We start from the raw sequence: 84,073 nt of genomic DNA on the forward strand, positions 1-84,073 counted from the left end.
AAGCGGCAGCCGAAGCCCTGGCCTGAGTCGGAGCGCGGCCTCGCCCCGCGCGCCCCGATGGAAGAACGTTTTCGCGGCTTCGCCTGACATCCGAGCGCGGAAATCCATCTCGCATCGCGGGCTGGTCGTGTGTGGGTGGGAAGCCTCCTCTCAGCGTGCGAGCAGAGGTCGTCCGGCTGTCCCACAGGCGACCTTTCCTACCCTGGAGGGATGTCCTATTCCGCACATCGCCCTGGTCGCATGGGCTCCGACGGCAAGATCTCCGTCGACGCCGACGCTCAGAACGGCACGGTCGACGACGAGATCGACTTCCTGCGCGACTACGAGCCGACGGGCAGCGAGCCGGCTCCTGCCGATGACGAGCCGTCGCCCGCCGCGCCGTCGACCGCCGCTCCGGAGGACGATGAGCTCGACGATCTGCGGCGTGCGCAGGGCGTCTTCGGGCCTTCCAAGATGAAGCTCCGGAAGGCCGAGAAGGCTCCGCGCAAGAAGCGCGAGCGGATGCCGCGGCAGAAGACGGCGCGGACGCCAGGCTCCCGCCTGCGCACGCTCGCGATCCTCGGCGGCGCGGAGGGAGAGATCCTCGACCGCGTCCCCGGTGAGACTCCGCGGTTCGTGCAGATGTTCTTCGTGCTCGCCGGCACCGCCCTCGTCTCGGCGATCTCCATGTTCTTCGCCCTCACCACGGGTGTGCAGGCGGCCATCTGGATCGCCGTGCCGCTCGCGGTCGTCTGGGCGGCGATCATCTTCAATCTCGACCGCTTCCTCACCTCGACCATGACGTCGACGCGCAGCGTGTGGAAGCTCCTCGGACTCGCCCTGCCCCGCGTCGCGATGGCCGTCTTGATCGGATTCCTCGTCGCCGAGCCGCTCGTGCTGCAGGTCTTCCACAACGACATCAACCGTGAGGTCGCAGCGACCAACATCGTCCAGGCGCAGTCCGATCAGGATGCCCTGGAGAGCGGGCCGGAGCGCAAGGCACTGGATGCCGCGACCGAGCGCGTCGCGACCCTCGAGAACCAGGCGGCGACCGGCATCGTCGCCGACACGGACTCCGGGTCTGCCACCACCTCAGCCGCGCAGGCGACGATCGACGACATCACGGCCAAGATGGCGGAGCAGCAGAAGGTCATAGATCAAGCCCGTGCTCTGTACCAGTGCGAGCTCACCGGTGAGGGCGCCGGGGAGGTCCCCGGGTGCACCGGAGTCAACGGTGAGGGCTCGAGCTCCGACGCCGCGAAGGCGCAGCTCGCTCAGGCGCAGCAGACCTATGACGGTCTCGCGGGCCAGCTGCGCACCGCGAACGACGATCTGGCGACGGCCGAGGGGGCGGCGAAGGAGAACACCGCATCGTCCGAGGCTGCGAACCGTCAGCAGGCGAACGACCAGCTGCCGGCGGCACGCGACTCCTACCAGCAGGCGCTCGCCGCCTACAACGCGCGCGCGGACTCCGTCGCGCAGGGCAACGCCGGAGCGGTCGGCCTGCTCAGTCAGATCAGCGGCCTGAACCGTCTCGCCGAGAAGGAGCCGACCATCTGGTGGGCCCACTGGCTGATCGCTGCGCTGTTCTTCATGATCGAGCTGCTGCCCGTCATCGTGAAGGTGCTCACCAGCTACGGCGACCCGTCGCTGTACGAGAAGGCGCACGCGATCCGCAAGCAGGTGGATCTCGATCGGGTCACCGCTGAGGGATTCCGTGACAGAGCGTCGATCGTGACGACGGCGGATGCCGCGGCATCCGACACCGCACTCGAAGACGACCTCTCGGCCAACGGCACTCCAACGCAGCCGATCACGCGCGCCGACCTGCGCGAATCCGTTTCGGTCTAGCGGCCGGCGACCGGCGATCTCCCAGCGATCGCTCCTACGATCGCCGCATGACCACTCGGACCCGCACTGCCGTAGCAGCGTCGATCGTCGGCGTGCTCGCCGTGACGCTGTACGCGACGTGGGCCGCCGTGCACATCCTGGTCATCAACCCGCTCGCGGCGGTTCCTGGCACTGGCCTCGTCGAGATCTACGCGACCATGTCGGATGCCGGTCAGATGTTCAGCATCGGGTGGGTGTTCGCAATCCTGGGGCTCGGCGTCGTACTCGCCGTGGCCGTGGCGTGGGTCTGCATCGCTTCGAAATCTCCACCCGTCGTGGCGATATCGGCTCAACTCGGCCTGCTCGTCTCCGGGGCTCCGGCGTACTTCATCGCCTCGTTCGGACCGGGAATGTCGCTAGCGGACACGTACCTGATCTCCGGCGGGAGCCATTCGCCGTGGCACCTTCCGCTCTATGCGATCAGCGCTCTCGCAGCCGTCGCAGTCATCGCCATCGCGATCGTGGTGCCGATGCGCCTGCGATCCGCGCCCGCGGTCGTCTGAAGGCCCTAGCGTAGATGCATGGTCAACTATCGCTACCTCGGAAACAGCGGCCTCAAGGTCTCGGAGATCACCTACGGCAACTGGGTGACCCACGCTTCTCAAGTCGAAGACGACGCCGCGGTGAAGACCGTGCACGCCGCGCTCGACGCCGGAATCACCACGTTCGACACGGCTGACACTTACGCCAACACGGCGGCCGAGGTCATCCTCGGCAAGGCGCTCGAAGGGCAGCGGCGCGAGGGTCTCGAGATCTTCACGAAGGTCTACTTCCCGACCGGACCGAAGGGACCGAACGACACCGGCCTGTCGCGCAAGCACATCCTCGAGTCGATCAATGGTTCGCTGAAGCGTCTCGGCACCGACTACGTCGACCTGTACCAGGCGCACCGGTTCGACTACGAGACGCCGCTGGAGGAGACGTTCCAGGCGTTCGCCGACGTCGTCCGTCAGGGCAAGGCGCTCTACATCGGCGTCAGCGAGTGGACCGCGGAACAGCTGCGCGAAGGCCACGCCCTCGCCAAGCAGCTGGGCGTGCAGCTCATCTCGAACCAGCCGCAGTACTCGATGCTGCACCGCGTCATCGAGGGCAAGGTCGTGCCGGCATCCGAAGAGCTCGGCATCTCGCAGATCGTCTGGTCGCCGATGGCGCAGGGCGTCCTCAGCGGCAAGTACCTGCCCGGGCAGCCGGTGCCAGAGGGCTCGCGCGCGACCGACCCGCACAGCGGCGCGGACTTCATCAAGCGCCTCCTGCAGGACGACATCCTCACGGCCGTGCAGCGGCTGAAGCCGATCGCCGAGCAGGCCGGCCTCACGATGCCGCAGCTCGCGATCGCGTGGGTGCTGCAGAACAAGAACGTCGCGGCTGCGCTGGTCGGAGCATCCCGTCCCGAGCAGCTCGCCGACACGATCAAGGCATCCGGCGTGACCCTCGACGCGGACACCATGGCTGCGATCGACGAGGCGCTCGGCGACACGGTCAACAGCGACGCCGAGGACACCTACTCGGTCTCGCCGAAGTCGCGCCTGGTCTGATGCTCCGCCCTCGGCCCTGCCGAGCCCCCGTCTTATCGTCGACACCCCGTCGTACTGGCGTCCAGAAGACGGGGTCTCGGTGGGAAGACGGGGTCTCGGCGGCGGCGCGGCAGCGCTCAGTCGAGCGTGATGTCGACCTGGAGCTCGGCCGTGAGCCGCTCCAGGTCGGCGCGCAGGGCCGTGAGATCGGCGGATGCCGGTACCGTCGCCGCCACGGATGCCTCGAACAGGCGGCCACCGGCCATGGCGGCATCCCGTGTCTCGGTCGTCATGTCCTGGATGCTGAGCTCATGCGCACGGAGCACGGCGGAGACCTCGCGCACGATGCCGGGACGGTCGTTGCCGAGCACCTGCAGGGTGATGGGCTGCTCGGCTGCAGTGGAGGCATCCGCCCCGGTGTGCACGGTGACCGCCAGCGTCCCGTCGAGAGCGCGGAGCGAATACTGCAGCTCCGCCTCGCGATCGGGCGCCACCGACACCTGGATCACACCGGCGAAGACGCCGGCGAGCTCGGCGAGCTGACTGCTCTCCCAGTTGCCGCCGTGCGCGTCGACGATGTCGGCGACGGCCGCGACGAGGCCAGGGCGGTCGGATCCGGCGACAGTGAGGATCAGAGTGGTCATGCGGCCAGCGTAGCCACCCGGAGGTCAGGCCTGCCAGACGCCCGTGGCCAGGAAGTGGTCGAGGCGGGCGCGGTGCGGGCCGAGGTCCCAACCCTGGGAAGCGACCCAGTCGTCGGAGTAGTACGTTCCGGCGTAGCGAGCGCCTCCATCGCAGATCAGCGTCACGACGCTGCCCGTTCGACCGGAAGCCAGCATGCGCGCGATCAGCTGGAACGCTCCGACGAGATTCGTGCCGGTCGATCCGCCGGCCCAGTGCAGCGTGCGCTCCTTCAGCAGCCGGATGGCCGCGACGGACGCGGCATCCGGGATCTGCAGCATCTCGTCGATCACGCTCGGCACGAACGACGGCTCGACGCGTGGCCGGCCGATGCCCTCGATGCGGCTCGGAGTGCCGGTCGTGTGATCAGCGGCCCCGGTGCTCCACCCGCCGTAGAACGCCGACCCCTCTGGGTCGACTACGGCGACGCGGGTCGGGTGCTGCCGATAGCGCACATATCGGCCGAACGTCGCGCTCGTGCCGCCGGTTCCCGCACCCACGACGATCCACTCCGGGATCGGATGCCGCTCCTGACTGAGCTGGCTGAACACGCTCTCGGCGATGTTGTTGTTGCCGCGCCAGTCTGTCGCGCGCTCGGCGTAGGTGAACTGGTCGAGGTAGTGTCCGCCGCACTCAGCGGCGAGGCGCTCGGCTTCGCCGTACATCTCCGGGCCGCTGTCGACGTAGTGGCATCGGCCGCCGTAGAACTCGATGAGCTCGATCTTCTCGGGGCTCGTCGATCGCGGTACGACCGTGATGAAGTCGAGTCCCAGCATCCTGGCGAAGTACGCCTCCGACACGGCCGTCGACCCGCTGGATGCCTCGACGAGCGTCGTGTTCTCCCGGATGCGGCCGTTGACCAGGCCGTACAGGACGAGAGAGCGGGCGAGGCGGTGCTTGAGCGAGCCGGTCGGATGCACCGACTCGTCCTTCAGGTACAGGTCGATGCCCCACTCCGCCGGCAGGGGGAAGACATGCAGGTGCGTGTCCGCGCTGCGGTTGGCGTCGGCCTCCAGCAGGGCGATCGCGGCGCTGGTCCAGGAGGTCATGCGAGGCCTGGTTGGGCCGCCTGCCAGAGGACGATGCCGACGGCGACAGCAGCGAGGACCGCGACGACGATCGCGGGCACCAGCCAGCGTGCGCGCCGACGCGGCGGTCGCACCACCGGTGAGGGCTTGGTGAGAGGACCGGGGACGGGCACAGGGCGGCTGGTCAGGTCCGCGAGCGGAGGCGTGGAACCCGTGTCGGGCTTGCGCTCGTCTCCGGGCGTCTGGTCAGAAGTGGCGCCTGCGACCATCATCGTCCTCTCTGAGACGTGATGACGCCTCAGACAGAGACTGTACCCGCCCTCGATGCGCCACCGGCGTCATCGACATGCAGCAACGACGCCTGCGACTGGTCGCGGCGCAACTGGAACTCGAACCGCGACCTGTCGCCGCGGTGCAGCGCGATGAAGTACTCGATCGGTGTGCCGGATGCATCGCGGCTGATGCTGCGCAGCCGCAGCAGCGCCGATCCGGCGCTGATCCCGAGATGCTGGGCGTTGTCGTGCGTCGCGACGGTCGCCTCGGCGGAGCGGACACCGTCGGTCGCCTGGATGCCGTGCTCTGCGAGCAGCCGGTAGAGGGATGCTTCGGACAGGTCGACGCCGAGGGTCAGGGCCCCGACCTGCTCGGGCATCCAAGTCGTCGACAGCGACCACGGTTCGCCGTCGACGTGGCGCAGGCGCTCGAGCGCGATGACCGGCGAACCGACGGGTATCTCGAGAGCCGCCGCCACTTCGGGGTCGGCCTCCTCGGGCTCATGCCGGAGGATGTCGCTGTGCACATGACCGCCGCGCTGTTCGACGTCGTCGTAGAGACCGATCAGCGTGTGCACCAGGGACTCGCTCGTGCGAGGCCGCGACACGAACGTGCCCTTTCCCTTGACCCGTTCGACCATGCCCTCGTGCTCGAGCTGCGCGAGCGCCTGCCGGACCACGGTGCGGGAGATGCCGTAGCGCTCGCAGAGCCGGTGCTCGCCGGGGAGCGGGTCGCCCGGTTGCAGCCCGTCGCGCTCGATGCCGTCGATGATGAGCTGGCGCAGCTGGTCGTACATGGGGGCAGCCGAGTGCCGGTCGATCGCGTCTGTGCCGATGACGGTTCCGGTGACAACGCTGGTGGCCATCAGTACGCCACCCCTGCGTGCAGGATCACATTCGCGTACGGCGTGAACTCGCCGGAGCGGACGAACGCGCGGGCGTCGTGCGTGCGCTTCTTGAACTCCACGTGCGGGACGAGCTCGACGGCGATGCCGGGGAGGCGCTCGCGCAGCTGTGCGAGCACCTCAGGGCTGTGGTCGGCCACCTCGGCCGAGACCGTCGCGCCCTCGACGACCATTTCGGCGAGCACGGTGTCGAGCACGTCGAAGAAGGCCGGTGCGCCGGGGCGGTACGCCAGGTCGATCCGCTCGGACCCCGGTGGGATGGGGAGACCTGCGTCGGTGACGACGATGAGGTCGGTATGGCCGGTCTCGCTGATCACGCGCGAGAGTGCGGGGTTGATCGTCGTCGAGGTCTTTCGCATGGTGACTCCTGCTCAGGATGCGCGCGACGCGCTGTCGTTCTGGAGAGTGAGGAAGGCGTCGACATCGCTGCGCACCGGGAGGCTCGGCGACGCGCCGTGCTTGGTGACGGTGAGTGCGCCGGCGGCGGTGGCGAGTCGAACGGCATCCGTGAGGGTGGCGCCGTTCGCGAGGGCGGCGCCGAGGTAACCGGCGTAGGCGTCGCCGGCCGCGGTGGTGTCGACGGCCTCCACGCGCAGTGGAGGCACGATCGTGGTGCCCTCCGGCGTGACCACGCAGGAGCCCTGAGCGGCCAGGGTGATCACGGCGGCGCCGACGCCCTGATCGAGGAACCAGCGCCCCGCCTGCTCGGCGGTCGCGGCATCGGTCACCTCTATGCCGCTGAGCACCGACGCCTCGGTCTCGTTCGGGGTGACGATGTCGATGCTGCCCCACACCTCGTCCGGCAGCGGAGCCGCTGGTGCCGGATCGAGGATGACGGTCATTCCGTGCTCGCGGCCGCGGGTCGTGATGTGCGCGGTCAGCGCGGACGGAGTCTCGAGCTGCGTCAGCAGGACGGACGTCGTCGCGGCCAGGTCGTCGAGCGCCGCGTCGATCTGCGCCGTGTTCAGCTCGGCGTTCGCCAGCGGCACCATGACGATGTCGTTCTGGGCCGAGGCATCCACGCGGATGTGTGCGATGCCGGTGGGGCCGGGGACGGTGCGCAGGTGAGTGAGATCGACCCCGGCATCGGTGAGACCGTCGACGATGAGGTCGTGGAACAGGTCGTCGCCCACGCATCCGACGAAGCTCGTCGTCGCACCGGCGCGTCCGGCGGCGACCGCCTGATTGGCGCCCTTGCCACCGAGGAACAGGGTGAACTGGTCGCCGAGGATCGTCTCGCCCCTGGCGGGAAGACGCTGCGAGAACGTCGTCACGTCCGCCGTGACGCTTCCGACGATGACGACGCCGGTGCGTCCTTCACGGGGGGAGGTGGGCATGGCGCTCCTGATCTTCATCGACGGCACGCGTCTGGGTGATGGCTCCGGCTTTGACACCGGCGATTCCTGTCATTACATTAGCCGAATCCGAACCTGTAACGACAGGTTGCCGCCTGCCGTATCGAGGAGCCCCATGTCTGCCGTCGACATCGCCCCGCGTCTGTACGTCGACAGCGCCGACGTGGACCGGGTCTCTGCACTCCTCGGCGCCGGTGTCGTGCACGGCGTGACGACCAACCCGACGATCCTCGAGCGAGGTGGGCGGACGGTCGCCGACATCCCCGACCTCTACGCCCGGTGGGAGTCCGAGGGGGCGCAGGAGATCTTCTTCCAGACCTGGGGTGCATCCCGGCTCGAACTGCTGCGCAACGCCGACACCATCCGTGCGCTCGGCGATCGGGTGGCGGTGAAGGTCCCCGCCACCGCTGAGGGGTTCGCCGCGGCATCCGCCCTCGTCTCCGATGGCGCGAGCGTGCTCGTGACTGCGGTGTACTCGGTCGGCCAGGCGCTCGCCGCCTCGAGCATCGGGGCGCGGTACATCGCACCGTACCTCGGTCGGCTTCGGGATGCCGGCGTCGACGGCGATGCGCTCATCGCGCGGATGCAGGCGGTCTGCGCCGGCAGTGAAACGAACGTGCTGGCGGCGAGCCTGCGCTCAGCGGACGACATCGTCGCGCTGCGTCTGGCAGGCATTCCGTACTTCACCGCGGCACCGGGCGTGCTCGACGAGCTGCTGCAGCACGACGTCAGCGACAGCTCGGCGGCGGAGTTCGAGGCGGCGATGGGCCGCATCGGCGCGTAGCCGCGCGCCCGCGTCCCGGGGCGCGGGTCAGACGGTGGCGGCCTGGCGCAGCCACCGCTCGACGCCGGCGATGTGCGCTGTCGCGAGCGACGTCGCCAGGTTCGGATCGTGCTGAGCGATCGCCTCGGCGATGGCCCGGTGCTCGGACAGGGTCCGCTCCACTGCACCCTGTTCGGTGAGTCCGCGCCACACGCGGGCGCGCACCGTCTGTCCGCTGAGGCTCTCGATGAGACTCGCGAGGTACGTGTTGCCCGCCATGCGGACGATCTCGCGGTGGAAGCGGATGTCATGGGCGACCAGATCGTCGACGCTGACCTCGGCGCCCGTCGAGTCCAGCTCCGCCAGCAGAGCGGCGACGGCATCCTCGGTGCCGAGGGTCGCTGCGAGGCCGGTGGCCTGGGATTCCAGCATCCGCCGGACGGCGAAGATCTCCAGCAGAGAGTTGTCGTCATGCATGTCTGCGACGAACGAGATCGCCTCCAGCAGCAGGTGCGGCTCGAGGCTCGTCACGTAGGTGCCGTCTCCGCGCCGCACGTCGAGGACTCGGATCACTTCGAGAGCCTTGACCGCCTCACGCATCGAGTTGCGCGAGAGTCCGAGCCGCTCGGCGAGCTCCTTCTCGGGCGGCAGTCGGTCGCCCGGCGAGAGCTCGCCGGACACGATCATCGCCTTGATCTTCTCGATCGCCTCATCGGTGACTGCCATGCTCGTCATCCTAGCGATTGATCGGATGTCTGCCGGCGGCTGTGTGATCATAGTCGCATGCGTGTTGTCGATGCTCACCTGCACCTGTGGAACCCGGACATCCTCACCTACCGCTGGCTCGAGGGCGACCTCGACGCGCCGTTCGCGGAAGCCGAGCTTCGTGAGGACCCGATCGAGGACGTGGAGACCCAGGTCGCGGTGTTCGTGCAGGCCGACCCGATCGACAAGCACGCGATCGACGAAGTGCGCTGGGTCGAGTCGATCGCGCGCGCGACGGGTGTCGTCGGCATCGTCGCCGGTGCTCGCCTGGATCGCGGTCGCAAGCTCGAGAAGCATCTGGACGCGCTCGCCGAGTTCGAGCTCGTCGTCGGGGTCCGCCACCTGCTGCAGGACGAGAAAGACGGCTTCGCACGCAGCCGCGCCTTCATCGACGGCGCCCGAGAACTGGCCGCACGAGGCCTCACCTTTGATGCCTGCGTGCGGCATCATCAGATTCCCGACGTCATCGCTCTGGCCGAAGCCGTCCCTGGGCTGCGGATCGTGCTCGACCATCTCGGCAAGCCGGCGATCGGCACCGTGGAGTCGCCGCTGCCGCCGAGTGCCGAATGGATCGACGCCCTGCGCGAGCTGGCCGCCCACCCGCAGGCGCTCGTGAAGCTCTCCGGACTCCCGGCCGAGTCCGGAGGGCGCATCGACGAGGGGCAGATGGAGCCGTACCTCGATGTCGCAGCCGAGGCATTCGGCGAGGATCGATTGATGTGGGGCAGCGACTGGCCGGTGTCCTCGGTCGACGTCACCGGCCAGGACAGTGCATACTATTTCCCCGGCAACCGTGACGACTGGTGCCACACCGTCGCCGATTGGGCGCAGGATCGCGGCCTGGATGCCGAGAAGCTCTTCTGGTCGAACACGATGCGCTTCTACGGCATCCGCTGAGCCGCGGCTACCGGCCGCCGGCCGACGCCGCGTTCACTCGGCGCGCAGGCGCAGCTGCGCCATGCCGCCGTCGACCTCGATGAACGTTCCCGTCGTCGACCCGGCAGCCGGGCTCACCAGGTATGCGACCGCGGCGGCGACCTCGTCCGGACTGACCAGGCGCCCGTGCGGCTGGCGGGCCTCCAGCGCTGCCCGCTCTGCCCCGGGGTCGGCCGCTTGATCGAGCAGGCGTCCCACCCACGGGGTGTCGGCAGTACCGGGATTCACGGCGTTCACGCGGATGCCCTCGCGCAGGTGGTCCGCGGCCATCGCGCGGGTGAGAGCCGAGACGGCTCCCTTCGACGCGCTGTACAGAGCGCGCTGGGGGAGTCCGGTCGACGAGGCGATGGATGCCGTGTTGCACACCGCAGCGGCGGGCGACTGCCGCAACCACGGCAGGGCGGCCGCGGTGACGCGGGCGATGCCCGTGACGTTGATCGAGAGGACGCGCGCCCACTCGTCGTCGCCGTTCGCACTGATGTCGCCGACCGCCCCGATGCCCGCGTTGTTGATCACGATGTCGATGCGGCCGAAGTGCTCCGCGACGGCTGTGACCGCAGCATCCACGCTCGCGCGATCGGACACATCAGCGGTGAATGCGGCGAAGCGGGCGTCCGCTCCCGCGGTGTCGCGGTCGAGCACGGCGATCTGCGCGCCGTCGGCGTGCAGGCGCTCCGCGATCGCCGCGCCGATGCCGGATGCCCCGCCCGTGACGATCGCGACGAGTCCTTCCAACTGCCCCTGAGCGCTCACTTGCTCTCCTCCCAGGCGACGAACTTCTGGCGCTGGTGACCGAGCCCGTCGATCTCGATGTCGACGATGTCGCCGTCGGCCAAATAGGGGTACTTGCCTGAGAGGGCGACGCCCTGCGGGGTGCCGGTGAGGATGAGGTCGCCCGGCTCGAGCGTCACGTACTGCGAGAGGTGGTGCACGATCGTGCGCACGTCGAAGATCATGTCCGACGTGTTCGAGTCCTGCCGGGGCTCGCCGTTCACGAAGCTGCGCAGGCCGAGGTCGTCGACGTCGACCTCATCGGGGGTGACGAGCCAGGGGCCGGTCGGGTTGAAGCCGGCCGCGATCTTGCCCTTCGACCATTGGCCGCCGGACACGTCCATCTGGAACGCGCGCTCGGACACATCGTTCGCGACCACGTAGCCGGCGATGTGCGCGTCCGCCTCCTCGGGCGAATCGAGGTACGCGGCCCTGGCGCCGATCACGATGCCGAGCTCGACCTCCCAATCGGTCTTCTCGCTGCCGCGGGGGATGGTCACGGTGTCGTTGGGGCCGACGACGGTGTTGGGCGTCTTCAAGAAGATGATCGGGATCTTCGGCGGCTCTGCGCCGGATTCTGCGGCGTGAGCGGCGTAGTTCATGCCGATGCAGATGACGGCGCTGGGGCGCGCGATCGGGGCACCGATGCGCATTCGAGCGGCGCCATCGACCTCGGCGAGCTCACCGGATGCCAGCGCGGAAGCCACGCGAGCGTGGAAGTCGCCGGCGAGGAAGTCCCCGTTTACATCGGATGTCAGGGGCCGGAGGTCGAGGTGACGATCTCCGTCTAAGACGACGGGAATCTCGGATCCAGGGGCGCCAAGCCGCGCGAACTTCATGGTTCTCCTACCTCGTTGGGGAGCCGCCGTTGAGCGGCAGGGGAGCCGCACGGAGGCGACACGTCTGATTGACAGTATAGACATCCGATGTTTACACTCCAAGGGATCCGTGCAGATTCGTGCTGCGCAGAGGTCCGGCCCCTAGAGAGGACTCCCGTGAGCCGCATCGTCGCACTCGAGACCACCGACATCCGCTTCCCCACGTCGCTGAGCCTGGACGGCTCCGACGCGATGAACCCCGACCCCGACTACTCTGCGGCGTACGTCGTGATCCGCACTGACGCCTCGGACGACATCGCCGGGCACTCGTTCGTGTTCACGATCGGCCGCGGCAACGACGTGCAGGTCGCGGCGATCGACGCGCTCGCAGGTCATCTCGTGGGTCGCGAGCTCGAGCCGCTGCTCGACGACATGGGCGGCACGTTCCGCGACATCATCGGCGACTCGCAGCTGCGGTGGCTGGGTCCGGAGAAGGGCGTCATGCACATGGCCATCGGCGCCGTGATCAACGCGCTGTGGGACATCAAGGCCAAGCGCGCGGGGCTCCCGCTCTGGCAGCTGCTTTCTAGCATGACACCGGAGGAGATCGTCGACCTGGTCGACTTCCGGTACCTGACCAATGCGCTCACCCGCGAGGACGCGCTCGAGATCCTCCGCGCCGGCGTCGCCGGTCGCGAGGAACGAGAAGCCGAGCTGCTCGCGACCGGGTACCCGGGGTACACGACCAGCCCCGGCTGGCTCGGCTACTCCGACGAGAAGCTCGAGCGTCTCGCCCGCGAGGCGCTCGCCGACGGCTTCACCCAGATCAAGCTCAAGGTCGGCGCCGACCTCGACGACGACATCCGCCGCTTCCGCAAGGCGCGCGAGGTCGTCGGGCCCGACTTCCCGATCGCCATCGACGCCAATCAGCGCTGGGAGGTGTCGGAGGCGATCGAGTGGGTGAACGCGCTCGCCGAGTTCAATCCCGCGTGGATCGAGGAGCCGACGAGCCCGGACGACATCCTCGGTCATGCCGAGATCGCTCGCGGGGTGGCACCCATCCGCGTCGCCACCGGCGAGCACGCGCAGAACCGCATGATCTTCAAGCAGCTGCTGCAGGCGAACGCCATCGAGGTCATGCAGATCGATGCCGTGCGCGTCGCCGGCGTGAACGAGAACATCGCGAACCTGCTGCTCGCCGCGAAGTTCGGGGTGCCGGTCTGTCCGCACGCCGGCGGCGTCGGCCTGTGCGAAGCCGTCCAGCACCTGTCGATGTTCGACTTCATCGCGGTCAGCGGGTCGCGAGAGGGGCGTCTGATCGAGTACGTCGACCACCTGCACGAGCACTTCGTCGTGCCGACCGACATCCAGGGCGGCTCGTACATGGCTCCGACCGAGCCGGGTGCGAGCATGGAGATGAAGGCGGCGAGCATCGCGAAGTACGCCTGGAAGGGCGCGCATGTCACGGACTGAACTGGAGATTCCGGCGCTCGGATACGGCGCGGCCAACGTCGGGAACCTCTTCCGCGCGCTCACGGACGATGAGGCGTGGGCCGTTCTGGATGCCGCGTGGGAGAGCGGCATCCGCTATTACGACACCGCACCGCACTACGGACTCGGCCTGTCGGAGCGGCGCCTGGGCGCGTTCCTGCAGACGAAGCCGCGCGACGAGTTCGTGCTCTCCACGAAGGCGGGGCGGCTGCTGCGCCCGAACCCCGCGTACGCCGGTGGCCTCGACACCAACCACGACTTCTTCGTGCCGGACGACCTGCAGCGGGTGTGGGACTTCTCAGATGCCGGCATCCGAGCATCCATCGACGAGTCCCGTGAGCGGCTGGGCCTCGACCGGATCGACCTCGTGTACCTGCACGACCCGGAACGGCATGATCTCGACCTCGCGCTCGCCGAGGCGTTCCCCGCGCTGGAGGCGCTGCGTGGCGAAGGGGCCGTCGGCTCGGTAGGCCTCGGGTCGATGGTCAGCGCGGCGCTTGCGCGCGCTGTACGCGAGGCCGACCTCGACACGATCATGATCGCCGGCCGCTACACGCTGCTCGAGCAGCCGGCGGCCGCCGATGTCCTGCCGGCCTGTCACGACCGGGGGACCGGGGTGGTCGCGGCATCCGTTTTCAACTCCGGCCTGCTCGCCAAGGCCGAGCCGAGCCGCGACAGCCGGTACGAATACGGCGGCGTCCCGGACGAGATCTGGGATCGGCTGCAGCGCATCGTCGCCGTCTGTCGTGCGCACGATGTGCCGCTGCCGGCTGCGGCGATCCAGTTCCCACTGCGCTCGTCTGTCGTTCGATCGGTCGTCGTGGGAAGCTCGCGGCCGGAACAGGTGCAGCAGAACGCCGAACTCGCCGCGGTGCCGATCCCGTCGGACTTCTGGTCCGAGCTCGCCGCCGACGGGCTCATCCCCGCGTGACCGACCGCCTGAGGAGGCGCCATGCTCGAAGGAATCAACCCGCTGCTGACCGGTGAGCTGCTGCTGCATCTCGACCGCATGGGCCACTCGGACGCCGTCGTCATCGCCGACGCGCATTTCCCGGCCTGGGCGCTGGGGGAGCGCACGATCGACCTGCCCGGCACGACGACGCCCGAGGTGCTCGCGGCGATCCGCACCGTCATCCCGCTCGACGACGCCCCGGGACTCGACCTCATGGAATCCGCCGATGGCGATGTGCTCGACGTGCAGCGCGAGTTGATGGACGCCGCGGGCACCACGGTCGAGACCACACGGTTCGTGGAGCGCTTCGACTACTACGAGGCGGCCAAGCCCGCGTACGTCATGGTGCGCACCGGCGAGACCCGCAAATACGGCAATGCGCTGCTCCGCAAGGGCGTCGTCGGGCATGCGTCGGCGTAACGAGCGCCTAGTGCAGGTCGATCGTCCCGACCGCGTGAAGCGCGTCTCGGATGTAGCGGTTCGCGTGCGCGGCGAGGTCGTCGGAGTCCTGCCAGAGATTGCGCCAGATGCCGAGGGTGTTGCTGAGCTCGGCGCTCACCACGGCCGACGAGAACGACTCGAAGACGACCGGTCCGTCGTAGGCGACGTCGTGCAGCGCGCGGAAGAACGTCGCGAAGTCGACGGTGCCCGTTCCGAGGTATCCGCGGTGGCTGTCGCCGATGTGCACGTAGCCGAGCTTTCCGGCCGCGGCGACGTCGTGCACCGGCTGGAAGAAGTCCGACTCCTCGATGTTCATGTGGTAGCTGTCCAGGTGCACGCTCACCTCGCCGGCGACGCCATCCAGGTAGCGCAGTGCGCCGCGCCCGGTGTTGAAGACGTTCGACTCGTAGCGGTTCACCACTTCGAGGGAAAGACGGATGCCGCGTTCAGCCGCGTACGTCGCGAGCTCGCTGATCGCTGCCTGACTGTTCGCGACACCGCGCTCGGACGCCGGTGCCATGTACTTGCCCATCGCCGAGTAGATCACGCCGCACAGCACGTCGCCGCCCATCGTCGCGACGTGGTCGATGCACCGTTCCAGCGTCGAGACGCCCGCGGCGACGGCAGTGGGATCGTCGCTGGTGAGATCAGTCGAGGGGGTGAGTCCGAGCGAAGCCGTCACGGCGAGACCGTTGTCGCGCAGCATCCGCTCGGCGAGCGCGGAATCGAAGCCCTCGGCATCCATCAGGGGGATCTCGATGAGGTCGAAGCCTGCCTTCCCCGTGCCCTCGATGGAGCGCCGCAGCCCCGCCTCGTCGAAGGTTCCGGTGAAGACCAATCCATGCGCGCCGATGAGCATCTTGTCCCTTTCTGTGCGCAATTCGAGCGCATCCGTGATCAGGTTGTTATTACAGGTGTAGCACGACCGCGCGCAGTTGCGTACATTTAGATACAACTTGCGCAGGGTCTCGCGGCCCGGCACAATTGATCCGATGTTTGAAATGGATTCCAAGCGGGAGTCCGAAGGCATGACCTCCAAGGAAGCAGGTGAGCACATGAGCGATCCCATCCTCCGGGTGGAAGGCATCAGCAAGGGGTTCCCCGGGGTGCAGGCACTCCAGGATGTGCATCTCGAGGTGCGCGCAGGAGAGGTGCTCGTCCTCGTCGGCGAGAACGGCGCCGGCAAGTCGACTCTCATGAAGATCCTCTCCGGGATCTATACGCGCGACGAGGGGACGATCACCTTCGAAGGCCAGGAGGTCGAGCTCACCAGCCCGCTTCAGGCTCAGCAGCTCGGCATCACGATCATCCATCAGGAGCTCAACCTGATGCCCGATCTGACAGTCGCTCAGAACATCTTCATCGGCCGCGAGCCCACGTCGGCGATGCTGCTTTCCGAACGTCGCCTCAACAAGCAGACGGCCGAGCTGCTGGGCCGGCTGAACATCCGCCTCGATCCGCGCCGCAAGGTCGGCGAGCTCACCGTCGCCGAGCAGCAGATGGTCGAGATCGCCAAGGCGCTGTCGTTCAACGCCAAGGTGCTCATCATGGATGAGCCGACTTCCGCCCTCACCGATAGCGAGGTCGAGACCCTCTTCACGCTGATCGAGCAGCTCAAGGCAGCCGGCACGGGCATCGTCTACATCTCGCACCGCATGGACGAGCTCCGCCGCCTCGCCGATCGGGTCAGCGTGCTGCGTGATGGGCAATACATCGGATCACTCGAGAAGAGCGAGATCAGCATCCCCAAGATCATCGAGATGATGGTCGGCCGTGTGATCGACGAGGGCACCCGCCCTGAGGCCCGCGATCATGACAGCGCCCCTGTCGTGCTCGACGTCGCGGGGCTGTCCACCAGGGCGCTGCTGAAGGATGTCTCCTTCCAGCTGCACCGTGGGGAGATCCTCGGATTCGCCGGCCTCATGGGCGCCGGCCGCACCGAGACCGCTCGCGCCGTCATCGGGGCCGACCCGCGCAGCGCGGGCACGATCGCGATCAACGGTCGCGACGCCCGGATCAGCAAACCCGAGGATGCCGTGCGCCGAGGCGTCGGGTACCTCTCCGAGGACCGCAAGCAGCTCGGGCTCATGCTCGAGCAGGACGTCACCTTCAACACGGTGCTGGCGTCGCTCGGCAACTACGCCGGCGCCCTCGGCTGGATGGGTGACAGCAAGGCGAAGAACCAGACCAAGCAGTACGTGCAGCAGCTGCGGGTCAAGACGCCGTCGGTCAACCAGATCGTCAAGCTCCTCTCCGGAGGAAACCAGCAGAAGGTCGTCATCGCCCGCTGGCTGATGCGCGACTGCGACATCCTCATCTTCGACGAGCCCACGCGAGGGATCGACGTCGGAGCGAAGGAGGAGATCTACCGGCTCATGCAGCAGCTCGCAGACGCCGGAAAGTCCATAATCGTCATCTCGTCGGAGCTTCCAGAGATCCTGCGCGTCGCCAACCGCATCGCGGTGTTCGCGAACGGCCGGATCACCGGAACCCTCCGCAACGAGGAAGCCAGCCAGGAGAAGATCATGCAACTCGCAGCCCACGGGGAGGAAGACTGATGAGCACCCCACAGCAGTCCGGAGAGACGACGACCGTCATCCAGCAGGCCATCAACGAGGACACCGACAAGCGCGACGTCGCCGGGTTCCTGAAGCGTCAGCTCCAGCAGTCCCTCGCGTTCGGCACGCTCATCGTGCTGGTGATCTTCTTCTCGATCGCGAGCCCGAACTTCTTCACCGCCAGCAACATCGCGACGGTGCTGCTGTCCACGGCCGTGATCGGGATCCTGGCGCTCGGGACGACCTTCGTGATCATCACCGGAGGCATCGACCTGTCGCTGGGAACCGGAATGGCGCTGTGCGCGGTCATGACCGGTGTGTTCATCACGAACTGGGGCCTGCCCGTCTGGGTCGGCGTCATCGGAGGCATCGCCACAGGTGTGCTGATGGGACTGGTCAACGGTCTGAACGTCACCTTCCTCCGGCTTCCGCCGTTCATCGCGACGCTCGCGATGATGATGATCGCCGGTGGGCTCGCGCTCGTCGTCTCGAACGTCGCGCCGATCTACTTCTCCACCTCGGCCCCTGATTTCAAGAAGATCGCGCTCGGTGTGATCATCCCCGGCATCCCGAACGCCGTCCTCATCACCGCCGTCCTCGCGATCATCGCCGCCATCGTGCTGTCGAAGACGCTGCTGGGCCGCTACACGTTCGCCATCGGCTCGAATGAGGAGGCGACGCGCCTGTCGGGTGTGAACACCCGCCGCTGGACGATCTTCATCTACATGTTCGCCGGCGCCTTCACCGGAGTCGCGGGCATCATCATCGCCTCGCGTCTCGACTCCGCACAGCCGCAGATCGGCACCGGCTACGAGCTGCAGGCGATCGCGGCGGTCATCATCGGCGGTACCTCGCTGCTGGGTGGACGCGGCTCCATCCTCGGCACCGTCGTCGGTGCGCTCATCATGAGCGTGCTCGTCAACGGCCTGCGCATCATGTCGATCCAGACCGAGTGGCAGAACATCGTGGTCGGCGTCGTCGTGCTGCTGGCCGTGTTCTTCGACTCGCTGCGCAACCGCCAGCGGACCTGACCTTTCCTCCCTGCCCACCCGTCGGCTTCGGCCGGCACCCATCACAGAGCAGTACTCAACACAGAACAATGGAGTTTCCATGAAATTCGGCAAGAAGACCGCATTCGCGGCCCTGGTGGCCGCATCCGCTCTCGTCATGGCCGGCTGTGCCGGCAGCGGGGATGTCATCGAAGAAGGTGGCGGAACCGACACCGGCAGCGGCGACGGAGAGATGTACATCGCCCTCGTCTCGAAGGGCTTCCAGCACCAGTTCTGGCAGGCCGTCAAGAAGGGCGCTGAGCAGAAGGCTGAAGAGCTGGGCGTTCGGATCACCTTCGACGGTCCCGCCGCCGAGACGGAGATCGCCCAGCAGCTCGAGATGCTGACGGCCGCGATCGACAAGAACCCGGATGCCATCGCCTACGCCGCCCTCGACCCCGAGGCGTGCGTCGCCCCGCTCGACCAGGCGAAGTCGAAGGACATCCCCGTCGTGTACTTCGATGCACCGTGCAACGGGGACGTGGGCCTCAGCCTCTCGGCGACCGACAGCAAGGTCGCCGGCGCGCTGGCGGCGGAGCACATGGCCGAGCTGATCGGCGGAGAGGGTGAGGTCGCGATCGTCGGCCACTCCCAGATCAACTCCACCGGCGTCGAGCGCCGTGACGGCTTCGTCGAGAAGATCGAGGCGGACTACCCCGACATCAAGATCGTCGACATCCAGTACGGTGACGGCGACCACCTGAAGTCCGCCGACATCGCCAAGGCCATGATCGCCGCGCACCCGAACCTCAAGGGCATCTACGGCACCAACGAGGGCTCCGCCATCGGCGTCGTGAACGCCGCGAACGAGCTGGGCCTCGAGAAGGGCAAGCTGACGATCATCGGCTTCGACTCGGGCGCTGCTCAGATCAACGCCATCAAGGACGGCACGATGGCCGGCGCCATCACGCAGGACCCGATCGGCATCGGCGCACAGGTCGTCCAGGCGGCGTACGACGCCGCCAACGGCGACGCGGTCGAGGAGTTCTACGACACCGGCTCGTACTGGTACGACGCCACGAACATGGAGGACGACAAGATCGCCGCAGTTCTCTACGAGTGATCTGACCACTCCGGCGAAGAGGTCCCTCACCTTCGGGTGGGGGACCTCTTCGCGTCCCCGGACGAGCCGTGGTCATCGCAAATGATCGAAAGAATTTCTGTTGAGAACGCTTAGAAAGAAGTAATCTAGATTCATTCCAGCTAGGAGGAGATATGCACATCGACCCGATTGTCGACACCCCTGTTCTGCTCGAGATCGCGCGGGAAGGAGGTATCGAAGGGCGCAGCCGGCACTACGAGAAGCTTCTCGGTGACATGCAGGGCGTCTATCGCGACGGTGACGCGTGGAACGCGGCTGTCGCCGAGCGTGGCGAGGACGAGCTCGTCTACTGGGTGGATGACCATCGGTACCAGGAGGGCGCCGGCGCTCTGATCGTCGGGACCAGCACGCTGCTGCCCGGCCGGATCGGCAACGAGTTCGCGGTCACGCGCGGACATATCCACGCTGTGTCCGACCGGGCCGAGCTGTACTTCTGCATGAGCGGTCGGGGTGTCATGCAGATGGAGACCCTGGACGGCCAGACGTCGGCGATCGAGCTGACGCCGGGCAGAGCGGTCAATGTTCCCGGGCATTGGATCCACCGCAGCGTGAACGTCGGCGACGAGCCGTTCGTGACGCTGTTCTGCTACGCGGCGGATGCTGGTCAGGACTACGGCGTGATTGCGGATGCCGGTGGGATGAAGCACAACATCGTGGTCGATGGCGACGGATGGGCCGCTGTTCCGAACCCGGATCACCGTGGCTATCGCGGGCCCACGGCATGACCTCCCTCCCCACGCACATGAGGGCGGCGCTCCTCGAGGGCGACCGCTCCGTGCGCCTCGCGGAGGTGACGGTTCCCGCAGCCGGTCCTCGTGAGGCGCTGGTGCAGATCACCACATCCGCCGTGTGTGGAAGTGACATGCCGCACTACCGATCGACGCCTCAAGCGTTGGGGGCCAGGGCCGGCGTCATCCCGGGACATGAGCCGGTCGGTGTCGTTCGGGTGGCTGCCGACGGCGGCATCCCGGAAGGCACTCGAGTGCTGGTCTATCACCACAGCGGAGACGAGCGGTGCGAGCACTGCGTCGCGGGCGAGCCGATGTTCTGCGCGGAGCGGCAGACCCTGGGAAACCATCGGCACGGCGCGGACGCGGAGTGGCTCGTCGCGCCGGATGCGTCGCTGGTCCCGCTCCCGGATGACATCGATGATGCGATGGCGGCGTTGATCGCGTGCAACTTCGGCACGGCGTTCGCGGGACTCCGGAAGAGCGGTGCCAAGGAAGGGGACCGTGTGGTCGTCGTCGGGCTCGGGGCGGTGGGGCTCTGCGTGGTCATCGCGGCTGTGGCCGCGGGATGCAGCGTGATCGTGCTGGATCCGATCGCCGCTCGACGCGAGTTCGCCGTCGAACTCGGAGCGGAGGCTGCGGTCGATCCGCTCGAGACCGATCCGGTCGAGGCCATCCGGCAGCGCACGGAGGGCGAGGGGGCAGAGGTCGTCATCGAGTGCTCCGCGAACCCGCACGCGCAGCGTCAAGCCACGCAGGCGGCGCGTGCGCACGGCACGGTGCTGTTGATCGGATCGAACAACTCGATGGAGTTCGACCCGGGTGTCGATCTGATCCGTAAAGAGGTGCGCCTGCTGGGCACCTGGATCTTCAAGCGGCACGAGGTGCCGGCGATCTTCCGTGCGGTTCGTCGCATGCCCGACCTGCGACGCCTGCTCGGGGCGCCGTATCCGGCCGCGAGGATCGCGGATGCCTTCCGAGCCGTCGACCGCGGGGAAACAGTCGGCAAGGTTCTCATCGACTGGCTGTGACGTCGCGTACGCGCCGGAAGGAAAGGAATAGTTTTCTATGACCCTATTGCAATCGAAGAAATTTCCGTTACGATATGAAAAACCCGAGAACAACCTCATTGGAGAGGGAACCATGCGCTCACGATTCCGCCGGCTCGCTGCCATGGCCGCAGTCGCAACCATCTCGATCACCTCACTCGCTGCGTGCTCATCGCAGAGCGCCGGGGGCGAGGAGCCGCTCGTCGGACTGATCATCAAGACTCAGGACAACCCCTTCTACGTGAAGATGGCGGAGGGGGCCAAAGCCGAAGCGGCTGAGCAGGGATTCACTCTGCAGTCGGCTACCGGTGAGGGCCAGAGCGACGTCGATTCGCAGATCAAGTCGATCGAGAACTTCATCGCCCGCGGCGCCAAAGCGATCCTGGTCACCCCGGCCGGCGATGGCATCATCCCGGCGCTGAAGAAGGCGCGTGACGCCGGCATCATGGTCATCGCCCTGGACTCTCCGCTCGGGGATCCGACCGCAGCGGACGGGACCTTCGCCACCGACAACGTGCAGGCCGGCGTGCTCGTCGGCGAGTGGGCCAAAGAGGCGCTCGGTGACACCGCTCCGCGGATCGCCACGCTCGACCTGAGCACGGATCAGATTCCGGTCGACGTCCAGCGCAACCAGGGATTCCTGCAGGGTTTCGGCATCGACGTCGCCGACGACGGCAAGATGTGGGACGAGAAGGACCCGCGTCTGGTCGGTCACGAGGTCACTGACGCCAACGAGGCCGGCGGGCGCCAGGGCATGGAGAAGCTTCTCCAGAAGGACCCGACGATCAACCTCGTCTACACGATCAACGAACCGACCGCAGCGGGCGCCTATCAGGCCATCACCGCCGCCGGCAAGCAGGATCAGATCACCGTGGTCTCGGTCGACGGAGGCTGCCCGGGCGTGAAGAACGTCCAGGGCGGTGTGATCGATGCGACGTCGATGCAGTTCCCCCTGAAGATGGCCGAGCAGGCTGTGCAAGCGGTCAGTGCCTGGCTGGAGGACGGAACCACTCCCGAGAACAGCCCCGGTCTCGACTTCACCAACACGGGCGTGACTCTGATCACGGATCAGGCCCAGGCCGGCGTCGAGTCCGAGGACGTCGACTGGGGTCTCGAGAGCTGCTGGGGCTGACTCCGATGATGTCTCAGGAGGCCAAGACAGCTTCGGCGACCGCAAGTGAGAGCTCGCCGAAGACGTGGCTGGTGCAGATCGGCAACCAGGAGCGCCTGGGGCCGATCCAGTGGGTGGAGCGGCGCATGCTCACCCGTCCACTCATCGGTCCGGCGGCAGTGCTGATCATCGCCGTCATCGCGTTCTCGATCGCGGCGCCGAACTTCGGCTCGCTCCAGAACTTCTCGCTGATCCTGCAGCAGGTGCAGGTGATCGCAATGCTCGGCATCGCTCAGACCCTGATCATCCTCACCGCGGGGATCGACCTGTCGGTCGCGGCGGTCATGCTGCTCGCGCAGGTCGCGATGGGCCGCTTCGCCGTCGCCATCGGGCTGCCGGTGTGGCTCTCGCTGCTGCTCGGGCTGCTGGTGGCGGTGGCCTGTGGAGCGCTGAACGGTTTCATCGTCACGAAACTGCGCATCCCGCCGTTCATCGCGACGCTCGGCACGCTCAGCATCTTCTACGCGCTCAATCTGTTCATCTCCGATGGCGAGAGCGTCCCGTACGCCGACGTCCCCCCGCTGTTCACCTGGTTGGGAACGGGCTTCAAACTGTTCGGCGCCACGTTCACCTATGGACAGGTGGTCACCGTGCTGATGTTCGTGATCTTCGCCTACATTCTGCGCAACACCGCTTGGGGGACGCACATCTACGCCGTGGGCGACAACGTGGAAGCGGCGCGGCTGACCGGCATCCCGGTGAATCGGGTCCTGATGTCCGTGTACGTGACGGCCGGACTCATCATCGGCGTCACCGCTTGGCTGCTGATCGGTCGGATCGGCTCGATCTCGCCGACTGCCGGCGTGGAGTACAACCTCGCATCCATCAGTGCGGTGGTGATCGGCGGAACCAGCCTGTTCGGTGGTCGTGGCCGCATCATGGGCACCCTGTTGGGGGCTCTCATCGTCGGCGTGTTCTCCAGCGGGCTCTCCCTCGTCGGTCTCGACAATCTCTGGCAGGAGTTCACGATCGGCATCCTGATCATCGGCGCGGTCGCGGTCGACCAGCGCCTTCGAAAGGTCGGACGGTGACATCATGACGTCTACGAATCAGCAACCGCTCGTGATGGAGGCCAGGGGCCTCGTCAAGAGATACGGCCGTGTGGTCGCTCTGGACCATGCCGACTTCGAGATCCGCGCAGGGGAGATCCTCGCCGTGGTCGGAGACAACGGTGCGGGCAAGTCCTCGCTCATCCAGTGCCTGGCCGGCGCGAGCCACCCAGATGAGGGGGAGATCTTCATCGGTGGGAAGAAGGTCGTTCTGGACTCTCCGACCGACGCGCGCGAACGAGGCATCGAGACCGTGTTCCAGTCGCTCGCGGTCTCGCCGGGCCTCGACATCGCCAGCAATGTGTTCCTCGGGCGCGAACTGCGCCGGCCGGGCTTCGCCGGTTCGGTCCTGCGGATGCTGGACAAGAAGCGGATGCGTGCGGAGGCTCTCGACGCGATGTCGCACCTCGGACTTCAGACTCTGCAGGACATCACGCAACCGGTCGAGACCCTCTCCGGAGGGCAGCGTCAGGGTGTCGCGATCGCCCGCGCTGCCGCATTCGGCTCCAAGGTCGTCATCCTCGACGAGCCGACCGCCGCTCTGGGCGTGAAGGAGTCCGCCCGCGTGGAGACGCTGATCAAAGAGATCAGCGCCCGCGGGATCCCGGTGATCCTGATCAGCCACAACATGCCGCAGATCTTCGAGATCGCCGATCGCATCCACATCCAGCGGCTCGGACGCCGACTGGCCATCGTCGACACGCGAGAAGTGAAGATGAGCGACACCGTGTCGCTGATGGTCGGTGCAGTCACGCCCGCAGAGCTCGGGCTCGAAGAACACGCCGCCGCGCGCGGCTGACCACCCCCCCACGAGAGGAACAATGACATGGAACCCGACTACCTGCCCCGCCCAGGCGACGCCCTCGTCGGCAAGGTCGCGCTGATCACCGGCGCAGCCTCGGGCATCGGCGAGGCCGTCGCCCGCGAGTATGCCGCGAACGGCGCCCGCGTCGCGATGATCGACATCGACGAGGCCCGGCTGAACGAGGTCATCTCCGACATCCAGGAGCGTGGCGGTGACGTCGTCGGCATCGTGGGAGACGTCGTCTCGGAGGACCAGGTGCGCGACTTCTTCGCGGAGGTGATCTCTCGTTGGGGGCAGCTGGACCTGCTCGTCAACAGTGCGGGTCGGGACTCGCTGTCGCCGCCTGTCACCGAGGTGACCCTCGAGGAGTGGAACAAGACGATCGGGCCGAACCTCACCGGCGTGTTCCTGTGCTGCCGTGAGGCGTTCCTGATCATGGAGAAGCAGGAGTCCGGCGGTCGGGTCATCAATATGGGATCGTCGTCGACGCGAATCGCATCCGGTCCGGGGCACAGCCCGTACCGCGCCAGCAAGCACGGCATGCTCGGGTTCTCGAAGAACATCCTCCTCGAGGGCGTCGACAAGGGGATCGGCGTCACGGTCCTCAACCCCTCGCACGTGCGCACGCCCATGACCGAGATCATCGACAAGGGGCTCTACGACGGTGACCTCCCCGCGTACACCGAGGGCTGGCTCGACGAGAAAGAGCTGCGGGAGGGGATCGCAGCGAGCTCGATCGACGTCTCGAACGTGGCCGAAGCTGCGCTGTACATCGCAACGCGCACGCCGGACGTCACGATCCCGACGTTCTCGCTCTACCCCACGCACAAGGCCCACCGCTACGGGATGGGGGTTTGACGTGAAGGCCGCAGTTCTCCGCGGTGTCCGCGACATCGAGATCACCGAAGTGCCGCAGCCTGAGCCGGTCGGCGTCGACTCGACGCTGGTGCGGATGGACGCCGTCGGCGTCTGCGGTTCCGACGTTCTCAGGTTCGGAGTGGGCAAGGGCTACGGGTTCCCTCTTGTGCTGGGCCATGAGATGGTGGCGACGCTCGTCGAGGACTCGCCGTCCGGCCGTCACAAGGCCGGTGCGCGGGTGGCGCTCTTCCCGTGCATCCCGCGACCTGAGGACCCGATGACCGAGATCGGCGAGTTCGCGCTGGGTACGGAGTACGACTACTTCGGCTCCCGGCGTGACGGCGGTCTGCAGGAGTACCTCAGGGTTCCGGAGCGCAACCTCTTCCCTCTGCGGGACGACATGAGCCTGATCGAAGGCGCGCTGGTCGAGCCCGCCGGTGTGGCGCTCCATGCGGTCCGCAAAGCCCCGATCACTCCCAACGCCTCGGCGCTGGTCATCGGCGCCGGCCCGATCGGCCTCTTCGCCGCGCAGTGGCTGCGGGTTCTCGGAGCGACCAGAGTGATCGTCGCCGACATCGATGGGCACAAGCGTGCGCTCGCGGACGAACTGGGCTTCGAGACAATCGACGCAGGCGCGGGGCCATCGGATCAGCAGGTGCTCGAGGCCACCGGCGGACGCGGAGTGGACATCGCCGTGGAAGCGAGCGGGCTGGCGCTGACCTTCCTGCAGGCGATCGGCGCGGCCGCACATTCCGGACACGTGATCCTGCTCGGCGATCTGAGCGACGACGCCGTGCTCTCGAAGGAGGCTGTGTCGCGGATACTCCGGCGCGAGCTGGTCCTGCACGGGACGTGGAATGCGAAGATCACTCCACACGGGCACAGCGAGTGGGACATGGTCATCGCCCATCTGGGACGCACGGTGATCGGCACCGATCTGGTCAGCCACATCGTCGATATGGCTGACGCGCAGTCCACCTTCACGGCGCTCGCCGATCGTGCACGATGGTCGAACAAGACGATCTTCGCCGTCTCGGACGCGGCGCGAGCGGAGGCCGCTGGAGTCCTGGCCGGATCGTTCTCGGCGGGGGTGACGCGATGAAGGCGGCAGTGTTCCGTGGCCCCGGTGTCATCGAGATCGATGACATCCCGGTGCCCGACATCGGTGCAGGCGATGTGCTGATCAAGGTGCGCGCGGCCAGTGTCTGCGGCACGGACCTCCGCATCATGAAGCACGGTCACTTCCGGCTGCCCGAAGGGCAGCAGCGAGTGCTCGGGCATGAGGTTGCAGGCGACGTCGTCGACGTCGGCGCCGAGGTCGTCGGCTTCTCCCTCGGCGACAGGGTCTCCGTCGTACCCAACGTCGGATGCGGGAAGTGCTCGATGTGCGCACGCGGGCTGAACCAGCTCTGCCCCGACTACGAGGCGTTCGGGATCACCATGAACGGTGGCTTCGCCGAGTACATGCGCGTTCCGGCTCATGCGATCGAGCGGGGAAACCTGATGGTCGTCCCCGATGCGCTGACGTTCGAGGAGGCGGCGATCCTGGAGCCGATGGCGTGCTGTCTGCACGGCCAGCGCAAGGTCGACGTGCAACCGGACGACGTGGTCGTCATCCTCGGCGCCGGCCCCATCGGATGCTTCCACACTCTGCTCGCCAAGCAGCAGGGCGTGCGGACCGTGATCGTCTCGAACACCAGGCAGCCTCGCCTGGACATCGCGCGGCGACTGGGGGCGGACATCACCGTGAACGGTCAGCAGGATCTGTATGCGGAGGTCCAGCGGGCCACGGACGGACAGGGGGCTGATGTGGTGATCACCTGCGTCTCCAACCCGAACGTGATCGCTGGAGCGACGGACCTGATCGGCCGACTGGGGCGGATCAATGTGTTCTCCGGTCTGGGCGATCAGGCTCGTCCCGCGATCGACGTGAACTCATTGCACTATCGGGAGCAGACGATCACCGGCACCACCGGTGCGAGCGTCCGTGACTACGCGGACGTGCGGCAACTGGCGGCCTCTCCTGGCGTGGATCTCTCTCCTGTCATCACCGATCGGTTCGCACTGGACGACATCGAGGCGGCGATGCTCCAGTCCGCATCGGGCACCGGAATGAAGTCCGTGGTGCTCTTCGGCTGATCATGCTCGATGACACGGGAAGACGCACCGGCCCGAGACGCAGACCGGCGTCTCGGGTCGGTGCGGCATATGATCGAGCCGTGAGCGATGCCGATCCCGTAAACCTCCTGCACCAGATCTCGCGCAGGGCGGGATCGATGAGCCCCGCTCTGCGAGGAGTCGCAGAGGTGATCCTCGCAGACCCGGAAGCCGCACAGTCCATGTCGATAACGGAGCTGGCGGGCCGAGCGGGAGTGGCCGATTCAACGGTGTCCCGCTTCATCCGCGATCTGCATCTCGACGGCTACAACCAGCTCCGTCTCGGTATCGCGCAGGCGATCTACTCGCGCCGTGCCGACGTCGGCACGGACTCGGAGTGGGTGTACGAGGGCATCCTCAAGGACGATCCGCAGGGCGTCGTGATCGAGAAGGTTCTGCATGGCAGCATCGATGCGCTCGTCCGCAGTGCCGAGCGGATCGACCCCGAGACGGTCAGCGCCATCGTCGATCGGGTTCACGACGCCACGTCGCTGTACTTCGTCGCGATGGGGTCGTCGTCGACGGTCGCTGAGAGCGCGGTGCTGCGTTTCACACGCGCCGGCAAGAGCTGCATCTTCTTCCGTGACCAGTCGGCACAGGCGTTCGGGGCCGCCACCCTGCGCCCGACCGATCTGCTGTTCGCCATCAGCGACTCCGGCGACTCCACCCCGGTGCTGGCTGCGGTGGAGATCGCCCGCGTCCACGGAGTGCACATCGTCGCGCTCACATCGGTGCTGCAGTCGGCCCTCGCCGGGATGGCCGACACCGTGATGCTGACCTCCGGTGCGATGGCGAGCTCCGATGTCTATGGGGAGTCGGTGACGGCGAAGTGGGGCCAGCTGCTCGCGATCGACGTCCTCTACGCGAACTACGCGACCCGCTACTTCAGCGAGGCTGAGGAGCACCTTCGCGAGAGCTACCTCTCGGCCATCAAGCCGACCCGCAGCCAGCGCGGGTGACGCCGGGCGTCAGTGCTCGGCCCAGTCGAGGGAGCGCTGCACAGCCTTGCGCCACCCGGCGTACAGACGCGCACGGGTGTCCTGGTCCATCTGCGGCGTGAAGGTCCGATCGATGGCGACGGTGCCGTGCAGCTCCTCCTGGGATGCCCAGAACCCGACCGCGAGTCCGGCGAGGAACGCCGCACCGCGCGCCGTCGACTCCGTGACCATCGGGCGATCGACCGGCACCCCGAGCTGGTCGGCCTGGAACTGCAGGTGGAAGTCGTTCGTCGCCGCGCCGCCGTCGACTCGCAACGCCGGCAGCGGATTCCCGGACTCTGCGGTCATCGCGTCGATCACGTCGCGGTAGGAATAGCTCATCGACTCGAGCGCCGCGCGCACGATGTGCGCCCGCCCCGCGCCCGGGGTGAGCCCCATCATCGCCGCGCGGGCGTACTGATCCCAATAGGGCGATGCGAGACCGGTGAACGCGGGAACGAAGTACACACCGGCCGTGTCAGGCACCGAGGCCGCGATCTCTGCGGACTCCGAGAGATCGTCGATCACGCGAAGCTCGTCGCGCAGCCACTTCATCGGCACGCCGACGGCGAAGAAGACGCCCTCCAGCGCGTACTCCACCCGGTCGCCCAACCCCCAGGCCACCGTCGTGATCAGGCCGGCGTCGGACAGCACCGGCGACGTTCCGGTGTTCATCATCACCGAGCCACCCGTGCCGTATGTGGCTTTCACGGACCCTGGTGTGAAGCACGCCTGGCCGAACAGAGCCGATTGCTGATCGCCGGCCGCCGACGCGACAGAGAGCGGTGAGTCGAAGCCAGCGGCGTTCCCCGTGGTTCCGTAGACCTCGCTCGACGGTCGCGGTTCGGGCAGGATCGCCCTCGGCACACGCAGCAGTTCGAGGATCTGGTCGTCCCAGTCGAGCGTGTGGATGTTGAAGCACATCGTGCGGGATGCGTTCGAGTAGTCGGTGACATGCGCGGCGCCGTCGGTGAGCTTCCAGATCAGCCACGAGTCGATCGTCCCCGCGAGCAGCTCACCGCGTTCTGCACGGTCGCGCGCGCCGGCGACGTTGTCGAGGATCCACGCGATCTTCGTGCCGGAGAAGTACGTGTCGATGGGAAGGCCGGTGATCTCGCGGATCCTGTCCGCGTGGCCTGCGTCACGCAACGCATCGCACGTCGCGGCGGTGCGGCGGTCCTGCCAGACGAGCGCATTGTGTATCGGTCGTCCGGTCGCGGCGTCCCACACCACGGCGGTCTCGCGCTGGTTGGTGATGCCGATCGCTGCGACCTGCGCTGCGCTGATGCCGGATTCCGACAGGACGCGATGCGCCACACCCAGCTGAGCCTCCCAGATGACCTCGGCGTCGTGCTCGACCCAGCCGGGCTCTGGGTAGTGCTGAGCGAACTCGTCCTGTGCGATGTGCGTGATCGAGCCGTCCTTGGCGAACAGGATGGCTCGTACGCTGCCGGTGCCCGCGTCTAGGGCGAGGACGTGGGTAGTGCTCATTTCGGGTACCACTTCCTTGTGATGATTCGATCGTCCCAGATCTCGTGAAGAGATCGTGCGGTAGAAAAAAATTCTGATGTTGAGACTAATGTAGAAATCCTTATTGGTCTACCCCGACGTCGAGGAGACGGACATGCGCGCAGCAGTGCTCTACGAACCGCACGGTCAACTTCATATCCAGGAGGTGGAGACCCCGGCCCGGCTGCTGCCCCACGAAGTGCGCGTTCGCACGGCGGCGGTGGGGCTGTGTCATTCGGATCTGCATGTGATCCACGGGCTCGTGGCTCGACCCATGCCGGTCGTGCTGGGGCACGAGGCATCCGGCGTCGTGACGGAGGTGGGCGCTGAGGTGGAGGACGTCGAGGTCGGAGACCACGTCGTCGCCTGTTTCGTCGTGTTCTGCGGCGCGTGCCGCATGTGCACCAGCGGACGCCCTGCGATGTGTCAGCACCGCGAGGCGACAATGCGTGGCGCAGGGGAGGAGCCGAGGCTCAGCCGTGCGGGCGTTGAAGTGCATCAGTGGACGAACATCGCGGGGTTCGCCGAGGAGATGGTGCTGCATCGCAACGCCGTCACGGTGATCGACGAACGGATGCCTCTCGACCTGGCCGCCATGCTCGGCTGCGCGGTCGCGACCGGCGTCGGATCGGCGCGCAAGGTCGCTGGGGTAGCTCCCGGGGATGCGGTCGTCGTGATCGGTGCCGGCGGTGTCGGACTGAACGTGTGTCAGGGGGCGGCCCTGGCAGGGGCGCAGACCATCATCGCCGTCGACCGCAGTGCCCATCGCCTGGAGCTGGCGCAACGGCGTTTCGGGGCGACGCATGCGATCCAGGCCTCGGAGGGTGTGGATGTCGCTGCCCGGGTCAAGGCGCTCACTGACGGGGGCGCTGACCATGTGTTCGAAGCGGTCGGAGCGCCCGGACTGGTGGGAGTGGCCCTGGACGCCACGGTGCGCGGTGGTTCGGTCTGGGCCGTCGGAGTCTTCGGTGACGAGGCGAGGATCGATTTCTCTGCGGCGCATCTTCACTCCGGCAAGGGCGTTCACGGTGTGCGCGCCGGGTCGCTCGAGCCCCAGAAGGACATCCCGCAGCTGGTCGATGAGTATCTCCGTGGGGTGCTCGAGCTCGAGGCGCTGGTGGGCGAGCGCATCCCCCTCGACCAGATCGGTGCGGGGATCGACGCGCTCGCCGCCGGGGCCGGTGCGCGCACCCTCGTCGTGTTCTGACCTTCCGGGAACGCTCCGGACGCCTGACGAGACGCGCCGACCGTCGCGTCTCGTCAGGCGATCGAGTAACCTCCGTCGACGTTCAGCACCGTGCCCGTGATGTACGAGGCGTCCTCGGACAGCAGAAAACGCACGGCGCGCGCGACGTCATCCGCTTCGCCCCACCGCCCCAGCGGAATACGGGCGTCGATCGCGGCCTTGCGTGCATCGTCCTGTTGGGCTCGCGTGGACATCGGCGTTGAGATCCATCCGGGCGCGACGGCATTCGCCCGGATGCCGTCGGCGGCGTACGCGATCGCCTGCGACCGGGTCAGCGCGACGATCGCGCCCTTCGACGCCGCATAGGCGGGGGCGTTCGGCGTGCCGAAGTAGCTCCACATCGAGGCGAAATTGACGATCGATCCCTGCTCCATCGCAAGCCGCGGGCGCAGGACCTCGGCGACGGCGAGTGCCGCAGTCACGTTGACGTCCAGCACGGTGGAGAACGTCTCCGGCTCCCATTCGGCCCTGTCTCGCAGCACCGCGGCGCACGTCACGAGTGCGTGGACGGCGGTGGTGCCCGCTGTGGCTGCGGTGAGGGCGGCGACGTCTGTGATGTCCGCCTGCGCGAAGCGGACTCCGGACGGGAGCTCCTCATCCCTGGCGAGGCCGACAGCGAGGACGTCCCAGCCGGCATCGGCCAGCAGCTTTCCGATCGCCTTCCCGATCCCGGTTCCTCCGCCTGTGATCACGGCGAGCTTGTTCAAGGTCATGGCGTCTCCATACGTCTAGTCGAAATTTCTTCGAATGTTATTTGACAGTAGAGAAAACTTCAATCAGGATGAAGGCATGACAACGACGAGGCCCTTGACCGCGGCCCCCGATGCCGACCTTCTGGCCGACCGAGCCGCCTTCGTCCGTACCGAGACGATCCGGCTTATCGAGATCGCCGGCACGGGTCACTACAGCAGCGTCTTCTCCTGCGCGGAGATCTTCGCAGCGCTGTACTACACGGTGATGCGGACGGACCCGACCCAGCCCGATTGGCAGGAGCGCGACCGCTTCCTCATGGGCAAGGGCCACGCCGCCGTAGGCCTCTTCCCGATTCTCGCGGACCTCGGATACTTCTCGAAGGACCTGCTGGACGGGTACACGCGCCTGGGCAGTCCGCTCGGGGACCATCCGGATATGACCAAGGTTCCGGGAATCGACTTCAGCTCTGGTTCGATCGGGCACGCGCTCTCGAACGGACTCGGAATGGTGCTCGGCGGACGGTTCCATGATCGTGAGTTCTTCACCTATGTCCTGCTCGGCGACGGTGAGATGCAGGAGGGCCAGGTGTGGGAGGCGGCGATGTCTGCGGCTCATCACCAAGCCGGTCGCCTGGTCGCCATCGTCGATCGCAACGGCTACCAGCTGGATGGGCAGGTCGATGAGGTGATCGGCATCGAGCCCCTTGCGGACAAGTGGCGGGCGTTCGGGTGGGAGGTGCACGGAGTCGACGGTCATGATGCCGTGGCCGTCGCGGACGTGCTGCTCGGACTGCGCGATCGCCCGGCCGATGCCCCTCCCGTATGCGTCATCGCGCAGACGAGCAAGGGCAAGGGGGTCTCATACATGGAGACCGAGCCCGGCTGGCATCTCGGCTACCTGGCACCGGACGATGCTCAGAAGGCCATCGACGAGATCAGAGGAGCATCCGCATGACCGGGCCGGACAACCCCGCATCCTGGCAGTACCGTGCGCTGAACGAGCTCAACCCCGGACTCGACTACCTCTCCGATGGGCTGTGCGACCTCGTCGACGACGGACACCCGGTGGTCGCGGGCACCGCCGACCTGCAATACTCCAACGGCCTGGTCGCCTTCGCGCAGCGCCACGCGGATCGTTTCCTGCAGTTCGGCATCTCGGAGCAGAACATGGTCTCGGCCGCAGCCGGCCTCGCGACCGCCGGAACCATGCCCTTCGTCGCCACGTTCGCCTCATTCCTCGCGTTGCTGTGCTGCGAGCAGATCCGGATGGATGTCGCGTACACGAAGCTGCCGGTGCGCTTGATCGGTCATCACACCGGCATCTCCTTGGGCTTCTACGGCACCAGCCACCACGCCACCGAAGACATATCGGTCATGCGGGCGCTCGCCGGGCTCACCGTGGTGTCGCCGGCCGATGGCCCGCAGCTGCGCGCTGCGATCCGAGCGAGTGCTGACTGGCCGGAGCCGATCTACTTCCGCATCGGCCGCGGTCGCGATCCTCAGGTCTATGCGGATGACGTCTCCTTCGAGTTCGGTCGGGCCATCGTGCACGCCGATGGGGACGACCTGACGATCATCGCGTGCGGAAGCCAGGTGCATCCGGCGCTCGAGGCCGCAGAGGCACTGCGCGCTGACGGACTCTCCGTCGGCGTGATCGACATGGCGACGATCAAGCCGCTCGACGTCGATGCCGTTCGTCGCGCGTCGAAGAGTCGCATCGTGCTGACCGTGGAGGAGCACAACATCCTCGGAGGACTCGGCGCCGCCGTTGCGGAGGTCATGGCGGAGGGACCCACCGGCGCGCGACTGGTGCGTCACGGCATCCATGACGAGTACAGCCTGATCGCCCCGCCGACGCATCTCTACGCGCACTACGGCCTGAATGCTCCGGGCATCGAGCGAATCGCGCGCGAGGCCGTGGCATGACCGTCGCGATCCCCGGCAACTGGCATCCACGACTCGCCGTGCCCGCCCGCGGAGCGGTCGTTCTGCTGGATCTCGACGGCGTGATCGCCGATGCCGGGCATCGGCAGAGGTTCCTGCATCAGGACGAACCGGACTGGGACGGCTTCTACGCGGGCGTCGCCGACGACGGCGTGCTCGAAGCAGGGCGCGCACTCGCCGCCTCGATCGCATCGGAGGTGCCGGTCGTCGTGCTCACCGGCAGGATCGACGAGGTCGCAGACGTGACTCAGCGATGGCTGGACGAGCATGGCATCCGCTGGGACATGCTGATCTGCCGCCCGGCGCACGAAGACGACGACTCGCGGCACGCGGTGGACTACAAGCGGGACGAGATCGCACAACTGCGAGCCTTCGGCTATGAGCTGCGTCTTGCCGCGGACGACAACCGCAAGATCGTCGCGATGTTCGAGGAGGCCGGGATACCGGCGCTCTACGTACCCAGCGGCTACTACGAGAACTCCAACCGTTACGACGGCGGTGTGTGATCGTGCCGTGCACGGACTGAGTTGAGAAGAGACAGATCATGACGACCCTGCCGATCGACCCGCGTTTCCCCATTCCCGCAGGCGCGGAAGGCGAGGTGGTGCTGTGGTGGCTCGGCCAGGCCGGGTTCGCTGTGCGCCACGAGGACACGCTGCTCATGATCGACCCGTATCTCAGCGATGTGCTCGCCGACAAGTACCGCGGACGCATCTTCCCGCACGAGCGCATGCAGCCTCCGCCGGTGAACCCGTCTGACGTCGAGGGACTGGATGCGGTGCTGTGCACGCACGGTCATACCGACCACATGGATCTGGGCAGCATCCCGTATCTTCAGACATCGTCGGACCCGCTGTTCGTCGTTCCCCGTTCCGAAGCGGTCAAGGCCGTCAGCCGGGGCATCCCGGCGTCGCGATTGCTCGGAGTCGACGACGGCGAGACGTTCTCGACTCGCGGGTACCGCATCACAGCGCTGCCTGCGGCGCACGAGGAGCTGACCGAGGACGAGCATGGGCAGAACCTCTTCCTCGGCTACGTGATCGAGATCGGCGGTGTGCGGATCTACCATTCGGGCGACTGCGCGCCCTACCCGGGGCAGTGGGAGACGGTCGCAGCGTTGAACGTCGATCTGGCGCTGCTGCCCGTGAACGGGCGCGATGCGCATCGCAAGACCCATGGAGTCCCGGGAAACCTCACGCTCGATGAGTCGCTCGCGCTGGTGCGCGGCGCCGGTATCCCGGGACTGGTGTGTCACCACTGGGGAATGTTCGCGTTCAACACCGCCGATCCCGAGCAGTTGCGCGCGGAGCTCGCAGGAGTGGATGACATCCGCTGGCACGTTCCTGTTCTGGGCGCGGCATTCACAGTCAAGGAGCTCATCGGATGACCACGACATTCGCGTTCTTCGGCGTGACGACCCAGTCGTCGGCGATTCGCAGGATCTTTCCCCGCTGGATGGCGGAGCTGGGCATCGACTCGACGCTCGTCGGAATCGACTTCCCCGTCGACGCTCCCGCTGCCGACTATCGCGGCGCGGTGGAGCGGATCAAGGCCGACCCACGGGCCGTCGGCGGACTCATCACGACGCACAAGCTCAATGTCCTGGCTGCTGCCGAAGACCTGTTCGATGGGCTCGACGAGTCGGCGGCGCTCTTGAAGGAGACGAGCTGCATCCACAAGGACGGCACCCGCCTGCTGGGCGCGGCACTCGATGACCGGACCAGCCTGATGGGCCTCGATGCGCTGGTCGGCGCCGATTTCTGGAACGGTCAGCGGGAGCTGGTGATCCTCGGCGCCGGCGGTGCTTCGATCGCTCTCACGCTCGGACTGCACAGGGCTGCGCAGGCAGGGCGCCCGATGCCGGCCCGTGTCGTCGTCACCGCACGGTCGCACCCACGCCTGCAGGAGATGCGCGAACTGCACGACAGGATCGGCTTCACCGTTCCGACCGACTACGTCGTCGCCGGTACCGCCGAACACGCTGATCGCGTCATCGGCGAGGCCGCACCCGGGTCGGTGATCGTCAATGCCACGGGGATGGGCAAAGACCGTCCCGGTTCGCCGGCGTCGGCGCATGCGCCGTATCCCCCGGACGCGGTGGTCTGGGATATGAACTACCGCGGCGAGCTCGCCTTCCTCGCCGACGCGCGGGCCCAAGGACGGAGCGATCTGCGTGTCGTCGACGGATGGGACTATTTCGTCTACTCGTGGACCAAGGCCGTCGCGGTGGTCTACGGCGTCGACATCCCCGCGTCGGGGCCGGTGTTCGAGAGGCTGTCCGAGCTCGCACGGACAGCCTGACGCTCGCGGTCTCGGCGCGTCCCCTCAGCGCGACAGGTCGAGCAGCCGGGCTGGGTTCGCGACCAGCATCCGCTCCACGGCATCCGCGCCGATCGCCGATCGCAGACGCGGCAGGTAGCGATCACCGAGGTAGGCGAGTCCCGGCATCCCGCCGTAGGAGAGGTATCGCGTGCTGCGGGCGACATCGCCGCCGAGCAGGATGCGATCTGCTCCGATGCGGTCGACGACCTGTTCCGTCAGCGCGAGCAGCTCGGCATCGGACCGCGTGCGCGGGCGCGCGAAGCCGTCGTAGCCGAGGTGCGCACCGCGTTCGATGAGCGAGATGTGCAGCGCCGGGTCGGGGTCGCGGTCGGCGTGGGCGAGGACGACCCGAACGGATGCCACTCCCTCAGCCGCCAGCACGTCCAGAACCTCGTGGGCAGCCGTGCAGAACTCCAGGTGCACCATGACCGGGGCGTTCGTCGCGCGGTGTGCGGCGCCCACGGCCTCGAGCGTGGTGCGCTCGAACGGGCTGATGCGCCAGTAGTCGATGCCGGCCTTGAGCATGCCGGCGCGCACCGGCTTCCGATCCGACGTTCGCGCGGTCGGTACGTCGGGGGCCTCGAAGACCACGGCATCGTCGGCCGGCATCCCCTTCGTGACGTCGGCGATGAAGAGCTCGGCGAGCTGCGCCGCTCTCCAGACCTGCATCGGATGATCGTCGCCGTAGTGCGCCTCGCGGTGCCGGCCGGTCGTCGCGACCACATGGAGGCCCGTTTCCGCGCTGATGCGAGCCACGGCCTCCGGATCACGGCCGAGGCCGAACGGCGTGGCATCCACCATCGCGGCGAAGCCGCTCGCCTTCAGCAGAGCGGCCTCCGCGCTCGACGCATCCTCGTCATCGAGTTCGTCGCCCGGCAGAAGCGGAGTCACCTGGAAGAGATGCTCGTGATAGTTCGTCGGCCCGAGCTCCGCGGCATCGAGGTCGCCGAGGACTGTGCGGATCATCAGCGCGCTTCCTCGGCGGCCTCCGCGAGCTGCTCGACGATCCCAGGGGTCAGCTCCAGCTCGAAGACGTCGGCGACGACCTGGGACCAGCCGTGGATGAAGTAGCGCCAGCCGTCAACGACGTGCAGGCGGCGCTCCGCCTCCTGCGCCCTGGCCTGGTGCAGGAACTCCAGAGACCCGCGGTAGTTGAACTCCCACACGTAGGCGTCCTGCGGGAAGACGACGTCATCCGGAAGAGGAGAACCAGGGCGGTCCTTGCCGAGCCCGGTGGCGTTGACGATGAGCGAGCCGCGCGGCGCGGCGGCGACCAGCGCTGCGGCATCCTCGACCGAGGGTGTGCGCACATAGGAGATGAGCCCTTCGCGCGTGCCGTGCTGGCGGTGCACCTCGCGCAGATGCGCGAGCTTGTCATCATTGCGGGCGGTGACGGTCACCTCGGCGGGAGCATCTGCTCGCTCGGCCAGTGCCCAGCTGAGCGCGGTGCCCGAACCGCCCGCGCCGAGGATGATCACTTCAGCGCCCGTGGTCGCGAAGTAGTCGGCCGGGAGGAAGTCGTTCAACGCCAGATCGACCGTGATCGGGTCCTTCGCGCGGCCGGAGAGCCGCGTCCCGCGCTTGGCGATGCTGGAGATCTCCGAGCACGAAACGGCGAACGGATCGAGCTCGTCGAACAGGTCGGATGCCGCGGCGTACACGTTCATCTTGTGTGTGGTGACGAGGGCCCCGCGATGATGAGGATCGTCGCGGATCTGCTCGACTAGCGCTCGATACTGCTCGGGGCCCGCGTCCATCGGCAGGTCGTGGCCGATGAGCCTGCGGGTGGGCAGGCCGAGGATGTCGGCCCACAGCGGGAACACCTTCATGATCGACGACGAGCCGGTGGTCACGCCGACGAAGCCCATGTAATCGGCGTCGGGGGTGGTTTCCGTGGTCATGCGGGGCCTTTCAGCGAGTGACGGGGTGAGCGGGCGCACGTCCGGCGAGGACGGCGAGCACGTCGTCGAGCGACATGGATCCCATGTTGTCGACGGCCTGTGTGGTCTGAGCGCCCAGGTGCGGCGTGACGATCACACGTTCAGCGAGATCGTCGGCGAGAAGCGGACTGGCGGATGCCGCGGTGTCGCCATCGAGGGTGTCTGCGGCGTAGGCCGCGAGCCGGCCGTCGATCAGCGCTGCGGCGAGGGCGGCCTCATCGACGAGGTCGGGGCGCGCCGTGTTGACGACGATCGAGCCGGTGCGGATGCTGTCGAGCCGCTGCGCGTCGATGAGGCGCTGCCCGCCCGGGGCGTGCAACGTGATCAGATCAGCAGTGCGGAACAGCTCGTCGAGTTCGACGGGCTCGGCGCCGAGCTCGACGATCCGATCGACCGACAGGTAGGGGTCGGCGGCGACGACGCGCGGCCCGAAGCCGCTCAGGCGCTTCGCCACGCCCTGGCCGATCCGGCCGAATCCGACGATGCCGACGGTGGCCGCGCCGAGTTCGCGCCCGCGGCGAACGCTCCAGTCGCCGTGGCGCACGCGGCGGTCGCCGTCCGGGATGAACCGGAGGGCCGCGAGCATGAGGCCGACGGCGTGGTCGGCGACGGCATCCGCGTTCGCACCGGGGGTGTTCGTGACCGGGATGCCCCGGTCGGCAGCTGCGGCGAGGTCGACAGCCTCGGTGCCGACGCCGTACCGCGCGACGATCTTCAGTCCGGGGCCCGCATCGAGATGCGCTGCGGTGACCGGACCGGTACCGGCGATCCAGGCATCTGCTGCGGCGAGCAGGGGAGCGAGTTCGTCCAGATCGTGATGGGCGGGGCCGCGCACGATCTCGTGCCCTGCGGCCGCCGCGCGGGCGACGAGGTCGGCGTCGCCGTCCGAGAAGGAACGACTGGTGGCGAGGATGACGCCCATCAGCGCGTGCCCTCGGTCTCGACGGGTACACCTGCACGATCGCGGAACGAATGCACGACAGGATCGGGTGTTCGGGCGTGCATCCGTGCCCGGGTCGTGCATCCGTATCGGGGCGGGGTCATCGTGCGTCTCCGGTCGGAGCAGCAGCCGGAGCGGAGGCGAACCAGGGGGCGAGGGCGTCGTAGGCGGCGGTGAAGCGGCCGTGGCGCTCGGCGTAGACACCGTGGCGCGTCGCGTCCGGCGTGAACTCCGCAGTCACCTCGCTGAGCGCGCGGGCCGCCGAGAAGTCGGCGAGCCCGAGGCCCACGGCCGCCGTGACGGCGGCGCCGAGGCTGTTCGCCTCCTCGACGATCGTGCGCCGACGGACCGGCATGCCCCACACATCCGCGAGGACCTGCAGCAGCGCGTCGCTCTGCGCGCCACCGCCGACGGCGTCGATGCGATCGATCGCGGCGCCCGATTCGCGGAATGCGTGGATGCTGGTGAGCAGGTTGTATCCGATGCTCTCGAGCACAGCGCGGACGAGGTGCTGGCGCGTGTGATGGCGGCCGATGCCGACGAAGGCGCCACGGGCGTTCGGGTCCCATATGGGGGAGCGCTCGCCCAGCAGATACGGCAGGAAGTAGAGGTCCTCGGTGTCGATGTCGCGCCCGGCCTCATCGGTCAGCCGCGCGGTTTCCGGCTTGGCCGGATCGGGGGAGAGCGCTTCTGAGATCCATTGGATCGAGGCGCCACCGGCCTGCATCGTGGCGGTCGGCACGAACGAGCCCGGGACCACGTTGTCGAACGTGAAGGTCCGGAGCCCCGGGTCGCGGACCGGGGCGTTCGACGCGAACGAGATCCACGACGAGGTTCCCAGGCAGACGTAGGCGCCGTCCTCGGGCGCCACGATGCCGGACCCGACTGCCGCCATCGGTCCGTCGCCGCCGCCCATGACGACGCGCACGCCCCTGTGTCGGCCCGAAGCATCGTGCAGGCCGAGAGCATCGGCCGCAGCATCCGTCAGCGTCCCGACGACCGCCGTCGAGTCGAGGATCTCGGGGAACAGCGCACGGTCGAGGCGGGCGGCTGCGAGCACCTCTTCGGACCAATCGCCCGTGCGCTGGTCGTAGGCGTTGGTGCCCGAGGCGTCGGAGCGGTCAGTCGCCAGGCGACCGGTGAGGCCGAGGACGATGTAGTCCTTCGCGACGCAGAAGCGACGAACGCGGGCCCAGCTGTCCGTCTCGTTGTCGCGCACCCACATGACCTTCTCGATCGAGTAGGTGGGGTTCAGCCGGTGGCCGAGGACCTCGTAGGCGTGCTGCGCGCCCAGCGCCTGCTCGAGTTCGCGCTGCTGCGCGCCTGAACGCGTGTCCGCCCAGATGATCGCGGGGCGCACGGGGGTGCCGTCGGCGTCGAGGAGGACGGCGCCCATCATCTGGCCGCTGACGACGAGCCCCTGGACGTCCGCGGGCGCCGTGTCGGTGCGGGCGAGCAGGTCGCGGGTGGCATGCACGACGGCATCCCACCAGTCCTGGGGATCCTGTTCGGCGATGCCGCCGGCGGCGAAGTGCGCCGGATAGCCGACGGTCGTGGATGCCACCAGCCGCCCGTCGTCGTGGTGCAGCGATGCCTTGTTCCCGGTGGTGCCGAGGTCGTGGGCGATGATCACAGTTCGTGCCTGCTTCGTTGGTTGCGGTTCCGGATCCTGCTGTTTTGGAGTATACCTGTAATTACAAGTCCTGTAGTTACAAGTTGTAGGAGATCATTGTGAGCACCCCATCCGCCGTCGACATCCCCACCCTGCTGGAGATATCTCCGCAGGGCGGCATCGAGGGGCGCTCGCGCCGCTACGAGAAGTTCCTCGGCGACATGGACGGCGTTTACCGCGACGACCGGGCCTGGCAGGATGCCGTCGGCGAGCGTGGCGCGGACGACCTCGTGTACTGGGTCGACGACCACCGCTACCAGGAGGGCCCCGGTGCGCTGATCGTCGGGACGAGCACGCTGCTGCCCGGTCGGTGCGGCGAGGAGTTCGCCGTTACTCGGGGTCACCTGCATGCCGAGGCTGATCGTGCCGAGCTGTACTACTGCTTGAGCGGGCGTGGTGTCATGTTGCTGGAGACTCTCGATGGGCAGACGTCGGCGATCGAGCTCACGCCCGGCAAGGCTGTCGACGTGCCGGGGCACTGGATCCACCGGAGTGTGAACGTCGGCGACGAGCCCTTCGTCACCCTGTTCTGCTACGCCGCGGATGCCGGGCAGGACTACGGCGTCATCGCCGAGGCGGGCGGCATGAAGAACCTCGTCGTCGTGGATGGCGACGGCTGGAGCCTCAAGCTCAACCCCGACCACGTCGGGTACAGCGCAGACGCGTGACCGGTCAGCGCTGCCGCGCGCGGTACGCGGCGACGGCGTTGCGGTTCGTGCACGTGGTGGAGCAGTAGCGGCGCGAGCGGTTGCGGGAGAGGTCGAAGACCACCCCCCGGCAGTCCTCGTCGGCGCAGACGGCGAGACGGCTGCCTTCGTCGGCGCGGACGATGTCGAGAAGTCCCATCGCGGTCTCCGCCAGCACCCGTTCTGCGAGTGGACGGTCGTCCGCCACGGCGTGCAGGTGCCAGTCGGCGCCGTCGTGCCGGACGACGTGCGCATCGAAGGTTACATCCTGCAGTGCCTCGTTGATGCCATCGACCATCTCGTCGCGGGGAGCGAGAAGCATTCCGCGCAGTCGGGGCCGCAGGGAGCGCAGGGCGGCAAGCTCCGCAGGGGAGTGGTCGATCCGCCCGGTGTAGGGGAACGCGTCGAGGAACGCCACGAAGTCCTCGGGCGTGGTGAGCGTATCCGGATCCTCCGCGCTGTTGACGAGATGAACCGCCGCGCGCATCGCCTCGACCGTGTCATTGGTGAAGAGCATGTTGACACCTTACACCGCCGAGGGATAACGTCATCTACCATGAGCACTTTGGCGAATGACACGAGTGTGCGCACCGGGCTGCAGCTCGGGCTGCCCCTGGCGATCGCCGCGGCCTTCACGTTCGGGATGTCGGGTGCGTGGGCGCGCGGACTCATCGACGCCGGGTGGACGCCGGGCGCCGCTGTCACCGTTCGGATCTGGGTCGCGGCGATCGTGTTGCTGATCCCGACGGTCATCTCGCTGCGCGGGCGATGGAAGCTGTTGGGCAAGAACGCCGGGATCATCGCCGCGTACGGTCTGCTCGCCGTGACGGCGACGCAGCTGTTCTACTTCCAGGCCGTCGCCGTGATGGACGTCGGACTCGCCCTGCTCATCGAGTACACCGCGCCGATCGCCGTCGTGCTGTGGCTGTGGATGCGCCGAGGCGAGAAGCCCACGCGGCGCAGTATCCTGGGCGCACTCATCGCATTCGTCGGACTCGTGCTGATGCTCGACGTGCTCTCCGGGCGCACCGTCGACATCGGCGGCGTCCTCTGGGCCTTCGGCGCCATGGTCGGGGCCGCGGCGTACTTCGTTCTGTCGGGCAAGAGCGACACCGGGCTGCCGCCTCTGGTGCTCGCCGGTGCGGGACTCTTCGTTGGCGCACTCGGGCTGACCGTCGCGGGTGCAGTCGGAGTCCTTCCGATGTCGTGGAACACGAATGACGTGACCTATAGGTTCGGAACAGTGCCCTGGTTCGTGCCCGTGCTGGCCATCGGCATCGTCGCGACGGCGCTGGCGTACGTGCTCGGGATCGCCTCCACCCGCCTGCTCGGCTCGCGTCTGGCGTCGTTCATCGCGCTCGCCGAAGTAGTTGCCGCGCTGCTGTTCGGCTGGCTGCTGCTCGGGCAGCTGCCGAACCCGCTGCAGGGCGTCGGTGCGGCGCTGGTGCTGGCCGGTGTCGTCGTCGTGAAACTCGGCGAGCCGGCGTCCTCCGACGGCGTTGCATCCACCGCTGGTGACCCGGCACTCGCCATTCCGGCCGAGGAGCTCGCCGAACCCTCTTGATCTCGATCTGCGGCGGGGTGAGACTTGCCGTGCCGGCGTCGATGCCGACTGAGTTGTCCTGTATACCTTCAGCCCGTCCTAGTGAACATTGGCGCCCCTTCACGCGATTTATGTATACACTAGCCGTGTGAGCACCACAGTCGAGCGCACCAGAGCGAGTGATCGCGCATACGCGACGCTTCTCGAAGAGATCCAGTCCGGCGCGCTCGCTCCTGGCACCGTGCTCGCCGAGGTCGAGCAGGCCGCGCGGCTCGGCGTTAGCCGCACCCCGCTGCGCGAGGCGCTTCAGCAGCTGAGTGCCGCCGGACTCGTCGAACAGCAGTCGCCACGGGTCACCGTCGTCAGCGGCATCGATGCCGACGACATCCGTTCGCTGTTCGAGATCCGCCGCGCGCTCGAGGAGTCCGCTGCGCGCCTGGCCGCAGAACGCGGCGATGCCGAGCAGTTCGGCGCTCTGGCGTCCGAATTCGCGCTCGCCGGAGCATCCCTCGGGGCTGCAACAGGGCGTGACGACTACTACGCGCTCATCGCCCGCTTCGACGCGGCCGTCGATGCCGCCGTCGACAACGACTACATCGCCGCAGCCCTGCGCACCGTCCGCACGCACCTCGTGCGGGTGCGACGCATGGCGCGCGACAACCCTGAGCGATTGGCCGCGTCCGTCGCCGAGCACCGCCTCATCGCCGAAGCACTCGCCGAACGCGACGGCGAGCTCGCCGCTCACGCCACGCACGTGCACCTGCGCAACGCGCTCACCAGCATCCTCGATTCCCTGCACGCCGAAAGCGAAGGACAGCCATGACCGTCAACCACCACGTCCGCGTCTACAAGAGCGAAGAGGACCTGCCCCGCGGGGAGCAGCTGGCCTGGAAGATCGCCGAGGTCGCGGCCGATGCCGTCGAGATCGAGAAGGACGTCGTCGACATGATCATCAACCGCATCATCGACAATGCGTCGGTGGCTGCGGCATCCCTCACCCGGGCCCCGATCGTCGCCGCCCGCGACCAGGCCTTCAGCCATCCTGTGTCAACCGGCGGGCAGGGGGCGTCCGTCTTCGGCGCCGCGCTCGAGAAGCGCACCAGCCCGGAGTGGGCGGCGTGGGCGAACGGCGTCGCCGTCCGCGAGCTGGACTACCACGACACGTTCCTCGCGGCCGAGTACTCGCACCCCGGCGACAACATCCCGCCGATCCTCGCGGTCGCGCAGCACGTCGGCGCCGACGGCCGCGCGCTGGTCCGCGGTATCGCAACCGGCTACGAGATCCAGGTGGATCTCGTGAAGGCGATCTGCCTGCACAAGCACAAGATCGACCACGTCGCGCACCTGGGCCCGTCGGCCGCGGCCGGCATCGGCACCCTGCTCGGCCTCGACACCGAGACGATCTACCAGGCCGTCGCGCAGGCGCTGCACACGACGACCGCCACTCGGCAGAGCCGCAAGGGCGAGATCTCCACGTGGAAGGCGCATGCCCCGGCGTTCGCCGGGAAGATGGCCGTCGAGGCCGTCGATCGCGCCATGCGCGGCCAGACCAGCCCGTCGCCGATCTACGAAGGCGAAGACGGCGTCATCGCCTGGATGCTGGACGGCAAGGACGCCGCGTACGAGGTGCCGCTGCCCGCAGCCGGTGAGGCGAAGCGCGCGATCCTCGACACGTACACGAAGGAGCACTCCGCCGAGTACCAGGCGCAGGCGTGGATCGACCTGGCGCGCAAGCTGCACAACGAGGGCGTCGACACCTCTGCGATCGCTTCTGTTGTTCTTCACACCTCGCACCACACGCACTACGTGATCGGCTCCGGGGCGAACGACCCGCAGAAGTACGACCCGAAGGCGTCGCGCGAGACGCTCGACCACTCGATCCCGTACATCTTCACCGTCGCGCTGCAGGACGGCACGTGGCACCACGTCGACTCGTACGCTCCTTCGCGGGCTGCGCGTCCCGACACCGTCGAGCTGTGGAACAAGGTCACCACGCTCGAGGACGCCGAATGGACGCGCCGCTACCACTCGAACGACATCGCCGAGAAGGCATTCGGCGGCCGCGTGGAGATCACGTTCACCGACGGGACGACGCTGGTCGACGAGATCGCCGTGGCGGATGCACATCCGCTGGGCGCTCGTCCGTTCGCCCGCGAGAACTACATCGCGAAGTTCCGGCTGCTGGCCGAGCCGGTGCTCGAAGAGGCGGAGATCGAGCGGTTCCTCTCGCTGGTGCAGCGGCTGCCCGAGCTGTCAGCCGCCGAGGTCGCAGAGCTCTCGATCATCGCGAAGCCCGGTGTCGTGGCATCCGAACCCGCCACCAAGGGACTGTTCTGATGCTGTACGCGCACACCACGCCCGCCGAGAAGCGGCGGCTGTTCCGGGAGCGGCTCGCGACCGGTGAGCTGCTGCGCTTCCCCGGCGCGTTCAATCCGCTGTCTGCGCGACTCATCGAGCAGAAGGGGTTCGAGGGTGTGTACATCTCGGGCGCCGTGCTGTCGGCCGATCTCGGCCTGCCCGACATCGGGCTGACGACGCTCACCGAGGTCGCCGGCCGCGGCCAGCAGATCGCGCGGATGACCGAGCTGCCGGCGATCATCGACGCCGACACCGGGTTCGGCGAGCCGATGAACGTTGCGCGCACGATCCAGACGCTCGAGGATGCCGGCCTCGCCGGCGCCCACATCGAGGACCAGATCAACCCGAAGCGGTGCGGTCACCTCGACGGCAAGGCCGTCGTCGATGCGGACACGGCGGTCAAGCGCATCCGCGCCGCCGTCGATGCGCGGCGCGACTCGAATTTTCTGATCATGGCCAGGACGGATATCGCGGCCGTGGACGGTCTCGAGGCGGCGAAGGATCGCGCGAAGGCGCTGGTGGATGCCGGAGCGGATGCGATCTTCCCCGAGGCGATGCGGTCGCTCGAGGAGTTCGCCGCGATCCGGGATGCCGTCGACGTGCCGATCCTGGCCAACATGACCGAGTTCGGTAAATCGGACCTGTTCTCGGTCGACCAGTTGCGGAATGTCGGCGTGAACATCGTCATCTGGCCGGTGTCTCTCTTGCGTCTGGCCATGGGCGCGGCCGGTCGGGGCCTCGATACCCTGTTGGAGGAAGGGCACCTGACCGGCAAGCTCGGCGAGATGCAGCACCGTGCCGACCTCTATGACCTGATCGACTACGAGTCGTACAACCACTTCGACTCCGGGGTCTTCAACTTCACCATCACGAAGGAGTGAGCATGACCGACATCAAGAAGGGCCTGGCCGGAGTCGTCGCGGACGAGACGGCGATCAGCAAGGTCAACCCTGAGACGAACAGCCTGCTCTACCGCGGCTACCCGGTGCAGGAGCTCGCCGCGACCCAGTCGTTCGAGGCGGTCGCGTATCTGCTCTGGCATGGCGAGCTGCCCACGGCATCCGAACTGGCGGCCTTCCGCGCGAGCGAGCGCAAGCACCGAGCGCTCAGCCCTGCGGTCAAGGAGGCGATCGACCGCCTGCCGATCGACTCGCACCCGATGGACGAAGTGCGCACCGCGGTCAGCGTGATCGGCGCGATCGAGACGGCCGGCATCACGAACGTCCTGGATGCGGTCGGCACCGCTGAGGAGAATCTCGAGCGGAGCCTGCAGCTGTTCGCGGCTCTTCCCGCGATCGTGTCGTACGGGCAGCGGCGTCGTCGCGGCCTGGACGCGGTCGAGTCGCGCGATGACCTCGACTACGCGGCGAACTTCCTGTGGTTGACGTTCGGTGAAGAGCCGGATGCCGTCGTCGTCGACGCTTTCAACCGGTCGATGATCCTGTATGCGGAGCACTCCTTCAATGCGTCCACGTTCACGGCGCGGGTGATCACGTCGACACTGAGCGACCTGTACTCGGCTGTGGTCGGTGCGATCGGCGCGCTGAAGGGCCCCCTGCACGGGGGCGCCAATGAAGCCGTGATGCACATCTTCGATGAGATCGGGACGGCTTCTGAGGTTTCGGGATGGCTGGACACCGCGCTCGCCGAGAAGCGCAAGATCATGGGCTTCGGACACCGCGTCTACAAGCGCGGCGACTCGCGCGTGCCGACGATGAAGGCCGCGCTCGACACGCTCGTCGAGCACTACGACCGACCGGATGTCGCCGAGCTCTACTCGACGCTCGAGGACGAGTTCGTCTCGCGGAAGGGCATCTACCCGAACCTGGATTACCCGTCGGGTCCGGCGTACAACCTCATCGGATACGACACGCTCACGTTCACGCCGCTGTTCATCGCGGCGCGCATCACCGGGTGGACCGCACACATTCTGGAGCAGCAGGCGTCGAACGCGCTGATCCGCCCGCTGTCGGCATACAACGGACCGGATGAGCGGCACATTGACGAGTACGTGCCGGACACCGCTGCGATCGATGTGCAGGAGCGGCCGGAGGAGGCGGCGGGCTGAGCCGGGGTCAGCGATTCAGCCACGGGCGCAGCATCCGTGTCACCCACGGCAGCACCCAGTACGTCATGATCGGCGTCAGCACGACGGTCGTGGCGAGCGCGCGCAGCCAGATCGGCAGCAGGTCCCACCCGGGGACAGGCGCGATCGCGTAATTGAACGCGAGGTTGACGGGGAAGAACCCGAGCCAGATCGACACGGCCTGCTTCCAGCGCGGCGGTGTGTGCACCATCGCGACCGTCGTCGTGCCGCCGGTATCCGGGTTCGGGACCGTGATGGTTCCGGTGGTCGGCTCGTCGAACCAGCCCTCGATGCCGGTGCGGCGCTTGGTGCGCTCGCTGAGCACGAACCCTTCGCCCATCGACAGCCACCACTCGCGTTCGGGGGACCTCTCCCAGGTGACGAGGTCCTCTTCGGTGGCGAAGCGGTACAGCATGTGCCAGACGTGCGAGTCCTGGCCGGCCCGCACCCACCCTGAGCCGAGGAACCCGGGATAGCGGTTTGCGAGATTCACGCCGGTCTGCACCCAGGCGGTCGCCTCGGGCACGTGCTCGGGGTCGACCTCGCGGCGGATGGACACGGTGATGGGCTCGGACAAGGTGGGTCCTCGGGATGCTGCTCGGATGTGAGCGTGGGGAGTGGGCGGCGGATGGCCGCATACGAGTGTAAGCGAGCGGATACCGCGCCGCCTGCGGGTTTGCGGGGCAGACTGGGACCATGAGCAATGAAGCCGTCGTCGTCGATGTCGTCCGCACCCCGGTAGGGCGCGGCAAGCCCGGCGGGGTGCTGTCGGAGGTGCATCCGGTCGATCTCGCTGCCGGAGTGCTGCAGCAGATCCTCGAGCGCAACGGGCTGGAATCGACGCAGGTCGACGACGTGCTGCTCGGATGCGTGAGCCAGATCGGCGAGCAGGCGATGAACATCGCACGGCAGGCGGCGCTGGCGGCCGGGTTCGACGAGACCGTCCCGGCGACGACCATCGACCGGCAGTGCGGTTCGAGTCAGCAGGCCGTGCACTTCGCCGCACAGGGCATCGCCGCCGGAGCCTATGACATCGTCATCGTCGGGGGAGTGGAGTCGATGAGCCGCGTGCCGCTCGGCTCATCGCTCGCCGGCGTCTCGCCGATGTCGCCGCGCATGCGCGCACGCTACCCGGACGGCCTCGTGAACCAGGGCGTGTCTGCCGAGCTCATCGCCCAGAAGTGGAACCTCACCCGTGACGACCTCGACGCGTTCGCCGCCGAGTCGCACCGGCGTGCAGCGCAAGCGTGGGAGGGCGGATTCTTCGACCGGACGATCGTCCCCGTGCCCGAGGCGCCGGAGGCGCGGGGCGACGAGACCGTGCGCGCCGGAACCACCGTCGACAAGCTCGCCGGGCTCCCGGCATCCTTCCGCACCGACGCGCTCGCGGCCCGCTTCCCGGAGCTGGACTGGCGCATCACGCCGGGCAACTCCTCGCCGCTGACCGACGGTGCCTCCGCCGCCCTGCTGATGAGCGCCGAGCGCGCCGAAGCATTGGGGCTGACTCCGCGTGCGCGTTTCCGCGCGTTCGACGTGGTCGGCGATAATCCGATGTTCATGCTGACGGGGCCGATTCCGGCATCCCACCGGGTGCTCGAGCGGGCAGGACTCGGCATCGATGACCTCGACGCGTATGAAGTGAACGAGGCATTCGCCTCGGTACCGCTGGCGTGGGCCGCGGAACTCGACGCCGACCCCGCCAGGCTCAATCCGCGGGGCGGCGCGATCGCGCTCGGGCATGCGCTCGGCTCATCGGGCACGCGGCTGCTCGGCACGCTGCTCGACCACCTCCACGCGACGGGTGGCCGCTACGGCCTGCAGACGATGTGCGAGGGCGGCGGTATGGCCAACGCGCTGATCGTCGAGACGCTCTGACTCCTGATCTGCCCAATGGGGGGATCGTCGGCGCCAAGATGGGGCATAACCCCGATTGCAGCCGCCGCACCGCGGAGGAGAATCCCGGATGAGTCGTCGCTGAGGACGGCTCACACCGAGATCGGAGTTAGGTATGCGCAGCATTCGAATGGTTCTCGCCGCGGCGGCTGCCGTGGCATTGGGCCTCGGACTCCCCGCGACCGCGACGGCCGCATCCGACCCGCCAGTCCCGCAGGAGTGGTCCACGCAGCTTGGCGCGCCCTTCAGCATCGCCCTCGACGGCACGCGCGTGTACATCGCCGATGGAGCGACGGGGACGATCGGCCAGTTGCAGCCCGACGGACAGGTCGCTCCGCTCGTCGAAGGCATCCCGGGTCTAACGGGCCTCGCGATCCGCGGCGCATCGATGGCCTGGGGATCGTCGATCGAGGACGGATCCACCGAACCTCCGGTGATTCTGCAGAGCGGGCTCAACATCCGCGGCCCGAAGGGGGCGACCGTCTACGCCGATCTGCACGCGTACGAGGTCGCGAACAACCCTGATGGGGCCAACACCTACGGCATCATCGACCCGAGCCAGTGCGTCATCGACGCCGCCGGCGAGATGCCGCTGAGCTACCCGGGCCTGATCGATGCGCACGCCTACAACGTCGCGTCGTGGAAGGGCGATTGGCTGGTCGCCGATGCAGGTGCCAACGCCGTGATGAGGGTGACCGACTCCGGGCAGATCAGCACGCTGGCGGTGCTGCCGCCCGTGCCGGTGACGCTCACCGCCGAGACCGCCGGGATGCTCGGCCTGCCCGCGTGTGCGGCGGGTGACACCTACTATGTCGAACCGGTGCCAACAGGCGTCGCCGTCGGCAGTGGCAACACGATCTACGTCACCACCCTGCCGGGCTTCCCTGGGGAGAGCGCCTCGCAAGGGGCGCTGTGGGAGGTCGACGCCAGAAGTGGCTCTGTCACGCAGCTCGTGTCCGGACTGTCCGGTCCGACGAGCGCAGCGGTCAAAGGCAAGGACGTCTATGTCGCTGAACTGTTCGGCGCAGGGGTGACCAAAGTCACCGCCGGTACCCCGTCGACGTACGCCGCCCTCAGCGGGGCACTCTCTGTGGCGGTCACATCCAACGGCACAGTGTGGGCGGCGACGGCGGATCTCTCCGGCGGTCCTGGCACGATCGTCAGCATCGCGAAGGGCAAGGTGCACGTGAACGGAAACATCGTCCGCTGACACGGCATCGCAGAAAGGCAAGACCCCCGCCGACCCGATTCGGCGGGGGTCTTTTCGGGAGCTGAGCTCACCGTGCGCGGAAAGCTTCTGACTACCCGATCCGGTCTGAGTCGCTCCGCGCAAGAGCAGTTCTACGTGCCGAAAGTGTCTCATCGGTGAACGCGCCGGGAACACCAGGACCGAGTGCGTTTCGAAGGATACAAGGACGCCCTAGTAAATCCCCGGGATGCCGAGTAATCTGGACATCACGCCAAAGAAGGCGTGAAGGGACAGTGCACAATGACTCGTACAATCCCGCATCTCATAGGCGGATCGCTCATCACGCCGGATGCCGGACGCTTCAGTGACGTTTTCGATCCGAGCACCGGTGCCGTGCAGGCGCGGGTGCCGCTGGCTTCGGCCGATGAGGTTTGTCGCGTGATCGAGAACGCCGAGGCCGCGCAGCCCGCATGGGCTGCCACCAATGCCCAGAAGCGCGCTCGGGTCCTGATGCGCTTCGTCGATCTCGTGAATCGTGACATGAACGCGCTTGCCGAGCTCCTCTCCAGTGAGCACGGCAAGACCCTCGACGACGCCAAGGGTGATATCCAGCGCGGTCTCGAGGTCATCGAGGTCTGCATCGGTGCACCGCACCTGCTCAAGGGCGAGTACTCCACGCAGGCGGGCACCGGCATCGACGTGTACTCGATGCGTCAGCCGCTCGGCGTGGTCGCCGGCATCACGCCGTTCAACTTCCCTGCCATGATCCCGCTGTGGAAGGCGGGGCCGGCGCTCGCCGCCGGCAACGCCTTCATCCTCAAGCCCAGTGAGCGCGACCCCTCGGTACCGGTTCGTCTGGCCGAGCTGTTCCTGGAAGCGGGTCTGCCCGAGGGAATCCTCAACGTCATCCACGGCGATAAGGAAGCCGTCGACACGCTGCTCGCCGACGACCGCGTCAAGGCGGTCGGCTTCGTCGGATCCACCCCGATCGCGCAGTACATCTATGAGACCGCAGCCGCGCACGGCAAGCGCGCGCAGTGCTTCGGCGGCGCGAAGAACCACATGATCGTGATGCCCGACGCCGACCTCGACCAGGCGGTCGACGCTCTCATCGGCTCCGGCTACGGCTCGGCGGGCGAGCGTTGCATGGCGATCTCGGTCGCGGTCCCCGTCGGCAAGGAGACCGCCGACGCCCTCGCCGCCAAGCTCACCGAGCGGGTCGCGCAACTCAAGATCGGACCCTCGCTCTCCCAGGGCGTCGACTACGGGCCGCTCGTCAGCCGCGCCGCGGTCGAGCGCGTCGAGGACTACATCCAGCAGGGCGTGGATGCCGGAGCGACACTGCTCGCCGACGGCCGAGGCTTCTCCGTCGACGGGCATGAGGAGGGCTTCTACCTCGGCCCGACGCTGTTCGACAACGTGACGACGGACATGTCGATCTACCGCGAGGAGATCTTCGGACCGGTGCTCGTGATCGCGCGGGCGAACGACTACGAAGAGGCGCTGGCGATGGCCTCCGACCACGAATTCGGGAACGGCGTCGCGATCTTCACCCGCGACGGCGACGCAGCCCGCGACTTCACCGCACGCGTGAACGTGGGCATGGTCGGCGTCAACGTGCCGATCCCCGTCCCGATCGCGTACTTCACGTTCGGCGGCTGGAAGAAGTCCGGCTTCGGAGACCTCAACCAGCACGGCGCCGACGCCTTCCGCTTCTACACGAAGACCAAGACGGTGACGAGCCGCTGGCTGTCTCATGACACCCGTGACGGCGCCAGCTTCGTCATCCCGACCATGCACTGAGCCCACAAGGAACGCACATGACGATGATCACCACCACCGCCGAAGAGCGCGAGGCCATCCTCGGCGCCGTGCGCGAATACGCCGAGACGGAGTTGGCCCCGTTCTCGGGCGAGCGCGATGAGAAGCACCTGTTCCCGAGGGAGTCGCTGCACCGCGGCGGCGAACTGGGGCTGGGCGGCATCTACGTCCGCGAGGAGTCCGGCGGCACCGGCCTCTCCCGGGTCGACACCGTCGCGATCTTCGAGGAGCTCGCGAAGGGCGACCCCGCCATCGCGTCGTACATCTCCATCCACAACATGGTCGCCTGGATGATCGACACCTACGGCGACGAGTCCCAGCGCGGCCGCTGGCTGCCCGAACTCACCGGGATGTCAGGGTTCGGCAGCTACTGCCTCACCGAGCCGGGTGCAGGATCGGACGCCGCAGCCATCGCGACCAGCGCGGTCCGCGAGGGCGACGAGTTCGTCCTCACCGGTGTCAAGCAGTTCATCTCCGGCGCCGGCGAAGCGGCGGTCTACGTCGTCATGGCTCGCACCGGCGACTCTGCAAGCGGCGCTCGCGGCATCAGCGCATTCCTCGTCCCCGGCGATGCCGACGGGCTGAGCTTCGGTGCGCTGGAGAAGAAGATGGGCTGGCACGCGCAGCCCACGCGCCAGGTGATCTTCGACGGCGTCCGTGTTCCGGCATCCGCCATGCTCGGCGACGAGGGAACCGGATTCGCGATCGCGATGTCGGCTCTCAACGGCGGCCGGCTCAACATCGCCGCCTGCTCGCTCGGCGGCGCGCAATGGGCGCTCGACCGCGCCGTGCAGTATGTGCACGAGCGAGTCGCATTCGGTGAGCCGCTCGCCGAGAAGCAGTCGATCCTGTTCGCCGTCGCCGACATGCGCACCGAACTGCAGGCCGCGCGGCTGATGGTCAGGAACGGCGCACAGGCTGTGGACGAGAAGGCTCCGGATGCCACGATGCGCTGCGCCATGGCCAAGCGCTTCGCGACGGATGCCGGATTCGACGTCGCCAACCGTGCTCTACAGCTGCACGGCGGGTACGGCTACCTTCAGGACTACGGAATCGAGAAGGTCGTTCGCGACCTGCGCGTCCACCAGATCCTGGAGGGGACCAACGAGATCATGCGACTCATCGTGGGCCGCGAGATGCTCCGCCCCGCAGGCTCCGCATCCATGCGCAGCACGGCGAGCGAACCGGTGAGGAGCGCATCATGACCCGTATCGCCTTCCTGGGCCTCGGACACATGGGGCTGCCGATGGCCCTGAACCTGGTCAAGGCGGGTCACGATGTCGTCGCCTTCGACGTGATGGATGCTGCACGCCAGGCGGCCGTGGATGCCGGGCTCACGGTGGCGGAGTCGGGGGTGGACGCCGTTGCCGGCGCCGAGGTCGTGATCACGATGTTCCCCGCCGGCAAGCACGTGCTCGACGCCTACCAGGGTGGGCTGCTCGACGCAGCCGCCCCTGGCACGCTGTTCATCGAGTCGTCGACGATCGCCGTCGACGAGGCACGCGCTGCGCACGAACTCGCTCTTGCAGCGGGGCATCGCAACGTGGATGCCCCGGTCTCGGGTGGCGTGGTCGGAGCCGAGAACGGCACGCTCGCGTTCATGGTCGGCGGGTCCGATGAGGACTTCGAGGCGGCCCGCCCCCTGCTCGAGGCGATGGGCAAGCGGATCGTGCACTGCGGCGGGCCAGGCCTCGGCCAGGCGGCGAAGGTGTGCAACAACATGATCCTCGCGGTATCGCAGATCGTCGTGGGTGAGGCGTTCGTGCTGGGCGAGCGCCTCGGCCTCGCACACGAAGCCCTGTACGACGTGGTGTCGCAGGCGTCGGGGCAGTGCTGGGCGCTGTCGACCAACTGCCCTGTACCCGGACCGGTTCCGACGAGTCCGGCGAACCGCGACTACCAGCCGGGGTTCGCCGGAGCGCTCATGGCGAAGGACCTCGGGCTCGCGCTGAAGGCGATCGAGCAGACCGACACCGACGCGAAGATGGGCCGACTGGCGCAGGAGCTGTACGCGGCCTTCGCCTCCGGCGACGGCGCCGGTCGCGACTTCTCCGGCATCATCACCGACATCCGCGACGGCCGCGTCTGACCGGCATCCGGCAGACTTGAGCACGACCCCGACGGAGAGGAATCCGATGACCGAGTATGAGACGATCCTTGTCGAGCAACGCGGACGCGTGGGCTGGATCATCCTGAACCGCCCGCACGCGCTGAACGCCCTGAACGGGCAGATCGCCGACGAGGTCACGGCTGCGGCCACCGCTTTCGACCGCGATGAGGGCGTCGGTGCGATCGTCGTGACCGGTTCCGAGAAGGCGTTCGCCGCCGGCGCCGACATCAAGGAGATGGAGGGGATGACGGCATCCGACATGCTCTCCACCGATCACTTCGGTGCGTGGACCGAATTCGCCGCAGTCCGCACTCCCGTCATCGCCGCTGTGAGCGGCTTCGCACTCGGCGGCGGATGCGAGCTCGCGATGATGTGCGACATCATCCTCGCCGCCGACACCGCGAAGTTCGGTCAGCCCGAGATCAACCTCGGGGTGATCCCCGGAATGGGCGGCACGCAGCGCCTCATCCGGGCTGTCGGGTACTACAAGGCGGCGGAGCTCGTCCTGTCGGGGCGTCTGATGGGCGCCGAGGAGGCGGAGCGTGCCGGTCTCGTGTCGCGGGTGGTGGCGGCATCCGATCTGCTGGATGAGGCGACGAAGCTCGCCGAGACCATCGCGTCGAAGAGCCTGCCATCGGTCTACGCCGCGAAGGCAGCTCTGGATGCCGCGATGGAGACGACCCTCGCCGAGGGCCTCGCACACGAGAAGCAGGCCTTCGCCGCCCTGTTCGATACCGAGGATCAGAAGGAGGGGATGTCCGCCTTCCGCGAGAAGCGGTCCCCGAACTTCACGAACCGGTAGGCGGCTCGGCCCACTTGCACGACGCGGGCACACCTGCACGACGAAAGCGGAGGTTTGGTCGTGCACCTGTGCCGTGGTCGTGCATGCGTGCCCCGGTCACCCGCGCAACGCGTCGAGCACCTTCTCCAGTCGTCGCTGGCGGGTCTCGTCCTGCTTCGCCTCGGTGATCTGCCGCGCCATCTCCTTGCGCTTGGACGGTGCGAACGCGTCGAAGGCCGCACGGGCGGCGGGGTCGGCATCCAGTGCCTCGGCGAGTGCCGGCGGGAGCTCCACGACACGCTCCTCGGCATCCACCCGGATCGTCACCTCGACCTCGTCGCCAGGGGAGAGGCCGACTTCGGCGCGTGCGGCCTTGCTGAACCCAATCAGGTTCTGCCCGCCCATGCGGGCCAGGCGCAGGCGGATGCTGCGATCGCCGAAGTCGACCACGACGGGGAACGCCTTGCCGGCGCCTAGCGACGCGACCTCCTCGTCGGTGAGGACGATCGCGGCGGCAGGGCCGCGGGGCTCGAGGGTGGTGGTGAGCTGCAGTTCGGACATGCCCGTCAGGTTACGCGGAGTCGCGCTCGACCGAAACCGCGATCGCGACTGGCATCCGCAACTCAGAGCGGGTCGGGCTGGGGGCGCGGTTCGGTGAAGTCGCCGGCATCCCGGCGGAGCCTGGCGACGATGGCGACGAGGTCGGCGGTGTCGGTATCGCTGAGACCCGGGTTGGTGAAGACCTGGCTGTTGAGAGCCGCGGTCGCCCGCTCGACGAGGTCCCGTCCGGCCTCGGTGAGAGCCAGCATCGCGGCCCGCCCATCGTGCGGGTGCGGTTCGCGCACGACGAACTCGTCGCGCACCAGACGTTCGGCCGTGCTCGTGACAGTCGTGGCGTGCACCTGCAGTCGGGAGACGACGCTCGACAGCGGGAGCCGGCCGGCGCGGCTGAACGCCAGCAACCGCAGCACCTCGTAGCGGGCGAAGCTCAGCCGGAACGGCTTGAGCGCGGCATCCACTCGGGCGAGCAGAAGCTGCTGCGCCCGCATCACCGAGATGACGGCGGTCATGCCGTCGGCGGCATCGGTCCATCCGTGCGCGAGCCACTGCCGCTTCGCCTCGGCGAGCGGATCGATCGGGAGCGGACGGAGTCGGGCCACATCCTCACGCTACTGGGTGCGCCGCCCGTGCCGGCGCACCCCGCGCGTCAGTCGATGTACTTGATGTCGATGTCGGCAACGTCCTGGTTCTCGAGGTTGACCACGATGTTGTCTGGAGTGCGGGTCGTCATCCAGACGAGCTCCTCGGTGTGGCTCAGGTTGCCCTCAATGTGCGGGACAAACGGCGGAACGTAGACGAAGTCCCCCTCCGACATATAGAGAATGTCCTCATAACGCTCGCCGAAGCGGATGAAGCCGTTCCCCTTGAACACATAGCCCCCGGTCTCGGCCTCGCCGTGGTGGTGTGGATCGGAGACCTCACCGGGCCCGGTGTAGACCTTGCCGAACCAGAGGTTCTCGACCTCGGTCGTCTCGACGGAGACGCCGGAGTACCGTCGCGCCTTCGCTGTCTGGCCAGGAGCCATGGGCAGCTCGTCCTTGCGCTGAACCGAGAGCTTCTTCAACTCCTTGGGTGCATCGGTCATGATCATTCCTTTCTGTAGTGGTCAGTGTTCTGCTGCGACGGGAGAGGTGAGCGTTCCGAGCCCGTCGACCGAGATTTCGAGGACGTCGCCCGGGGTGAGCCAGAGCGCGGGCTTGCGGCCGTCACCGACACCGCCAGGAGTGCCCGTGGCGATGATGTCTCCGGGGCGCAATGTCGTCCATTCGGAGCAGTACGCGACGAGGTGGGCGACGTCGAAGACGAGTTGGTCGAGACTCGAATCCTGCACGATCTGTCCGTTGACGCGGGTCTGGATCCGCTGTGATCCCACCGCGCCGAACTCGTCGGTGGTGACGATGGCAGGGCCGAGGCTGCCACTGCGGGGGAAGTTCTTGCCGGGCGTGAACTGCGACGTATGACGCTGATAGTCGCGCAGCGATCCGTCGTTCATGATCGTGTACCCGAGTACGTGATCGAGTGCGTGCGCCTCATCAACGTGACGCGCCTCGCGCCCGATCACCACGGCGAATTCGCCCTCGTAGTCGAACGATGTGCTGTTCCCGGGAGCGACCAGGTCATCGCCGTCGCCTACGAGCGAGTCGGCGAACCTGGTGAAGATCACAGGCTTCTCAGGCCACGGCCGATTCATCTCTTTGATGTGATCGGCGTAATTGAGACCGACGCAGATGATCTTCTGTGCATCAGGGACCGGGGGGAGCAGGTCCACACTGTCGCGTGCGATCACCGTCGCGCCCGCTGCGGATTCGACGACGTCCCACAGTGCGCCGTTTCGCAGGACGTCGCCGAGCGATCGACCTGCGGAGGCTCCGACCGCACCGAGATCGCGGATGATCTCACCGTCGAGCGAGCCCCAGGAGACGCGACCCGCGTCAGTGAACGAAATGAGCTTCACGGTTCCTCCTTGAATCCGGTCTTCGATGGGCGCATGCTTCAGTGTAAACTAACAAGCAACCGTTCGCTAGAATCACGAAGAGGTGACACCTGATGCCCAAGTCCCAAGCTCCGCCTCGGTTGTTCGAGCCGATCACGTTGCGTTCGGTCACCGCGCGGCACCGGCTCTGGGTCGCGGCCATGTGTCAGTACTCCGCGCGCGACGGCGTCGTCCAGCCGTGGCACCTGGTGCACCTCGGGTCGTTCGCGATCGGCCGGGCCGGTCTGATCATCACCGAGGCGACGGCAGTGAACCCTGAGGGCCGGATCAGTTCCACCGACGCGGGGATCTGGACCGATGAGCAGGCTGCTGCCTGGGAGCCGGTCGTCGAGTTCGTACACTCGCAGGAGACGCCGATCGTCGTGCAGTTGGCTCACGCAGGGCGGAAAGCGTCGAACCGACCGCCGTTCCAGGGGCGCGGCTATTTGCCTGTCGATGAGGGCGGATGGGAGACGGTGGGGCCCTCCGGTGTCCCGTTCGGTGAGCTGCCGGAGCCACAGGCGCTGACTGCTGACGGCATCTCGGGAGTCATCGACGACTTCACCGCAGCGGCGAGGCGCGCAGTCGCCGCGGGGTTTGACGGCGTCGAGATTCACGCTGCGCACGGATACCTGCAGCACCAGTTCCTCTCGCCAATCTCGAATCGACGTGAGGATGAGTATGGCGGCAGCTACGAGAACCGCACCCGAATCGTCCGCGAGACGGTGTCAGCCGTTCGCGGCGCGATCCCGGATGGCATGCCCTTGCTCATCCGGCTCTCCGCGACGGACTGGGTGCAGGGCGGCTGGTCTCTGGCTGATACGCAGCGTCTCGTGCCCGTGCTCCGTGACCTCGGGGTCGATTTCGTCTCGATCTCGTCGGCCGGCAACGACCATCGACAGGAGATCCCGGTCGGCCCTGGCTACCAGTTGCCCCTCGCGCGTGCGGTTCGTGAGAGCGCGGGGGTGCCCGTCGGCGCGGCGGGTCTCATCACTGAGCCGCGACAAGCGGAGACGGCCCTGGTCGACGGTGGCGCGGATGTGATCTTCGCCGCGCGGCAGTTCCTCCGCGAGCCCGGGTTCGCGTTGCGAGCGGCCGCCGAGCTCGGGGGTCACCTTGAGTGGGCGAGGCAGTACCGGATGGCGCGTTTCGACGGCAGCATTCCGTGACCTTGACGCGCCCACCTGGTAGAAGTGAAGCTAGAGCGTCCTGCGGACGGACGTTCGTGTGAGCACGCGACAGGAGTATTGGGTATGACGGGGGTTACGGCCAGCGGGCAGCAGACGGCGGCGGCGATTCGACGTGAGGCGGCGGCCAGTTTCGTGAAGCACGGCTACGAGGCCACAAGCCTCCGCAACATCGCTGCTGCAGTAGGCATCAAGGTCGGAAGCCTCTACAACCACATCACGAGCAAGGAGGATCTGCTCCTCTCTGTGATGGGCGGGACGATGGATGACCTGAACGCGCTGATGGAAGAGGCTCTGGACGGTCCCACCGACCCCGTCGACAGGCTCATCGCCTTCGTCGAATGCCACATCCGATTTCACGCTGAGCGTGCGCAGGAAGTATTCATCGGCAACACCGAACTCCGGTCGTTGCGCGACGACGCGCGCGCTGAGCTCTCCCAGAAGCGCCGCGAGTATCGCAAGCTGCTGGAGGAGTTGATTGTCCGGGTAGGGGAAGCCGGTGAAGCCGACATCCTCAATGCCCGGCTTCACGCATTCAGCATCGTCGCGATCGGAACGCACGTTGCCGGCTGGTACCGCGAAGATGGCGGCCTCCCGCTCGACGAGATCATCGAGATCTACACCACCATGGTGCTCCGCAGTCTGAGCGTGGAGAACGCGGATACGCGCGTGAGCGAGCACCTCGCCACTCTCGGCTGAGTATCCGGTCTGCCGGGCTTGCGTCCGTTCTCCGATGAGCTACACTCGATGACAGACGAACGCTTGTACGTTTGTTTATGACATGGAGAAGCAAAGATGCGCACCATCGGAGAATGGACTCGGCTTAACGCTCGGCGGCACCCCGACCGAGAAGCTTTCGTCGGCATCGACGGTCGGGTGACGTTCGGCGAGGTCGCCGAGCGAGCATGGCAACTCGCCCGTGGGTTGCGCGCCGCGGGCGTGCAGCCGGGAGGCACCGTCGGCGTCCTCGCCGGCAATACAGTGTTCAACGCGGAAGTCTTCATCGGCACGGCGATCAGCGGCGGCATCTACACCGCGTACAACTGGCGGTGGGCAGCGGAAGAGTTGGCCGAGGGGATCCGCGAGAGCGAGACGTCGATCGTCGTCGTGGAGGATCGCTTCCTGTCATTGCTCAACGACGCGCTCAGCATCATCGCCGCGCGACCCGAGACGAAGCGTCTGCCGCGCGTGATCGAACAACCGCGCGTCGACGCGCTGCGCATCGGCGAGGGAGAGGCTCCCGACGTCGTCGCACCCGATGACGCCCTCTGCCTGATCTACACGGGCGGCAGCACCGGCACCTCGAAGGCCGTGGTGCTGTCGCATCGTGCGGCCACCGCGAACGCATTCAACGAGTACATCGACCTCGGGATCGGTGCACACCCCCAGGAGCGCGGCCTCCTCGTCACCCCGATGTTCCATTCAGCAGGTCTGCTGACGTGGCTGGTCACACACTTCGTGGCGGGAAAGACCACCGTGCTCGTCGACAAGTTCGACGAGCAGGAATTCGTGGAATGGGTCGGTCGTGAGCGGGCCACCAATAGCTTCATGATCCCGAACATGATGCGCCGGCTAATGCAGGCGGGCGCTTTCGAGGCCCCGGAGGTGCAGAAGCACTTCAGGGCGATGCACACGGGGGCCGGCCTGCTCCGCATGCCCAACAAGGTCGAGTTCATCGAGACCATGCCCAACGCCAAGCTGTTCTTCCGGTACGGGCTCTCAGAAGCAGGACCGATGGTGACGAGGCTCCACCATGACGACATGCTCGACCCCGGTGTCGACGGATCCATCGGTCAGGAGTACACGCTCGTCGAGTCGAAGCTGATGAGCATCGACGGCGATGATCGTGCGGTCGAGCCGGGCGAACTGGGTGAGATCTGCGTTCGCGGCCCCAGCATCATGACCGGCTACCACCGGCGGCCGCAGGCCACCGCCGAGACGATCGTCGACGGATGGTTGCACACCGGCGATCTCGCCACACAGGACGACCGCGGGTACTACTTCTTCAAAGACCGACTGAAGGAGATGATCAAGTCCGGCGGCGAGAACGTCTACTGCGTCGAGATCGAGCAGGCCCTCTATCTGCACCCCGCCGTGCTCGAAGCCGCCGTCGTCGGCGTCGCGAACGAGGCCTGGGGCGAGGAGGTCCGCGCAGTCGTGTCGTTGCGCGAGGGCCGCGAGGCCGATGCGGGGGAGCTGTCGACGTTCCTTCGCACCCAACTTGCCGGGTACAAGATCCCCAAGGAGTTCGCCTTCATGAGGGCGTCCGAACTGCCGCGCTCGGGCGCGGGAAAGCTCGTCAAGGAGCAGCTGAAGCACAAGCTCGGCTGGAACTGATCCGCCGAAGAACAGCAAGAGAGACTGAGATGTTCGAGAAGATCCTGATTGCCAACCGCGGCGAGATCGCCGTTCGCGTGATGCGCACCGCCAAGCGCCTCGGCATCGCGACCGTGGCCGTGTACTCCGATGCGGATGCCGGTGCCCTGCACGTGCGGACCGCCGACGAGGCGTTCCCGCTCGGCGGGGGCCCCGCGAGCGACAACTACCTCAACGTCGCGAAGATCGTCGAGGCGGCGAAGCGCACCGGGGCACAGGCCGTGCACCCCGGCTACGGGTTCCTGGCCGAGAACGCGTCGTTCGCAGAGGCGATCACGGACGCCGGGATCGCATTCATCGGCCCGTCGGCGGGTGCCATCACGACGATGGGCGAGAAGGTCGCTGCCCGCGCCGTCGCCGTGGAGGCGAAGGTTCCGCTCGCCCCTGGCTCCGACGGGCCGATCACATCCGCCGACGAGGTCATCGCATTCGGCGACGCACACGGGTACCCGGTGCTGGTGAAAGCCGCATACGGCGGCGGCGGACGCGGCATGCGCGAGATCCGTTCGGCCGACGAAGCGCCTGAAGCATTCGCCGCCGCCGTGCGCGAGGCGACCGCGGCTTTCGGCAACGGCGAGGTGTACTGCGAGCGCTACCTGGTGAACGCCCGCCACGTCGAGGTGCAGGTGTTCGGTGACAGCCACGGCGAGATCGTGTATCTCGGTGACCGCGACTGCTCGGTACAGCGCCGTCACCAGAAGCTCATCGAAGAGGCTCCTGCACCTGGGCTGAGCGACGAGCTCCGGGCCGCGATGGGCGAAGCCGCAGTGCGACTGGCCGGCCACGTCGGCTACGTGGGTGCGGGTACGGTCGAGTTCCTCGTCGAGGACGGGGCGTTCTTCTTCCTCGAGATGAACACGCGAATCCAGGTGGAGCATCCGGTGACCGAGGCCGTGACCGGCCTCGATCTCGTCGAGCTCCAACTGCGGGTCGCGGACGGCGAGCCACTCGGCATGACGCAGGCGGACGTCCGCATCACCGGCGCGGCGATCGAAGCTCGCGTCAACGCCGAAGACGCCTCCGGTGGGCTGTTCCTCCCCGCGCCCGGCCCCATCGCTACGCTGGATGCGCCGAACGATGATGGCCTGAGATGGGATGCCGGCTACGAGAGCGGCGACGAGGTGCTGCCGCTCTACGACAGCCTCATCGGCAAATTGATCTCCGCCGCACCCACTCGTGAGGAGGCCATCGACCAGCTGCGTGACGGGCTTGCGCGCCTGGCCGTCGCCGGCGTCGCCACGACGGCTCCGGCGGCTCGTCACATCATCGGCCTCGCTGCCTTCCGTGGCATGGAGATCAACACGCTCTGGCTCGAGTCCGACGTGGATTTCCCCGAATTCGACGAAGAGCCGGAAGACCGCTTCGAGGTGGAGGTGGGCGGACGCTGGTATCGGATTCCCTTCTTCCCGGAGGGCGTCGTGGCCGCGCCAGCGGGCGTCCTCGCACCTACTGAGCCGGCCGCCTCGCGAGGGGCCGGGCCTCGAACGGCCGGAGGGCGCTCCCGGAAGAAGGCCGGGGACGGCACCGTCAAGGCTCCGATGCAGGGGACGATCGTCAAGATCAACGTGGCACCGGGTGACGAGGTCAGCGCCGGAACGGTGCTCTTCGTCCTCGAAGCCATGAAGATGGAGAATCCGATCCAGGCGCAGCAGGACGGTGTCATCGCCGCGGTGCACGCCGAGATCGGGCAGTCGACGCCGTCAGGAACGCTTCTCGCCGAGTTCGCCAAGGCGGATGCCTGATGCGGGCACTGCGCTCGGTGCTGTTCGTCCCCGGACACAAGGCGGACTGGATCCAGAAGGCTCTCTCGTCGTCGGCCGACGGCATCATCATCGACCTCGAGGATGCCGTTCCGGAGACCGACAAGGCGCTCGCACGTGAGAATGCACGCACCGCGATCTCGTCGTACTCCGGTGGCAAGACCGTGCTGGTCAGGGTGAATGGACTGGAGACTCCGCACTTCGGGGACGACGCACGCGCCGTGGCCGTCGAGGGTGTGGGCGGGCTTCTTCTGCCGATGCTCCGGCATCGCGACGACGTCGTGGCCTTCGACGGCGTGATCGCCGCCGCCGAGATACTCAACGGCGTCCCGCGGGGATCCGTCGAGGTCGTGCCGTCGTTCGAGACGGCAGAGTCGATCGTCGACGTGGAGAGCATCCTCAGCGGACCGCGTGTCGGCGGGGTCATGGCCGCTGCCGCGAAGGATGCCGATATCTCGCGGGCGGTCGGATTCCGCTGGAGCGCCCAGGGCCTGGAAACGCTGTATCTGCGCAGTCGAATCCTGCTCGCTGCCCGTGCTGCGGGGCTGGAGCTGATCGTTCTCGGCCTGTGGCAGGACGTGCGCGACCTCGACGGCATGCGCACCTTCGCCCGCGACAATGCTGCGCTGGGGTTCACCGGTCAGGTTCTCATCCATCCGACGCATGCCGACATCGCCAACGAGGAGTACGGCCTCTCAAACGATCGCGTCGATTACTACCGGAGATTGATCGCCGCCTTCGAAGCCGGAGAGCGCGCGGGGCACGGGGCCGTGAGCTTCGAGGGCGAGCACATCGATCTCGCTCACGCCAACAATGCGCGCGAGCAGTTGCGGCGCGCGGGACTTTCCGTCGTCCAGACGGCAGAGTGAACAGGAGCACGCCATGCCCATGTATTTCGAAGACTTCGTCGTCGGCGAGGTCATCCGCCATGCGGTCACCCGCACCGTCACCGAGACGGACAATCTGCTCTTCACGACGTTGACGATGAACGTGCAGCCCCTGCATCTCGATTCCGAGTTCGCCGGGAAGAGCATGTACGGGCAGCGCATCGTGAACAGCGTGTTCACGCTCGGGGTCGCGACCGGCATCCCCGTGCAGGAGACCACGCTCGGGACGACGCTCGGCAATCTCGGCTTCCGAGACATCGAGTTCCCCAAACCGGTCTTCATCGGTGACACGCTGCGTGTCGAGACCGAAGCGCTCGACACGCGGGTGTCGAAGTCACGCCCGACGACGGGGATCGTCGGGATCGAGCACCGCGCATACAACCAGAACGACGAGCTCGTGTGCGTCGTCCGTCGCACCGCGCTCATGATGCGCCGTGGCGAGACCGTTGCCGACTGAGGAGGCGGAGATGAGCGACTACAGTCCGTTGCCGATCGAGCAGACCGAGGATCAGGCCGACCTGCGCGGCATGGTGCGGGAGATCCTTGCCGAGCTCGCCACACCTGAACGGCTGTCCGACCACGATGAGCGGGAAGCGTTCGACGAAGAGCTGTACAGGGCGCTGGCCGAGGCGGGGCTTCTCCAGCTGGAGGGAGAGCTCGGAGGCGACGCGCCGAGCCATGCCAGCCAGGCTGTCGTCCTCGAGGAGCTCGGAGCGACCGCGACGTCGATCGGTGTCTCGCTGGTGGTGCAGTACATGGCGGTGACGCTGCTGTCGCAGCACGGCACCGACGCCCAGCGGCAGAACTACCTCGCGGAGTTGTACAGCGGCGCGCATCGCGCAGCCTTCGCGTTGACGGAACCCGGAGGCGGTACGGATGTCGCCCGTGCCATGCAGACCAAGGCGGTCCGCAGGCCTGAGGGCGGCTGGGTCGTCAACGGCGCCAAGATGTGGATCTCGGGCGCAACCGACTGCGGCTTCCTCGTGGTGCTCGCCCGCACCTCGCCCATCGAGCGGTCGGCCGTCAGCGGAATCACCATGTTCCTCGTGCCCGCGGATGCGCCCGGGGTCACGGTGAACGAGATGGACACCGTCGCCATCCACGGGCTGTCGACATGCGAGGTCGGATTCGCCGACGTCATCCTGCCCGACGATGCCGTGCTCGGTGAAGTCGACAAGGGGTTCCGCCAAGTCATCTCCACCCTCAACGGCGAGCGTCTGAACGCGGCCGCCGTCGCGCTCGGGATCGCACGTGGCGCGCACGAGGCCGCGCTCGAGTACGTGCAGAGTAGGCAGGCTTTCGGCCGTCCGATCGGGGGATTCCAGATCCTTCAGCACCGACTCGTCGACGGCGCCGTGAAGATCGAGGGGGCGCGGGGTCTTCTCCAGCGAGCTGCGCGTGCCGCTGACGACGGTGGTGAGGCCGAGACCCTGTCGGCGATGGCCAAGCTCGCCGCATCCGAAGCGGCGACCACGATCGCGGAGAACGGGATGCGCGCGATGGGCGGATCGGGGCTCAGCCGAGAGTACGCCATGCAACGTTTCTGGCGGGACGCCCGGTTGTACACGTTCGCCCCGCTCACCGACGAGATGATGCACAACTTCATCGGCGAGTTCCACCTCAAACTGCCGCGCTCGTTCTGAGCCGCTGTTCCACTCTCGCCCATCCCGCGAAACGGAGAATCATGGAAACGAAGACTGATCGCACCGTGCTCATCACCGGGGCCGCCGGCGGTATGTGTCGCGGCATCAACGCCCGACTCGGCGCTGCCGGCCACACCGTGCTGTGCGCGGATCTGTCGCTCGATGCCGCGCAGAGCGCGGCTCAGTCGGTGCGCGACGCGGGCGGTCGTGCCGAGGCGTTCGCGGTGGACGTGTCGAGCCACGAGAGTGTCGCGGCGTTGGTGGATGCCGTGCATGAGCGGGTCGGCGGTGTCGACGCGCTCGTCAACGCCGCCGGCATCCTGGATCGGAAGTACCTCGCGGATCATGACGCCACATCGTTCGAGCGCACGATCGACATCAACCTGATCGGTCCGTTCCGGATGATCCAGGCGTTTGCGCCCGAGATGATCGAGCGTCGTTGGGGGCGGATCATCAACATCTCGTCGATCGCCGGCGTCACCGGATATCCGTATCCGAGTTATGCCGCGTCCAAAGCCGGGCTGTCCAACCTCGCCAGGTCGCTCGTGATCGACTTCTGGGGCACAGGCGTGACGGTGAACTCCATCTGCCCCGGCGTCGTCGACACCCCGATGGTCATCCAGGAGATCCGCGACCAGGTGCCGCGAAAGGTTCCGACGGAGCAGATCATCGATCCCGACGAGATCGGTGGGGTCGCGTCATTTCTTCTCAGTGATGACGCGAAGAACATCAACGGCGCAGACATCCTGATCGATGGTGGGGCGACGCGCTACTTCCAGCTGTTCGACAGGCCGTAGATGCGGCTGAGGGGCGGCGTGTACACGATCGTCGCCTTCGTCCTCACCGGCATCGTCTGGGGCGCCGGGTTCCTGTTCATCAGAGTGGCGATGAGCGAGTTCGCTCCCGTCGAGTTCGTGTTCGCGCGGACTCTCATGGCCAGCGTGGTGCTCGCCCTGATCATGTTCGTCACGCGTCGTCGATGGCCCAGAGGGTGGACGGCGTGGCGCCGCATCGGAACGTTGGGCATCGTCGGATGCGCTGTCCCGTTCCTCTTCTACGCCTGGGCCGGCCAGCGGATCCCGAGCGGACTGTCCAGCATCTACAACGCCGCCGTCCCCGTCGCCACGGCCCTTGTCACGCTGGTCGCCATGCGGCAGGAGCGGCTCGGCGCACAGAAGCTGCTGGCAATCGGTATCGGGGCGCTCGGCATCGTCGTTGTGATGCAGCCGTGGCGGCTGGACGCTTCGGAGTTCGATGTCTGGGGGCAGGTCGCGTGCATCTGCGCGGTGCTCGGCCTGGGGTTCGCCTTCTCCTACACGCGTAAGGCGATCAGCCCTCTGGGTATCGATCCGATCGCCGTCGCGATGGGGCAGATGCTGGTGTGCACGGCGGTGCTCGGCGCCGTCGTGCCCTTCGCGACAGTCGGCTTCCGGGAGCTCAGTCTGCCGGTGATCGGGAGTCTGCTGATGAGCGGCATCTTCGCAACGGGCATAGCCTACGTGTGGAACTTCCACGTCATCGCCCAGTGGGGGGCGGCATCCGCCTCGATGGTGACATACCTGACGACGCTGGTCGGGGTGGCGCTGGGGATCATCGTGCTCCACGAGCCCCTGAGCCTCAATCACTTCATCGGCGCCGCGATCGTTCTTCTCGGGGTCGGCGTGGGAGTTCGCGGATCGCGGGGCACAGTCGGGCTCGGCCCTGCGGCACCAGGATAGAACGGAACGCTCACACGCCGCCGATCCAGTCGAGCGTCGGTCTGGGAACGTCATACTCCGGGGCGGGGCCCTTCCTATCGACCAGAGGGTCGATGCGCACGCGTGTCAGGCGCATGAAGGCGATCCGCCACCCGGCTTCGGTGCGCCGGTACTCCTCTTCGTAGTAGCCGTATCCGTAGAGTCCGTACATGCCGGGTATCTCGATTCCGCGGTAGACCTTCGTGCCGGGTTCCCACGTCAGGTGATCCGTCATCGACCACACGCCACGCACCTGACCAGCAGCCACCTGCTGGAAGCGAGGATTGGTTCCGCGATGCTGTGAGGTCACGCCGGTGAAGAACGAGCTGAGCCCCTCCACCCAGTCGTCCGGCCCGTCCATCTCGAACGGGAAGCCCTCGAATCGAGCGTCGTCGGTGAACACGCGGCGGAGTGCGTCCCACCGCTTGTTGTCCATCCAGTAGAAGTACTGCGCTTTCAGGTCCTGGATCTCCTGCAGGTCCTGCCAGGTCATTGCGTCCATGCTTCATCTCCTTGACATGTGGTGAAGGGGATGCCCGGCGAACCGGACATCCCCTTCGAGTTGGCGAGCGATCAGTAGGTCTTGACGACCTCGAACGTGCCATCGGTCACCCGTAGAACCGCGAGCCCCTCCAGCGATGTCGACCCGTGGAACTCAGGCGTGTACGTGTAGATGCCGTTGACGCCGACAACGGACTGCGTATCGTTCTCGAGCGCATCGCGAATTGCGTCGCGCGTGGCCTGCACATCTGAGGGGTCCGGCGCGCCTGCCTTCTCGATCGCGTTGACCAACAGGGTCGCTCCGTCCCAGCCGTTTGCGGCGTACTGACCGGCAGGTTCGCCGTAGGCCTCCTGGTAGCCGTCGACGAGTGCCATCGTCGCTTCGTACTGCGGGCTGTCCTCCGTGAGCGAATCGGGCGCGAGGACGACGGATCCCTGGAGGTAGGTGCCGTCACCGGCGGCTCCGGCGTTCTCGATGTATGCAGCCGAACCTGCGCCCGGCGAGTTGAACAGCGCCGGTTCGAATCCGATCGACTCCGCGCTCTTCGCAACGATCGCATTCGCCGGATTGACCGCCCATACGAATACCGCATCGGGGTCTCCCTGCTCGAGATTCGAAAGCTGTGCGGTGACCTCGGTCGCGGTGGCGTCGAATGCTTCCTTGCCCGTGACCTCGATGCCGTACTCGGCGGCCACATCGTCAATGCGGTTCGCCGGGTCCTGGCCGTAACCGTCGTTGGTGTGGAGCAGGCCGACCTTGGTCCACCCCTCAGCCTTCGCGAACTCGAACTGGGCCTTCAGTGACTCGTTCGTGCCGGAGTACTGCTTGAACATGTACGTCGCGTTCTCGGCCGGGTCGACGATCGCACTCGACGACGCCAGCGCGATCGTCGGTACGGTCAGATCCTTCGAGAACGTCTGCAACGCGATCGATTCGCCGGATGATGACGGGCCGAGGATGGCATGCACGTTCTCCTCGATCGCGAGTTTGCGGAACTGGTTCACCGCGGTGCTCTCGGTGCTTCCGCTGTCGAGAACGACGAGTTCGACGGGGTGACCGTCGATGCCGCCGTCGGCATTGAGCTGCTTGACGTACAGCTCGATCGCCTTCTGCTCGGGTTCGCCGAGGGCCGCGTAGCTGCCGGTCAGCCCGACGAGGACGCCGACCTTGTACGCGTCGGCGTCGCCTCCGCCGCCGCCATTCCCGTCGCCTGGCGCGGCACCGCCGGAACAAGCGGCCAGGGTGAGAGCGATTGCTGCAGCCCCCGCTGTAAGGGCGGTCCGACGCCAGATTCCCGACACCGTGGATAGCTTCTTCATCGAGCTGTCCCTTCTCTCTGATTCTTGTGACTTCTTCGTTGAATGTCAGTCGTCGGACATCGCCGGTCAGCTGGGCGGCCGACATTGACGTGATGCGAAACGACGTCTACGCTGATTCAAGCGAACGTGCGTTCGTATGTCAATATGGACATTCGGATGTGACGCATTCGTGATCCAGCTCTGAATCAAGGAGGCTTCAGTGGAAGTGGTCATGCAACTGCTCCTCACGGCCGTCGCCACGGGTGCCCTTTACGGCGCGATCGGCATCGGCTTCGTGATCGTGCACCGTCTGACGGGAATGGTGAACTTCGCAATGGGCGACATCGCCGTCGCCGGAGCGTTCGGTGCCGTCGTCGCCTCGGCTGTGATGCCGCCGTTCCTCGCGATCCTCGCCGGTGCTGTCGTCGGGGCGCTCGTGAGCGTGGCGATGTATCACCTGGCGATTCACCCGCTCCGCAAGGAGAGCCTCATGGTGCAGACGATCGTGACGCTCGGCGTCGGAATCGCCTTGCGGTCGCTGCTGCAGCTGATGTTCGGCAGCGGACCGCGTCAGTTCGATCCGATCACGGGGGGAGGGTCGATCAACATCCTCGGAGGATCCATCCCGCCGCAGTCGCTGTGGTTGATCGGTATCGCCGTCGTCGGCTACATCGGGCTTGCACTGTTCTTCGATCGCACTCTCTCTGGCAAGGCCCTCAGCGCGTTCTCCGTCAATGCGTACGCCGCAGGAGTCGTCGGTATCGGGCTGACGGGGATGGCCACGATCGCCTTCGCGCTGTCCGGTGCGATCGCCGGCGGTGTGCTTGCGGCGCAGACCCCGACGTCGTTCATCACCGCTGGAGCCGGGCTCGCTCTCGGCCTGAAAGGATTCATCGCCGCGATCCTCGGCGGGTTCGACAAGCTCGGACTGACGCTTGTGGGTGGCATGCTGGTCGCCTTCGTAGAAGTCGCGTTCGCCCGCTTCGTGGATGCCGCGCAGGCGCAGACCGTGATGTTCGCCCTGTTGATCGTGCTCCTGATCGTCCGCCCCCAGGGCCTTACTCGAAAGGTGGCGGCAGACCGTGTCTAAGACAACGACGAGTTCGCTGCACATGCTCACCTGGAAGCACGCCGTAGGCATTCTGGTGTGGATCGGTGCCGTGGTGCTGTTCGCCGCGACCTCGAACGCGTACTCCGCGGGGCTCGGAGCATCCGTCGGAATCCTTGCCCTTCTCGGTCTCGGGATGATCCTGGTGACCGGGTATGCGGGGCAGTTCTCGCTCGCCGTCGGTGCGTTCTATGGGATCGGGGCCTACGGCTCCACGATTCTGACGGTGAAGTTCGGTTGGTACGGGCTATTGGCATTGGTGCTCGCTGCGGCCATCGCTGCCGCTGTCGGATTCGCTCTGGCACGGCCGCTGTTCCGCCTGCGTGGGCATTTCCTCGCAATGGCGACTCTCGCCCTCACCGAAGTGTTCTACTTGCTCGTGAACAACTCGTCCTACACGGGCGGCTCGACGGGTATGGGCGGGCTCCGGCCGTTGGACGTTCTCGGCTTCGCATTCACCTCGAGCCAGAGCCATATGATTCTCAACTGGCTCATCGTGGGAATCGTCCTCTGGGGTGCTCTGATGCTGCGCAAGGGCCGTGAAGGCCGGGCGCTGCTGGCGATTCGCGGCCACGAGGCCGCGGCTGCGTCGGCGGGTATCAACATCGCATCGTCCAAGGCCCGGGTGTTCACGGCGTCGGCTGTGATCAGTGCCGTTGCGGGCTCCCTGTACGCGCATCAGATGCTCTACGTCAACCCGCCGCCCTTCGGCCTGGCTACCGCGATCGACGTACTCATGATCGCCGTCCTCGGTGGGATGCGCAGCCCCTGGGGCGCCATCATCGGTGCGATTGTTCTGGAACTGCTCAATCAGTGGATCGAGTCCGCACTTCCTGGACTGCTCGGCAGCGGCGCGGTCGGTGCCGGACAGCAACTCGTCATCGGTGTTCTTCTCGTGGTCATCCTGGTGGCTCGCCCGGACGGAGTGGCCGGCGCTCTCGGCTCGCTATTCGGCTTCGTGCGACGCTCGATCGATCGGCGACGTCGATCGACGAGCGCTCCGGGACCTCTCGTGGAGAGCGCCGAGGTTTCGGAAGGGGGGCGGACGGACATGGCGTCGCTCCGGCGCGCCGAAGATGCTGACCGTGCTGCACGCGCCCCGGGTGAAGTCGTGCTCGAAGCCAGCGGTCTCGTCAAGAGGTTCGGCGGGGTCAAGGCCGTCAGCGAGGTCTCGCTGCAGTTGCGTTCCGGTGAAGTCCTGGCCGTCATCGGGCCCAACGGCGCGGGCAAGTCGACGCTGGTCAACCTGCTGTCAGGCAACCTGTCGCCGACGGCGGGAAGGGTGCAGCTCGACGGCAGGGAGACGACCGATCTCAAGGCTTTCCAGGTGGCAAGGTATGGGCTCTCGCGGACGTTCCAGACACCGTGCTTGTTCGAAGGCATGGACGTCGAAGCAACGGTCAAGGTCGGGGCGCATCTGCGCGGATCCGTCGGGATGCTGCGATCTTCCGTTCCTACGATCGGAGCGCTCAAGGAGGAGCGGCAGCTCGCTGCGGAGACCGCAGAAGTGCTGGAACGCTTGGGTCTCGCGGAACTGGCTGACCGCGATGCTAAAGCGCTCTCGCTCGGTCAGCAGAAGCAGGTCGAGATCGCTCGCGCTCTCGTCTCGCGGCCGAAGGTATTGCTGTTGGATGAGCCCTGTGCCGGCCTGAACAAGCAGGAGAAGGCGTCGCTCATGCAGCTTCTGAGGGCACTCGGTAGGGAAGGGCTCGCTGTACTGGTCATCGAGCACGACATGGAATTCGTGATGGCGAGCGCTGATCGCGTGCAAGTGCTGAACTTCGGGGCGACGCTCCGTGTGGGCACCCCGGAGGAAGTCCAGAACGACCAGGCGGTGATCGACGCGTACCTCGGGGTCTCGCACGAGAACGAGCCGGTCACGACCACGACCATGACGGTCGTCGAGAAGAAGACGTGGTGGAAGCGATGAGTACTGCACTCGATGTCTCGAACGTGAGTTTCTCGTACGGGCGCGCGCAGGTGCTGCGTGATGTGTCCTTCGCGGCGGATGCCGGTGAGATCGTCACGGTCATCGGTCCGAATGGTGCGGGCAAGTCGACGCTCCTGAACGTGATCGCGCGCAGCCACAGGCTCCGTCGTGGAACAGTCACGGTGATGGGCAAGGACACGAGGATGATGCGCCAGGCGCAGGTGGTCCGATCGGGGTGTGTGCTCGTGCCCGAGGGGCGTCAGGTCTTCTCGACGCTGTCTGTCGAGGACAACCTGCAGCTCGGCGGATACACGCGTCGCCGCGACTTCAAGCGACTCCTCGATGAGGTGTACGGCTACTTTCCCCGGCTCCTGGAACGACGGACTCAGCTCGCCGGAACCCTGTCCGGTGGTGAGCAGCAGATGCTCGCCGTCGGCCGAGCGTACATGAGTGAACCCAGCGTGATGCTGCTGGACGAACCCAGTCTCGGGCTATCGCCGCAGATGACGGCGCAGGTGATGGCCGTGCTCGGCAAGCTTCGCCGTGACCGTGGGCTGACCATCATGCTCGTCGAGCAGAACGCGCATGCCGCGCTCGGACTCGCAGACCGTGGGTACGTGCTCAGTGGCGGCGAGGTTCTGCTCGAAGGATCTGCTGAGGAGCTGCGTGCCAACCCGATGATCCAGCACATCTACCTCGGTGGGGCTGCGTCGTCTGAGCCGGTGGCGCCGACGATCGAGGCGGCGCTCAACGACGAACTTCCGGAGTGACATGCGCGTCACCGCGGATGTCACTCCTACCAGCGCACAGCAGTTCCACGCCTGGTCCCGCCGTGCGGTGCCGGCAGCCGAGCGAATCGCCGACGGGGTCTGGGCGGTGCCGGTGCCAGTGTCGCGCATCCCGATCCGGTTCACGTACGCGTATCTGATCCGCTCCAACGGTCAGGCGGTGCTCATCGATCCGGGTGCAAGCAGTCCCGAGGGCGACGCCGCCCTCGCCCGTGGATTGGATGCGATCGGGATGCCGGTGCGATCGCTGACGGGCATCGTCATCACGCACTACCACTTCGATCACTGGGAGGCCGCGGACGCACTTGCACAGCAGAGCGGGGCGTGGGTCGCGATCGGTGCGAGCGAGCAGAATTGGATCGACCGGCTGACCGATGACGTTCTGAGTTTGAAAGCCGCGATCGAGCGGTTTCGCGAGTTCGGAGTCCCGGCAGAACGAGCGGCTGAGTTCGCTGCTGTGGAGGACTACCGCTACACACGGGACCATCTGCGTCCTGGTCTCCTGTTGCGTCACTTGGACGTGTTGCCGGTCGAGGGGGAATCGCTTCGGGTCCTGTCCACGCCAGGACACAGCCCAGGGCACGTGTGCATCCATGATGAACGACGCGACCTGCTGTTCAGCGGCGATCACGTCCTTCCAGGGATCACACCGCACATCGCATTGAATCCGTTCGGGGAGCCCGATCCGCTGGATCAGTACCTTCAGTCGCTTCTCGTTGTCGAGCAGATCGGCGATGTCGAGGTGCTCCCGGCGCATGAGTATCGCTTCAGGGGACTCCGCGCGCGGACGCAGTCGCTCAGGGATGATGTTGCGCTCCGAGCGTGCGAAGTCTCGAACGTGCTCGAGCGTTCTCCCCGATCGACGGTGTGGGAGGTCGCGCGCGACTTGACGTGGTCACGCCCGTGGACGCAGTTCGGGGTGGAGGCGCAGCGAATGGCCGTCGTGGAGACGGCTGCTTATATCGCAACGCTGGCAACCGGATCCGCGTAACGCGTCACAGGCGTGGCCGGCTCGCGCCAGGAGTTATGCGTCGCGCCGCCGCACGAGAAAACTGGACGTGAATGTCATCACCACTTCGCCGCGCTGGTTCATGGTCGAGTAGTCGATCGTCCAAACCCCGTTCTCCGGCTTCGAAGTCACGCGCGCCTCGCGGACCGTGGCGCGAACGTATATCGAGTCGCCGATGAGCACGGGCTTGCTCGCGCGCACCTCGTCGAGTCCGAGCCAGGCGATCACGTTGCCGAAGTAGCCGAGTTGCGTGACAAGACCGAGGGACAGGGAGAGAGTCAGCGGCCCGTGGGCGATGCGCTCACCGAACGGCGTGGATGCGGCGTAGTCGGCGTTGATGTGGAACTGCACGATATCGCCGGTGAGCCCTGCCCAGTTGACGAGATGCGCATCTGTGATCGTGATCCCGGTCGAATGCAGCTCGTCTCCCGCGATCAGATCTTCCCAGTGCCGTGGTTGCGGTGCTTTCACATTTCCCGGCGTTGGCATCGTCTCGGTCATGAGGGCCTCCTTGCTCTCCAGGAAGCCTGTCAGAACATCGGCGACTTCCGTTAACGATCAGACTAGCGTACGCTCGTTCGCAGAACTACCCACCTCATGGAGGTCAACGATGACGAACGCTGTGACTGAGACCCAGCCCGAAGACGGCCAGGTTGCCGAGAAGACCGTGCACGACACTCTGTCGGAGTACGCCGCGGCTGCCAAGCTCGGCGGCTCGCAGAAGAACCGCGACAAGATCAAGGCGTCGGGCAAGATGCTCGTGCGCGAGCGTCTTGCGCACCTGTTCGATGACGGCGAGTACATCGAGGACGGCCTACTGGCTCGCTTCTCCGAGGGTCTGCCCGGTGATGCCGTCGTGTGCGCGTACGGCAACATCGACGGCCGCGAGGTCTGCGTCATCGCCAACGACTACAGCGTCAAAGCGGGCACGTGGGGCTACCGCACCTTCGAGAAGATCACCTTCGCACAGGACACGGCCACGGCCGCCGGCATCCCGATCGTGTACCTCTTCGACTCCGCCGGCGCACGTATCGACGAGCAGCTCGACAGCTTTGCAGGTCGTCACGCGTGGGGCAACATCTTCTACAACCAGGTGCAGATCTCTGGGCGCGTACCGCAGGTGTGCGCGCTGTTCGGCCCTTCGCCTGCGGGCTCTGCGTACGTCCCGGCCCTCTGCGACTTGACCATTATGGTCCGCGGTCACGCGACGGCATACCTCGGGTCTCCCCGCCTGGCCGAGATGGTCACGGGGGAGAAGGTCACCCTCGAAGAGATGGGGGGTGCGGAGATGCACTGCACCGTCTCGGGTCTGGGCGACGTCCTCGTCGAGGACGACATCGAAGCCCTCAACGCGATCCGTGTCTGGCTCAGCTTCCTTCCTGCGAACTGGGAGAACCCGGCGCCCGTTGCTCCGGCGGCCGAACCGCGCGAGGGACGCAAGCTCAGCGATATCGTTCCGCTGCGCGAAGCAGAGGTGTTCGACATGGAGGAGTTCGTCGAATCGCTGGTCGATGAAGGAAGCTACTTCCCTTACAAGGAGCTCTTCGCGCCTGAGATGCTGACCGGCTTCGCCCGGATCAACGGACAGCCCGTCGGACTCGTCGCGAATCAGCCCAAGCACATGGGCGGCACGATCTTCCCCGACTCGTCCGACAAGGCGGCCCGTTTCATCTGGATCTGCAACGCCTACAACATCCCGATCCTGTTCCTCGTAGATATCGCGGGATACATGATCGGATCCGCGGTCGAGCGCCAGGGCATCATCCGTCACGGCGCGAAGATGATCTTCGCCGTGTCGGAGTGCCGCGTCCCTCGCATCACAGTGCTCGTGCGCAAAGCGTACGGTGGCGGCTACCTCGCGATGTCCGGAGCTCCCATGCACCCCGACGCGATCATCGCGCTGCCGACGGCTCGCCCGGCGCTGATGGGGCCGGATGCCGCCGTCAACGGCGTCTATTACAACCAGATCCACGCCATCGAAGACCCCGAGGAGCGCGCGAGGTTCGTCGCCGAGAAGCACGCCGAGTACGCCGAGGGCATCGACGTCTTCAAGATCGCCGACGCCAACGCAGTTGAAGCGGTGGTGCCGACGGACGAGCTGCGCGGAGAACTGTCCAAGCGTCTTCGCCTGTACAAGAAGCGTGACGCCGTGCCCGTGCAGCGCCGCCAAGCAGTAACGCCTGTCTGATGTACCGAGTGATCGTGGTCATCCGCCGGAAGGTGGGGATGGCGCGTGAGGAATTCCTCGAGCACTGGCTCGCCGACCATCCGCGCTTCGTCGAGCGTCTTCCCGGCGTGCGGGCATACCGGCAGAGCCCGGCAATCGAGCATCGCAAGGAATGGCCGTTCGACGGCATGGCGGAGCTGTTCTTCGATTCGCTCGGTGACATCGCTCGTGCGTTCGACTGCGTCGAGGCGCGGGAGCTGTTCGCGCATGAGGAGGATTTCCTCGAGGACGCGACGTGGTTCATCGCCGACGAAGGGCGAGATGTCCCATTGGCGTCGCTGTTGAACAGGGAGTAGAGCTGTGCCCAAACGAATCACATACCTGACGAAGCGGTCCGACCTCAGCGCCGAGCAGTTCAGCGCGCACTGGTCGACCTCGCACGCGGCCATCGCCGTGAACCTGCCCGGAATCGAGTCGTACCGTCAGAACCACGTCGTCGGTGGCGGATCGTCCGTGTACAACGTCGACGGGATCGTGGAGCTGTGGTTCGCCAACGATGAAGTGGTGACAGCCGGAATCGATTCGGAGGTCGCGGATCTGCTCGTCGAGGACGAACCGCGATTCCTCAGCGGTCTCGTTGGTGGTGCAGTGGACTCTGGCGCGCCGACGCAGTACTGGCCGACCAAGGTTTGGGTTCTGGCGCGATGGACGGATCAAGACGCATCTGACGTTCTGGTCGCGTGGTCGCGTCGGACTGCGCGTGGAATCGGTGCGGTCGCTGCCGTCAACATCGTCGACCCCAGCGGACCCCAACTCACTCGCGAACGCCTCACGGTCAACCCAAGGCCACCGCAGGTCGCCGTGTGCTTCGGTCTGGAGTCCGGACAGGACCCCGAGCACGCGCGTGCGACTGTGTTGCGTGAGGCGGCGAGACTCGACAGCTTGGCAGACCTTGACGTGCTGCTCGCTGAGGAGAAGGTCATCGTTTGACCGCTCTGCGCGCTCCGTGGTGATTCTAAGTATCATGATACTTGACACTCAATTCCACCTTTGCCGGCCGACTAGACTCGACTCAGTCGTGAGGAGCATTCGATGAAGATCTTCGTCCTGGTCAAAGAGGTGCCAGATACCTATGGCGATCGCAAGTTGAATCTGGAGACGGGTTTGGCTGATCGTGGCGCCGGTGATGTGGTGCTGGATGAGATCACCGAGCGTGCTCTTGAGGTGGCTCTGAGCTTCGCCGACAAGAACGATGGCACCGAGGTCGTGGCCCTTTCGATGGCCCCCGAGTCGTCGACGGCTTCCATTCGCCGCGCACTTGCGATCGGTGCGGCATCCGCCGTGCACGTCGTCGACGCGGAGCTTGCCGGAGCCGATCTCGGACTCACCGCCGAGGTTCTGGCCGCGGCGATCCGCCGCGCCGAGCCCGACCTGGTGATCACGGGGAACCTGTCCACCGACGGTTCGGGTGGCATGATCCCGGCGATGCTCGCCGAGCACCTCGGCTTCGCGCAGGCGACTGCCCTGAGCGCGGTGGAGATCACGGCCGACGGTGTGACTGGTACCCGTGCGGCCGACGACGGGAACCAGTCCGTGACCGTTCCGCTCCCGGCGGTGATCTCGATCACTGAGGCTCTGCCCGATGCGCGGTTCCCGAACTTCAAGGGCATCATGGCCGCGAAGAAGAAGCCGCTCGAGGTTCTGTCGCTGGCCGATCTCGGCGTCTCCGCCGACCCGGCTGCAGCGCCGCGGACGATCATGACGACGGTTTCCGAGAAGCCCCCGCGTGCGGCGGGCGTGAAGATCACCGATGAGGGGGATGCCGGCGCACAGCTGGTCGACTTCCTCGTGCAGAACAGGCTGGTGTGACCATGAGCTACCCCGCAGACTCCATCCTCGTCCTCGTCGACGTGACCCCCGCAGGTGACGCTGCCTCGAGTACGGCCGCGCTGATCGGTGCCGCATCGTTGATCGGTTCTCCGGTTGCGCTGGTTCCCGGTGGTGCGCAGAGCGCGGTGGATGCCGCGGCCGCTGCCGGTGCATCCGTCGTCCTCACGGCGGATGCCGATGCCGGGTCCCTCACGGTTCCGCTGGTCGACGCGCTGCAGGCCGCGTACAAGAAGGTGCAACCGGACGCGATCCTGATCTCGAACTCGATCACCGGGCGCGATGTCGCCGGGCGCCTCGCTGTGCGCGAGCGGCTCGCCATCTCGGTCGACGCGACCGGCGTCTCGCGTGACGATGAGGGCATCGTCGCTCACCACTCCGTCTACGGCGGCGCGTATCTCACCGATTCGGCTCCGACATTCGGCGCCCCGGTGATCACGGTCCGTCAGGGCGCGGTGGATGCTCGTGCCGAGGCCGTCGGCACACCTGCCGTCGAGGCGCTCGAGGTGACGGCATCCGGCGCCGCCGCAGCGTCGGCCGGCACGGTCGAGGTCGTCGAGGTCGCGTCGTCGCGTCCCGAACTGCGCGGAGCCACCAGGGTCGTCTCGGGTGGTCGTGGGCTCGGCTCGAAGGAGCAGTTCGTGCTCGTCGAGCAGCTCGCTGACGCGCTCGGTGCCGCGATCGGCGCGTCGCGCGCCGCGGTGGATGCCGGATACATCCCGTATGCGCACCAGGTCGGGCAGACCGGTGTCTCGGTGTCGCCGCAGCTGTATGTCGCCGTCGGAATCTCCGGTGCGATCCAGCACCGTGCCGGCATGCAGACCGCGAAGACCATCGTCGCGATCAACAAGGACGGCGACGCCCCGATCTTCGACATCGCCGACTTCGGCATCGTCGGCGACCTGTTCACGATCGTGCCGCAGGTCGTCGAGGCCCTCGAAGCACGGAAGAAGTAGTCATGGCGACGCGGATGCTCAGGCGGGGCCTGCCGCGCGTGGCCGGCGGCGACCCCTGGCCCCCGGCCGGCGACATCGAGGTGGCGGATGCTGCGGCCGCCGTCGCGGTCGCTGAGCCCTCGCGGGACGTTGAGCGACTGGAGGGAGTCGAAACGACTGCCCCTGCTGCCGCGACAGAAGACGGCTTCGACTCGCTGACGCTCGCTCAGCCCGTTTCGTCTCCGGCTGCTCCGCAGCCTCCGCTCAACGACCCGCAGGGGACGTCCGCTGAAGGCGTGACGCTGCGTCGCGGGCTGCCGCGCACGCCGGGTGGGGAGGCTTGGCCTCCGGCGGATTCTGCCGCTGCCGCGTCCATCGCAACCACCGTCGCCGCGACCGATGCTGTTGCGCCGACTGCTGCGAGAACTCCGACTTCGCGGAGCGTTGAGCGAGCCGAGGGTGAGACGAAACGGGTTGAGCAAGCGCAGCGCGTCGAAACCGCTGGCCCTGCCGCAACGTCAACATCTGGGGCATCCCTCCGTCGTGGCCTGCCGCGCATGCCGGGCGGAGAGCCGTGGCCTCCGGAGGGGACCGCTGCAGTCGTCGCGACCGTCGTCGCCGACGCCGAGCCTGTCGCGGCGTCTGGCGCCGAGGCCACGTCCGCTCCCGAACTCGTCGAAGCAACCGAGGCGCTGGCATCCACGGCCGTCGCGACGGTCGATGTGAGTACGCCGCTGCCGTTCCAGCGCACGGTGTTTCCCGGCAGGAACGCGTTCGACCGCCCGGCGCCCGCGCCCGAGCCGGAGCGCATCGGCCCGTTCACGAAGGTCCAGTGGGCGGGAGCTGTGATCGTCGGAGGAATCGGACTGCTCGGCGCCGCAGCGATGGCCGTGCTGTTCGTGCGCTGGCTGCTCAGCCTCTCCGGCATGCAGGACTTCCTGGCGGCCTACCCCGGTGAGTACCACCTGCCAGAGGGCGCCCCCGTCGGCTTCCCCGGCTGGCTGGGCTGGCAGCACTTCCTCAATGTGTTCCTGATGGTCCTGATCATCCGCTCGGGGCTCCGCATCCGAAACGAGAAGCGGCCGACCGCGTTCTGGACGCCGCGGAACAACCCCAAGGGCAAAGTCAGCCTGACGATCTGGTTCCACCAGGCGCTCGACATCCTGTGGCTGCTCAACGGCGTCGTGTTCATCGTGCTGCTGTTCGTGTCAGGTCAGTGGATGCGAGTGATCCCCACGAGCTGGGAGGTCATCCCGAACGCGATCTCGGCCGTCCTGCAGTACATCTCGCTGGACTGGCCGACCGAGAACGGCTGGGTGAACTACAACTCGATCCAGCAGATCACCTACTTCGTGACGATCTTCATCGCAGCCCCGCTCGCTGCCGTCACCGGATTCCGGATGAGCGGCATGTGGCCCAAGAACGCCGAGAAGCTCAGCAAGGCGTACCCGATCGAGTGGGCGCGCGCCCTGCACTTCCCGGTGATGCTGTACTTCGTGGTCTTCATCGCGATCCACGTGTTCCTCGTGTTCGCGACCGGCGCGCTGCGCAACCTCAACCACATGTACGCCGCACAGGGCTCTGTCGACCCGAACGCCTATGCCGACAACTGGACCGGATTCTGGTTCTTCGCGGCATCCCTCGTGGTCATCGCCGCAGCCTGGGTCGCCGCACGACCCCTCGTGCTCGCACCCATCGCGAAGCTCTTCGGCAGCGTCAGCAGCCGCTGAGCGCCGCCGCCCCGGCATCGTCCGCCGCCGAGCCCCCGCTTTATCGCCGAGACCCCGTCGTACTCACGTGAGTACGACGGGGTCTCGGCACGAAGACGGGGTCTCGGCGGGAAGTGGCGGCGTCAGGGACGGACGAAGCGGACCTCGGTCAGCGTCTCGCCCAGGAAGGGCTCGGTGTGCGATGCGCCGTCGAGGTGGAAGCCGTTGCGCTCGTAGAAGCGGTGCGCGCGAGGGTTGTCCTCGGCGACCCACAGGTAGAGCGGGGCATCCTTCTCGACGGCTGCGTCGAAGAGCTTCTGGCCGAGGCCGGTGGAGTGCCATTCGTGCAGCAGGTAGATGAAGTACAGCTCGCGGAACGCCGGAGCATCCTTGTCGCGAGCAGGACCCGATCCGACGAAGCCGACGATCTCGCCGTCCACGAGCGCGGCGCGCATCGTGAAATCATCACCCTGCGCAGCCCAGTGCGTCCAGAGCTCCGCCATGCGACGGGGTGACACGCGCTCGAGAGCGGCCTTGCTGATCAGGTGGTCGTAGGTCTCGTGCCAGCACTTGGCGTGCACGCGCCCCAGGGCTTCCGCATCCACATCACGGACCGGACGGACAATGACTTCAGGCTGGGCTTCGGCGCTCATGCCCGTGACTCTACGCGCGCCCTCTGCTAACGGGAAATCGAGAGAGGATGAACGGGAATTCGGGTGACGCGACTGTGGGAAGTCCACAAACGTCTCCGCTCATCGTGCGCCTCTGGCTACCATCAGAGATCGTGAACGTGATCTGGCGAACCCTGTTTGTGATGTGGCGTGCGCGCCGTCGAGCCCGAAGCGAAGGCCGCCTCGCTCCGACGGAGATCAGCCGCATCCGCGTGACGACGCTGCCCACAGACCTCGACATCCTCCGCCATATGAACAACGGCCGCTATCTGTCGCTGTTCGATCTGGGTCGCTGGGATCTGCTGGTGCGCACCGGGATGCTGGACGTGATGAAGCGCAACAATTGGTATGCGGTCGTCTCATCGGAGACGATCACTTTCCGCAAGTCGCTCGAGCTCTGGCAGCGGTTCGACGTCGAGTCGCGCTTGATCGGCCACGACGACAAGGCGATCTACCTGGAGCACCGGGCGGTCGTCGACGGCGAGGTCTACGCGCGGGCGATCATCCGCAGCCGCATGCTGAAGCGCAGCGGCGGCACCCTGTCGCACGAAGAGCTGTTCGGGGCCGTCGGGCGACCGGAGGGCATCCCCGAGATCGAGCCGTGGGTGCACGACTGGGCGGATGCCACTTCCCTCCCGCCGACCAGAGCCGAAGCTCCGAGCATCTGGAACTGACCGGACTGCGCCTGGCGGCACCCCGGTCGACGGTTTAGGGTCGTGCGTGAGGGGAAGGAGCCACACATGTCCGATGACCGCACGCACTCCGAACCGGGTGCTCAGCAGTACGGCGCTCCGGAGTTCCGCGATCCAGCGGACCCGTCGGCGCACCCCGGAGCATTCGTGCAGGGCAGCATGCACGAGCAGTACCCCGGATACACCGGTCCGTCACCGTACCCACCGGCTCCCATCACGCAGAGCAACGGTCCTGGCGGGCTGGCGATCGCCGCGCTCGTCGTGGGCATCGCTGCCTTCATCTTCGGCTGGATCCCGTTCGCCGGGCTCATCCTCGCCGTTGTCGGCATCGTCCTCGGCATCCTCACGCTGCGCAAGCCTCGTGGCAAGGGCTTCGGGGTGACGGCACTGATCCTCTCGGGGCTGGCGGTGCTCACCGGACTCATGGTGCTGTTCCTCATCTTCATGTGGCTGCCGATGGCGTCGGCCTGACGCACCCCGGCGGCAGCAGTGAGCGGGGCAGTGCCCACACGCTAATGTGAGCGTGTGCTGGCGATCCTGACGACTGCCGGGCGCGTGCTGTGGCGGCACTGGCCCGCGCTGATGGCGTGGTATCTGGCCGGCATCCTGGTGCACTACGTGGTCACTCAGACCGCGGGATACATCGGCGCCTCGTCGGCCACGCTCGGCTTCCTGGTGCTGCCGATCGCGATCCTCGCCCGGCTCGTCAGCCTGGTCGCGATGTTCCTGGTGCTGCGCGACGGTCTGCGCAACCTGCAGGAGGTCGCGCCGCTGCCGGAGTCCGCGGCGGAACGGCGACGAACGTTCCTCACGGCTCTGCTCGCCGGCATCCTGCCGTTCTTCGCGGTGTACTGGGCGCAGGGTCTGCTCGGGGAAGATGTGCGCGCGTACTCGTCGCGCGCCCTGGAGGTGCGCAGCGGCATCGTCGCGACGGCGATCTTCAACGGCGAGGATCCGGTCAGCGCGGATGACACCGTCCTCAACCTGCCGATCAACGTCTGGACGATCGCGATCATCGCAGTCGCGTTCGCGGGTCGGTGGGCATGGTCGAAGTGGTCGCCGAAGCTCGCTGCCTGGCTGTCGCCGGTCGCCGTGTACTTCGAGGTCGTGTGGGTGTTCTTCTCGGTCATGGTGATCGGCGACATCTTCGAGGCGATCAAGGGCTGGGTCGACAGCCGCGCGGCCATGGCGTTCCTCGAGTCGATCCGCGAGCAGGTTCTGGATGCCGTCGCGCCGTTGCGCTGGCTATGGGAGGGCGTCGGCTGGGTGCTCGCCGAAGCCGGACCCGTGCTGCTCGCCCCGCTCGCCTGGCTGACGATCGCCGGTGTGGTGTTCGGACAGGCGATCGTCGCCGAGAAGCTGCGGTTGGAGAGCCAACTCGTCTCGCGGTTCCGTGAGCACGCCAAGGCGATCCCGAATCCGGTAGTGCGACGGCTGCGCGATCTCGGCGACGAGCTCGGCGCCCGCTTCCGCCCGATCTGGCGCGCCCTCCTGCTGATGTGGCGCTCCGGTCCGCTGCTCGTCGCCTCGTACGCACTCGCCTACGTGGTGGTCAAGGCGCTCGAATCGCTCCTGTCATTCGGCGTCACCCGGCTCGTCGGCCCGCGCGAGTTCGTCTTCTGGGCCATCGCCATGCCCCTGGTGTCCCTGGTTCCGGTGCTGGTCATGGAACCGGTGCGCATCGCCGTCATCAGCGGTGCCTACGACGCGACGCTGGGTCGTCTTCGCCGCAAGCGCCAGGAGCTCGCCGACGACCCGACGGTCTCGTCGGAGGAGTCGGAGATGCGAGCCGTCGCCGACGCAGCCGGCCTGTTGCCCGCAGTGGTGGACGCCGTCGCCGCGGCCGCCGTCGCCGCACCACCCAGGGACGTCGTGGGCGGTCAGGGTTCGAACGAGAACCTGAGGAACGAGCCGCCGGCGTCGTAGGGTCGGACATCGACCCAGAACGGACCCTCTGCGTCATCCGGCACGACGAACGGCACGATCAGCTCGTAGTCTCCGGCTTCTGCGCTCAGACACGTCTCCGGTTCGTCGGGATCGGAGAGCAGCCCGATCTCGAGCCGCGTCGGAGTCCAGATGCGTCCGGTCGACTGCTCCACCAGCTTCGGGGTCTCGCAGCCGATTCCCTCGGTGCTCGCCTGCACGGGTATCGCGGCGGCGAGCAGACGCGTGCCGTCCGGCACGTCCAGCCCCGTGAGGTCGTCGATCTCGCCGCCGCGGATCGGCCCCCACGTGGCTCCGACGAAGTCGACCGTGTCGTCCTCCGCGACTGCGATGGCAGTGACGGCGCGGGCGCCGAAGCCGAAGTACTGGTACCACTCCTGCCATCCGATCGCTGCGGCGGTCATCGGCACGAGGACGGCGACGCCGATCAGGGCCACCGCGTTGCGCCGCCACCAGGAGGGGGCTTTCGCCGCAGCGGCCGGCGTCTCAGAGCGCGCGGGGGACGGGGGTAGGGG

Annotated in this window: 88 protein-coding genes (1 of these 88 cut by a window edge); 61 read left to right on the plus strand and 27 right to left on the minus strand. The window is 67.0% G+C overall.

Annotated features, from left to right (window positions below; translation table 11 throughout):
- The 4 genes from rlmN to LQZ87_RS06605 all read left to right on the plus strand — a co-directional run.
- Positions 1 to 26 carry the 3' end of a 23S rRNA (adenine(2503)-C(2))-methyltransferase RlmN gene (gene rlmN, locus LQZ87_RS06590; protein WP_230102670.1) on the plus strand. 1,219 nt of this gene lie to the left of the window's left edge, so only the last 26 of its 1,245 coding nucleotides appear in the window; its start codon lies beyond the left edge, outside the window; the stop codon is at positions 24 to 26.
- 184 nt (positions 27 to 210) lie between these two features.
- Entirely contained in the window at positions 211 to 1,830 is a 1,620-nt protein-coding gene (locus LQZ87_RS06595; protein ID WP_230102671.1) for a DUF4407 domain-containing protein, read from the plus strand.
- A 47-nt stretch (positions 1,831 to 1,877) separates the two neighbouring features.
- Positions 1,878 to 2,372 (plus strand): hypothetical protein, encoded by a 495-nt coding sequence (locus tag LQZ87_RS06600; protein ID WP_230102672.1) that lies wholly within the window; start codon positions 1,878 to 1,880, stop codon positions 2,370 to 2,372.
- 18 nt (positions 2,373 to 2,390) lie between these two features.
- Positions 2,391 to 3,404 carry an aldo/keto reductase family protein gene (locus LQZ87_RS06605; RefSeq protein WP_230102673.1) on the plus strand — a complete coding sequence of 338 codons (1,014 nt, stop codon included), beginning with the start codon at positions 2,391 to 2,393 and terminating at the stop codon, positions 3,402 to 3,404.
- Positions 3,405 to 3,520: 116 nt separating this feature from the next.
- Here LQZ87_RS06605 and LQZ87_RS06610 read toward each other — a convergent pair whose 3' ends face one another.
- The 6 genes from LQZ87_RS06610 to LQZ87_RS06635 are packed head-to-tail and all read right to left on the minus strand — an operon-like array spanning position 3,521 to position 7,606.
- A complete protein-coding gene (locus LQZ87_RS06610; protein ID WP_230102674.1) occupies positions 3,521 to 4,027 on the minus strand; it encodes an ACT domain-containing protein in 507 nt (168 codons plus the stop codon).
- Positions 4,028 to 4,051: 24 nt separating this feature from the next.
- Complete coding sequence (locus tag LQZ87_RS06615) at positions 4,052 to 5,113, minus strand: PLP-dependent cysteine synthase family protein (RefSeq protein ID WP_230102675.1); 1,062 nt, start codon at positions 5,111 to 5,113, stop codon at positions 4,052 to 4,054.
- On the minus strand, positions 5,110 to 5,364 hold the full coding sequence (locus tag LQZ87_RS06620) for a hypothetical protein (protein ID WP_230102676.1): 255 nt from the start codon (positions 5,362 to 5,364) through the stop codon (positions 5,110 to 5,112). The genes LQZ87_RS06615 and LQZ87_RS06620 overlap by 4 nt, the downstream gene beginning before the upstream one ends.
- A gap of 26 nt (positions 5,365 to 5,390) precedes the next feature.
- A complete protein-coding gene (locus LQZ87_RS06625; RefSeq protein ID WP_230102677.1) occupies positions 5,391 to 6,230 on the minus strand; it encodes a GntR family transcriptional regulator in 840 nt (279 codons plus the stop codon).
- Positions 6,230 to 6,628: a D-ribose pyranase gene (gene rbsD, locus LQZ87_RS06630; RefSeq protein ID WP_230102678.1), complete on the minus strand. Its 399-nt coding sequence runs from the start codon at positions 6,626 to 6,628 to the stop codon at positions 6,230 to 6,232. The genes LQZ87_RS06625 and rbsD overlap by 1 nt, the downstream gene beginning before the upstream one ends.
- A gap of 12 nt (positions 6,629 to 6,640) precedes the next feature.
- Entirely contained in the window at positions 6,641 to 7,606 is a 966-nt protein-coding gene (locus LQZ87_RS06635) for a ribokinase (RefSeq protein ID WP_230102679.1), read from the minus strand.
- Positions 7,607 to 7,739: 133 nt separating this feature from the next.
- Between LQZ87_RS06635 and LQZ87_RS06640 the strand changes: the two genes are divergently transcribed.
- A complete protein-coding gene (locus LQZ87_RS06640; RefSeq protein WP_230102680.1) occupies positions 7,740 to 8,408 on the plus strand; it encodes a transaldolase family protein in 669 nt (222 codons plus the stop codon).
- Between the two features lie 27 nt (positions 8,409 to 8,435).
- Here the strand turns inward: LQZ87_RS06640 and LQZ87_RS06645 are convergent, their stop codons facing one another.
- Complete coding sequence (locus LQZ87_RS06645) at positions 8,436 to 9,113, minus strand: FadR/GntR family transcriptional regulator (RefSeq protein WP_230102681.1); 678 nt, start codon at positions 9,111 to 9,113, stop codon at positions 8,436 to 8,438.
- Positions 9,114 to 9,170: 57 nt separating this feature from the next.
- On the opposite strand from LQZ87_RS06645, the gene LQZ87_RS06650 reads away from it, so the two are divergent.
- The gene (locus LQZ87_RS06650; RefSeq protein WP_230102682.1) at positions 9,171 to 10,049 is read left to right on the plus strand and encodes an amidohydrolase family protein; all 879 of its coding nucleotides are present in this window, start codon (positions 9,171 to 9,173) and stop codon (positions 10,047 to 10,049) included.
- Positions 10,050 to 10,082: 33 nt separating this feature from the next.
- Here LQZ87_RS06650 and LQZ87_RS06655 read toward each other — a convergent pair whose 3' ends face one another.
- Together LQZ87_RS06655 and LQZ87_RS06660 are read right to left on the minus strand one after the other, a co-directional pair.
- Positions 10,083 to 10,841, minus strand: a complete 759-nt coding sequence (locus LQZ87_RS06655) for an SDR family oxidoreductase (protein ID WP_230102683.1) — start codon at positions 10,839 to 10,841, stop codon at positions 10,083 to 10,085.
- Positions 10,838 to 11,698: a fumarylacetoacetate hydrolase family protein gene (locus LQZ87_RS06660; RefSeq protein WP_230102684.1), complete on the minus strand. Its 861-nt coding sequence runs from the start codon at positions 11,696 to 11,698 to the stop codon at positions 10,838 to 10,840. The genes LQZ87_RS06655 and LQZ87_RS06660 overlap by 4 nt, the downstream gene beginning before the upstream one ends.
- A 156-nt stretch (positions 11,699 to 11,854) precedes the next feature.
- On the opposite strand from LQZ87_RS06660, the gene LQZ87_RS06665 reads away from it, so the two are divergent.
- From LQZ87_RS06665 to LQZ87_RS06675, 3 genes are read left to right on the plus strand one after another with little or no spacing between them, the layout of a single operon-like run.
- The gene (locus tag LQZ87_RS06665; protein WP_230102685.1) at positions 11,855 to 13,150 is read left to right on the plus strand and encodes an L-fuconate dehydratase; all 1,296 of its coding nucleotides are present in this window, start codon (positions 11,855 to 11,857) and stop codon (positions 13,148 to 13,150) included.
- On the plus strand, positions 13,137 to 14,099 hold the full coding sequence (locus LQZ87_RS06670) for an aldo/keto reductase (protein ID WP_230102686.1): 963 nt from the start codon (positions 13,137 to 13,139) through the stop codon (positions 14,097 to 14,099). The genes LQZ87_RS06665 and LQZ87_RS06670 overlap by 14 nt, the downstream gene beginning before the upstream one ends.
- A gap of 21 nt (positions 14,100 to 14,120) precedes the next feature.
- Positions 14,121 to 14,540 carry an RbsD/FucU domain-containing protein gene (locus LQZ87_RS06675; protein WP_230102687.1) on the plus strand — a complete coding sequence of 140 codons (420 nt, stop codon included), beginning with the start codon at positions 14,121 to 14,123 and terminating at the stop codon, positions 14,538 to 14,540.
- A gap of 7 nt (positions 14,541 to 14,547) precedes the next feature.
- On the opposite strand, the gene LQZ87_RS06680 is transcribed toward LQZ87_RS06675, so the two are convergent.
- On the minus strand, positions 14,548 to 15,573 hold the full coding sequence (locus LQZ87_RS06680) for a sugar phosphate isomerase/epimerase (RefSeq protein WP_230102688.1): 1,026 nt from the start codon (positions 15,571 to 15,573) through the stop codon (positions 14,548 to 14,550).
- Positions 15,574 to 15,616: 43 nt separating this feature from the next.
- Between LQZ87_RS06680 and LQZ87_RS06685 the strand changes: the two genes are divergently transcribed.
- From LQZ87_RS06685 to LQZ87_RS06740, 12 genes are all read left to right on the plus strand, one after another.
- Positions 15,617 to 17,119: a sugar ABC transporter ATP-binding protein gene (locus LQZ87_RS06685; RefSeq protein ID WP_230102689.1), complete on the plus strand. Its 1,503-nt coding sequence runs from the start codon at positions 15,617 to 15,619 to the stop codon at positions 17,117 to 17,119.
- Entirely contained in the window at positions 17,119 to 18,150 is a 1,032-nt protein-coding gene (locus tag LQZ87_RS06690) for an ABC transporter permease (protein WP_230102690.1), read from the plus strand. Before LQZ87_RS06685 ends, LQZ87_RS06690 begins: the two co-directional genes overlap by 1 nt.
- Before the next feature lie 79 nt (positions 18,151 to 18,229).
- Positions 18,230 to 19,231 (plus strand): ABC transporter substrate-binding protein, encoded by a 1,002-nt coding sequence (locus LQZ87_RS06695; RefSeq protein ID WP_230102691.1) that lies wholly within the window; start codon positions 18,230 to 18,232, stop codon positions 19,229 to 19,231.
- A gap of 152 nt (positions 19,232 to 19,383) precedes the next feature.
- The gene (locus tag LQZ87_RS06700) at positions 19,384 to 19,995 is read left to right on the plus strand and encodes a glucose-6-phosphate isomerase family protein (protein WP_230102692.1); all 612 of its coding nucleotides are present in this window, start codon (positions 19,384 to 19,386) and stop codon (positions 19,993 to 19,995) included.
- The gene (locus tag LQZ87_RS06705) at positions 19,992 to 21,029 is read left to right on the plus strand and encodes a zinc-binding dehydrogenase (protein WP_230102693.1); all 1,038 of its coding nucleotides are present in this window, start codon (positions 19,992 to 19,994) and stop codon (positions 21,027 to 21,029) included. The genes LQZ87_RS06700 and LQZ87_RS06705 overlap by 4 nt, the downstream gene beginning before the upstream one ends.
- Positions 21,030 to 21,141: 112 nt before the next feature.
- The gene (locus LQZ87_RS06710) at positions 21,142 to 22,179 is read left to right on the plus strand and encodes a substrate-binding domain-containing protein (protein WP_230102694.1); all 1,038 of its coding nucleotides are present in this window, start codon (positions 21,142 to 21,144) and stop codon (positions 22,177 to 22,179) included.
- Positions 22,180 to 22,184: 5 nt separating this feature from the next.
- Entirely contained in the window at positions 22,185 to 23,249 is a 1,065-nt protein-coding gene (locus LQZ87_RS06715) for an ABC transporter permease (protein WP_230102695.1), read from the plus strand.
- Positions 23,250 to 23,253: 4 nt separating this feature from the next.
- Positions 23,254 to 24,066: an ATP-binding cassette domain-containing protein gene (locus LQZ87_RS06720; RefSeq protein ID WP_230102696.1), complete on the plus strand. Its 813-nt coding sequence runs from the start codon at positions 23,254 to 23,256 to the stop codon at positions 24,064 to 24,066.
- 27 nt (positions 24,067 to 24,093) lie between these two features.
- Positions 24,094 to 24,930, plus strand: coding sequence for an SDR family oxidoreductase (locus tag LQZ87_RS06725; RefSeq protein ID WP_230102697.1), 837 nt, complete (start codon positions 24,094 to 24,096; stop codon positions 24,928 to 24,930).
- Position 24,931: 1 nt separating this feature from the next.
- Positions 24,932 to 26,032 (plus strand): galactitol-1-phosphate 5-dehydrogenase, encoded by a 1,101-nt coding sequence (locus tag LQZ87_RS06730; protein WP_230102698.1) that lies wholly within the window; start codon positions 24,932 to 24,934, stop codon positions 26,030 to 26,032.
- Positions 26,029 to 27,069 (plus strand): alcohol dehydrogenase catalytic domain-containing protein, encoded by a 1,041-nt coding sequence (locus LQZ87_RS06735; protein WP_230102699.1) that lies wholly within the window; start codon positions 26,029 to 26,031, stop codon positions 27,067 to 27,069. The genes LQZ87_RS06730 and LQZ87_RS06735 overlap by 4 nt, the downstream gene beginning before the upstream one ends.
- Positions 27,070 to 27,149: 80 nt before the next feature.
- Positions 27,150 to 28,046: a MurR/RpiR family transcriptional regulator gene (locus LQZ87_RS06740; RefSeq protein ID WP_230102700.1), complete on the plus strand. Its 897-nt coding sequence runs from the start codon at positions 27,150 to 27,152 to the stop codon at positions 28,044 to 28,046.
- 9 nt (positions 28,047 to 28,055) lie between these two features.
- Here LQZ87_RS06740 and glpK read toward each other — a convergent pair whose 3' ends face one another.
- Positions 28,056 to 29,555 carry a glycerol kinase GlpK gene (gene glpK, locus LQZ87_RS06745; protein ID WP_230102701.1) on the minus strand — a complete coding sequence of 500 codons (1,500 nt, stop codon included), beginning with the start codon at positions 29,553 to 29,555 and terminating at the stop codon, positions 28,056 to 28,058.
- A 133-nt stretch (positions 29,556 to 29,688) separates the two neighbouring features.
- Here glpK and LQZ87_RS06750 point away from each other — a divergent pair, with 133 nt between their 5' ends.
- On the plus strand, positions 29,689 to 30,780 hold the full coding sequence (locus LQZ87_RS06750) for an alcohol dehydrogenase catalytic domain-containing protein (protein WP_230102702.1): 1,092 nt from the start codon (positions 29,689 to 29,691) through the stop codon (positions 30,778 to 30,780).
- A 53-nt stretch (positions 30,781 to 30,833) separates the two neighbouring features.
- Here LQZ87_RS06750 and LQZ87_RS06755 read toward each other — a convergent pair whose 3' ends face one another.
- Positions 30,834 to 31,532: an SDR family oxidoreductase gene (locus LQZ87_RS06755; protein ID WP_230102703.1), complete on the minus strand. Its 699-nt coding sequence runs from the start codon at positions 31,530 to 31,532 to the stop codon at positions 30,834 to 30,836.
- 76 nt (positions 31,533 to 31,608) lie between these two features.
- On the opposite strand from LQZ87_RS06755, the gene LQZ87_RS06760 reads away from it, so the two are divergent.
- Genes LQZ87_RS06760 through LQZ87_RS06780 form a run of 5 tightly spaced genes read left to right on the plus strand, consistent with a single transcriptional unit; the run spans position 31,609 to position 35,756 of the window.
- Positions 31,609 to 32,466, plus strand: a complete 858-nt coding sequence (locus LQZ87_RS06760) for a transketolase (RefSeq protein ID WP_230102704.1) — start codon at positions 31,609 to 31,611, stop codon at positions 32,464 to 32,466.
- Positions 32,463 to 33,437: a transketolase C-terminal domain-containing protein gene (locus LQZ87_RS06765; RefSeq protein WP_230102705.1), complete on the plus strand. Its 975-nt coding sequence runs from the start codon at positions 32,463 to 32,465 to the stop codon at positions 33,435 to 33,437. The genes LQZ87_RS06760 and LQZ87_RS06765 overlap by 4 nt, the downstream gene beginning before the upstream one ends.
- Entirely contained in the window at positions 33,434 to 33,961 is a 528-nt protein-coding gene (locus LQZ87_RS06770) for a hypothetical protein (RefSeq protein ID WP_230102706.1), read from the plus strand. The genes LQZ87_RS06765 and LQZ87_RS06770 overlap by 4 nt, the downstream gene beginning before the upstream one ends.
- A gap of 38 nt (positions 33,962 to 33,999) precedes the next feature.
- A complete protein-coding gene (locus LQZ87_RS06775) occupies positions 34,000 to 34,842 on the plus strand; it encodes an MBL fold metallo-hydrolase (protein WP_230102707.1) in 843 nt (280 codons plus the stop codon).
- Positions 34,839 to 35,756, plus strand: coding sequence for a shikimate dehydrogenase (locus tag LQZ87_RS06780; RefSeq protein WP_230102708.1), 918 nt, complete (start codon positions 34,839 to 34,841; stop codon positions 35,754 to 35,756). Before LQZ87_RS06775 ends, LQZ87_RS06780 begins: the two co-directional genes overlap by 4 nt.
- A 24-nt stretch (positions 35,757 to 35,780) precedes the next feature.
- On the opposite strand, the gene LQZ87_RS06785 is transcribed toward LQZ87_RS06780, so the two are convergent.
- The 4 genes from LQZ87_RS06785 to xylB all read right to left on the minus strand — a co-directional run bounded on the left by LQZ87_RS06785 (position 35,781) and on the right by xylB (position 40,290).
- A complete protein-coding gene (locus LQZ87_RS06785) occupies positions 35,781 to 36,743 on the minus strand; it encodes an aryldialkylphosphatase (RefSeq protein WP_230102709.1) in 963 nt (320 codons plus the stop codon).
- Complete coding sequence (locus tag LQZ87_RS06790; RefSeq protein WP_230102710.1) at positions 36,743 to 37,678, minus strand: shikimate dehydrogenase; 936 nt, start codon at positions 37,676 to 37,678, stop codon at positions 36,743 to 36,745. Before LQZ87_RS06790 ends, LQZ87_RS06785 begins: the two co-directional genes overlap by 1 nt.
- 10 nt (positions 37,679 to 37,688) lie before the next feature.
- A complete protein-coding gene (locus tag LQZ87_RS06795; RefSeq protein ID WP_230102711.1) occupies positions 37,689 to 38,639 on the minus strand; it encodes an NAD(P)-dependent oxidoreductase in 951 nt (316 codons plus the stop codon).
- Between the two features lie 118 nt (positions 38,640 to 38,757).
- Positions 38,758 to 40,290 carry a xylulokinase gene (gene xylB, locus LQZ87_RS06800; protein ID WP_230102712.1) on the minus strand — a complete coding sequence of 511 codons (1,533 nt, stop codon included), beginning with the start codon at positions 40,288 to 40,290 and terminating at the stop codon, positions 38,758 to 38,760.
- Between the two features lie 98 nt (positions 40,291 to 40,388).
- On the opposite strand from xylB, the gene LQZ87_RS06805 reads away from it, so the two are divergent.
- Entirely contained in the window at positions 40,389 to 40,997 is a 609-nt protein-coding gene (locus LQZ87_RS06805; protein ID WP_230102713.1) for a glucose-6-phosphate isomerase family protein, read from the plus strand.
- A 4-nt stretch (positions 40,998 to 41,001) separates the two neighbouring features.
- On the opposite strand, the gene LQZ87_RS06810 is transcribed toward LQZ87_RS06805, so the two are convergent.
- Positions 41,002 to 41,532: a CGNR zinc finger domain-containing protein gene (locus tag LQZ87_RS06810; protein WP_230102714.1), complete on the minus strand. Its 531-nt coding sequence runs from the start codon at positions 41,530 to 41,532 to the stop codon at positions 41,002 to 41,004.
- A gap of 39 nt (positions 41,533 to 41,571) precedes the next feature.
- Here LQZ87_RS06810 and LQZ87_RS06815 point away from each other — a divergent pair, with 39 nt between their 5' ends.
- The 5 genes from LQZ87_RS06815 (at position 41,572) to LQZ87_RS06835 (ending at position 46,984) form a co-directional block, all read left to right on the plus strand.
- Positions 41,572 to 42,579 (plus strand): DMT family transporter, encoded by a 1,008-nt coding sequence (locus LQZ87_RS06815; protein WP_230102715.1) that lies wholly within the window; start codon positions 41,572 to 41,574, stop codon positions 42,577 to 42,579.
- A gap of 127 nt (positions 42,580 to 42,706) precedes the next feature.
- Complete coding sequence (locus LQZ87_RS06820) at positions 42,707 to 43,381, plus strand: GntR family transcriptional regulator (protein ID WP_230102716.1); 675 nt, start codon at positions 42,707 to 42,709, stop codon at positions 43,379 to 43,381.
- Complete coding sequence (locus LQZ87_RS06825) at positions 43,378 to 44,895, plus strand: MmgE/PrpD family protein (RefSeq protein ID WP_230102717.1); 1,518 nt, start codon at positions 43,378 to 43,380, stop codon at positions 44,893 to 44,895. The genes LQZ87_RS06820 and LQZ87_RS06825 overlap by 4 nt, the downstream gene beginning before the upstream one ends.
- On the plus strand, positions 44,895 to 45,797 hold the full coding sequence (gene prpB, locus LQZ87_RS06830; RefSeq protein ID WP_230102718.1) for a methylisocitrate lyase: 903 nt from the start codon (positions 44,895 to 44,897) through the stop codon (positions 45,795 to 45,797). The genes LQZ87_RS06825 and prpB overlap by 1 nt, the downstream gene beginning before the upstream one ends.
- Positions 45,794 to 46,984 (plus strand): bifunctional 2-methylcitrate synthase/citrate synthase, encoded by a 1,191-nt coding sequence (locus LQZ87_RS06835; protein ID WP_230102719.1) that lies wholly within the window; start codon positions 45,794 to 45,796, stop codon positions 46,982 to 46,984. Before prpB ends, LQZ87_RS06835 begins: the two co-directional genes overlap by 4 nt.
- A gap of 7 nt (positions 46,985 to 46,991) precedes the next feature.
- On the opposite strand, the gene LQZ87_RS06840 is transcribed toward LQZ87_RS06835, so the two are convergent.
- A complete protein-coding gene (locus tag LQZ87_RS06840) occupies positions 46,992 to 47,579 on the minus strand; it encodes an antibiotic biosynthesis monooxygenase (RefSeq protein ID WP_230102720.1) in 588 nt (195 codons plus the stop codon).
- A gap of 119 nt (positions 47,580 to 47,698) precedes the next feature.
- On the opposite strand from LQZ87_RS06840, the gene LQZ87_RS06845 reads away from it, so the two are divergent.
- The 6 genes from LQZ87_RS06845 (at position 47,699) to LQZ87_RS06870 (ending at position 54,817) form a co-directional block, all read left to right on the plus strand.
- A complete protein-coding gene (locus tag LQZ87_RS06845; protein ID WP_230102721.1) occupies positions 47,699 to 48,877 on the plus strand; it encodes a thiolase family protein in 1,179 nt (392 codons plus the stop codon).
- Between the two features lie 133 nt (positions 48,878 to 49,010).
- Positions 49,011 to 50,105 carry a ScyD/ScyE family protein gene (locus LQZ87_RS06850; RefSeq protein WP_230102722.1) on the plus strand — a complete coding sequence of 365 codons (1,095 nt, stop codon included), beginning with the start codon at positions 49,011 to 49,013 and terminating at the stop codon, positions 50,103 to 50,105.
- Positions 50,106 to 50,384: 279 nt separating this feature from the next.
- Entirely contained in the window at positions 50,385 to 51,887 is a 1,503-nt protein-coding gene (locus LQZ87_RS06855; RefSeq protein ID WP_230102723.1) for a CoA-acylating methylmalonate-semialdehyde dehydrogenase, read from the plus strand.
- Between the two features lie 17 nt (positions 51,888 to 51,904).
- On the plus strand, positions 51,905 to 53,110 hold the full coding sequence (locus LQZ87_RS06860) for an acyl-CoA dehydrogenase family protein (RefSeq protein ID WP_230102724.1): 1,206 nt from the start codon (positions 51,905 to 51,907) through the stop codon (positions 53,108 to 53,110).
- A complete protein-coding gene (gene mmsB / locus LQZ87_RS06865) occupies positions 53,107 to 53,994 on the plus strand; it encodes a 3-hydroxyisobutyrate dehydrogenase (RefSeq protein ID WP_230102725.1) in 888 nt (295 codons plus the stop codon). Before LQZ87_RS06860 ends, mmsB begins: the two co-directional genes overlap by 4 nt.
- 46 nt (positions 53,995 to 54,040) lie before the next feature.
- The gene (locus tag LQZ87_RS06870; protein WP_230102726.1) at positions 54,041 to 54,817 is read left to right on the plus strand and encodes an enoyl-CoA hydratase; all 777 of its coding nucleotides are present in this window, start codon (positions 54,041 to 54,043) and stop codon (positions 54,815 to 54,817) included.
- A gap of 96 nt (positions 54,818 to 54,913) precedes the next feature.
- On the opposite strand, the gene LQZ87_RS06875 is transcribed toward LQZ87_RS06870, so the two are convergent.
- From LQZ87_RS06875 to LQZ87_RS06890, 4 genes are all read right to left on the minus strand, one after another.
- A complete protein-coding gene (locus tag LQZ87_RS06875) occupies positions 54,914 to 55,357 on the minus strand; it encodes a YdeI/OmpD-associated family protein (protein ID WP_230102727.1) in 444 nt (147 codons plus the stop codon).
- A 62-nt stretch (positions 55,358 to 55,419) separates the two neighbouring features.
- The gene (locus LQZ87_RS06880; protein ID WP_230102728.1) at positions 55,420 to 55,956 is read right to left on the minus strand and encodes a MarR family transcriptional regulator; all 537 of its coding nucleotides are present in this window, start codon (positions 55,954 to 55,956) and stop codon (positions 55,420 to 55,422) included.
- Between the two features lie 47 nt (positions 55,957 to 56,003).
- Positions 56,004 to 56,381, minus strand: coding sequence for a cupin domain-containing protein (locus tag LQZ87_RS06885; RefSeq protein ID WP_230102768.1), 378 nt, complete (start codon positions 56,379 to 56,381; stop codon positions 56,004 to 56,006).
- Positions 56,382 to 56,462: 81 nt separating this feature from the next.
- Positions 56,463 to 57,311 carry a fumarylacetoacetate hydrolase family protein gene (locus tag LQZ87_RS06890; RefSeq protein WP_230102729.1) on the minus strand — a complete coding sequence of 283 codons (849 nt, stop codon included), beginning with the start codon at positions 57,309 to 57,311 and terminating at the stop codon, positions 56,463 to 56,465.
- Positions 57,312 to 57,403: 92 nt separating this feature from the next.
- Here LQZ87_RS06890 and LQZ87_RS06895 point away from each other — a divergent pair, with 92 nt between their 5' ends.
- From LQZ87_RS06895 to LQZ87_RS06935, 9 genes are all read left to right on the plus strand, one after another.
- The gene (locus tag LQZ87_RS06895; protein ID WP_230102730.1) at positions 57,404 to 58,498 is read left to right on the plus strand and encodes an NADH:flavin oxidoreductase/NADH oxidase; all 1,095 of its coding nucleotides are present in this window, start codon (positions 57,404 to 57,406) and stop codon (positions 58,496 to 58,498) included.
- A 24-nt stretch (positions 58,499 to 58,522) separates the two neighbouring features.
- Entirely contained in the window at positions 58,523 to 59,215 is a 693-nt protein-coding gene (locus LQZ87_RS06900; protein ID WP_230102731.1) for a TetR/AcrR family transcriptional regulator, read from the plus strand.
- A gap of 96 nt (positions 59,216 to 59,311) precedes the next feature.
- Positions 59,312 to 60,853 (plus strand): AMP-binding protein, encoded by a 1,542-nt coding sequence (locus LQZ87_RS06905; RefSeq protein ID WP_230102732.1) that lies wholly within the window; start codon positions 59,312 to 59,314, stop codon positions 60,851 to 60,853.
- Between the two features lie 29 nt (positions 60,854 to 60,882).
- On the plus strand, positions 60,883 to 62,634 hold the full coding sequence (locus LQZ87_RS06910; protein ID WP_230102733.1) for a biotin carboxylase N-terminal domain-containing protein: 1,752 nt from the start codon (positions 60,883 to 60,885) through the stop codon (positions 62,632 to 62,634).
- A complete protein-coding gene (locus LQZ87_RS06915; RefSeq protein WP_230102734.1) occupies positions 62,634 to 63,521 on the plus strand; it encodes a CoA ester lyase in 888 nt (295 codons plus the stop codon). Before LQZ87_RS06910 ends, LQZ87_RS06915 begins: the two co-directional genes overlap by 1 nt.
- A 13-nt stretch (positions 63,522 to 63,534) precedes the next feature.
- The gene (locus tag LQZ87_RS06920; protein WP_230102735.1) at positions 63,535 to 63,996 is read left to right on the plus strand and encodes a MaoC family dehydratase; all 462 of its coding nucleotides are present in this window, start codon (positions 63,535 to 63,537) and stop codon (positions 63,994 to 63,996) included.
- 10 nt (positions 63,997 to 64,006) lie between these two features.
- Positions 64,007 to 65,182 (plus strand): acyl-CoA dehydrogenase family protein, encoded by a 1,176-nt coding sequence (locus LQZ87_RS06925; protein ID WP_230102736.1) that lies wholly within the window; start codon positions 64,007 to 64,009, stop codon positions 65,180 to 65,182.
- Between the two features lie 41 nt (positions 65,183 to 65,223).
- A complete protein-coding gene (locus LQZ87_RS06930) occupies positions 65,224 to 65,979 on the plus strand; it encodes an SDR family oxidoreductase (protein WP_230102737.1) in 756 nt (251 codons plus the stop codon).
- Between the two features lie 18 nt (positions 65,980 to 65,997).
- Positions 65,998 to 66,900 carry a DMT family transporter gene (locus LQZ87_RS06935; protein WP_230102738.1) on the plus strand — a complete coding sequence of 301 codons (903 nt, stop codon included), beginning with the start codon at positions 65,998 to 66,000 and terminating at the stop codon, positions 66,898 to 66,900.
- Between the two features lie 10 nt (positions 66,901 to 66,910).
- Here the strand turns inward: LQZ87_RS06935 and LQZ87_RS06940 are convergent, their stop codons facing one another.
- Together LQZ87_RS06940 and LQZ87_RS06945 are read right to left on the minus strand one after the other, a co-directional pair.
- A complete protein-coding gene (locus LQZ87_RS06940; protein WP_230102739.1) occupies positions 66,911 to 67,420 on the minus strand; it encodes a nuclear transport factor 2 family protein in 510 nt (169 codons plus the stop codon).
- Between the two features lie 71 nt (positions 67,421 to 67,491).
- Complete coding sequence (locus LQZ87_RS06945; RefSeq protein WP_230102740.1) at positions 67,492 to 68,739, minus strand: ABC transporter substrate-binding protein; 1,248 nt, start codon at positions 68,737 to 68,739, stop codon at positions 67,492 to 67,494.
- 199 nt (positions 68,740 to 68,938) lie between these two features.
- On the opposite strand from LQZ87_RS06945, the gene LQZ87_RS06950 reads away from it, so the two are divergent.
- From LQZ87_RS06950 to LQZ87_RS06965, 4 genes are read left to right on the plus strand one after another with little or no spacing between them, the layout of a single operon-like run.
- Positions 68,939 to 69,808, plus strand: coding sequence for a branched-chain amino acid ABC transporter permease (locus LQZ87_RS06950; protein ID WP_230102741.1), 870 nt, complete (start codon positions 68,939 to 68,941; stop codon positions 69,806 to 69,808).
- Positions 69,801 to 71,756, plus strand: a complete 1,956-nt coding sequence (locus tag LQZ87_RS06955) for a branched-chain amino acid ABC transporter ATP-binding protein/permease (RefSeq protein WP_230102742.1) — start codon at positions 69,801 to 69,803, stop codon at positions 71,754 to 71,756. Before LQZ87_RS06950 ends, LQZ87_RS06955 begins: the two co-directional genes overlap by 8 nt.
- Entirely contained in the window at positions 71,753 to 72,526 is a 774-nt protein-coding gene (locus LQZ87_RS06960) for an ABC transporter ATP-binding protein (protein WP_230102743.1), read from the plus strand. Before LQZ87_RS06955 ends, LQZ87_RS06960 begins: the two co-directional genes overlap by 4 nt.
- A gap of 1 nt (position 72,527) precedes the next feature.
- Positions 72,528 to 73,535: an MBL fold metallo-hydrolase gene (locus LQZ87_RS06965; protein ID WP_230102744.1), complete on the plus strand. Its 1,008-nt coding sequence runs from the start codon at positions 72,528 to 72,530 to the stop codon at positions 73,533 to 73,535.
- A 33-nt stretch (positions 73,536 to 73,568) separates the two neighbouring features.
- On the opposite strand, the gene LQZ87_RS06970 is transcribed toward LQZ87_RS06965, so the two are convergent.
- Positions 73,569 to 74,054, minus strand: coding sequence for a MaoC/PaaZ C-terminal domain-containing protein (locus LQZ87_RS06970; protein WP_230102745.1), 486 nt, complete (start codon positions 74,052 to 74,054; stop codon positions 73,569 to 73,571).
- Between the two features lie 109 nt (positions 74,055 to 74,163).
- On the opposite strand from LQZ87_RS06970, the gene LQZ87_RS06975 reads away from it, so the two are divergent.
- The 6 genes from LQZ87_RS06975 (at position 74,164) to LQZ87_RS07000 (ending at position 80,272) form a co-directional block, all read left to right on the plus strand.
- A complete protein-coding gene (locus tag LQZ87_RS06975) occupies positions 74,164 to 75,741 on the plus strand; it encodes an acyl-CoA carboxylase subunit beta (protein WP_230102746.1) in 1,578 nt (525 codons plus the stop codon).
- Positions 75,741 to 76,076, plus strand: a complete 336-nt coding sequence (locus LQZ87_RS06980) for an EthD family reductase (RefSeq protein WP_290368252.1) — start codon at positions 75,741 to 75,743, stop codon at positions 76,074 to 76,076. Before LQZ87_RS06975 ends, LQZ87_RS06980 begins: the two co-directional genes overlap by 1 nt.
- Positions 76,077 to 76,080: 4 nt before the next feature.
- The gene (locus LQZ87_RS06985; protein ID WP_230102748.1) at positions 76,081 to 76,710 is read left to right on the plus strand and encodes an EthD family reductase; all 630 of its coding nucleotides are present in this window, start codon (positions 76,081 to 76,083) and stop codon (positions 76,708 to 76,710) included.
- A gap of 102 nt (positions 76,711 to 76,812) precedes the next feature.
- Positions 76,813 to 77,589 (plus strand): electron transfer flavoprotein subunit beta/FixA family protein, encoded by a 777-nt coding sequence (locus LQZ87_RS06990; protein WP_230102749.1) that lies wholly within the window; start codon positions 76,813 to 76,815, stop codon positions 77,587 to 77,589.
- A gap of 2 nt (positions 77,590 to 77,591) precedes the next feature.
- Positions 77,592 to 78,563: an electron transfer flavoprotein subunit alpha/FixB family protein gene (locus tag LQZ87_RS06995; RefSeq protein ID WP_230102750.1), complete on the plus strand. Its 972-nt coding sequence runs from the start codon at positions 77,592 to 77,594 to the stop codon at positions 78,561 to 78,563.
- Positions 78,564 to 78,565: 2 nt separating this feature from the next.
- Positions 78,566 to 80,272: a cytochrome b/b6 domain-containing protein gene (locus LQZ87_RS07000; RefSeq protein ID WP_230102751.1), complete on the plus strand. Its 1,707-nt coding sequence runs from the start codon at positions 78,566 to 78,568 to the stop codon at positions 80,270 to 80,272.
- Between the two features lie 122 nt (positions 80,273 to 80,394).
- Here LQZ87_RS07000 and LQZ87_RS07005 read toward each other — a convergent pair whose 3' ends face one another.
- Positions 80,395 to 80,904, minus strand: coding sequence for a GNAT family N-acetyltransferase (locus LQZ87_RS07005; protein ID WP_230102752.1), 510 nt, complete (start codon positions 80,902 to 80,904; stop codon positions 80,395 to 80,397).
- 131 nt (positions 80,905 to 81,035) lie between these two features.
- Between LQZ87_RS07005 and LQZ87_RS07010 the strand changes: the two genes are divergently transcribed.
- The 3 genes from LQZ87_RS07010 (at position 81,036) to LQZ87_RS07020 (ending at position 83,540) form a co-directional block, all read left to right on the plus strand.
- A complete protein-coding gene (locus tag LQZ87_RS07010) occupies positions 81,036 to 81,596 on the plus strand; it encodes an acyl-CoA thioesterase (RefSeq protein ID WP_230102753.1) in 561 nt (186 codons plus the stop codon).
- 66 nt (positions 81,597 to 81,662) lie between these two features.
- Entirely contained in the window at positions 81,663 to 82,085 is a 423-nt protein-coding gene (locus tag LQZ87_RS07015; RefSeq protein ID WP_230102754.1) for a hypothetical protein, read from the plus strand.
- Positions 82,086 to 82,139: 54 nt separating this feature from the next.
- On the plus strand, positions 82,140 to 83,540 hold the full coding sequence (locus LQZ87_RS07020; protein ID WP_230102755.1) for a hypothetical protein: 1,401 nt from the start codon (positions 82,140 to 82,142) through the stop codon (positions 83,538 to 83,540).
- On the opposite strand, the gene LQZ87_RS07025 is transcribed toward LQZ87_RS07020, so the two are convergent.
- Positions 83,495 to 84,073, minus strand: a 579-nt coding sequence (locus tag LQZ87_RS07025) for a hypothetical protein (RefSeq protein ID WP_230102756.1), incomplete at its 5' end; no start/stop codon positions are given. The genes LQZ87_RS07020 and LQZ87_RS07025 overlap by 46 nt on opposite strands.

Origin of the sequence: Microbacterium sp. Bi121 (genome assembly GCF_918698005.1) — a bacterium.
In the GTDB taxonomy this organism is placed as follows: Bacteria; Actinomycetota; Actinomycetes; order Actinomycetales; family Microbacteriaceae; genus Microbacterium.

Coding starts and splice junctions, on each gene's coding strand:
- LQZ87_RS06720 (WP_230102696.1), top strand. CDS start 23,254: ATGACGTCTACGAATCAGCAACCGCTCGTGATGGAGGCCAGGGGCCTC.
- LQZ87_RS06855 (WP_230102723.1), top strand. CDS start 50,385: ATGACTCGTACAATCCCGCATCTCATAGGCGGATCGCTCATCACGCCG.
- LQZ87_RS06860 (WP_230102724.1), top strand. CDS start 51,905: ATGACGATGATCACCACCACCGCCGAAGAGCGCGAGGCCATCCTCGGC.
- LQZ87_RS06825 (WP_230102717.1), top strand. CDS start 43,378: ATGACCGTCAACCACCACGTCCGCGTCTACAAGAGCGAAGAGGACCTG.
- LQZ87_RS06660 (WP_230102684.1), bottom strand. CDS start 11,698: ATGAAGTTCGCGCGGCTTGGCGCCCCTGGATCCGAGATTCCCGTCGTC.
- LQZ87_RS06770 (WP_230102706.1), top strand. CDS start 33,434: ATGACCGTCGCGATCCCCGGCAACTGGCATCCACGACTCGCCGTGCCC.
- mmsB (WP_230102725.1), top strand. CDS start 53,107: ATGACCCGTATCGCCTTCCTGGGCCTCGGACACATGGGGCTGCCGATG.
- LQZ87_RS06845 (WP_230102721.1), top strand. CDS start 47,699: ATGAGCAATGAAGCCGTCGTCGTCGATGTCGTCCGCACCCCGGTAGGG.
- LQZ87_RS06850 (WP_230102722.1), top strand. CDS start 49,011: ATGCGCAGCATTCGAATGGTTCTCGCCGCGGCGGCTGCCGTGGCATTG.
- LQZ87_RS06875 (WP_230102727.1), bottom strand. CDS start 55,357: ATGTCCGAACTGCAGCTCACCACCACCCTCGAGCCCCGCGGCCCTGCC.
- LQZ87_RS06995 (WP_230102750.1), top strand. CDS start 77,592: ATGAGCTACCCCGCAGACTCCATCCTCGTCCTCGTCGACGTGACCCCC.
- prpB (WP_230102718.1), top strand. CDS start 44,895: ATGCTGTACGCGCACACCACGCCCGCCGAGAAGCGGCGGCTGTTCCGG.
- LQZ87_RS06700 (WP_230102692.1), top strand. CDS start 19,384: ATGCACATCGACCCGATTGTCGACACCCCTGTTCTGCTCGAGATCGCG.
- LQZ87_RS06790 (WP_230102710.1), bottom strand. CDS start 37,678: ATGACCACGGAAACCACCCCCGACGCCGATTACATGGGCTTCGTCGGC.
- LQZ87_RS06940 (WP_230102739.1), bottom strand. CDS start 67,420: ATGGACGCAATGACCTGGCAGGACCTGCAGGAGATCCAGGACCTGAAA.
- LQZ87_RS06810 (WP_230102714.1), bottom strand. CDS start 41,532: ATGCTCTTCACCAATGACACGGTCGAGGCGATGCGCGCGGCGGTTCAT.
- LQZ87_RS06685 (WP_230102689.1), top strand. CDS start 15,617: ATGAGCGATCCCATCCTCCGGGTGGAAGGCATCAGCAAGGGGTTCCCC.
- LQZ87_RS06705 (WP_230102693.1), top strand. CDS start 19,992: ATGACCTCCCTCCCCACGCACATGAGGGCGGCGCTCCTCGAGGGCGAC.
- LQZ87_RS06915 (WP_230102734.1), top strand. CDS start 62,634: ATGCGGGCACTGCGCTCGGTGCTGTTCGTCCCCGGACACAAGGCGGAC.
- LQZ87_RS06930 (WP_230102737.1), top strand. CDS start 65,224: ATGGAAACGAAGACTGATCGCACCGTGCTCATCACCGGGGCCGCCGGC.
- LQZ87_RS06765 (WP_230102705.1), top strand. CDS start 32,463: ATGACCGGGCCGGACAACCCCGCATCCTGGCAGTACCGTGCGCTGAAC.
- LQZ87_RS06755 (WP_230102703.1), bottom strand. CDS start 31,532: ATGACCTTGAACAAGCTCGCCGTGATCACAGGCGGAGGAACCGGGATC.
- LQZ87_RS06710 (WP_230102694.1), top strand. CDS start 21,142: ATGCGCTCACGATTCCGCCGGCTCGCTGCCATGGCCGCAGTCGCAACC.
- LQZ87_RS06635 (WP_230102679.1), bottom strand. CDS start 7,606: ATGCCCACCTCCCCCCGTGAAGGACGCACCGGCGTCGTCATCGTCGGA.
- LQZ87_RS07015 (WP_230102754.1), top strand. CDS start 81,663: ATGTCCGATGACCGCACGCACTCCGAACCGGGTGCTCAGCAGTACGGC.
- LQZ87_RS06675 (WP_230102687.1), top strand. CDS start 14,121: ATGCTCGAAGGAATCAACCCGCTGCTGACCGGTGAGCTGCTGCTGCAT.
- LQZ87_RS06640 (WP_230102680.1), top strand. CDS start 7,740: ATGTCTGCCGTCGACATCGCCCCGCGTCTGTACGTCGACAGCGCCGAC.
- LQZ87_RS06965 (WP_230102744.1), top strand. CDS start 72,528: ATGCGCGTCACCGCGGATGTCACTCCTACCAGCGCACAGCAGTTCCAC.
- LQZ87_RS06670 (WP_230102686.1), top strand. CDS start 13,137: ATGTCACGGACTGAACTGGAGATTCCGGCGCTCGGATACGGCGCGGCC.
- LQZ87_RS06725 (WP_230102697.1), top strand. CDS start 24,094: ATGGAACCCGACTACCTGCCCCGCCCAGGCGACGCCCTCGTCGGCAAG.
- LQZ87_RS06715 (WP_230102695.1), top strand. CDS start 22,185: ATGATGTCTCAGGAGGCCAAGACAGCTTCGGCGACCGCAAGTGAGAGC.
- LQZ87_RS06960 (WP_230102743.1), top strand. CDS start 71,753: ATGAGTACTGCACTCGATGTCTCGAACGTGAGTTTCTCGTACGGGCGC.
- LQZ87_RS06905 (WP_230102732.1), top strand. CDS start 59,312: ATGCGCACCATCGGAGAATGGACTCGGCTTAACGCTCGGCGGCACCCC.
- LQZ87_RS06885 (WP_230102768.1), bottom strand. CDS start 56,381: ATGGCTCCTGGCCAGACAGCGAAGGCGCGACGGTACTCCGGCGTCTCC.
- LQZ87_RS06785 (WP_230102709.1), bottom strand. CDS start 36,743: ATGATCCGCACAGTCCTCGGCGACCTCGATGCCGCGGAGCTCGGGCCG.
- LQZ87_RS06795 (WP_230102711.1), bottom strand. CDS start 38,639: ATGGGCGTCATCCTCGCCACCAGTCGTTCCTTCTCGGACGGCGACGCC.
- LQZ87_RS06780 (WP_230102708.1), top strand. CDS start 34,839: ATGACCACGACATTCGCGTTCTTCGGCGTGACGACCCAGTCGTCGGCG.
- LQZ87_RS06945 (WP_230102740.1), bottom strand. CDS start 68,739: ATGAAGAAGCTATCCACGGTGTCGGGAATCTGGCGTCGGACCGCCCTT.
- LQZ87_RS07000 (WP_230102751.1), top strand. CDS start 78,566: ATGGCGACGCGGATGCTCAGGCGGGGCCTGCCGCGCGTGGCCGGCGGC.
- LQZ87_RS06595 (WP_230102671.1), top strand. CDS start 211: ATGTCCTATTCCGCACATCGCCCTGGTCGCATGGGCTCCGACGGCAAG.
- LQZ87_RS06760 (WP_230102704.1), top strand. CDS start 31,609: ATGACAACGACGAGGCCCTTGACCGCGGCCCCCGATGCCGACCTTCTG.
- LQZ87_RS06870 (WP_230102726.1), top strand. CDS start 54,041: ATGACCGAGTATGAGACGATCCTTGTCGAGCAACGCGGACGCGTGGGC.
- LQZ87_RS06895 (WP_230102730.1), top strand. CDS start 57,404: ATGCCCAAGTCCCAAGCTCCGCCTCGGTTGTTCGAGCCGATCACGTTG.
- LQZ87_RS06980 (WP_290368252.1), top strand. CDS start 75,741: ATGTACCGAGTGATCGTGGTCATCCGCCGGAAGGTGGGGATGGCGCGT.
- LQZ87_RS06815 (WP_230102715.1), top strand. CDS start 41,572: ATGAGCACTTTGGCGAATGACACGAGTGTGCGCACCGGGCTGCAGCTC.
- glpK (WP_230102701.1), bottom strand. CDS start 29,555: ATGAGCACTACCCACGTCCTCGCCCTAGACGCGGGCACCGGCAGCGTA.
- LQZ87_RS06645 (WP_230102681.1), bottom strand. CDS start 9,113: ATGGCAGTCACCGATGAGGCGATCGAGAAGATCAAGGCGATGATCGTG.
- LQZ87_RS06970 (WP_230102745.1), bottom strand. CDS start 74,054: ATGACCGAGACGATGCCAACGCCGGGAAATGTGAAAGCACCGCAACCA.
- LQZ87_RS06775 (WP_230102707.1), top strand. CDS start 34,000: ATGACGACCCTGCCGATCGACCCGCGTTTCCCCATTCCCGCAGGCGCG.
- LQZ87_RS06610 (WP_230102674.1), bottom strand. CDS start 4,027: ATGACCACTCTGATCCTCACTGTCGCCGGATCCGACCGCCCTGGCCTC.
- LQZ87_RS06695 (WP_230102691.1), top strand. CDS start 18,230: ATGAAATTCGGCAAGAAGACCGCATTCGCGGCCCTGGTGGCCGCATCC.
- LQZ87_RS06975 (WP_230102746.1), top strand. CDS start 74,164: ATGACGAACGCTGTGACTGAGACCCAGCCCGAAGACGGCCAGGTTGCC.
- LQZ87_RS06925 (WP_230102736.1), top strand. CDS start 64,007: ATGAGCGACTACAGTCCGTTGCCGATCGAGCAGACCGAGGATCAGGCC.
- LQZ87_RS06615 (WP_230102675.1), bottom strand. CDS start 5,113: ATGACCTCCTGGACCAGCGCCGCGATCGCCCTGCTGGAGGCCGACGCC.
- LQZ87_RS06690 (WP_230102690.1), top strand. CDS start 17,119: ATGAGCACCCCACAGCAGTCCGGAGAGACGACGACCGTCATCCAGCAG.
- LQZ87_RS06605 (WP_230102673.1), top strand. CDS start 2,391: ATGGTCAACTATCGCTACCTCGGAAACAGCGGCCTCAAGGTCTCGGAG.
- LQZ87_RS06620 (WP_230102676.1), bottom strand. CDS start 5,364: ATGATGGTCGCAGGCGCCACTTCTGACCAGACGCCCGGAGACGAGCGC.
- LQZ87_RS06990 (WP_230102749.1), top strand. CDS start 76,813: ATGAAGATCTTCGTCCTGGTCAAAGAGGTGCCAGATACCTATGGCGAT.
- LQZ87_RS06920 (WP_230102735.1), top strand. CDS start 63,535: ATGCCCATGTATTTCGAAGACTTCGTCGTCGGCGAGGTCATCCGCCAT.
- rbsD (WP_230102678.1), bottom strand. CDS start 6,628: ATGCGAAAGACCTCGACGACGATCAACCCCGCACTCTCGCGCGTGATC.
- LQZ87_RS06735 (WP_230102699.1), top strand. CDS start 26,029: ATGAAGGCGGCAGTGTTCCGTGGCCCCGGTGTCATCGAGATCGATGAC.
- LQZ87_RS06750 (WP_230102702.1), top strand. CDS start 29,689: ATGCGCGCAGCAGTGCTCTACGAACCGCACGGTCAACTTCATATCCAG.
- LQZ87_RS06910 (WP_230102733.1), top strand. CDS start 60,883: ATGTTCGAGAAGATCCTGATTGCCAACCGCGGCGAGATCGCCGTTCGC.
- LQZ87_RS06650 (WP_230102682.1), top strand. CDS start 9,171: ATGCGTGTTGTCGATGCTCACCTGCACCTGTGGAACCCGGACATCCTC.
- LQZ87_RS06600 (WP_230102672.1), top strand. CDS start 1,878: ATGACCACTCGGACCCGCACTGCCGTAGCAGCGTCGATCGTCGGCGTG.
- LQZ87_RS07005 (WP_230102752.1), bottom strand. CDS start 80,904: ATGAGCGCCGAAGCCCAGCCTGAAGTCATTGTCCGTCCGGTCCGTGAT.
- LQZ87_RS06625 (WP_230102677.1), bottom strand. CDS start 6,230: ATGGCCACCAGCGTTGTCACCGGAACCGTCATCGGCACAGACGCGATC.